114 protein-coding genes (2 of these 114 cut by a window edge) are annotated in these 112,346 nt (G+C 70.9%); 51 read left to right on the top strand and 63 right to left on the bottom strand.

Features of this window, described 5'->3' with window-relative positions:
* Nucleotides 1-1,376, top strand: the 3' portion of a protein-coding gene (gene arfA, locus QSK15_RS20735; RefSeq protein ID WP_285795814.1) for an arabinosylfuranosidase ArfA. It extends 148 nt beyond the left edge of the window; 1,376 of the gene's 1,524 nt are visible here — the last part of the coding sequence; its start codon lies off the left edge, out of view; it ends in the stop codon at nt 1,374-1,376.
* A 98-nt stretch (nt 1,377-1,474) separates the two neighbouring features.
* Here the strand turns inward: arfA and QSK15_RS20740 are convergent, their stop codons facing one another.
* The 7 genes from QSK15_RS20740 to QSK15_RS20770 form a co-directional block, all read right to left on the bottom strand.
* Nucleotides 1,475-3,058 carry an alpha/beta hydrolase-fold protein gene (locus QSK15_RS20740; protein ID WP_285795815.1) on the bottom strand — a complete coding sequence of 528 codons (1,584 nt, stop codon included), beginning with the start codon at nt 3,056-3,058 and terminating at the stop codon, nt 1,475-1,477.
* A gap of 331 nt (nt 3,059-3,389) precedes the next feature.
* A complete protein-coding gene (locus QSK15_RS20745) occupies nt 3,390-4,907 on the bottom strand; it encodes an aldehyde dehydrogenase (NADP(+)) (protein WP_285795816.1) in 1,518 nt (505 codons plus the stop codon).
* A complete protein-coding gene (locus QSK15_RS20750; RefSeq protein ID WP_285795817.1) occupies nt 4,904-6,112 on the bottom strand; it encodes a fumarylacetoacetate hydrolase family protein in 1,209 nt (402 codons plus the stop codon). Before QSK15_RS20750 ends, QSK15_RS20745 begins: the two co-directional genes overlap by 4 nt.
* Nucleotides 6,109-7,290, bottom strand: coding sequence for a mandelate racemase/muconate lactonizing enzyme family protein (locus QSK15_RS20755; RefSeq protein ID WP_285795818.1), 1,182 nt, complete (start codon nt 7,288-7,290; stop codon nt 6,109-6,111). Before QSK15_RS20755 ends, QSK15_RS20750 begins: the two co-directional genes overlap by 4 nt.
* 8 nt (nt 7,291-7,298) lie before the next feature.
* Nucleotides 7,299-8,129 carry a carbohydrate ABC transporter permease gene (locus QSK15_RS20760; protein WP_285795819.1) on the bottom strand — a complete coding sequence of 277 codons (831 nt, stop codon included), beginning with the start codon at nt 8,127-8,129 and terminating at the stop codon, nt 7,299-7,301.
* Nucleotides 8,126-9,079: a carbohydrate ABC transporter permease gene (locus QSK15_RS20765; protein ID WP_285795820.1), complete on the bottom strand. Its 954-nt coding sequence runs from the start codon at nt 9,077-9,079 to the stop codon at nt 8,126-8,128. The genes QSK15_RS20760 and QSK15_RS20765 overlap by 4 nt, the downstream gene beginning before the upstream one ends.
* A 75-nt stretch (nt 9,080-9,154) precedes the next feature.
* Complete coding sequence (locus QSK15_RS20770; RefSeq protein ID WP_285795821.1) at nt 9,155-10,348, bottom strand: ABC transporter substrate-binding protein; 1,194 nt, start codon at nt 10,346-10,348, stop codon at nt 9,155-9,157.
* 123 nt (nt 10,349-10,471) lie between these two features.
* On the opposite strand from QSK15_RS20770, the gene QSK15_RS20775 reads away from it, so the two are divergent.
* Nucleotides 10,472-11,356, top strand: a complete 885-nt coding sequence (locus QSK15_RS20775) for an IclR family transcriptional regulator (RefSeq protein WP_285795822.1) — start codon at nt 10,472-10,474, stop codon at nt 11,354-11,356.
* Nucleotides 11,357-11,375: 19 nt separating this feature from the next.
* Here the strand turns inward: QSK15_RS20775 and QSK15_RS20780 are convergent, their stop codons facing one another.
* Nucleotides 11,376-11,690 (bottom strand): chorismate mutase, encoded by a 315-nt coding sequence (locus QSK15_RS20780; RefSeq protein WP_285795823.1) that lies wholly within the window; start codon nt 11,688-11,690, stop codon nt 11,376-11,378.
* Nucleotides 11,691-11,820: 130 nt separating this feature from the next.
* Here QSK15_RS20780 and QSK15_RS20785 point away from each other — a divergent pair, with 130 nt between their 5' ends.
* A complete protein-coding gene (locus QSK15_RS20785; protein WP_285795824.1) occupies nt 11,821-12,714 on the top strand; it encodes a CDP-diacylglycerol diphosphatase in 894 nt (297 codons plus the stop codon).
* A gap of 15 nt (nt 12,715-12,729) precedes the next feature.
* Here QSK15_RS20785 and QSK15_RS20790 read toward each other — a convergent pair whose 3' ends face one another.
* From QSK15_RS20790 to QSK15_RS20800, 3 genes are all read right to left on the bottom strand, one after another.
* Complete coding sequence (locus QSK15_RS20790; protein ID WP_285795825.1) at nt 12,730-13,320, bottom strand: TetR/AcrR family transcriptional regulator; 591 nt, start codon at nt 13,318-13,320, stop codon at nt 12,730-12,732.
* Entirely contained in the window at nt 13,313-14,149 is an 837-nt protein-coding gene (locus tag QSK15_RS20795; RefSeq protein WP_285795826.1) for an alpha/beta fold hydrolase, read from the bottom strand. Before QSK15_RS20795 ends, QSK15_RS20790 begins: the two co-directional genes overlap by 8 nt.
* Nucleotides 14,150-14,225: 76 nt before the next feature.
* Nucleotides 14,226-15,008: a hypothetical protein gene (locus tag QSK15_RS20800; protein WP_285795827.1), complete on the bottom strand. Its 783-nt coding sequence runs from the start codon at nt 15,006-15,008 to the stop codon at nt 14,226-14,228.
* A gap of 53 nt (nt 15,009-15,061) precedes the next feature.
* On the opposite strand from QSK15_RS20800, the gene QSK15_RS20805 reads away from it, so the two are divergent.
* Nucleotides 15,062-15,664, top strand: coding sequence for a class I SAM-dependent methyltransferase (locus QSK15_RS20805; RefSeq protein WP_285795828.1), 603 nt, complete (start codon nt 15,062-15,064; stop codon nt 15,662-15,664).
* 94 nt (nt 15,665-15,758) lie between these two features.
* On the opposite strand, the gene wrbA is transcribed toward QSK15_RS20805, so the two are convergent.
* Nucleotides 15,759-16,367 (bottom strand): NAD(P)H:quinone oxidoreductase, encoded by a 609-nt coding sequence (gene wrbA / locus QSK15_RS20810; RefSeq protein ID WP_377618450.1) that lies wholly within the window; start codon nt 16,365-16,367, stop codon nt 15,759-15,761.
* Nucleotides 16,368-16,505: 138 nt separating this feature from the next.
* Complete coding sequence (locus QSK15_RS20815; RefSeq protein ID WP_285795830.1) at nt 16,506-16,898, bottom strand: nuclear transport factor 2 family protein; 393 nt, start codon at nt 16,896-16,898, stop codon at nt 16,506-16,508.
* 235 nt (nt 16,899-17,133) lie between these two features.
* On the opposite strand from QSK15_RS20815, the gene QSK15_RS20820 reads away from it, so the two are divergent.
* A complete protein-coding gene (locus QSK15_RS20820; RefSeq protein WP_285795831.1) occupies nt 17,134-19,017 on the top strand; it encodes an alpha/beta hydrolase-fold protein in 1,884 nt (627 codons plus the stop codon).
* 70 nt (nt 19,018-19,087) lie between these two features.
* On the opposite strand, the gene QSK15_RS20825 is transcribed toward QSK15_RS20820, so the two are convergent.
* Nucleotides 19,088-19,801, bottom strand: a complete 714-nt coding sequence (locus QSK15_RS20825; RefSeq protein ID WP_285795832.1) for an alpha/beta fold hydrolase — start codon at nt 19,799-19,801, stop codon at nt 19,088-19,090.
* Between the two features lie 182 nt (nt 19,802-19,983).
* Between QSK15_RS20825 and QSK15_RS20830 the strand changes: the two genes are divergently transcribed.
* The 4 genes from QSK15_RS20830 to QSK15_RS20845 all read left to right on the top strand — a co-directional run bounded on the left by QSK15_RS20830 (nt 19,984) and on the right by QSK15_RS20845 (nt 23,248).
* Nucleotides 19,984-20,661, top strand: coding sequence for a DNA alkylation repair protein (locus QSK15_RS20830; protein WP_285795833.1), 678 nt, complete (start codon nt 19,984-19,986; stop codon nt 20,659-20,661).
* Nucleotides 20,662-20,736: 75 nt separating this feature from the next.
* On the top strand, nt 20,737-21,975 hold the full coding sequence (locus QSK15_RS20835) for an MFS transporter (protein WP_285795834.1): 1,239 nt from the start codon (nt 20,737-20,739) through the stop codon (nt 21,973-21,975).
* A 219-nt stretch (nt 21,976-22,194) separates the two neighbouring features.
* The gene (locus tag QSK15_RS20840) at nt 22,195-22,956 is read left to right on the top strand and encodes a flagellar biosynthesis protein FlhF (protein ID WP_285795835.1); all 762 of its coding nucleotides are present in this window, start codon (nt 22,195-22,197) and stop codon (nt 22,954-22,956) included.
* A gap of 13 nt (nt 22,957-22,969) precedes the next feature.
* The gene (locus QSK15_RS20845; protein WP_285795836.1) at nt 22,970-23,248 is read left to right on the top strand and encodes a hypothetical protein; all 279 of its coding nucleotides are present in this window, start codon (nt 22,970-22,972) and stop codon (nt 23,246-23,248) included.
* A gap of 104 nt (nt 23,249-23,352) precedes the next feature.
* Here QSK15_RS20845 and murQ read toward each other — a convergent pair whose 3' ends face one another.
* A complete protein-coding gene (gene murQ / locus QSK15_RS20850) occupies nt 23,353-24,246 on the bottom strand; it encodes an N-acetylmuramic acid 6-phosphate etherase (RefSeq protein ID WP_279515889.1) in 894 nt (297 codons plus the stop codon).
* 261 nt (nt 24,247-24,507) lie between these two features.
* On the opposite strand from murQ, the gene QSK15_RS20855 reads away from it, so the two are divergent.
* From QSK15_RS20855 to QSK15_RS20865, 3 genes are read left to right on the top strand one after another with little or no spacing between them, the layout of a single operon-like run.
* Nucleotides 24,508-26,067 (top strand): sodium:solute symporter, encoded by a 1,560-nt coding sequence (locus QSK15_RS20855; protein ID WP_285795837.1) that lies wholly within the window; start codon nt 24,508-24,510, stop codon nt 26,065-26,067.
* Between the two features lie 11 nt (nt 26,068-26,078).
* Entirely contained in the window at nt 26,079-27,251 is a 1,173-nt protein-coding gene (locus QSK15_RS20860; RefSeq protein ID WP_285795838.1) for an anhydro-N-acetylmuramic acid kinase, read from the top strand.
* A 25-nt stretch (nt 27,252-27,276) separates the two neighbouring features.
* Entirely contained in the window at nt 27,277-30,144 is a 2,868-nt protein-coding gene (locus QSK15_RS20865) for an FAD-binding and (Fe-S)-binding domain-containing protein (protein ID WP_285795839.1), read from the top strand.
* Nucleotides 30,145-30,203: 59 nt separating this feature from the next.
* Here the strand turns inward: QSK15_RS20865 and QSK15_RS20870 are convergent, their stop codons facing one another.
* The 4 genes from QSK15_RS20870 to QSK15_RS20885 form a co-directional block, all read right to left on the bottom strand.
* Nucleotides 30,204-31,127, bottom strand: a complete 924-nt coding sequence (locus tag QSK15_RS20870) for a peptidase inhibitor family I36 protein (RefSeq protein ID WP_285795840.1) — start codon at nt 31,125-31,127, stop codon at nt 30,204-30,206.
* Nucleotides 31,128-31,133: 6 nt separating this feature from the next.
* The gene (locus QSK15_RS20875) at nt 31,134-32,018 is read right to left on the bottom strand and encodes a peptidase inhibitor family I36 protein (RefSeq protein ID WP_285795841.1); all 885 of its coding nucleotides are present in this window, start codon (nt 32,016-32,018) and stop codon (nt 31,134-31,136) included.
* A 32-nt stretch (nt 32,019-32,050) separates the two neighbouring features.
* Entirely contained in the window at nt 32,051-32,779 is a 729-nt protein-coding gene (locus QSK15_RS20880; protein ID WP_285795842.1) for a peptidoglycan-binding domain-containing protein, read from the bottom strand.
* Nucleotides 32,780-33,119: 340 nt separating this feature from the next.
* Entirely contained in the window at nt 33,120-34,142 is a 1,023-nt protein-coding gene (locus tag QSK15_RS20885) for an NBR1-Ig-like domain-containing protein (RefSeq protein ID WP_285795843.1), read from the bottom strand.
* Nucleotides 34,143-34,280: 138 nt separating this feature from the next.
* Between QSK15_RS20885 and QSK15_RS20890 the strand changes: the two genes are divergently transcribed.
* Nucleotides 34,281-34,697: a hypothetical protein gene (locus tag QSK15_RS20890; protein WP_285795844.1), complete on the top strand. Its 417-nt coding sequence runs from the start codon at nt 34,281-34,283 to the stop codon at nt 34,695-34,697.
* Between the two features lie 70 nt (nt 34,698-34,767).
* On the opposite strand, the gene QSK15_RS20895 is transcribed toward QSK15_RS20890, so the two are convergent.
* The 4 genes from QSK15_RS20895 to QSK15_RS20910 form a co-directional block, all read right to left on the bottom strand.
* On the bottom strand, nt 34,768-36,801 hold the full coding sequence (locus tag QSK15_RS20895) for a hypothetical protein (RefSeq protein ID WP_285795845.1): 2,034 nt from the start codon (nt 36,799-36,801) through the stop codon (nt 34,768-34,770).
* Nucleotides 36,802-37,002: 201 nt separating this feature from the next.
* The gene (locus QSK15_RS20900; protein WP_167337290.1) at nt 37,003-37,149 is read right to left on the bottom strand and encodes a hypothetical protein; all 147 of its coding nucleotides are present in this window, start codon (nt 37,147-37,149) and stop codon (nt 37,003-37,005) included.
* A 128-nt stretch (nt 37,150-37,277) separates the two neighbouring features.
* Complete coding sequence (locus tag QSK15_RS20905; RefSeq protein WP_285795846.1) at nt 37,278-37,919, bottom strand: GNAT family protein; 642 nt, start codon at nt 37,917-37,919, stop codon at nt 37,278-37,280.
* Nucleotides 37,920-38,057: 138 nt separating this feature from the next.
* Complete coding sequence (locus QSK15_RS20910; RefSeq protein ID WP_285795847.1) at nt 38,058-39,272, bottom strand: cellulose-binding domain-containing protein; 1,215 nt, start codon at nt 39,270-39,272, stop codon at nt 38,058-38,060.
* 385 nt (nt 39,273-39,657) lie between these two features.
* On the opposite strand from QSK15_RS20910, the gene QSK15_RS20915 reads away from it, so the two are divergent.
* Together QSK15_RS20915 and QSK15_RS20920 are read left to right on the top strand one after the other, a co-directional pair.
* A complete protein-coding gene (locus QSK15_RS20915) occupies nt 39,658-40,044 on the top strand; it encodes a YciI family protein (protein WP_285795848.1) in 387 nt (128 codons plus the stop codon).
* Nucleotides 40,044-41,264, top strand: coding sequence for an RNA polymerase sigma factor (locus QSK15_RS20920; RefSeq protein ID WP_285795849.1), 1,221 nt, complete (start codon nt 40,044-40,046; stop codon nt 41,262-41,264). Before QSK15_RS20915 ends, QSK15_RS20920 begins: the two co-directional genes overlap by 1 nt.
* Before the next feature lie 29 nt (nt 41,265-41,293).
* On the opposite strand, the gene QSK15_RS20925 is transcribed toward QSK15_RS20920, so the two are convergent.
* Nucleotides 41,294-41,863 (bottom strand): TetR/AcrR family transcriptional regulator, encoded by a 570-nt coding sequence (locus QSK15_RS20925; RefSeq protein ID WP_285795850.1) that lies wholly within the window; start codon nt 41,861-41,863, stop codon nt 41,294-41,296.
* Nucleotides 41,864-41,949: 86 nt separating this feature from the next.
* On the opposite strand from QSK15_RS20925, the gene QSK15_RS20930 reads away from it, so the two are divergent.
* The gene (locus QSK15_RS20930; RefSeq protein ID WP_285795851.1) at nt 41,950-42,897 is read left to right on the top strand and encodes a ketopantoate reductase family protein; all 948 of its coding nucleotides are present in this window, start codon (nt 41,950-41,952) and stop codon (nt 42,895-42,897) included.
* Between the two features lie 97 nt (nt 42,898-42,994).
* The gene (locus tag QSK15_RS20935) at nt 42,995-43,540 is read left to right on the top strand and encodes a hypothetical protein (RefSeq protein ID WP_285795852.1); all 546 of its coding nucleotides are present in this window, start codon (nt 42,995-42,997) and stop codon (nt 43,538-43,540) included.
* A gap of 85 nt (nt 43,541-43,625) precedes the next feature.
* Here QSK15_RS20935 and QSK15_RS20940 read toward each other — a convergent pair whose 3' ends face one another.
* Nucleotides 43,626-44,279: a hypothetical protein gene (locus tag QSK15_RS20940; RefSeq protein ID WP_285795853.1), complete on the bottom strand. Its 654-nt coding sequence runs from the start codon at nt 44,277-44,279 to the stop codon at nt 43,626-43,628.
* 131 nt (nt 44,280-44,410) lie between these two features.
* Between QSK15_RS20940 and QSK15_RS20945 the strand changes: the two genes are divergently transcribed.
* Nucleotides 44,411-45,598, top strand: coding sequence for an amidohydrolase family protein (locus QSK15_RS20945; RefSeq protein WP_285796192.1), 1,188 nt, complete (start codon nt 44,411-44,413; stop codon nt 45,596-45,598).
* Between the two features lie 13 nt (nt 45,599-45,611).
* On the opposite strand, the gene QSK15_RS20950 is transcribed toward QSK15_RS20945, so the two are convergent.
* Entirely contained in the window at nt 45,612-46,046 is a 435-nt protein-coding gene (locus QSK15_RS20950) for a glutaredoxin domain-containing protein (protein WP_285795854.1), read from the bottom strand.
* A gap of 257 nt (nt 46,047-46,303) precedes the next feature.
* On the opposite strand from QSK15_RS20950, the gene QSK15_RS20955 reads away from it, so the two are divergent.
* The 3 genes from QSK15_RS20955 to QSK15_RS20965 all read left to right on the top strand — a co-directional run bounded on the left by QSK15_RS20955 (nt 46,304) and on the right by QSK15_RS20965 (nt 50,188).
* Nucleotides 46,304-47,818 carry a family 43 glycosylhydrolase gene (locus tag QSK15_RS20955; RefSeq protein ID WP_285795855.1) on the top strand — a complete coding sequence of 505 codons (1,515 nt, stop codon included), beginning with the start codon at nt 46,304-46,306 and terminating at the stop codon, nt 47,816-47,818.
* Nucleotides 47,819-47,878: 60 nt separating this feature from the next.
* Nucleotides 47,879-49,537, top strand: a complete 1,659-nt coding sequence (locus QSK15_RS20960) for an RICIN domain-containing protein (RefSeq protein WP_377630817.1) — start codon at nt 47,879-47,881, stop codon at nt 49,535-49,537.
* Between the two features lie 126 nt (nt 49,538-49,663).
* Entirely contained in the window at nt 49,664-50,188 is a 525-nt protein-coding gene (locus tag QSK15_RS20965; RefSeq protein WP_285795856.1) for a hypothetical protein, read from the top strand.
* A 33-nt stretch (nt 50,189-50,221) separates the two neighbouring features.
* Here the strand turns inward: QSK15_RS20965 and QSK15_RS20970 are convergent, their stop codons facing one another.
* Nucleotides 50,222-51,490 carry a prolyl oligopeptidase family serine peptidase gene (locus QSK15_RS20970; RefSeq protein ID WP_285795857.1) on the bottom strand — a complete coding sequence of 423 codons (1,269 nt, stop codon included), beginning with the start codon at nt 51,488-51,490 and terminating at the stop codon, nt 50,222-50,224.
* Nucleotides 51,491-51,654: 164 nt separating this feature from the next.
* A complete protein-coding gene (locus QSK15_RS20975; protein WP_285795858.1) occupies nt 51,655-52,254 on the bottom strand; it encodes a hypothetical protein in 600 nt (199 codons plus the stop codon).
* On the opposite strand from QSK15_RS20975, the gene QSK15_RS20980 reads away from it, so the two are divergent.
* The 4 genes from QSK15_RS20980 to QSK15_RS20995 all read left to right on the top strand — a co-directional run bounded on the left by QSK15_RS20980 (nt 52,255) and on the right by QSK15_RS20995 (nt 57,307).
* A complete protein-coding gene (locus tag QSK15_RS20980; protein ID WP_352232193.1) occupies nt 52,255-54,687 on the top strand; it encodes an ATP-binding protein in 2,433 nt (810 codons plus the stop codon). It abuts the gene before it with no gap.
* Nucleotides 54,688-54,762: 75 nt separating this feature from the next.
* Nucleotides 54,763-55,911, top strand: coding sequence for a sensor histidine kinase (locus tag QSK15_RS20985; RefSeq protein WP_285795860.1), 1,149 nt, complete (start codon nt 54,763-54,765; stop codon nt 55,909-55,911).
* Complete coding sequence (locus QSK15_RS20990) at nt 55,908-56,570, top strand: response regulator (protein WP_285795861.1); 663 nt, start codon at nt 55,908-55,910, stop codon at nt 56,568-56,570. Before QSK15_RS20985 ends, QSK15_RS20990 begins: the two co-directional genes overlap by 4 nt.
* A 98-nt stretch (nt 56,571-56,668) precedes the next feature.
* Nucleotides 56,669-57,307 (top strand): DUF2306 domain-containing protein, encoded by a 639-nt coding sequence (locus QSK15_RS20995; protein WP_285795862.1) that lies wholly within the window; start codon nt 56,669-56,671, stop codon nt 57,305-57,307.
* On the opposite strand, the gene QSK15_RS21000 is transcribed toward QSK15_RS20995, so the two are convergent.
* The 8 genes from QSK15_RS21000 to QSK15_RS21035 are packed head-to-tail and all read right to left on the bottom strand — an operon-like array spanning nt 57,285 to nt 63,528.
* Nucleotides 57,285-58,139 carry an IclR family transcriptional regulator gene (locus tag QSK15_RS21000; protein WP_285795863.1) on the bottom strand — a complete coding sequence of 285 codons (855 nt, stop codon included), beginning with the start codon at nt 58,137-58,139 and terminating at the stop codon, nt 57,285-57,287. The genes QSK15_RS20995 and QSK15_RS21000 overlap by 23 nt on opposite strands.
* Complete coding sequence (gene pcaC, locus QSK15_RS21005; protein ID WP_285795864.1) at nt 58,136-58,486, bottom strand: 4-carboxymuconolactone decarboxylase; 351 nt, start codon at nt 58,484-58,486, stop codon at nt 58,136-58,138. The genes QSK15_RS21000 and pcaC overlap by 4 nt, the downstream gene beginning before the upstream one ends.
* Before the next feature lie 26 nt (nt 58,487-58,512).
* A complete protein-coding gene (pcaD, locus tag QSK15_RS21010; RefSeq protein ID WP_285795865.1) occupies nt 58,513-59,289 on the bottom strand; it encodes a 3-oxoadipate enol-lactonase in 777 nt (258 codons plus the stop codon).
* Complete coding sequence (gene pcaB, locus QSK15_RS21015; RefSeq protein WP_285795866.1) at nt 59,286-60,626, bottom strand: 3-carboxy-cis,cis-muconate cycloisomerase; 1,341 nt, start codon at nt 60,624-60,626, stop codon at nt 59,286-59,288. The genes pcaD and pcaB overlap by 4 nt, the downstream gene beginning before the upstream one ends.
* Nucleotides 60,601-61,173 carry a protocatechuate 3,4-dioxygenase subunit alpha gene (gene pcaG, locus QSK15_RS21020; RefSeq protein WP_285795867.1) on the bottom strand — a complete coding sequence of 191 codons (573 nt, stop codon included), beginning with the start codon at nt 61,171-61,173 and terminating at the stop codon, nt 60,601-60,603. The genes pcaB and pcaG overlap by 26 nt, the downstream gene beginning before the upstream one ends.
* Nucleotides 61,166-61,915: a protocatechuate 3,4-dioxygenase subunit beta gene (gene pcaH / locus QSK15_RS21025; RefSeq protein WP_285795868.1), complete on the bottom strand. Its 750-nt coding sequence runs from the start codon at nt 61,913-61,915 to the stop codon at nt 61,166-61,168. The genes pcaG and pcaH overlap by 8 nt, the downstream gene beginning before the upstream one ends.
* Complete coding sequence (locus tag QSK15_RS21030) at nt 61,912-62,682, bottom strand: CoA-transferase subunit beta (RefSeq protein WP_279515923.1); 771 nt, start codon at nt 62,680-62,682, stop codon at nt 61,912-61,914. Before QSK15_RS21030 ends, pcaH begins: the two co-directional genes overlap by 4 nt.
* A 27-nt stretch (nt 62,683-62,709) precedes the next feature.
* Nucleotides 62,710-63,528 carry a CoA transferase subunit A gene (locus QSK15_RS21035; protein ID WP_285795869.1) on the bottom strand — a complete coding sequence of 273 codons (819 nt, stop codon included), beginning with the start codon at nt 63,526-63,528 and terminating at the stop codon, nt 62,710-62,712.
* Nucleotides 63,529-63,821: 293 nt separating this feature from the next.
* Between QSK15_RS21035 and QSK15_RS21040 the strand changes: the two genes are divergently transcribed.
* The 7 genes from QSK15_RS21040 to QSK15_RS21070 all read left to right on the top strand — a co-directional run bounded on the left by QSK15_RS21040 (nt 63,822) and on the right by QSK15_RS21070 (nt 71,079).
* Nucleotides 63,822-65,282: a benzaldehyde dehydrogenase gene (locus tag QSK15_RS21040; protein WP_285795870.1), complete on the top strand. Its 1,461-nt coding sequence runs from the start codon at nt 63,822-63,824 to the stop codon at nt 65,280-65,282.
* Between the two features lie 17 nt (nt 65,283-65,299).
* A complete protein-coding gene (gene pobA / locus QSK15_RS21045) occupies nt 65,300-66,481 on the top strand; it encodes a 4-hydroxybenzoate 3-monooxygenase (RefSeq protein ID WP_285795871.1) in 1,182 nt (393 codons plus the stop codon).
* A gap of 197 nt (nt 66,482-66,678) precedes the next feature.
* Nucleotides 66,679-67,653, top strand: coding sequence for an ABC transporter substrate-binding protein (locus QSK15_RS21050; protein ID WP_285795872.1), 975 nt, complete (start codon nt 66,679-66,681; stop codon nt 67,651-67,653).
* Nucleotides 67,654-67,725: 72 nt separating this feature from the next.
* Nucleotides 67,726-68,526, top strand: coding sequence for an ABC transporter permease (locus QSK15_RS21055; RefSeq protein WP_285795873.1), 801 nt, complete (start codon nt 67,726-67,728; stop codon nt 68,524-68,526).
* On the top strand, nt 68,523-69,347 hold the full coding sequence (locus QSK15_RS21060; RefSeq protein WP_285795874.1) for an ABC transporter permease: 825 nt from the start codon (nt 68,523-68,525) through the stop codon (nt 69,345-69,347). The genes QSK15_RS21055 and QSK15_RS21060 overlap by 4 nt, the downstream gene beginning before the upstream one ends.
* Nucleotides 69,340-70,152: an ABC transporter ATP-binding protein gene (locus QSK15_RS21065; RefSeq protein ID WP_285795875.1), complete on the top strand. Its 813-nt coding sequence runs from the start codon at nt 69,340-69,342 to the stop codon at nt 70,150-70,152. The genes QSK15_RS21060 and QSK15_RS21065 overlap by 8 nt, the downstream gene beginning before the upstream one ends.
* 39 nt (nt 70,153-70,191) lie before the next feature.
* Entirely contained in the window at nt 70,192-71,079 is an 888-nt protein-coding gene (locus QSK15_RS21070) for a PaaX family transcriptional regulator (RefSeq protein ID WP_285795876.1), read from the top strand.
* Here the strand turns inward: QSK15_RS21070 and QSK15_RS21075 are convergent.
* The 11 genes from QSK15_RS21075 to QSK15_RS21125 form a co-directional block, all read right to left on the bottom strand.
* Entirely contained in the window at nt 71,003-72,523 is a 1,521-nt protein-coding gene (locus tag QSK15_RS21075) for an acyl-CoA synthetase (protein ID WP_285795877.1), read from the bottom strand. The genes QSK15_RS21070 and QSK15_RS21075 overlap by 77 nt on opposite strands.
* Nucleotides 72,524-72,581: 58 nt before the next feature.
* Nucleotides 72,582-73,034, bottom strand: coding sequence for a MaoC family dehydratase (locus QSK15_RS21080; RefSeq protein ID WP_210864516.1), 453 nt, complete (start codon nt 73,032-73,034; stop codon nt 72,582-72,584).
* A gap of 17 nt (nt 73,035-73,051) precedes the next feature.
* Nucleotides 73,052-73,936 (bottom strand): amidohydrolase family protein, encoded by an 885-nt coding sequence (locus tag QSK15_RS21085; protein ID WP_285795878.1) that lies wholly within the window; start codon nt 73,934-73,936, stop codon nt 73,052-73,054.
* A 36-nt stretch (nt 73,937-73,972) separates the two neighbouring features.
* On the bottom strand, nt 73,973-74,899 hold the full coding sequence (locus QSK15_RS21090) for an SDR family oxidoreductase (RefSeq protein WP_285795879.1): 927 nt from the start codon (nt 74,897-74,899) through the stop codon (nt 73,973-73,975).
* Between the two features lie 113 nt (nt 74,900-75,012).
* A complete protein-coding gene (locus tag QSK15_RS21095) occupies nt 75,013-75,774 on the bottom strand; it encodes an IclR family transcriptional regulator (RefSeq protein ID WP_285795880.1) in 762 nt (253 codons plus the stop codon).
* A gap of 30 nt (nt 75,775-75,804) precedes the next feature.
* A complete protein-coding gene (locus QSK15_RS21100) occupies nt 75,805-76,758 on the bottom strand; it encodes a PDR/VanB family oxidoreductase (RefSeq protein WP_377618526.1) in 954 nt (317 codons plus the stop codon).
* Complete coding sequence (locus QSK15_RS21105) at nt 76,755-76,973, bottom strand: hypothetical protein (RefSeq protein ID WP_285795881.1); 219 nt, start codon at nt 76,971-76,973, stop codon at nt 76,755-76,757. Before QSK15_RS21105 ends, QSK15_RS21100 begins: the two co-directional genes overlap by 4 nt.
* A complete protein-coding gene (locus QSK15_RS21110; protein ID WP_279515938.1) occupies nt 76,970-78,013 on the bottom strand; it encodes an aromatic ring-hydroxylating dioxygenase subunit alpha in 1,044 nt (347 codons plus the stop codon). Before QSK15_RS21110 ends, QSK15_RS21105 begins: the two co-directional genes overlap by 4 nt.
* Nucleotides 78,014-78,176: 163 nt before the next feature.
* Nucleotides 78,177-78,833, bottom strand: coding sequence for an RraA family protein (locus QSK15_RS21115; RefSeq protein WP_285795882.1), 657 nt, complete (start codon nt 78,831-78,833; stop codon nt 78,177-78,179).
* Entirely contained in the window at nt 78,830-79,546 is a 717-nt protein-coding gene (locus QSK15_RS21120) for a PIG-L deacetylase family protein (protein ID WP_030330732.1), read from the bottom strand. The genes QSK15_RS21115 and QSK15_RS21120 overlap by 4 nt, the downstream gene beginning before the upstream one ends.
* Complete coding sequence (locus tag QSK15_RS21125) at nt 79,543-80,478, bottom strand: DUF6282 family protein (RefSeq protein WP_285795883.1); 936 nt, start codon at nt 80,476-80,478, stop codon at nt 79,543-79,545. The genes QSK15_RS21120 and QSK15_RS21125 overlap by 4 nt, the downstream gene beginning before the upstream one ends.
* A gap of 277 nt (nt 80,479-80,755) precedes the next feature.
* On the opposite strand from QSK15_RS21125, the gene QSK15_RS21130 reads away from it, so the two are divergent.
* Together QSK15_RS21130 and QSK15_RS21135 are read left to right on the top strand one after the other, a co-directional pair.
* Entirely contained in the window at nt 80,756-81,745 is a 990-nt protein-coding gene (locus QSK15_RS21130) for an ABC transporter substrate-binding protein (RefSeq protein WP_285795884.1), read from the top strand.
* 12 nt (nt 81,746-81,757) lie between these two features.
* Nucleotides 81,758-82,537, top strand: a complete 780-nt coding sequence (locus QSK15_RS21135) for an ABC transporter permease (protein WP_285795885.1) — start codon at nt 81,758-81,760, stop codon at nt 82,535-82,537.
* 147 nt (nt 82,538-82,684) lie between these two features.
* On the opposite strand, the gene QSK15_RS21140 is transcribed toward QSK15_RS21135, so the two are convergent.
* The 3 genes from QSK15_RS21140 to QSK15_RS21150 form a co-directional block, all read right to left on the bottom strand.
* Nucleotides 82,685-83,017: a TraR/DksA family transcriptional regulator gene (locus QSK15_RS21140; RefSeq protein ID WP_285795886.1), complete on the bottom strand. Its 333-nt coding sequence runs from the start codon at nt 83,015-83,017 to the stop codon at nt 82,685-82,687.
* An 11-nt stretch (nt 83,018-83,028) separates the two neighbouring features.
* The gene (locus QSK15_RS21145) at nt 83,029-83,292 is read right to left on the bottom strand and encodes a hypothetical protein (RefSeq protein WP_285795887.1); all 264 of its coding nucleotides are present in this window, start codon (nt 83,290-83,292) and stop codon (nt 83,029-83,031) included.
* Nucleotides 83,293-83,458: 166 nt separating this feature from the next.
* Nucleotides 83,459-83,833, bottom strand: a complete 375-nt coding sequence (locus QSK15_RS21150) for an effector-associated constant component EACC1 (protein WP_285795888.1) — start codon at nt 83,831-83,833, stop codon at nt 83,459-83,461.
* A 73-nt stretch (nt 83,834-83,906) separates the two neighbouring features.
* On the opposite strand from QSK15_RS21150, the gene QSK15_RS21155 reads away from it, so the two are divergent.
* Nucleotides 83,907-86,123 (top strand): TIR-like protein FxsC, encoded by a 2,217-nt coding sequence (locus tag QSK15_RS21155; protein ID WP_285795889.1) that lies wholly within the window; start codon nt 83,907-83,909, stop codon nt 86,121-86,123.
* Between the two features lie 16 nt (nt 86,124-86,139).
* Here QSK15_RS21155 and QSK15_RS21160 read toward each other — a convergent pair whose 3' ends face one another.
* Nucleotides 86,140-86,496 (bottom strand): DNA polymerase ligase N-terminal domain-containing protein, encoded by a 357-nt coding sequence (locus QSK15_RS21160; RefSeq protein WP_285795890.1) that lies wholly within the window; start codon nt 86,494-86,496, stop codon nt 86,140-86,142.
* A 143-nt stretch (nt 86,497-86,639) separates the two neighbouring features.
* Between QSK15_RS21160 and QSK15_RS21165 the strand changes: the two genes are divergently transcribed.
* Nucleotides 86,640-87,260 carry a TetR/AcrR family transcriptional regulator gene (locus QSK15_RS21165; RefSeq protein ID WP_285795891.1) on the top strand — a complete coding sequence of 207 codons (621 nt, stop codon included), beginning with the start codon at nt 86,640-86,642 and terminating at the stop codon, nt 87,258-87,260.
* Nucleotides 87,261-87,381: 121 nt separating this feature from the next.
* Nucleotides 87,382-88,881 (top strand): FAD-dependent monooxygenase, encoded by a 1,500-nt coding sequence (locus tag QSK15_RS21170; RefSeq protein WP_285795892.1) that lies wholly within the window; start codon nt 87,382-87,384, stop codon nt 88,879-88,881.
* A 122-nt stretch (nt 88,882-89,003) separates the two neighbouring features.
* Here QSK15_RS21170 and QSK15_RS21175 read toward each other — a convergent pair whose 3' ends face one another.
* The 6 genes from QSK15_RS21175 to QSK15_RS21200 all read right to left on the bottom strand — a co-directional run bounded on the left by QSK15_RS21175 (nt 89,004) and on the right by QSK15_RS21200 (nt 95,385).
* Nucleotides 89,004-90,122: a Gfo/Idh/MocA family protein gene (locus QSK15_RS21175; RefSeq protein WP_285795893.1), complete on the bottom strand. Its 1,119-nt coding sequence runs from the start codon at nt 90,120-90,122 to the stop codon at nt 89,004-89,006.
* Nucleotides 90,092-90,802, bottom strand: a complete 711-nt coding sequence (locus tag QSK15_RS21180; protein WP_285795894.1) for a ThuA domain-containing protein — start codon at nt 90,800-90,802, stop codon at nt 90,092-90,094. Before QSK15_RS21180 ends, QSK15_RS21175 begins: the two co-directional genes overlap by 31 nt.
* A gap of 275 nt (nt 90,803-91,077) precedes the next feature.
* The gene (locus QSK15_RS21185; RefSeq protein WP_285795895.1) at nt 91,078-91,449 is read right to left on the bottom strand and encodes a hypothetical protein; all 372 of its coding nucleotides are present in this window, start codon (nt 91,447-91,449) and stop codon (nt 91,078-91,080) included.
* Nucleotides 91,450-91,628: 179 nt separating this feature from the next.
* Entirely contained in the window at nt 91,629-92,300 is a 672-nt protein-coding gene (locus QSK15_RS21190) for an acetoacetate decarboxylase family protein (RefSeq protein WP_285795896.1), read from the bottom strand.
* 143 nt (nt 92,301-92,443) lie between these two features.
* Entirely contained in the window at nt 92,444-93,916 is a 1,473-nt protein-coding gene (locus QSK15_RS21195) for an RICIN domain-containing protein (RefSeq protein WP_285795897.1), read from the bottom strand.
* Nucleotides 93,917-93,945: 29 nt separating this feature from the next.
* Nucleotides 93,946-95,385, bottom strand: a complete 1,440-nt coding sequence (locus tag QSK15_RS21200) for a glycoside hydrolase family 43 protein (protein WP_285795898.1) — start codon at nt 95,383-95,385, stop codon at nt 93,946-93,948.
* A 475-nt stretch (nt 95,386-95,860) separates the two neighbouring features.
* On the opposite strand from QSK15_RS21200, the gene coaD reads away from it, so the two are divergent.
* Both coaD and QSK15_RS21210 read left to right on the top strand, forming a co-directional pair.
* Nucleotides 95,861-96,409, top strand: a complete 549-nt coding sequence (gene coaD, locus QSK15_RS21205) for a pantetheine-phosphate adenylyltransferase (protein ID WP_285795899.1) — start codon at nt 95,861-95,863, stop codon at nt 96,407-96,409.
* Entirely contained in the window at nt 96,399-96,989 is a 591-nt protein-coding gene (locus tag QSK15_RS21210) for a GNAT family N-acetyltransferase (RefSeq protein WP_285795900.1), read from the top strand. Before coaD ends, QSK15_RS21210 begins: the two co-directional genes overlap by 11 nt.
* A 17-nt stretch (nt 96,990-97,006) precedes the next feature.
* On the opposite strand, the gene QSK15_RS21215 is transcribed toward QSK15_RS21210, so the two are convergent.
* Nucleotides 97,007-97,621, bottom strand: coding sequence for a mycothiol-dependent nitroreductase Rv2466c family protein (locus QSK15_RS21215; RefSeq protein ID WP_285795901.1), 615 nt, complete (start codon nt 97,619-97,621; stop codon nt 97,007-97,009).
* A gap of 51 nt (nt 97,622-97,672) precedes the next feature.
* On the opposite strand from QSK15_RS21215, the gene QSK15_RS21220 reads away from it, so the two are divergent.
* Both QSK15_RS21220 and QSK15_RS21225 read left to right on the top strand, forming a co-directional pair.
* Complete coding sequence (locus QSK15_RS21220; protein ID WP_285795902.1) at nt 97,673-98,200, top strand: MarR family winged helix-turn-helix transcriptional regulator; 528 nt, start codon at nt 97,673-97,675, stop codon at nt 98,198-98,200.
* A 43-nt stretch (nt 98,201-98,243) separates the two neighbouring features.
* On the top strand, nt 98,244-98,774 hold the full coding sequence (locus tag QSK15_RS21225; RefSeq protein ID WP_285795903.1) for a GNAT family N-acetyltransferase: 531 nt from the start codon (nt 98,244-98,246) through the stop codon (nt 98,772-98,774).
* Nucleotides 98,775-98,846: 72 nt separating this feature from the next.
* On the opposite strand, the gene QSK15_RS21230 is transcribed toward QSK15_RS21225, so the two are convergent.
* Together QSK15_RS21230 and QSK15_RS21235 are read right to left on the bottom strand one after the other, a co-directional pair.
* Nucleotides 98,847-99,863, bottom strand: a complete 1,017-nt coding sequence (locus QSK15_RS21230; RefSeq protein WP_285795904.1) for a sensor histidine kinase — start codon at nt 99,861-99,863, stop codon at nt 98,847-98,849.
* Nucleotides 99,856-100,551 carry a response regulator transcription factor gene (locus tag QSK15_RS21235; protein ID WP_285795905.1) on the bottom strand — a complete coding sequence of 232 codons (696 nt, stop codon included), beginning with the start codon at nt 100,549-100,551 and terminating at the stop codon, nt 99,856-99,858. The genes QSK15_RS21230 and QSK15_RS21235 overlap by 8 nt, the downstream gene beginning before the upstream one ends.
* A gap of 160 nt (nt 100,552-100,711) precedes the next feature.
* Between QSK15_RS21235 and QSK15_RS21240 the strand changes: the two genes are divergently transcribed.
* Nucleotides 100,712-101,791 carry an NAD-dependent epimerase/dehydratase family protein gene (locus QSK15_RS21240; protein ID WP_285795906.1) on the top strand — a complete coding sequence of 360 codons (1,080 nt, stop codon included), beginning with the start codon at nt 100,712-100,714 and terminating at the stop codon, nt 101,789-101,791.
* On the opposite strand, the gene QSK15_RS21245 is transcribed toward QSK15_RS21240, so the two are convergent.
* On the bottom strand, nt 101,763-103,118 hold the full coding sequence (locus QSK15_RS21245) for a hypothetical protein (RefSeq protein WP_285795907.1): 1,356 nt from the start codon (nt 103,116-103,118) through the stop codon (nt 101,763-101,765). The genes QSK15_RS21240 and QSK15_RS21245 overlap by 29 nt on opposite strands.
* Before the next feature lie 147 nt (nt 103,119-103,265).
* Here QSK15_RS21245 and QSK15_RS21250 point away from each other — a divergent pair, with 147 nt between their 5' ends.
* From QSK15_RS21250 to QSK15_RS21290, 9 genes are all read left to right on the top strand, one after another.
* The gene (locus QSK15_RS21250) at nt 103,266-103,943 is read left to right on the top strand and encodes a glycosyltransferase family 2 protein (RefSeq protein WP_285795908.1); all 678 of its coding nucleotides are present in this window, start codon (nt 103,266-103,268) and stop codon (nt 103,941-103,943) included.
* The gene (locus tag QSK15_RS21255) at nt 103,940-104,620 is read left to right on the top strand and encodes a TIGR04282 family arsenosugar biosynthesis glycosyltransferase (protein WP_285795909.1); all 681 of its coding nucleotides are present in this window, start codon (nt 103,940-103,942) and stop codon (nt 104,618-104,620) included. Before QSK15_RS21250 ends, QSK15_RS21255 begins: the two co-directional genes overlap by 4 nt.
* Entirely contained in the window at nt 104,617-105,330 is a 714-nt protein-coding gene (locus QSK15_RS21260) for a class I SAM-dependent methyltransferase (RefSeq protein ID WP_377618557.1), read from the top strand. The genes QSK15_RS21255 and QSK15_RS21260 overlap by 4 nt, the downstream gene beginning before the upstream one ends.
* Nucleotides 105,327-106,487, top strand: coding sequence for a molybdopterin-dependent oxidoreductase (locus QSK15_RS21265; protein WP_285795910.1), 1,161 nt, complete (start codon nt 105,327-105,329; stop codon nt 106,485-106,487). Before QSK15_RS21260 ends, QSK15_RS21265 begins: the two co-directional genes overlap by 4 nt.
* On the top strand, nt 106,484-106,909 hold the full coding sequence (locus QSK15_RS21270; RefSeq protein ID WP_285795911.1) for a hypothetical protein: 426 nt from the start codon (nt 106,484-106,486) through the stop codon (nt 106,907-106,909). The genes QSK15_RS21265 and QSK15_RS21270 overlap by 4 nt, the downstream gene beginning before the upstream one ends.
* 62 nt (nt 106,910-106,971) lie before the next feature.
* On the top strand, nt 106,972-107,796 hold the full coding sequence (locus QSK15_RS21275; RefSeq protein ID WP_377630870.1) for an S-methyl-5'-thioadenosine phosphorylase: 825 nt from the start codon (nt 106,972-106,974) through the stop codon (nt 107,794-107,796).
* A gap of 57 nt (nt 107,797-107,853) precedes the next feature.
* Nucleotides 107,854-108,432, top strand: a complete 579-nt coding sequence (locus QSK15_RS21280) for a DM13 domain-containing protein (protein ID WP_285795913.1) — start codon at nt 107,854-107,856, stop codon at nt 108,430-108,432.
* Between the two features lie 293 nt (nt 108,433-108,725).
* Nucleotides 108,726-110,075, top strand: coding sequence for a ricin-type beta-trefoil lectin domain protein (locus QSK15_RS21285; RefSeq protein ID WP_285795914.1), 1,350 nt, complete (start codon nt 108,726-108,728; stop codon nt 110,073-110,075).
* 47 nt (nt 110,076-110,122) lie between these two features.
* Complete coding sequence (locus QSK15_RS21290; protein ID WP_285795915.1) at nt 110,123-111,460, top strand: ricin-type beta-trefoil lectin domain protein; 1,338 nt, start codon at nt 110,123-110,125, stop codon at nt 111,458-111,460.
* 179 nt (nt 111,461-111,639) lie between these two features.
* Here QSK15_RS21290 and QSK15_RS21295 read toward each other — a convergent pair whose 3' ends face one another.
* Both QSK15_RS21295 and QSK15_RS21300 read right to left on the bottom strand, forming a co-directional pair.
* A complete protein-coding gene (locus tag QSK15_RS21295; RefSeq protein WP_285795916.1) occupies nt 111,640-112,017 on the bottom strand; it encodes an AtzH-like domain-containing protein in 378 nt (125 codons plus the stop codon).
* Between the two features lie 83 nt (nt 112,018-112,100).
* Nucleotides 112,101-112,346: the 3' end of a permease family protein gene (locus QSK15_RS21300; protein WP_285795917.1), read on the bottom strand. The gene runs 1,383 nt beyond the window's last position; the window shows 246 of its 1,629 coding nt (coding positions 1,384-1,629); the start codon falls outside the window, past its right edge — the gene reads right to left on this strand; the stop codon is at nt 112,101-112,103.

Genomic DNA, 112,346 nt, shown 5'->3' on the forward strand with positions numbered 1-112,346 from the left:
TCCGGGGCGACGTCCTCGAACTGGTGCGCGAGTTGGGGGTCACCACGGTGCGCTACCCGGGCGGCAACTTCGTCTCCTCCTATCGCTGGGAGGACGGCGTGGGCCCGGTCGACAAACGACCGACGAGGCTCGACCTCGCCTGGCACAGCCTGGAGACCAACGCGTTCGGGCTCGACGAGTTCATGCGCTGGGTCGGTAAGGCCGGCCTGGACCCGATCATGGCGGTCAACCTCGGCACCCGCGGCACCGCCGAGGCCGTCGACCTGCTCGAGTACGCCAATCACCGCGGCGGAAGCCACCTCGCCGACCAGCGCCGCGACAACGGCGCCACCGACCCGTACGGGATCAAGCTGTGGTGCCTGGGCAACGAGATGGACGGCCCGTGGCAGGTGGGCCAGCGAAGCGCGACCGAGTACGGGCGTCTCGCCGCGCAGACCGCGAAGGCCATGCGCCGCTTCGACCCCGATCTCGAACTCGTCGCCTGCGGCTCCTCACACCTCGGTATGCCGACCTTCGGCAGCTGGGAGCGTGACGTGCTGACCGAGGCGTACGACGACGTCGACCTGATCTCGCTGCACGCCTACTACCAGCCGGTCGACGACGACCTGGCCAGCTTCCTCGCCTCGGCCGAGGAGATGGACAGGTACATCGACGCCGTCACCGCCATCGCCGACTCGGTGGGGGCGATCCGCCGGTCGACCAAGAAGATCATGATCGCGTTCGACGAGTGGAACGTGTGGTACCAGTCCGCCGCCCCGTCCACGCCCCCGAGCGGCGAGGACTGGCCGGTCGCGCCGCCGCTGCTGGAGGATCACTACAGCGTGGCCGACGCGGTCGTCGTCGGCGGCCTGCTGATCAGCCTGCTCCGGCACAGTGACCGGGTGACAGCGGCCTGCCAGGCCCAACTCGTCAACGTCATCGCACCGATCATGACCGAGCCGGGCGGCTCGGCCTGGCGGCAGACCATCTTCCACCCCTTCGCCCGCACCGCCCGGCACGCCCAGGGCGCCGTGCTGGACGTGCTGCGCGACGGCAGCACGACGACCACCGACCGCTACGGCGAGGTCGACGCGGTCGACGCGGTCTCCACCTGGGACGACAGCACCGGGGAGATGACCGTCTTCCTCGTCAACCGGGCCCTCGACACCCCGGCCGAGGTGACCATCGACGTCGCCGGCGCCCAGGTCACCGACATCATCGAGTGCGTCACCGTCGGCGGCACCGACCTGCACGCCAAGAACACCGCCGACGGTCCGGACCACGCCGCGCCGCGCCCCAACGGCACGGCACGCGGCGCCGACGCCAGCGTCGGGCTGACTCTGCCGCAGGCGTCCTGGACCATGCTGCGGCTGCGCGCCACCGACACCACCGCGTGATCGGCTGACGAACCACCCCGGCCGCGCACATCCTGGCTTCACCAGGGGTGCGCGGCCGGGGCTTCCCCACCACAGGGAGTACGGGGTCGAGCCGGGGACTACCGGGCGTCGACCGGCTCGCTGTGCGAATCGTTGAAGAGCTTGTCGCCCTGGTAGCGGGCGACCACCGGCGCGTTCAACTCACCGTGGACGGTCGTCGTCAACCGGGCGACGCCGTGGCGCACCGGGGCCGACCCGAGGCGCGTGTCACCGGCGAAGAAGTCAACCCGGCCGGCCGGTGCCGACACGCTGGTGCTGACCGCGTCGACGGTCGCGGTGGCGGTGATCCTCGTCTGCCGCGACCCGCCCGCCGGCGACGTGGTGACGTCGAGATCGGTGGTGGTGGCCCGGAAGGCCAGGGTACGCAGGTAGTGGTCCAGCAGTGGACGCCAGACGTGCCAGGTGTGCACGCCCGGCACGTTGTACTCGTCCAGCTCGACGCCGGCCGCCCGCAGCGCGGCGGCGTTGCGCTGGGAGTTCTCGGCGATGTTGCCCAGCCGGTCCTGGAGCCCCGTGCCGATCATGATGCCACCGGTCACCGCCTTCATGCTGTCGACCTGCGCCGGAGTGGCTGCCGGACCGCCCGCACTCCACGCCGCGTGGTAGCCGAACAGGTCGGTGTGGTTGTACATGATGGTGTACGCCCGGCTGCCACCGGCGGAGAAGCCGGCGAAGCCACGGTCCTGCGCCCTGGTCGAGACGTGGTAGTTCTGCTCGACGAACGGGAAGATGTTGTTGCGCAGTTCGTTGACGTAGCCCTCGTTGCCACCGGGGAGGCCGTTGAAGTCGGTGGAGACGATCACCATCGGCTGCGCCGCCCGGTCCTTGACCGCGTTCTCCAGGATCAGGTGGGCCACTCCCTGCATCGTCCAGGCGGTCGAGTGGTCACCGCTGCCGTGGCTCAGGTAGAGCGTCGGGTACGGCGTGGCCCGGTTCGGGTCGTAGCCGTGCGGCAGGTAGACGACGATGTCGTGCACTCCCGCCGGGTTGGTCGACAGTGGCGAGGGGTATCGGCGGGACTCCAGCCGGCCGACCTTGGCCACCGGCGCCTGGTAACCGGTGTCGCACGTGGGGAACTTCCGGCTGGCCGGGACGTAGATCGTGCTGCGTACCGCGCCGGGCGCTCCCGGGTACTGCGGCTGGATCTGCCAGCGGTTGGCGGGGTCGTCGTGCAAGGCACAGCCGGTGGCGAGCTCGTTGGCGCAGTCGTGGGTGAACGCGTAGCGGAAGGTGCCCGCCGGCAGCGGCGTGGTGAAGGTCCACACCCCGTCGGGACCCTTCCGCATGGCCTGGGTGTGCCACGGGGTGGCCGCGACGTCGCCCGGCTGCCACTCGGCGGGCGGGCGCGCGTCGCCGCAGTCCTGGCACGCGATGTTCTCCGGTCGGGAGTAGAACCAGTCGCCGTAGATGTGGACCTGCTGGACATCTGCGGGCGCCTGGTACCGGAAGGTGACGGTGTATCCGGTGGGGGCCTTGTCGGTGCGGGTGACGGTCGGGCCCAGCGGCGCGGGTGGCGACGGCGGCGCGGCCGAGGCCGCCGGGGCGGTGAGGGTGCCGGCCGTGACGGTGATGGCGGCGAGCAGCGCGAGCATCAGCCGGCGCGTCGGCGCCGGCATCAGGGGACGGGGATGTGCAACGGGCATGTCCTGCTCCCTCTTCGGCGTGTGGTCAGACCGCACCGAGCGGCCGACCGACCATTCGATGGTGAGGCGAAGGGATACCAGTAACGAGCGATGCAGCGATGCGAGCGCTAACATCGTTCCCTGTCGAAAACACAACCATGAATTGCATTGATGGTCAAGAAGGGTTCATGAATCCGGACCAAGGAAATTGCGCCACAAACAATTTGGGCACGCTTCTACGGCGCCAGAACGACCGGCGCGCGAATTCCCTGTCTGGTCAATTTTCGGCAAGGAATTCGCGCGCCAGCCGCAGGTGGCGCGGAAACGCACCCGCAACGACCGGCGGAGGCGGTTACCCGACCGCTGGCACCAACCTCCCATCGATTCGCCGGGAAATGGCGGTGTACTCGTCCCGCAACTCCTCGGGCAGGACCCAGGCCGGGGCGTCCTGCCACGCCAGCGGGCGCAGGAACCGTCGGATCGACGTGGCGCCGACCGACGTGTGCACGGCGTTCGTCGACGGCCAGGGCCCCCCGTGGTGCTGGGCCCACGACACCCGGACACCGGTGGGGTAGCCGTCGAAGACGACGCGACCGGTGCGGGCGGCGAACACGTCGACCAGGCGGCGTACCACGTCGGGGTCGTCGCCCGGTCCACTGTGCAGCGAGCCGGTCAGCGACGGCGGGACGGCGCTCAGCGCGGCGTCGAGGTCGGCGTCGTCCTCGTAGCGGACCACGACCAGGAGCGGGCCGAAGCACTCGTCGGCGATCTCGGCGGTCAGGCCGGCGAGGCCGACCTCCAGGAGGGTCGGCGCCACGGTGAAGCCCGCGCCGCGGTCGACCTGCGGCCGCGCCGCCACCCGCGCGCCGGCCCGCTCGAACTCCGTGGCCCGGCTCTCGTACGCGTCCCGGATGCGCTCGTTGAGCAGGACCGCGCCGCCCGACGAGTCGACCCTCGACCGCAGCGCGTCGACCAGACGGTCACCACCCGGATCCGACGGGACGAACGCCAGACCGGGCTTGGTGCACAGCTGACCGCCCGAGTTCGTGAAGGACCCGAACAGCCCCTCGGCGATCTGGTCTGCCCGGGCGCCGGCCGCGTCGGGCAGCACCACGATCGGGTTCACGCTGCTCAGTTCGGCGTACAGCGGAATGGGGTCGGGCCGTTCGTCGATGGCCGCCTGGATGGCGCGGGCGGCGCCGACCGAGCCGGTCAGGGCGGCCGCCCGGATCGCCGGGTGGCGCACCAGCGAGCGGCCCGCCTGCTCGCCGTACACGATCGAGATGACGCCCTCGGGCCCGCCGAGGTCACGGACGGCCGACTCGATCGCGGCGGCAGAGGCCTGCGAGGTCAGCGGGTGCGACGGGTGGGCCTTCAGAATCGTCGGGCACCCGGCGGCGAGTGCGGCGGCCGTGTCACCGCCGGCGACCGAGAAGGCGAACGGGAAGTTGCTGGCCCCGAAGACGGCGACCGGCCCGAGCGGCACGAGCATCCGCCGCAGGTCCGGGCCGCGCCCGAGCGGTGTGTCGGCGGCGTGGTCGATGGCCGCCTCGACGTACGCTCCGTCGCGCAGCACCTCGCCGAACATCCGGAACTGGACCGCCGCCCGGGTGAGTTCCCCGTCGAGTCGCGCGTGGCTCAACCCGGTTTCCGCCTCGGCGGCGGCGACCAGGTCTGCCCGCCGGGACTCCAGCGACGCGGCGATCGCGTCCAGCAACTCCGCACGGCCGAGCCGCCCGCGGGCGGCCAACCACTGCGCCGCCCCGGACGCCTGAGCGGCGATCACCTCCAGCCGGGACCCGTCGGTCTCGGTGAGATCCGTCGCGCGACGCTGACCGTCGCGCGGATCGACAGTGCTGACCACGTTCACAGCAGTCCTCTCCTCACCAGATTGCCCATCAGATCGCGGACTCCGAAGTGCCAGGGCTCGCACTCCTCCGCGTGCCGCACCCGGTTGACCAGGGTGCCGAGCGCCGGGCAGCTGATCCGGACCACGTCGTCGACCTTGTGGGTGAAGCCCTCGCCGGGGCGGTCCCGGTCCTGGATGGGCGCGAACATGGTGCCGAGCATCAGGGCGGCGCCGTCGGGATAGTGGTGGTGCGGCCCGATCAGTTGCCGGACCAGGTCCTGCGGATCACGCGACATCCGGGTCATCTCCGAGACCGCCTCCAGGTGGAAGCCGTCCACACCGCGCACCTCCAGGCGCACCTCGAGGTCGCGGACCCGATCCATACCGAACCGATCGTCGAAGAGCCGGATCAGCGGGCCGAGGGCGCAGGAGGCGTTGTTGTCCTTCGCCAACGGGAGCAGGAGCGCCGAGCGGCCCTCGATGTCGCGCAGGTTCACGTCGTTGCCGAGGGTGGCGCCGACGACCCGGCCGCTGGACTGGACGATGAGCGTGACCTCGGGCTCCGGATTGTTCCAGGTCGACGCGGCGAGCACGCCGACCGGAACGGCGGTGCCGACGGCGGAGAGGATCTGTCCCTTGGTGAAGATCTCGGCGTCCGGGCCGATCCCCACCTCCAGGTACTGGCTCCACATGCCCTCGGCCACCAGCAGGCTCTTGAGCCGGTCCGCCTCCGGTGAGCCCGCCGCCAGGTTGTGCAGGTCGACGCCGACGTCGTCGAGCATGCGCTGACGGATGTCCGCCGCCAGTGCAAGGTCTCCCCGCGCCCGTTCCTCGATCACCCGTTCGATCATGGAGATGGGGAAGGTCACGCCGGCGGCCTTGAGCGCCTGAAGGTCGACCGGGGCGAGCAACCAGGGGCGGTCGTGGTCCCGGGTCGCGGCCGCCGTGTTGGCCAGTATCTCCCCAAAGTCACCCACCCTCGGCCCGTCGATCGCGGCGACCGTCGCGGCCGGGTCGGGGAGCTCGCAGATGTCGCGCACGGTCGGGAACCGGTGGCTGAGGTCGATGACCTCGCCGTCGCGGACGGTCACCGGCGAGGGGCCGTCGCCGGTCGGATCCCAGATCCGGCCGATGAGGACGCTGTCGGGATCGTCCGGCAACGCCTCGGCGGCGGTGCCGACCCAGTCCGCACCCGCGGCCTGCCCTCGCGGCCGTGGCACCGTCATGAGTCGCTCTCCAGGTTGAAGAAGGACCGCTCGTCGCGGGGACGGATGTCGTAGACGGCGTCCTGGAACATCCGCAACGGATGTGGTGTGAACGGGTGCTGCTCGATCGCGGCGAGATCCACATCGATGCCCAGGCCGACCCCGGTCGGGATGAGGATGTCGCCGTCCTCGGTCAGCACCAGCCGCTCGTTGGTGATCTCCGGACGCCACGGCACGTCGGTCGCCATGATCTCCAGGTACCGGAAGTTGGGCAGCGTCGCCCCGAGTTGCAGCGTCGCGGCGGTGCTGAGGGGGCCGCTCGGGTTGTGCGGCGCGAACCCCACGTAGCTGGTCGCGGCGAGCGTGGAGATGAAGGCCAGCTCGGCGATCCCACCGGCGTGCGTCACGTCGGGCTGGACGAAGTCGACGGCCTGGCGGGCCAGCGCCGGGGCGAAGCCCTGCCGGCCGTACCACCGCTCCCCCGCCGCGATCGGCACCGGCGACGCGCGCCGGATGTCGACGAGCGCGTCGAGATTGTCCGGTGGGCACGGCTCCTCGAACCACACCGGGTCGAACTGGGCGATCTCGTTGGCGACCTTGATGGCGTGGCGGACGTCGAAGCGGCCGTGCCCCTCGACGAACAGTTCGACATCGCGGCCCACCGCCTGACGGACGGCGTCGATCTGGGCCAGCACCCGGTCCAACTGTGCGGTGGTGATGGTGAGGTCGTAGTTCTCGAACGGGTCCCACTTGAGGCCCCGGAAGCCGGACTCCACCGTCCGGCGCGCGGCGGCCGCGTAGTCCTCCGGTGTGACGGCGCCGGAGAACCAACCGTTCGCGTACGCGCGGACCCGGTCCCGGGTCGCACCGCCGAGCAGCCGGGAGACCGGGACGCCCAGCTCACGCGCCGAGATGTCCCACAGGGCCATCTCCAGCGAGCTCAACGCGGTCATGATGACCGGACCGCCGCGCCAGTACCAGTCCCGCGCGGTCTCGTAGAGGATCTTCGAGATGCTGGTGGGATCCAGGCCCACCACCGCCTCGGCCAGCTCGGCGATCGCACCCTGGACGGCGCGTTCCTTGCCCTCCAGGGTGGCCTCACCGAGCCCGGTGATCCCCTCGTCGGTGTGCACGCGCACGATGACGAGGTTCGTGCGGTAGAAGTCGACCACGAGCGTGTCGACAGAGATGATCTTCATCGTTCGGCTCAACCCTTCACCGCACCGGCGGTCATGCCGGACACCACGTACTTCTGGACCAACAGGTAGAAGGCGACGGCGGGCAGTGTGAACAGGAAGGCGACGGCCATCACCGTCTGGATCGGTGTTCCCAGCTCGCCGATGAAGTTCGCGATGCCGACGGAGGCAGGTTGCAGGTCGGGGTTGAAGATGAAGGTCACCGCGAACACGTACTCGTTCCAGGCGTGGAAGAAGGCGATGACCGCGGTGGCCGCGATCGACGGCGCGATGAGCGGCACGTTGATGCGGGTGAGGGTGGTGAACGGCCGGGCGCCGTCGGCGCGGGCGGCTTCCTCCAACTCCTTCGGGATGCCGTCGATGGCGCCCTTGAGGATCAAGGCGACGATCGGCAGCACGAAGGCGGAATTCACGAGGACGAGGCCGGTCAGCGAGTCGAGCAGTTCGAAGCGGCGGAACAGCGCGAACAGCGGAACGACCATGAGCGCCTCGGGAAGCATCTGCGTGAACAGCAGCACGACGGTCAGCACGGCCTTGCCCCAGAACGAGAACCGCGACAGCGCGTAGCCCAGCGGGATGCCCAGGCCGACGGAGACGACCATGGTGCCGACGGCGATGATCAGGCTGTTGAGCAGCCAACCGGCGGCTTTGCCCTCGGCCAGCGCGTCCACGAAGACCCCGAACTGGCCCAGGTCCGGCGTGAGCCGGGGCGTGTCGGCGAAGAGGTCACTGTTGCTGGACAGCGCCGTGACGAACATCCAGTACAGCGGGAACACCGCGACACCCAGCACGACGAGCACGGCGACGATCCGTGCGGTGACACCGAAACGGAAGCGCCTCATCGGACGTCCCCCTTCTCCACGGCACGGGCGACCAGGCGGCTGCCGATGATGACGATGAGCGAGATGACGACGCCGACCATGCCGATGGCCGCCGCCGATCCGAGTTCCTTGGAGTCGAACGCCTGCGAGTAGAGGTCGATGACGAGCGTCTCGGTGGCGCCGACCGGCCCGCCCTTGGTCATCAGCCAGATCAGCTCGAACCGCCGCAGCGACCAGATCGTCATCAGCAGGGCCAGCAGACCGACTGTCGGCTTGATGACCTGCCAGGTGACGGCGCGGAAGGTGGCCCACCGTCCCGCGCCGTCGACGGTCGCGGCCTCGTTGAGGTCCTGCGGAACGGACTGCAGCGCGGAGAGCAGCACCACGGAGGTGAACGGGAACAGCTGCCAGATGGTCGTGGCGAGCACCGCCGGGAGGGCGTAGCGCGGGCTGTCCAGGATGGCGCCGCCGGGCACCCCGAGCCCCACCGCGTCGAGGAAGCGGTTCACGATGCCGTACTGCGCGTTGAGCATCCAGGTGGCGATGAGCGCGACGGCGATACCGGGGGCGGCCCAGGGCACCGTCACCAGCGCCCGCGCCAGGCCACGGCCCCGGAACTTCTTGTTGAGCAGCAGCGCGACGACCAGCCCGGCGCCGATCGCGACGACGACGCAGGTGATCACGTAGACGACGGTGATCAGCAGGGTGCGGTGGAACTCGGGGTCGCCGAAGATCCGGTTGTAGTTGTCGAGCCCGACCCACTCGCTGCGGGTGGGATTGAGCAACCTCGTCCTGGTGAAGCTGAGGTACACCTCCTGGAGCAGGGGTACCGCCTGGAAGACGAGGATGAACAGCGCGGCGGGGGCCAGGAACAGATAAGGCGTCCACTTGCTACCCAGAGGGCTGGACCGACGCCGGGCCTTGCCTGGGGATGTTGTCTTCGGTGCTCCGGTCTGCTCGACCACAGTCATCGGGTTCGGTCCTTCTGGGGAAGGACGCTGCCGGCGCACGGATCGTCGCGCCGGCAGCGTCGCCGTGTCGAGCGGTCAGCGGACCAGTTCGTTCGCCTGCTGCTGGGCGCGGTCCAGTGCCGACTTCAGGTCGGTCTTGCCCTGCAGGGCAGCGACGACGTTCTGCACGACCACCTTGCGAATGTCCGGTGTCTTGGCCTCGAACCCCAACACGATCTGCGGCAGGCTGGTCTCGGTGAGCCCGTCGAAGACGGTGAGGAACGGGGTCTCCTTGAGCGTCTCCGCACTGCGCTGCGTGGTGGTGGCGACGCTGCTCGCGCCGAGGATCTCCTGCAGCTTGACCTGGTTCTGCGGCTCCAGCGCCCACTTGATGAAGGTGCCCGCCTCCTCCTGGTGCTCGCTCGCCTCGTTGATCACGATCGGGGCGAGGATCGCGCCCTGCTTGCGGACCGGGAACGGGATGGGGGCGACGCTGAAGTTCAGCTTGGCGTTCTGGCCGCGGGTGGCGGTCACGTAGCCGCCGTTGTTGAGCTCCATCCCGACCTTGCCCTCGGCGAACATCCGCCGGAACGTCGCCGCGTCGGCTCCACGCGGGATCACGTTCGCGTCGTAGAGGTCCTTGAACGCCTGCAGGCCCTTGAGGTTCTCGGGCGAGTTGATGGTCAGGTTCTTCCCGTCGGACCAGGCACCGCCGAAGCCGTAGACGTAGTTGAAGATGTCCTGCCAGACACCGGCCTCCTCGGCCTCGGTCTGGCGGAACGCCAGGCCGAAGACGTCGCCCTTGGTCAGCGACTTCGCCGTCGAGGTGAACTGCTCGAAGGTGGTCGGCGGCGTCGGGATGAGGTCCGCGTTGTAGAACATCGCGTAGTTCGACGCTTCGAAGATGACGCCGTGCCGGACACCGTCGTGGACCATGAACTGGTCCGGTTGCTTGAGCAGGTCGTACTTGCTGGCGTCGATCACCTTGTCCAGTGGCGCGACGAGGCCGGCGTCCGAGGCCGCCTCGAACTCGGGCATGTCGAAGCGGACCAGGTCGGGGCCCTTGCCGCTGCCCATCTGGGTGAGCACGGTCTGGCCGAAGGTCGGGTACGGCACCGCGGCGGCGGAGACCTGGACCTTGGTCTGGCTCTGGTTGAACTCGTCGAGCCATTTCGTCAACAGGGGCCCGCGGCCGGGGTCTCCGAAGGTCGAGGCGGCGAAGGTCAGTTTGGTGACGCCGTCACCGGAGTCGCCGTCCGAGCCGCAACCGGTCAAGAGAGCGGCAACCAAGCCCAGGGCACATGTCGCCCTGACGATGCCGAAGCGAGAGCGCTGATTACCCATCGTTACTCCACTGTTACAAGTTGGCGTCCAGGGGGTGAAATTGCAACGATCGTAGCGCCATGTGCAACGGTGTCAAGTGGCGATTGCGCATCGCGTCATCTATATTGCATAATATGCAATGACAGCGACGGCGCTATCCGTCGCGCGAGGGGAGAAACAGCCTTGGCGCAATCGATTCGTCGCGCGATCGACCTCATCCGTCGATCCGCGGAGCACCCGCTGTCCCTTACCGAGGCTGCGGACGTGCTCGGCGTCCACAAGTCCACAGCCCTGCGCATCCTGCAAACACTGGAGTCCGCGCGCTTCGTCCGTCGGACCGGCGCGGGCACCTACGTGCTCGGCAGCGGCCTGATCGAGTTGTCCGAGCTCGCGCTCGGCTCGATGGACCTCCGCCAGCCCGCGGCCGCGCACCTTCGTGCGCTGCAACGCGAGACCGGCCACACCGTACACCTGGCGCAGCTGACCGGCGACGAGATCATCTATATCGACAAGGTGGACAGCCCGGCGTTCGACGCCGTCAAGCTGCCGTCACGGGTGGGACGCGCGGTGTCGATCTACGCCAGCGCCGTCGGCAAGACGATCCTGGCGTACCTGCCCCGGCAGGAACGCGACCGCCTGCTCTCCCACGTCGTCTTCGAGAAATTCACCGACACCACCTTCACCGACCACGACGCCCTGGAAGCCGAACTCGCCCGCATCCAGCAGTGCGGCTGGGCCATGGACAACGGCGAGCACGACGCCTACGTGATGTGCGTGGCCGCGCCGATCCGGGATTCACGGGGGCAGGTCATCGCCGCCGCCTCGATCACGGCGATCGAGGTCATCGCGAGCCTCGACCAGCTGAAGGGCAACCTTCCGCTGCTGCTGGAGACCGCCAACAAGATTTCGTACGAGCTCGGCTACGCGCCGGCAGCGGCAGCGAGCCCGGACGGTGACGGCCACGGCGCGACCTGAGCGCGCCCGGCTCGGACGCTCACCGCGTCGTCGGCGCCGACCCGCCGGTGATCCGTTGGTGTTCGTCGGTCTCCATGTCGATGAAGGCCTGGATCATGCCCCGGTAGATCCGTTCGATCAGATCCGGGTCGGCGCCGGCCTCGCCCGCCAGCGCGCGGACCCGGGTCACCACCTGCGCGACGCGCTCCGGTGCGCGGACCGCCCGACCGTCGCTCTTGAGCGGGGCAGCCTGCCGGACCAGCGCCTCACGTCGGGCGAGCAGGCCGACCAGGTCACCGTCGAGTTCGTCGATCCGAGCGCGGATCTCGGTCAGCGTCACCGCGGTCTCTGCCACGCAGGAAATCCTCGCACGACGACCACACGATCAGGCGACCCTTTCGCCGGCCGACGCGCCAGTTGCCCGCTTTCGCCCTAATCTCGACACGTTCACGTTCGCCCCGGCACGGCAACCACGGAGGATGGCGATGGGCGCAATGCCACGACGTCAGTTCGTCAGACTCTCCGGGACCGCCGGCGCCACGGGGCTGCTGGGTCTGGTCGGCGCGGATCGGGTGTTGGCCGATGGGGGCCCGGCCCCCGAGCCGTCCCCGTCACCACCCGCAGGCCCCGGCGCCACCGCCTGCCCCACACCCTCGGCCCTGTGTGGTTACCCGACCGACACCGGGGGCAGGTACGACCTGTGGGACCGGGTCCAGGTGTGCGAGGGCACGAAGACCGGCCCACCGTTTCCCCAGTGCCTGCGCACGACCCCCACCTACGTCATCCTCAATGGAGGGTCGGGGTCGAACCACGACTTTCTGCTCGTCCCCAGTTGCCGGATCAGCGGCATCGAATGCCCGTTCATCACCACCGCCAGTGCCCCGAACTACTGGCTGGAGGCGTGGAACAACGCACAGCCGGGGCAGCCCGGGCACGTCGTCTACCCGCACGTCGGGCTGGGCGTCAACTCCGCCGACCCGACGATCCGGATGCAGGACCAGCTGCACATCCACCTGGCCGGCATCCACTCGGGAATCCAGACGCAACTGAACAACCACGACAGTGCGATCAGCAACGATCCGTCGCGGTGGCGCAACCAGATCGTGCCGATCTGGGGCCTGACCAGCACCGGCCTGCCCGCCCCCCGCTCGTACCGGGTGCTGCACGTCGCGAACCTGAACGGGAACCTCTTCCGGCTCCTCCTGGACAGCGTGGTACGGCCGACCGGGTCGACCATGGCGGCGCAGATGCTGGCCGTGACACCCCGACTGACCGGTAGCGGCGGGTTCTACGTCCTGAACAGTGAGCCCGGCCTGCCGGTTCCGGCCGGGCAACCCGGTGGCACGGGCACCGTCGACTTCCTGCTCGCGTACGCCTGAGGGGTCGACCCGGGGTCAGCGGGCGGCGGCGCTGCCGGTGCTGGCGCCGGCACGAAGGCCCTGATCGATGAAGTTGATCAGCCAGCTGAAGCTCTCGTCGACGGACGTGTCGATCTGGAACCCGCCGGCCGCCTCCAGGGTCGCGAACCCGTGCAGGACACTGCGCAGCGTCCGCATGGCGTGGATCTCCTGGCCCGGGTCCAGTCCGTACCCGCTGAGCATGGCCGCCCAGGAGGCGAGCACCCGCTCGCTGGCCGGGATGAACGGGTCGTCGGGGCCGGTCGGGCGGACCGCGTTGGCCGCCGCGTACCGGCCGGGGTGTTCCCGCACGTACGTGCGCATCGCCTGCGCCCCCGCGGCGAGCGCGTCGCTGCCGGACCGACCCTGGATGGCGTCGCGGATGACGTCGCCGGCCTCGGTCATGGCCAGAATCGCGATCCGGTGTGCCAGGTCGGCCTGGCTGCTGACGTGCTTGTAGAGGGAGGGGGTCTTGATCCCGAGCCGTTCGGCGAGCAGGCCCATGCTGAGGTTGTCGAAGCCGACCTCGTCGACAAGCGCGGCGGCGGCTTCGGTGACCGACGCCGGGGTGAGCCGGGCCTTAGGCACTGGTCAGCGTCCGGGCGAGGAAGGGCAGGGCCAGGGCGACGACCTCGTCGGGCGTTTGGGTGTGCGGGTAGTGTCCCGCTCCCTCGATGACGGCCAGCTCGCCGAGCCCCTGCGGCAGGTCGGCAATGATGCGTTCGCCCTCGGCCCGCGGGTCGGCCCAGTCGGGGTCGACGCTCCCCTGGATCACCAGGACCGGGCAGGTGACGTTGGGTAGCTGCCGACCGGCGTCGGCGGCGCTGGTCTTGGCCATGGCCTGGAGAACCTTCATCCGGCCGGGCTCACTCATCTTGGCCTCGATACGCGCCAGCTCGCTGTCCCAGTCGGCGGGCTTGGTCGGAATCGCCAGGTTGAGGTAGTTGCGCCAGCTCGCCACACTGCCCCGCAGGAGCACCTGCGCCAGGTGCAGGTAGCCGGCCCGGAAGCGCTTGACCCGCACCAACCCGCCGAGGTCGGCGGACTGCGCGCGGGTGAACGGCGCCAGCTCGATGACGCCGGAGATCACGTCGGGCGCGGTGGCCGCCGCGATGGTCGCGGCACCACCGCTGATCGACTGTCCGATGATCACCGCCGGGCCGCCGAGGTGGCGTACCACGGCGACGAGATCGCCAGCGATGTCGGTGCGGCTGTAGCCGTCCCAGCCGAGGCTGGAGTCACCGCAGCCGCGGATGTCGACGGTGGCGACCCGGTATCCGGCCGCGGCCAGGACCGGAGCGACGAACCGGTACGAGTGCCGGCTGTCGCCCATGCCGTGCGCCAGGACGACCAGTGGCCCGTGCCCGGTGAGGTCGTAGGCGATGGTGTTGCCGGAAATGTCCAGATGTTCGATCATGATGGCTCCAGGGCAGGCTAATGCGATTAGCTTAAGGCTAACCTCATTAGCCGCAGACGGCAAACGACCGACGCGACTACCCGCCGCCACCCAGGCCGAGCTGGGGATAGAGGGCATCGGGGGCGACGACCGCTCCGGCCGGCCGGACGACGGTGACCGTCGACCCGAAGTCGCTGTAGCGCAGCGACGCGTTCGGCAAACCACTGGCCTCTGGCATCAGGAAGCTGACCAGCCGGCCCTCGGCGTCCAGCATCGCCCGGAACGGGTGCCGCCGTGCGCTGTCCGGAAAGACACCACCGGGATCGAGCCGGAAACTGATCCCGTTACCGACGCCGATCCGGGTCGCGTCGACCGTCCCGGTGATCTGACGGCCGTCGGCACGTGCGGTGACGATCGCGTCGATGAGACGACCTGAGCCGCCGGAGTCGTTCCTGCCCGGTGCGAAACTCAGGGCGAAACCCGCCGGCACCCGGGCCGGGTCGAGGACCATCCACTGGTCGCCCACGCCCCGCAGGAGCTGACCGGCCTTCAGGTAGACGTCGTCGTCGATCATCCGGATCTCGATCGTCCCGCCCGGAGCCGTGGTCGTGGCGGTCAAACGCTTGTTGACGTTGTCGGTGTGCGACAGCGAGGTGATCTGGCTGGCGATGTCGACATCGCTGCGATAGCTCGTCTGATTGACGAACGCCGTGCCCGCCCGCAGCAGACCGACCGCCTCGGCGGTGCCGGCGGGGTCGACGCTGGCGGTCGGCTCCGAGGCGGTTCGAGGTTCCGGGTCGCGCTCCGCCCGCGTGCCGACCGAGCAACCCAACAGAAGCAGGCCCACAGAGATGCCGGCCAGCGTGGCTCGACGCGTCATGGCCATCACGGTAGGCGCGGCCCGCAAGGTGTGGTGACCCGTATAGTGCCGCGATGGAAACGGACCCGGTACGGCAGGCTTACACGTCCGTCGCAGAGCTGTACATCGAGCTGTTCGGCACCAAGGAGCACGTACACCCCGACGACCTCGCTCTCATCGAGCGACACCTGGGGGGTCGACAGGGCCCGGTGCTCGATCTGGGCTGCGGGCCCGGCCACCTCACCGGTCACCTTCGGGCACTCGGTGTCGACGCGGCGGGGATCGACCTGGTCCCCGAGTTCATCGCGCACGCGCGGGCCACCCACCCGGACATCGAGTTCCGGCTCGGGTCGCTGGCCCACCTCGACGTCGCCGACGCGTCCGTCGACGGCATCCTGGCCTGGTACTCGTTGATCCATCTTCCGCCGCGGGAGCTCGACGGCGCACTCGCCGAGTTTCGTCGGGTGCTGGCCCCGGCCGGGCGGTTGGTGCTGGGCACCTTCTCCGCCGACGAGGTCGGCGCCTTCGACCACAAGGTCGCGACCGCCTATCGGTGGCCGCTCGACGCGCTCTCCGAGCGACTCACCCACGCCGGCTTCCGGGAGGTCGAACGCCTACCGCGAGCCGACGACGACCAGCACCGGCCGCATGCCGCCATGGCCGCGGTGGTGGTGTGAGGCCGCCGAGGGCCGGCCTCCCCTCCCGGGAGGCCGGCCCTCGCCCAGCTGCGCACCCGCGTGCAACCGGGCGTCCGGTTGGGCGGCAGCACCCTCAGGCGTTGAGCTTCCCAGCGATCTTGACGACCCGCGAGGCCATGTGGTCCAGGGCGGCGAACTGGGCGTCGCCCAGCGGGGCGTCGTTGTTGCCGCCGGTGACGTGCGAGACGCCGTACGGGTTGCCGTCGGCGAACTTCAGCGGGTCGGTGTAGCCCGGGGCGACGACCAGACCGCCGAAGTGGTGGACGGTGTTGTAGAGCGCCAGCAGGGTCGACTCCTGGCCGCCGTGCGCGGTCATGGACGCGGTGAAACCGGCGTACACCTTGTCGGCGAGCAGCCCCTGCGCCCACTGCGGGCCGAGGGTGTCGATGAACTGCTTGAGCTGGCTGGCGACGTTGCCGTACCGGGTGGGGGTGCCGAACAGCACCGCGTCGGCCCAGACGACGTCGTCGGCGGTCGCCTTCGGCTCGTTCTTCGTGGCGTCGAAGTGCTGGCTCCAGGCGGCGTTGGAGGCGATGGCCTCTTCCGGGGCGAGTTCCGGAACCTGACGCAGTCGCACCTCGGCACCGGCCTTCTCACCAGCCTCGGCGAGGCGCTTGGCCATGGCGTGCAGGGTCCCGGTGGACGAGTAGTAGATGACGGAGAGCTTGGTCATCGGAGGCATCCTTCCCAAAAGTATTTGCTGTCGATAAATTTGCGGCCGCAACAATCTCGACTCTAGCAGTCACCTCGCGGCACCCCAACGTCCTGCCCATGCCCGCCGCCGTGACGGAGCACACCACCCGACGGGCGCATTCCCACGTCACGATCCGTCCGGAGAGGTGGCCGGCTGCTGCCCCGGCCAGAACGGCCACTCCTCGAACGACCGGCACCGGCCGTCGTCAGCGAACCGGATGACCCACAGGTCGCGGTACTCCTGCTCGACCGGGTCGCCGTAGCGGACCTCCTGGCGCGACACGGCGGTGTCACCCTCGACCGCGACGATCTCCGTGGTCATCTGGAACACCTCGTCGGGACCCTTGCGCTGCTTCTCCCACATCCGGGCGATGGCCGGCAGTCCGACGACCGGCGTCCAGTACGGGCCCTGCTGGTAGCTCGCGTCCTCGGTGAAGAGCCCGACCAGGCCATCCGTGCCCGGCGTACGCCAGAGTCGCTCGTAGGCGGCGAGCCAGTTGTCGACGTTGGTGCGGTCCATGGAATTCACCTTGCCACCCCGGCGGCGGCCAGCCGGGCGAACCCGCAGGCTGCGGGTGGTGCGGGCAGGGTCCCGTGAGTGCGGTGCAGGCCGGCCTCGACGCCGCAAACCTTGACACCGAACGGCATATCCCGCCAGACTTCCCGATGCTAATTCGATTTAGCGTCCATCGAAGCCCTCGACTGCCAGTGCCCGGACCAGACCGCGACGTGCGACCACAGAGGAGTCTTCGCGCATGAGGGAAACGACCGGAAGACGCAGGCTCCGGCTTGCGATCTCGATTCTCGCGTTCACGGCACTCGCAGCGGGGGCCGTCGTCCCCACGCCAGCTGCCGCCGCCGGCAGGCCCACCCCCGCCCCGGGCGCGACCGTCAAGGCGGACCGCACCTCACCCACCGGCTACACCGTCACGTTCGTCTACCGCAATCCGCACGCCACCCAGGTCCGCCTCGCCGGTGACCTGACCCTGCTCGACGTCAACACCGGCACCACCCGCTACCAGCCGGAAGAGTGGCAACCGGGGCGCTACCACTCCGGAGGCACCGAGTTCCTCCGCGACATGACCAGAGACCCGAAGGGGAACTGGTCGGTCTCGGTCCCGCTGCACGCCGGAGGCCTCAGCTACTGGTACCGGGTCTGGGACCCGAGCCAGGGCTGGGAGAACAAGCGCATCTGGGATCCCGCCTCGACGAACCCGCGACCGCCAGGCGAGTCCTCGTTCCGGGTCAGGAACAACGACGTTCTCGACGCCGTGTCCGTGCCGTACGCCGCGAAGCAGAACGACCCGGTGCTCAAGGAACGCGCGGCCTACGAGTTGCCGGTGGCCGACCGCGCGAAGCGGGGCACCGTCACCTACATCCCGTACACCACGATCCTGGGCGACAGCGGCCACTACCTCGGCGTGTATCTGCCGGCCGGCTACGACGCCAACCGCGCGCAGCCGTACAAGGTCGCGTACCTCGCGCACGGCATCTTCGGCGACGAGACCGACTTCATGGTCCCCGCGAACGTCCCGAACATCCTGGACAACATGATCGCCAAGGGCGAGATCGAGCCCACAGTGGTCGTCACCATGGGCAACCACTTCACGGGCGCCAGCCTCGGCTTCGCGTCCTACAACCAGACCAACGCGGCCAACAACCTGGTCCAGACGATCCTGCCCCTCATCGAGGGCAGCTACAACGTCTCGACCGAACGCTCCGGGCGCGCCTACGCGGGGTTCTCGTACGGCGGGATGACCGGCGGCGTCGTGATCAGGAACTACCCGACCACCTTCGCGTTCTACGGACACTTCTCCGGCAACCCGTCCCTCACCACCGGGGACTACGATACCATCGCCAACGCGGTCGGAGACGATGACCTCTCCGTCTTCCTCGGCAACGGCGTCTTCGAGGGCAACCTCAATGCCCAGAACGCCATCGCGGACAACTTCCGGGCCCGGGGGTACGCCGCCGCGACGGCCCAGGTGCCCGGCGCGCACGACGGGATGACGGCGGGCCAACTGTTCACGATCTTCGCCCGGGACCACCTGTGGTCCGGGGTGGACTCGGTGTCGGTGACGCCCGCGTCGGCGAACCTGACGACAGGTTGGAACTGGACCAGGCAGTTCCGCGCCCAGGTGACGACCAACGAGGGCGTGAGCCCGGCGGTGACGTGGTCGGTGCGGAGGGCGACCTCCCCGGACACCACCATCTCCGCGGCGGGTCTGCTCTCGGTCGCCGCCACTGAGACCGCGTCGTCGCTCACCGTGGTGGCGACGTCGGTGATCGATCCGACCAAGTCCGCTTCGGCCCAGGTCACAGTGGTGCCGCCGGGTACGGCACGGGTCGTGGTGAAGGCGAAGGCCGCGCCTGCCTCGGTCGTTCGCGGTGGCACGTTCACCCTGCACGTCGGCGTACGGGCACAGTCGCCGCGCCCGAAGGCTCCGGCGGTGACCGGCGAGGTCGCCGTCACCTTCGGTGGCGCTACCCACGTGGTGGCCCTGCGCGATGGTGCGGGAGTCGTCGACCTGCCGACCGACGGACTGTCCGCGGGGGTGTACCCGGTGCACGTCGCCTACTCCGGTGACCCGGTGCACGCCCCCACCGCAGCCGTCCACCAGCGGCTGCGGGTTCGCTAGACGAGCAGGCGGGGTGGGCCGGCGGCCTTCCGGCGTCGGCCCACCCACCGTCAGCCGACCGTCCGGACCGTCAGCTCACCCCCCGAACCGCCTCGATGATCGACTCGGCGACCTCGCTCGGTTGGGCCACCGCCATCGCGTGCGACCCGCCGACGACCTCGCGCTGCCCCCGAGGGTTGGCCCGCTCGGCCATGAAGCGGTGCGCCTCGACCGGGATGTTCTTGTCCAGGTCCCCGAACACGAACCAGCTGGGCAGCGACCGCCAGGCAGGGTCTCCGGTGAGCTGGTCCCCCAGGGCCTGCTCGGTGATCGGCCGCTGGGTCCGGGCCATCAGCGCGGCCGTGTCGCCCGACGCGTCCGCGCAGAACTGCGCGTGGTACCGGTCCTGGGCGATCGCCACCTCGTTGCCACCTGTCGACACCGGGTACTGCACCAGCGTGTCGGCCAGGGTGCTGCCGGGGAACTTGCCCGACAGCGCCAATGCCGACTCTCCGGTGTCCGGGGCGAAGGCGTTGACGTACACGAGCGCCCGCACCGAGGTGTCGCCGGCCGCGGCCTGCGTGATCACCATGCCGCCGTACGAGTGGCCGACGAGGACGACCGGTCCACCGATCCCGCGGACGACGTCCCGCACGTACGCGGCGTCGCCCGCGACGCTGCGCAGCGGGTTCGCGACGGCCACCGAGTCGTACGCGGCGCCCATTCGCTCGAGCACTCCGTTCCAACTCGCCGACTCGGCGAACGCGCCGTGCACGAGCACGATGGTGGGCTGTGGATCAGGCATGACTGGTGCCCCCTCACTCCGTGAAGCTGTTCACCGCCGGTCGCACTGGTACGCCTGGATACCCGTCACGCGAATGTGAAACGTCCGGTCCCGGCGGCTTGCACCGGTCCTGCCGACGCGTCGGTTTTGGCCGGCGAGCCAGCGCCGTAAGCTGCATCGACCCCGATGGGCAGGAGGCTGCGGTGGCAGCGACGACGAGCACAGCGACGGTGGCCGAGGTGATGGCCGAGTTGACCGAGCTGGCGGACCCGAGGGCACGCGAGGTGAACGCCAGACACGGTGACGATCATGGTGTGCACCTCGGCGCGCTTCGGGCACTCGCGAAGCGGCTGAAGACGCAGCACGATCTCGCGCGCCAGCTCTGGGCGACGGGTGACTCCGCGGCGAGACTGCTGGCGACCCTGATCTGTCGTCCCAAGGCGTTCACGCGGGACGAGTTGGACGTCATGGTGCGCGAGGCGCGCACCCCGAAGGTGCACGACTGGCTGGTGAACTACGTGGTGAAGAAGAACCGGCACGCCGACGAGCTGCGGCTGGCCTGGTTCGCCGACGCGGATCCCGTGGTGGCGAGCGCCGGCTGGGCGCTGACCACCGAATGCGTGACGAAGAGGCCCGAGAGTCTCGACCTCCCGGGACTGCTCGATGTGATCGAGACCGAGATGGCGGACGCGCCGGATCGCCTCCAGTGGGCGATGAACCACTGCCTGGCGCAGATCGGGATCGAGCACGTCGAGCACCGGACCCGGGCGATCGACATCGGCGAACGCCTGGGGGTGCTCAGGGACTACCCGACCTCCCCCGGCTGCACGTCTCCGTTCGCGCCGACCTGGATCACCGAGATGGTCCGCCGCGCGCGATAGACAGGCCCTTCCCGGCCGAGCCCTCAGGAACGGGGTCGACGCCGTCCGTCACCCGTCCCTATAGTGAGTTCCATTATGGGACTTACTACTTTCTGGCGGTGGTGGGTCGCCGGCACGACCAGCCATCTCGGCTCGGCGGTCGGCGCGCTGGCACTGCCCCTGACCGCGCTGACCGTGCTGCACGCGTCGGCATTCGAGATGGGTCTGATCACCGCGGCGGGCTATCTGGCGTACCTGCTGATCAGCCTGCCGGCCGGGGTGATCGTGCAGCGCGTGCCGCTGCGCGGCATGCAGGTCGGCCTGGACCTGGTCCGGGCCCTCGCCATCGCGTCGGTCCCGCTGGCCTGGTGGCTCGACATGCTGACCGTGGCCCAGCTGATCGCTGTCGCCCTGGTGGTGAGCTTCGCCAACGTGCTGTTCGACGTGGCGAATCAGACGTTCCTGCCGGAGATCGTGCCGGCCGCACAGTTGCAGGCCCGCAACAGCCTCACCTCCGGCACCCATGCCGCCACCACGCTGGGCGGGCCGTCCCTGGGCGGCTTCGCGGTGCAGCTGCTGGGCGCGGTGCCGACGCTCCTCGTGGACGCCGTCAGCTATCTGCTCTCCGCGGTGTTGCTGCGCACCCTGCCGGCTCGCCGGGTGCAGCGATCAGCCGAGCGGCCACCGATGGTCACGATGATCCGGGAGGGCTGGCACTTCGTGCTCCGCCACCCGATCATCGGCCCGGCCATGTGGGACGCCACCGCGACGAACTTCGTCAACGGCGCGATGCTGGCCCTCTTCCCGTTCTACCTGGTGCGCGAGCTGCACGCATCGCCGGTCCTGGTCGGGCTGCTGATCGCCACCGACGGTCTCGGCACACTCATCGGCGCCGCGCTGACGACCCGCTTCACCAACCGGTTCGGCACCGCCCGTGGCCTGATCATCGCGGCCTTCGTCGGCGTGGCCGGCGCGCTCATCATCCCGCTGGGCACCGGCACCGCCGCATTCCTGGCCTTCGCCGCCGGCAACCTCATCTTCGCCAGCTCCACAGTGGTGCTGAGCGTGACCACCCGCACGTACCGGATGCTCGCCAGCCCACCGGAGCTGCTGTCCCGGGTGATCGCCACTGTCAAGTTCGTCTCCTGGGGCGCCATCCCGGTCGGTGGCCTGCTCGCCGGCCTCCTGGCCGGGCCGCTCGGCGCCCGCACCACCCTACTGATCTTCGGGGCGCTCACCGTGCTGTCCCCGATCATCTACCTGTCGACGCCGATCCGCCGCCTGCGTGACCTGCCACTCGACAGCGCGCCGGCCCCCACCGGAGCCCGGGTGTGAAGACCACCCCCGCTCCGTCCACAGTGCTCGCCGCAGACATCGACAGAAGGTGTAGCCAACTGTTCACCGGGGCAAGAACCCGCCCATGGATCAAGCGCCCCTGTGGCACGGGCACCTGCCCGGCCAGCGGCACCGCAGCGGTGAGCCGGGCCGGGTCGGGCCGGCGACGTCACTGTCGACGGCCACCGGCTGATGCGGTTGAGGCACAGCCTTCCCCCGGTGGCGCTCGGGGCGGCGGCGCTCGGGGCGGCCCTGGGCGCCGGCCCCGCCCACGCCGACAGCCCGTCGCCGTCGCGTCTCACGCCGCTGGAGATCGCCACCTCGCCGCAGGCCGTCACGGTTTCGGTGGACGATGTCGTCGAGGTGCAGCTGAATGTCCCACTGCCCGTGCCGACCGCTGTCGTCCCGCTGCCCCTGCCGTCGATAGAACCGCTGCCCCTGCCGTCGGCCGTGCCGGTGCCGACACTGTCGACCACGCCGGTGCCGACCCCCAGGCCGTCGTCGACCAGGCCGGCCACCACCGCACCACGTCGTCCGGCCCGTACCCCCTCGTCGCCGCGCACCACACCGCCGGCAGCCGCCCCGGCCCCGCCTGCCGTTCACGTTGACGCGTCAGCGCCGTCGACGCCGGTGCCGTCGAGGGTGTCCCCGGGCGGAGCCCACGGCAGGTCCGACGGCCGGGCGTCGGATCGGGCGCGGGCGACGGCGGCCACCGTCACCGGTGAGCGGCCCGTCCCGCCGGCCCGTCCCGCACCGGGGCCACCGGCGTTCGTCGTGGCGTTCGCCACGGGACCGGCCACCACCAGCACCGGCGGCGCCGATCCACCCACGTCGACAGCCGAAGCTCCGCCACCCACCCCGCTGCTGCGGGTCGGGCGCACCGTCAGCGCCGTCGACCTGCGCGCTACCAGCCGACCGGTGGAGCGCGGCCCTCCCCCACCCCGGCAGCTCCTGATCACCCATTCACGTCCACGACGTTGATCAGGAGAGACTCATGGAAATCGCCGTCATCTGGATCCCCGCCGACATCGAGCCGTCGGAGCCCGCCATCGCGAAGTGTCTGCACCACCTCCGCCGACACTCGTACCGGTTCGCGGGAACCGTGCGGGCACCGTGGGAGACCGTCGAACAGAGCATGATCGACGGGGAAGTGGATGTCGTCGTCATCGCCGATTTCGCCCACCTCCCGCCGGACCGGTCCCCCCGGATCGAGCTGGCCAGCGGAGACGATGCGGACGGGGGCCAGCCGGCTCCCGACACCCAGCTGCACTGACACCACGAAGCGCCCCGTCCGCAACGAACGGGGCGCTTCGTCGATCTGGTCGCAGGTCGGTCACGGGGCAACTCGCCCCGCCGATGGCCGGCCTCGTGGCGGGGTCAGGCCGCGACGGCCGCCCGGACGTCGTCGTCGGCGTCGCGCAGCCGGGCCGCGGCCTCCTCGGCGGTGCAGTTCGCCAGCAGCAGCACGATGGCCGTCTTGGCGTGCCCGTGCGCCGCCGCGAGCGCCCGCGCGGCGGTGTCCAGGTCGGTGTCGGCGGCCTCGGCGACGATCCGACGGGCCCGGTCGACGAGCTTCTCGTTCGTGGCGTTCATGTCCACCATCAGATTGCCGTAGACCTTGCCCAGCCGGGCCATCGCGGCGGTCGAGAGCATGTTGCAGACCAGCTTCTCGGCGGTGCCGGCCTTGAGTCGGGTGGAGCCGGTGAGCACCTCGGGCCCGGTGGGCACCTCGATGGCGACGTCGGCGTGCCGGCTGGTCACCGCGCCGGTGTTGCAGGCCACCGAGACGGTCGCCGCGCCGCGCGCGCGGGCGTGGTCCAACCCGCCGACCACGTACGGGGTACGGCCGCTGGCGGCGAGCCCGACCACCGTGTCGCGGGCGGTCAGGCCGACCGCGTCGAGGTCGGCGACGGCGCGGGTCGGGTCGTCCTCGGCGCCCTCGACGGCGACACCGAAGGCGCGTGCCCCGCCGGCGAGCAGTCCGACGACCCGATCGGGCGTGGTGCCGAAGGTGGGTGGGATCTCGACGGCGTCGAGCATGCCGATCCGGCCGCTGGTGCCCGCGCCGAGGTAGATCAGCCGTCCGCCCTGGCGGAGCGACGCCACGATGACGTCGACGGCGGCGGCGATGTCCGGTACGGCCCGGCGGACGGCCTCGGCGACCGTCTGGTCCTCGTCGTTCATCGCGAGAAGCAACTCGGTGGGAGACATCCGGTCGAGGTCGCTGGTCTTGTCGTTGCGGGTCTCGGTGCCGAGGGTGCTGAGGTCCACGGGGTGCTCGTTCCTCTCGCTGGTGTGCAGTCGCCGGCCGGCGGGGCGCGGATCTCCGGTCGCCCGGCGGCCCGGGACGGCTCGTCGTCGAGCGCGTCCTCGCGGCCCGCCGCCACGGCCAGGCCGCGGCGCAGCTGCGAACAGTCCCCGTATCAGCAGGCTGAAACCTCAGCGTAACCAGCCCGGACGGGCGGTGGCAAAAAGTTTCGCGTTACCCTGGTCGAACGTCACTTCTTGACAATTGCTGGTTGGGAGCGAGCCGTGCGTCAACTCGACCTCGTCGTGATCGTGCTGTACCTCGTGGTGATCGCCTTCGTCGGACTGCGCCTGTCCGGCAAACAGAAGTCCGCCAAGGACTACTTCGTCGGCGAGGGCCGACTGCCCTGGTGGACCGTCTCGTTCTCCGTGGTCGCCACCGAGACCAGCGTCCTGACCGTGATCAGTGTTCCCGGCGGCGCCTACAGCGGTCAGGGCTTCGGCAACGTCGAGCTGGCGCTGGGCTACGTCATCGGTCGGGTCGTCGTGGCCGCGGTGCTCATCCCGCTGTACAAGCGGGGTGGGTTCGTCAGCGCGTATCAGTACCTCGGTGAGCGGTTTGGCCTGAAACTCCAGGGTCTGGCGTCGGTGACGTTCGTCTTCACCCGCCTGCTCGCCGAGGGTGTACGGCTGTTCGCCTCGGCCATCCCCATCAAGCTGCTCCTCGACGAGTTCGGGCTGAACGTCAGCTACCAGGCCATCATCATCGTGCTCACGCTCATCACAGTGGTCTACACCTACCTCGGTGGCATCAAAGCGGTCATCTGGACCGACGCCATCCAGATGGGGCTGTACCTGGGCGGGGCGATCCTGGCCATCGCGGTACTCAGCCACGCCGTCGGCTTCGACGGCTACTCGCAGGCATTCGACGCCGGCAAGTTCCAGCTCTTCGACACCAACTTCGACCTCGCGCACGTGCTCACCAGCCCGTTCGCCCTGCCGACCGCGATCATCGGTGGCGCGATCTTCGCGATGGCCAGCCACGGGTCGGACCAGCTGATCGTCCAGCGCATCCTGTCCACCCGGACGCTGCGCGAGGGACAGCAGGCGATGATCTCCTCGGGCATCTTCGTGGTGATCCAGTTCGCGGCCTTCTCCCTGGTCGGGGCGCTGCTGTGGTCGTACAACAAGGGTCAGAGCTTCAAGGAGCTCGGCCTGGCCAGTAGCGACAACCTCTACCCGAGCTTCATCCTGCACGCCCTGCCGGTCGGCATCTCGGGTCTGCTGGTGGCCGGCATCCTCGGCGCCGCGATGGGTTCGCTGTCGTCGGCGCTGAACTCGATGTCGAACTCCACCGTCGCCGACTTCATCCACAGCTTCTTCCGCACGGTCCCGTCGGACGACGTGATGCTCCGACTCGCCCGGGTGATGACCCTGGTCTGGGCGGTGCTGATGGCGATCTTCGCCTGCGCGTTCAGCTCCAGCACCGGAAACGTCTACCTGACCGGTCTGACCATCGCCGGCTACACCTACGGGGCACTGCTCGGGGCCTTCCTGCTCGGCCGCCTGGTCAAGCGGGCCAACCAGGTCGACGCGGTGATCGCCTTCCTGGTCACCGTGGCGGTGATGACCTACATCGTCCGCTACGTCAAGATCGATGTGACGACGGCCGGGACCACCACCGCCACCGCCATCGCCGCGCAGTGGCTGGTCCCGATCGGCGTCCTGATCACCCTGGTCGTCGGCGCGGTGTCGAGCCGGTTCCACCCTGCCCCGGAGACGCCGTACGACCATGGACGCACCGACGAGGTCGACGACGCCGCGGCGCCCGCCGGCCGGGCATGAAGGAGGACGTGATGCGCGTGATCGGCCTGATGTCCGGAACCTCCTACGACGGCATCGAAGCCGCCGCCGCCGACCTCGACCTCAGCGGTGACACGCTGCGGATGCGAACGCTGGGCCGGCTCAGCCACCCGTACCCCGAGCAGTTGCGCACCCGGATCGCCGCCGCCCTGCCGCCCGCCCCGACCACCACCGAGGCGATCTGCGTGCTGGACACCGGCATCGGCCAGGCGTTCGCCGAGGCCGGCGTGCGGGCCCTCGCGGAACTCTGCGACGGCCACGCCGACCTGCTCGTCTCGCACGGACAGACCATGCACCACTGGGTCGAGGACGGCACGGTGCGCGGCACCCTCCAGCTGGGTCAGCCGGCCTGGATCGCGGAGGCCACCGGTCTTCCGGTGGTGGCCGACCTGCGCAGCCGCGACGTCGCCGCCGGCGGCCAGGGCGCCCCCCTGGTCGCCCTGTTCGACGCGCTGCTGCTGGGTGGTCTGCCCGGCGTCCCGGCCGCCCTGAACCTGGGCGGCATCGCCAACATCACCGTCGTCGCCCCGGACGCCGACCCGCTCGCCTTCGACACCGGCCCGGCCAACGCGCTCCTCGACGCCGCCGTCCGCCACTTCAGCGGGGGCACCGAGCACTACGACCGGGACGGACGCGGGGCGGCCGCCGGGCTGGTTAACCCCGCCCTGCTGCGGCGCCTGCTCGACGAGCCGTACTACCGGCTGCCCGGCCCGAAGAGCACCGGCAAGGAGCTGTTCCACGCGCCGTACCTGCTGGCCGCCCTCGCCGACGCGCCCACGCCGGACCCGCAGGACGTGTTGGCCACGCTCACCCGACTGACGGCGGTCACGGTGGCCGACGCCTGCCGCGATCACGGCGTCACGCGGCTCGTCGTCTCCGGCGGTGGGGCGCGCAACCCGACGCTGATGCGCATGATCGCCGACGAGCTACCGGGCGTCGACCTGTCGTCGAGCGACGACCTGGGTGTCGCGTCGGACGCCAAGGAGGCGTTGGCCTTCGCGCTGCTGGGCTACCTGACCGTGCACGGGCTGCCGGGCACCCTTCGCTCGGGCACCGGCGCGCGGCACCCGTCCGTCCTCGGCAGCATCACCCCCGGCCGGCAGCCGCTACGGCTGCCCGCGCCGGTCAGCACCGCTCCCCACCGGCTGCAGATCGTCGCCGACTGACCGTCCCTCCCCGGGAGGATCGCCCATGAGCACCGCCGTACCCGCGCCAACCTCGGCCGGCGTCCGCGCCCGTGCGGTCGCCGAGATGCTGCGCGCGCGCCTCGCTGACCCCAACCGGGCCAGCGCCGAGCTGCCCCGGAGGCTGGCGGCGGCACACGACGCCTCGCCGTACCTGTTCGAACCGCAGGCCGTGGTCCGCGCCGCCTCGGCGGCCGAGGTCGGGGCGCTCATGGCCGGCGCCCGGGAGGCGGGCGTGCCGTTGACCCTGCGCGGCGGCGGCACCAGCCTCGCCGGGCAGGCCGGCGGCGCGGGCGTGCTGGTCGACGTCCGCACCGACTGGCGGCACGCCGAGGTCCTCGACGACGGCCGGCGCATCCGGCTGCAACCCGGCCTGACGATCCGGCAGGCCAACGCCCGGCTGGCCCGCTACCGACGTCGGCTCGGCCCGGACCCGGCCAGCGAGGCCGCCTGCACCGTCGGTGGCATGGTGGCCAACAACTCCAGCGGGATGACCTGCGGCACCACCGACAACGCGTACCGGACGATGGAATCGCTGCGCTTCGTGCTTCCGTCCGGCACCGTCGTCGACTCCGGCGTCCGCAACGCCGACGACCGGCTGCGGGCCGACGAGCCCGAGCTGCACGCCGGGCTGCTGCGGCTGCGCGACCGGGTGCGCTCGACGCCGCAGTCACGCGCCACCATCGAGCGGCTGTTCGCCATGAAGAACACCATGGGGTACGGGCTGAACTCGCTGCTCGACCACGACAGCCCGGTCGAGATGCTCGCCCACCTGATGATCGGCAGTGAGGGCACGCTCGGCTTCGTGGCCGAAGCCGTCTTCCGTACCGTCGAGATCCACGACCACGCCGCCACCGGCCTGCTGATCCTGCCCGGTCTCACCGCCGCCACCGACGCGCTGCCCGCCCTGCTCGCCGCCGGCGCCCGTACCGCCGAACTGCTCGACGCGGCAGCGCTGCGGGTCAGCCAGCGCGACCCGGGTGCGAGCCCGGCCCTGCGCGGGCTGACGGTCACCGGCCACGCCGCGCTGCTGGTCGAGTTCACCGAGGAGAGCGCGGAGCGGCTGGCCGCGACGCTGGCCGACGCCCGAGGAGTGCTCGACCGGCTGCCGGCCGTCGCGGGCACCGAGCTGACCCGCGACCCGCGCGAACGGGCCAAGCTCTGGCACCTGCGCAAGGGCCTCTACACCGCCGTCGCCGGCGCCCGCCCACCCGGCACCACCGCCCTGCTGGAGGACATCGCGGTGCCGATGCCACGGCTGACCGGCACCTGCGACGGGCTGATCCGGCTGTTCGACAGGCACGGCTACCCGGACGCGGTGATCTTCGGGCACGCCCGCGACGGCAACCTGCACTTCATGCTCACCCAGTCCTTCGACACCGCGGCCGAGATCGACCGCTACGCCCGGTTCACCGACGACATGGTCGACCTCGTGCTGGCCGAAGGGGGCACCCTCAAGGCCGAGCACGGCACCGGCCGGGCCATGGCACCCTTCGTCCGCCGGCAGTACGGCGACGAGCTGTACGACGTGATGCGCGAGCTGAAACGGTTGTGCGACCCGAGCGGCCTGCTCAACCCCGGTGTGCTGCTCAACGACGACCCGACCGTGCACCTGCGGCAGCTCAAGGCCGTGCCGACCGTCGACCCCGAGCTGGACGCCTGCGTCGAGTGTGGCTACTGCGAGCCGGTCTGCCCCACCGCCGACGTCACCACCACCCCCCGGCAGCGCATCGTCCTGCAACGACAGATCGCCCTCGCCACCGCCGCCGGCGACGAGGAACGCCGCCGGGAACTCACCGCCGACTACGCGTACGCCGCGGTGGACAGCTGCGCCGCCGACAGCCTCTGCGTCACCGCCTGCCCGGTCGGCATCGACACCGGGGCGGCGATGAAGCGGCTGCGCGCCGATCGGCACAGCCCACGCGCCCAGCGCACCGCCCGCACCGCCGCACGGCACTGGCAGGCCGCCGTGACGGGCGTCCGGGTGGGACTGACCGCCGCGCACGCCGTACCGGCGCCACTGACCCGCGCCGCCACCGGGGTGATCCGTGGGCTCGGCGGGAGCGAACTCATGCCGCTGTGGAGCGACGACATGCCGCGCGCCGGTGCGCCCCGACCCGCGCCCCGCAGCGCGCCGGACGCCCGGGCAGTGTTCTTCGCGGCCTGCGTCGGCAGCCTCTTCGCACCCGAGGACGGCCGGTCCGGCGGTTCGGCTGCGGCGTTCCTGCGCCTCTGCGAGCTGGCCGGAGTGCCGCTGGTCGTACCGAACGGAACGGCGGGCCTGTGCTGCGGAACCCCGTGGCAGTCCAAGGGCTATCCCGCCGGGCACCGGGAGATGGCCGAGCGGACCCTGGCCGCGCTCTGGGCGGCCAGCGACGAGGCTCGGCTGCCCGTCGTCTGCGACGCGTCGTCCTGCACACACGGGCTGACGCAGCTGACCGCCGCGCTGCCCGAGGAGGACCGGGCCCGCTACGCCGCGCTGCGCGTCGTCGACAGCGTGACCTTCACCGCCGAGCACCTCCTGCCGGCGCTGCCGCAGCCCCGGCGACTGCGCTCGCTGGCCCTGCACCCCACCTGCTCCACCGTGCACCTCGACGGCATGGACGACCTGCGCACCGTCGCCCGGGCGGTCGCCGACACCGTCACCGTGCCGGACAGTTGGGGGTGCTGCGCCTTCGCCGGTGACCGAGGGCTGCTGCACCCCGAGGTCACGGCCGGTGCCACGGCGGCGCAGGCCACCGAGATCAACCAGCGCGACCACGACGCGTACGCCTCCTGCAACCGCACCTGCGAGCTGGGCATGAGCCGGGCCACCGGCCAGCCGTACCGGCACGTGCTGGAGGTTCTCGTCGAGGCCGTCGAGCCGCCGGCGTAACCGACACACACGCGCCGCCCGCCGCGATCTGCGGCGGGCGGCGCGTGTGATACGTGATCTCAGGACAGGGCGATGTCGCTGTAGTAGTAGCGCAGGATCGCCTGGTAGGTCTTGCCCTGGTTGGCGAGGTCACGCGAGCCGTACTGCGACAGCCAGTCCCCGTCCACCCAGCCACCGCACGCGGTCGTCGTCGCGCAGTAGTGCGCCCGCAGGATGTTGCCGTTGCGGGTCATCCGCGCCGACCAGGTCCGGTCCACAGCGGCGGACGTCGACGACTGTGCCGACGACGGCCGGTAGACCTGGTCGCCGGTGTCGTCCCGGACGTCGTAGCACTGTCCACCGGACGTCTTCCGGGTCGAGTGCAACGCCCAGTACCAGCCGTAGCTCTTCACGGCCATGGCACCTGCGTCCAGCGAGGCGGCCGGCCAGCTCGTGATCCACTCGTTCGGGAGGACGTTCTTGACGTACGTCTTGAAGTCGACCCGATCGACGCGCCCAAGACTGACCCGGTACACGAGGATCGTGCTCGGCAGCTTGGTGTTGGTGCCGTCGGTGCTACAGCCCGTCGCCCCGCTCACCAACTCGTGCGAGGCGTTGTTGTTCTTCAGCGTGGCGTTGAGGTTTGCCTTCGCCCCGGACGCGAAGTCCTGGTAGGAACCGGCGAAGTTGCTGTTGAAGTAGACCCGCACGGTCTTGCCGGTCCGGTTCCACACCGACGCGGCGTTGTTCTTCACGCACAGGCCCTTGCCGCTGCCCGCGCCCTTGAAGTCGTAGCAGGTCGGCTGGGTCGTACCGTAATCATCCAGCGAGTCGGTGAAGTCGGAGACCGAGCCGGCCTGGTTGCTGTTGTAGTAGTAGCAGAACTCGCCGCTGTCGCAGGTTCCGTCCCGTCCCGCCGCCGCTGCCGGCGAGGCGACACTCAGGATGGAGGTGGACATGGCGAGGACGGCGCCGACGATCGCGAGGCCCTTGCGGATATTCACGACGTCCTACCTCTCGTTGTAGCCCTGGGAGTTCCAGAACGCGGTCGGGTCGGCGTTGTCCAGGACCGGGTCGTTGACACTGACGGCCGCGTGGGTCTGCCGGCCGGCCCGGACCTCGACGTGGGTGTGCGCGCTCGAGCTGGAGGACACCCCGTGCCACGACTCGTCGGCGATGACCTGGCCCTTGCTGATGGCGTCGCCCACGCTCAGCCCGGACCTCGGCGCGGTGTGCAGGTAGATCACCGACTTGTTGAGCGAGGAGTTGTAGACGGAGATGGTGGACAGGCCGCCGCTGCCGGTGGCACCCCGCGCGATGTAGATGACCGTTCCGGAGACCAGGGCGCGCACGTCCGAGCCGTTGCTGCGGGCGATGTCGATGCCCTCGTGCCGGCCTGGCGTGGTGGTGTAGCCGTCGAAGGCGCACGTGACCGAGCCGCCGCTGGCCTGGTACAGGGCGTACGACAGGTTCGTGCGGGTCGACGGTGCGAACTCGTGCGAGGCGTTGTTGTTCTTCAGCGTGGCGTTGAGGTTGCCCTTCGCGCCGGCCGCGAAGTCCTGGTAGGAGCCGGCGTAGCCGCTGTTGTAGTAGACGCGGACGGTCTTGCTGCTGCGGTTCCAGACCGAGGCGGCCTCGTTCTTGATGCACAGGCCCTTGCCAGCGCCGGCGCCCTTGAAGTCGTAGCACGAGGGCTGCTCGGTGCCGTAGTCGGCGAGCGAGCCGGTGAAGTCCGAGACCGACCCCGCGTTGTCGCTGTTGTAGTAGTAGCAGAACTCGCCGCTGTCGCAGACCCCGTCGCGGGCCGCCGCCGACGCGGGCGATCCGACGCTGAGGATCGAGGTGGTCGCGGCCAGCGCGACGCCGACGGCCGCAAGGCTCTTCCGGATGTTCATGGTGTCCTTTCCGAATTGGTGAGGGGTGCGGGTCACTGCCCGCGCTGGTACTGCTCCCAGGTCCTGATCGCGACCTGGGGGCCGTCGTCCGGTCCCTGGTTGGCCAGACCGTTCAGGCCCAGGTAGTAGTCACCGACCTGGTGCTGCGCCTGACTGGACAGGTCCGTGTCGTTGATCGCGGCGGCGTGGATGTGCCACGGCCATTCGCCCTGATCCGGGTTGCGGACCCAGGCGGCGAAGCCGACCTGGCGCAGGGCCCGGGCCACGGCGGTGCGCCTGGCCGCGGTCATGCCGGTGACCGCGATGTCCACCACACCCCCGCCGTCGTGCGTACCGGCCGAGGTGGGGTCGCCGCCGGGGTTGTACGAGCCCTGGTCGAGCACCAGGGGGTAGCCGAGCAGCCGCTGCGCCTCGGCCAGCATCGCCTGGGTACGGGCGTTGACGACGTACCCGTCACGCGGGACCTTCGCCCCCGGGCCGATCGTGTTGGCGACGGTGTAGCGGTTCTGCCCGAGCTTCGTCAGCGACGTCGTGCCGGGCAGCCCGTTCGCGGCCAGGCCGGTGTAGCCGAGCGAGCGTTGGTACGCGGCGTACGCCGAGATGGTCACGGTGCCGAAGTAGCCGTCGACCCACTGCGCGTTCAGCAGGCCCTGCGCCTGCAACGCCTGCTCGACAGCGAGCACGGAGCTCTTCGCGCCCGGGGTCAGGGTGTCGTCGGGGCGGCGGGGGTCGATCTGGGCGGCCAGGACGGTGGCTTCCATGTCCACGACTGGCCGCACGGCCGTGGCGACGGTTCGCTGCGCGGTGGTGCCGGATGTGGCGGCCCACGCGTGGGCCGGGACCCCGACGGCCACACAGAGCGCGGCGAGCCCGACGGATAACCACTGACGACGCACTGTCGATTCTCCTCGCGGTTGGTGAGTCGTTCGGAACGGACATCACCTTGCGAGAATCGACCTGCTGTTCGGTACCCCCTCCGTCCTGTCAGATCCGTCAGATGGTCATCGACCTCGACGGATGTGGTGTTGTCAGCTTCGGCGGCACCGGGGCTGACACCGGCTGATCGTGCGCTGACACCGGTACGGGCGACCGGGGACCCGCTCAGGCGATGACGGTGACCATGAAGTACACCGGCCGGCGGGTGGGGAAGAACTCCTGCCCGTTCTCGTCGACCATCTTCCAACTCACCCAGCACTTCCCGGGGCGGCTCGGCGCGGTGACCTGAACGCTGATCATCACCTGCTCGTCGGGGGGCGTGTCACCGATCGCCACCCGGTCCGGCACCTGGCAACCGTCGGCGTCGGCGGTGGGGTTGGTCCGGGCGAGGAAACGGTTGTGCCAGGCGACCTTCCCCACGTTCTTGAGGGCCCACACCTTCACGAACTGGGAGTTCACCCGCACCCGGGTGCCGTCGGGGATGGTCACGTCGGCGATGAACTTGCTGGAGTCGCCGGGGATCAGCGAGTCCGAGAACGCTGACTCGGAGGGCAACGCCGACGGTGAGGGCGACGCCGCGGCACCGGAGTCGTCCCGGGACCTGTCGCGGACGATGACACCCACGACGGCAACCATCGCCACCACCAGCACGACCGAGGCGGCGGCGAGCCACGGCAGTCGGTGCCGCCGTGCACCCACCACCTCCTCGTCGGTCTGCGGGTAGCCCGTGACGACCAACACGCCCCGATCCCCGGGCGGCGTCGCGGGGACGCCGGAGACGACGGGCCGGTGGGTCCGCGGGGCGTCGATCCTGGTGTCGGGCTGCTTGTCGGCAGTGGCGGGTGGGGTGTCGACGCCGGCCGGGGAAGCGCTGCCGACCGGTGCCACCTCGGCGTCCGCGACGCCGGGGACCGTTCCGGAAAGCTGTGCGTCCTCCCATCGACGCCGCCACTGGACCTCGTCCGCCTCGCAGGCTCGCACGAACTCCCGGACGGTCTCCCAGGAGGGGAACCTGGTTCCGGAGGCTGCCTCGTGCAGCGTGGTGTGCGAGATCCGGCCCGAGCGCCCGGCCATCTTCCGGAACGACGGGTCGCCCGCGTCGGCCCGCAGTGCCCGTAGCTGTTCGGCGAACCGCTCGGCGGCCCGTCTGTCCTGAGTCGACTCCGTGGCGGCACGTTGGTCCTTCATCACTCCCCCATGTCAGACGACGTTGTCAGGCGTTGTCAGAGCGTGTCAGAGGGTACCGAACGGGCGGTGGCCGCCATCAATGTGGTGCATCGACGACACCGGGGGGCGACGCCCCGGTGCATTGAAGGAGGTCACCCGATGAAAAGCCGTTTCCGACGTGGCGTACGTATCCTCGCGGCCGCCGGTCTGGCTCTGCCCGCGACGCTGGCGTTCGCCGGACCCGCGCACGCCGAAACCAACCCGCGCTGTGCGGGCTCGGTGCAGATCGGTGCGACGGCGTACGTCACCGTCGGCGGTCAGACCGCGGCGTCGGTCAAGCAGTACAAGGGCTGCGGTAAGAACTACGCCTACACGTACGTGTGGCAGCAGTACCGGGCCAGCCACGGCTCGTACCAGGTGTGCACCTCCATCGTGACCGGAAGCACGCTGCGCGACCTGCAGTGCTCCAGCGGCCCGGAGGTCTGGTCGCTGGGCGCGAACACGCTGTCGGTGTGCACCCGTGCCCTCGGCGGCATCTCGGACGTGGCGCAGAAGGAGACCGAGGTGCGCTGCTGACCTGACGGGTTCGACGTACCCCGGTGGGGTGCTGGCCGGGCCAGCACCCCACCGGGTCACGATGTCCGGGTCAGGGGCAGGGGGCGCCCGCACAGACGTCGATGACCTTGCCGGTGAGCAGGAAGACGGCCTTCTGTTTCTGGGCCCCGACCTGGGCGCGGGGGAACTCGTGCGGGTCGTCGCCGAACTCCGGCCCGGCCGGGGCGAGGTTGGTCGGCGGTGGCGCCTGGGCCGCGCCGCTGTTCCAGATCACCATCGCCGAGCCGCTGTACGGGTAGCGGCGGATCGGCGCGATGCCCCAGTACGGGCGCACGTCCAGTGACCAGCCGTCGGCGAGCGCGGGGGTGTGCAGGCGGGCGCCGATGGTGCGCGCCTGCACCTCCGCGGCGGCGGGTGACACCTGCTGGTCGCCGAAGGCCACGTGCATCAGCACCTGGTGGGCGGGGGTGCGCGGTAGGGGCCGGTCGGTCAGGTGCTGGGCGTACCCGTTGGCCTCGGACCGGTCCCACAGCATCTGCAGCAGCGCGAGAATGAGCTGCTGGTCGACAATGTCCGGGTAGTAGCCGTCCAGCACGCTCTGGAACGGTGCGAAGTCCACACTGCGTTGCAGCAGCGTGGAGTAGTTCATCGCCGGCACGCCGAGCACCGACCGGGTCCAGTCCTGGGCGATGGCGGTGAGCGCGCCGCCGTTGATGCCGCCCTGGCTGTTGCCGTCGTAGTGCAGCCCGCCACCGCGATCGATCAGCGGTCGGGCGGTGGCGTCCCGGAACGCCGGGTGGGCGGCGAAGCCGCCGGGGTGGATCATCGCGCGGCCCAGGAAGAGGAAGTTCAGGAAGCTCTGCTGCAACCTGTCGGCCACCGCGGGGAAGGCGCTGAGGTCGGTGAAGGCACCGGCCACATACGGGACGTCGGCGGCGGCCATGCCGATCCAACTGGTCGCGCAGAAGGTGAAGTTGTGGGTGTTCGACATCGTCCTGACGTTGCCGGCGTTGATCTCGGTCGGTCGGCCGAGCAGCCCGTGACCGTACAGCGAGAGGTGCGCCGGTTTCGCTGCCGAGGCGCTGCGCGGGATGTTGCAGACGAAGTCCGCCGCCAGTGTCGTGCCCGACGGCGTGGGCAGGGCGTTGGGCGTGGGCGGCGTCCCGGCCCCGCCGGCCGGGCCGTAGTGCAGCCGTGAGCCGGGCCCGCCGTCGCCGGTCAGATAGGACGGAACGCCGATGGTGCCGGTGACCTGCCGGGCGATCAGCGGGTCCTGCTCGGGCCGGTAGTCGGTCACCTGGGTGACGGTGACCGACGGCGCGGCCCGGCCGAGGTCGGCGAAGGCGTCGTCGCGGACCGCCAGCATCCGGCCGGTCAGCCCGTGCCGGCTGGCCACGGTGAAGTCCCAGGCCAGGTAGAGGCTGTGCCGGTTGACACCGGTGCGGGTCAGGTCGGTGAGGATCCTGCGCATCTGCGGCGCCCGGGGGTCGCGGTGGGTGAGGCCGGCACCCGTCACGTACGCCGTGAACGCCTTCGGCGCTCGGATCGGGGCCCCGTTTCCGTCGCGCAGGCCCCGCAGCCCGACCACGTAGCGGGTGCCCTCGGCCAGCGCCACCGCCGGCCGGATGATCAGCAGCTGCCGGTCGGGCTGGCCGGCGGCGTGCGCGTCCAGCTCGGCCCAGTACGGCGTGCGTTCGCCGGTCCGGGCGTTGAGCAGCACGATCGGGGCGTCCGGTGCCAGCGAACGGCCGATGTCGGTGACCGGGGCGATCCCGCTCGCGGTGGCATCGAGACCGGGTACGCGCACCAGGATCGGCGAGCCCGGGCTGAATCCGTCCTGCCGGTTCCACTCCGTCGGGTCGATGGGGGTTCCCCGCACGTTGGCGGGCATCGCGGCGGCGGCGAACCGTACCCGTTTACCGGTGGGGCTGCTCCGGTCCGGCACGGTGAAATAGTCGTTCGGGAACGGCAGCAGGCAGGCGGTCGGGTCGATCGGGTCGCAGGACGGGTGCCTGGCCGGTGCGGGTGTCGTCGGCGGTGCCGCGGGGGCCGCCGTGCCGAGCAGGACCGCGCCCGCGCTCACCAGCACGGACACGGCGAGACGGAGCCCTCTGGGGGTGGTCACAGGCATCTCCTTCGACGCTGGACGGCGGATCGATGCAGGGGCTGACGGTGGTGGTGTTCTTCCTACGCTTGTGAAAGAAGCTCAGCAAGGGTCGATGAGTCCGTCCGCACACGATCGCGGGCGACGCCGCAGCAGCGGGCCGCCCGCGATCGATCGCCCTCCCGCCACCGGCCGACGCCGCGCCGAGGAGTTACGGAAGGGTCAGTCGGTGATCACCGGCCAGGCGTAGGCGAGCAGGGCGCAGGCGGCACCCAGAAGCGCGAGCGAGACACCCCTCGTGGGCAACGGCAGGGCCGCGAGCACGATCAGGATGACCGCGACGACGTAGAGAAATGCCTGGACCGACATGGTGTTCTCCTCGATCAGGGGGTAGAGGCGGCTGCCTTCATCCGCCGGGATGCCCCCGGACGTGATCGTGGAAACGTCCCGCCGGTCACGGTCCGCGCACAGTGGACGCGCGTGCGCCCGTGTGCCGCCTAGATCTCCAGTAGTAGTGCCTCGGCGCCCACCGGTCGAAATCCCGCCGCCTGGAAGGCGCGCACACTGCGGGCGTTCCCGGTGGCCTGCTGGGCCCATACCGGCTGGCCATCGGGCACCAGGTGCCGGGCCGCCGTCGCCAGCGCCCGCCCCAGGCCCCGGTGGCGACGCTCGTCGTCGACCTCTATCGCCGCCTCCCAACGGCCGGCCACCCCTCGGCCGAGCACGACCACCCCACCCTCGGCGGCCCAGACCCGGACGTCGTCACGGCGCCGACGGGCCCTGACCTCGCGGGGATGATCGCCGTCGGCAAGCTCGGTCAGCCGCAGTGGCGGCGGCCCGGCAAGGCTGCTCGCGACGGTCAGCAGATCGATGGTATCCATGGACCGCCGGGTGCGGTCGAGCAGCGCACCCAGGAAACGCGGATTCATCGTGGCCGCCAACGGGTCGCAGTCGGTGCTGCTCAGCACACGGCGTACCCACTGGGGGTCTTCGTCGGTGAACACCACCGAGTGCCCGGTGAAGGCGATGACTCCGGCGTCACGGCGGCTGGGTTGCGGCACCACTGTGGTCCCGCCGTCCGGTGGTGGGAAGTGCCCGTGCGCCGCCGCGTCCAGGACGTCGGCCAGGTTGCGGTCCATTGTCGCTCTCTCCTGCGGGCCCGGCCAGGTCGAGGCCGACGCGGTCCAGGGTGTGACCCACCCTCGGGGTCACACCCTAGACACCACCGTCGGAGTGACGGCGCACCGCTGCCGGTCGCCGTCGACGACCCCGACGGGTCAGCAGCCGATCCGGCTCGACCCCACCGCGACGTCGTCGTACCAGAGGGTGTCGGCTCCGCCGCCGTAGCTCTCCCAGCCCAGCTTCAGGTCGGTCAGCTGCGGTCGCCAGGTGCGGTTGTACCACTGGCCGTCGATGTCGTGCGTCGGCGCGCCGTCGGCGGTCAAGCCGGCGATGGCGGTGCCGTCCAACCAGGTACGCAGCTGACCAGCCGCGCCGTCCACCATGAATTCCAGGCAGGTCCACCGGTTGGTGGGCAGCGGCACGCTCTGTGCCACCCCGGCCGGGCTCTGCTCGGGCAGGGTCGCGTCGTCGGAGGCGCGGTTCCACTGCAGGGCGCCGTTCTGGCCACCCAAGCGCAGGTCCTTGTTGCCGTCGGCGGCGTCGACCATCGCCATCATCGTGGTGTGTTCGGTGGGCTGGGCGCTGGTGTGCCGGACCCAGATCCGCCCGTAGCGGACGGTGCCCACACTGCCCAGGTTCTTGGTGGACCTGATGAAGACGTGGTTGCAGTACCCGGCTGCCCCGTTGATCCGGACCGACCGGCTGCCGCTGTGCGCGGTGGTGGTGTCGATGGTGGCGGTGCCGGCGCCGGAACAGTCCGGGCTGACCACGGCCCAGTCACCGGACGGCGTCGAACCGGTCTGGCTCTCGAAGCCGTCGCAGAGCACCGCGCCGGCACACCCGGTCGGCGGCTCGGTCGTCGGCGGCGGGGTGGTCGGCGGGGGCGTCGTCGGTGGGGGCGTCGTCGGCGGTGGGGTGGTCGGCGGGGGCGTCGTCGGCGGTGGGGTGGCACCGTTGCACGGGACGCCGTTCAGAGCGAATCCGGTCGGTGCGCCGGGACTGGAGCCGTACGTCCCCTGCAGCCCGAACTCGGTGGAGCCGCCGGCCGGGATACCGCCGTTGTACGACGCGTTACGGGCGGTCACCGTCGAGCCCGACTGGCTGACAGTGGCGTTCCAGCCGCTGGTGACCCGCTCGTCCCCCGGGTACGTCCAGGTGACGGTCCAACTGGAGACGGCCGTGTCCCCCGGGGAGACCTTGATGGCGGCGGTGAACCCGCCGGGCCACTGGTTGGGTGTGTAGTCGACCCGGCAACCCTGGGCGGCCGACGCCGGGCCGGTGAGCGCTGCCGCGCCGGTTGCGGTCGCGGCGGCGGCCAGCGCGGCGACGATGACCACTGTCGCGGCGGGGCGGGCACGGAAGATCGTCATGAAAGGTCCTTCTGATTCGAGCTGAGCGGAGGCGGCGGCGCGTCCTGGACGGACGCGACGCGAGAACGTGCCCTGGATGCGGCGCGGCGGTGCGCCACAGCTACCGGTCGTGCGGACGACCGAGATGCCCGGCTCGGGGTGGACCTGTCAGCCGCCGACGGCCCGGTCTCCCGGTCCTCGGCGGCGCCCATCCTCAATCTATTGATGCGCGCCGATTGAATCAAGACCGCCGGCGGGCGTCCGGTTCGGTGGGCCGCCACCCGTGGTCCGGGGAGTCGGCGGTGTCGCGGCGAAGGAATCCCCGGGCGATGTCGATTCGCGGGCCGCTCATTCGACGAGTGCGTGCGAGGGTCGGGAGGCGGCCCCGTCGGATGAGGAGAAGACGATGTCGAGGTACATGTTGATCATGCGGGGCACCGACGAGACGAACGCGGCCATGATGGCCTCGATCGATGAGGCGATGGCGGCGACCGGTCGGTTCATCGAGGAGATGATGAAGGCGGACGTGCTCGTCGCGGCCGAAGGTCTCGACGATCCGCGTCAGGGCGTCGTGGTCGACTTCGGTGGCGAGACGCCGGTGGTCACCGACGGCCCGTACGGCGAGACCCGGGAGTTGTTCGGGGGCTACTTCCTGCTCGACGTCGCCACGAAGCAGGAGGCGGTCGAGTGGGCCAAACGGGTCCCGGCGGTCCGCGGATCCAAGATCGAGGTCCGTCGGGTGGCCGAGGCCGACGAGGTCCCGCTGGGCGGCGAGAGCAACGGCCAGGTCTGATGGGTACGGTCGACGTCGAGGCCGTCTGGCGGATCGAGTCGGCGCGGATCGTCGCCGCGCTGACCCGGTTCACCGGTGACTTCGGGCTGGCCGAGGACGCCGCCCAGGAGGCGGTTGCCGAGGCACTGGTGTCCTGGCCGCGTGGATCTCCGGCCAATCCGGCCGGGTGGCTGATGGCCACGGCCCGGCGACGGGCGATCGACGCGATCCGCCGCCGGGCCGCCCTCCAGGACCGGTATGCCCTGTTGGCGGTCGACCCCGTGATCGACCAGGAGATCGATCCGGACCGGATCGGCGACGACGTGTTGGCGCTGATGTTCGTCAGCTGCCACCCGGTGCTCCCCCGCGAGGCGCGGGTGGCGCTGACCCTGCGGGTGGTGGGCGGCCTGTCCAGCGAGGAGATCGCCCGCGCGTTCCTGGTGCCCGTGCCGACCGTGCAGGCCCGCATCACCCGGGCCAAGAAGGCGATCGCGGCGGCCGGGGTGCCGTTCGAGCTGCCGCCGGCCGGCGCGCGCCGGGAGCGGCTGGGCGGCGTGCTCAGCGTCCTCTACGTGATCTTCACCGAGGGGTCGACGGCCACCTCGGGTGAGCGGCTGCTGCGCCCCGACGTCGCCGAGGAGGCGATCCGGCTGGTCCGCACACTGGCCGCCCTGCAACCGGACGAGCCGGAGGTGCACGGCCTGCTCGCGTTGTGCGAGCTGACAGCGGCCCGCTTCCCGGCCCGGACCGACCCGCAGGGCGCGCCGGTCCTCCTCGCCGACCAGGACCGCCGACTGTGGGACCTGTCGGCGATTCGTCGTGGGCTCGCCGCACTGGCCAGGGCATCGGGGCGCGGCCTCGGCCCGTACGGCCTGCAGGCCGCGATCGCGGCCACCCACGCGTCGGCGCCCTCGGTCGAGGAGACCAACTGGGCGCGGATCGTCCGGCTCTACGACGCGCTCGGCCGGGTCGCGCCCTCGCCGCTGGTCGAGCTCAACCGGGCCGTCGCGGTGGCCATGGCCTCGGGTCCGGCACCAGCCCTGGCCGTCGTGGACGAGCTGATCGCCTCGAACCGGCTCCCCGGCTCGCACCTCGTCCCGACCGTACGCGGTGAACTGCTGACCCGCCTCGGCCGGCTTCCGGAGGCCCGCGCCGAGTTGGCGCTGGCCGCCCGGCTCTGCGCCAATCAGCGCGAACGCTCGGTGCTTCTCGGCAAGGCGGCCGCGCTGGGCGGTGACTGAGGTGGCCGGTCGGCGCGGGGATCCATTGTTCAGGGTTCCCTGCGGCGCAGGCCGTTGAGGACGAGGGTGACGACGCCGTCGGCGTCGGTGCGGAAGCTCGGGTGGTCGTAGGCCGCACAGATGCCGTGCAGGGTCATCATGACGGCGCCAGCGCCCACGTCGTCGCGGATGGCTCCGGTCTTGACGGCGGCGGCCAGGAGATCGGCGACGACCTGGCCCAGGGCTTGGGCGCCCTCCGCCAGCGCGCCGGACTGGGTGGCCATCAGCGTCGCGAGGGTGCGGGCGAGGCCCTCGTGGTGGTGCAGGTGGTCCACGAAACCGCGCAGGAAGGATTCCAGCGCCTGGTCGGCCGGGAGGGTGGCCTGCATCTCGTGGGCGCGCTCACACATGGCGGTGAGTTCTTCACGGTAGACCGCTTCGGCCAGCGCTTCCCGGGTCGGGAAGTGCCGGTAGAGCGTGCCGGTGCCCACGCCGGCAAGTTTGGCGAAGTCGTCGAAGCGCAGGTCGAAGCGGCCGTCGGCGAAAAGCTCGCGAGCCTTGGCAATCAGGGCGTCGCGGTTGCGGCGGGCGTCGGCGCGCAGTGGCTTGGCATCGGTCACGTGGAGCCCCAGGGTTGACAAGTGGAGACTGTCTCCATATTTTTGGAAACGGAGATTGCCTCCAATTATAGGGTACGAGGTGCCAGGTGAAGATTCTGATGTTCGGTCGCGGCGTGATCGGCGCGGTGTACGGGTGGGCCCTGGAACAGGCCGGGCACCACGTCGAGTTCTACGTCCGGCCGGGACGGGCCGCGGCGTACGGCGATGCGATCGATCTTGATCTGCTGGACGCGCGCCGACGGCCGTGGGGCAAGCGGGTCGCCGAGAGGTGGCCGGTGCGCTATCGCGAGTCCCTGGAGCCGGACCACGACTTCGATCTGATCGTGCTGAGCGTGCAGCACTACAGCTTCGCGGAGGCCGCCGCCTTCCTGGGACCACGCGTGGGCCGAGCCACAGTGCTCGTCTTCAACAACCTGTGGGTCGAACCGCTGGCCGCGACAGCGCACCTTCCCGCCGATCAGGTGGCCTGGGGTTTCCCCGGGGCCGGCGGCGGTTTCGGCGACGACGGCGTGCTTCGGGGGAGTCTCCTGCCCGTGGTCACCTTCGGCACCCTCGGTGGGGCACCGACCGAACGGGAGCGGGCCGTGCGCCAGGTGTTTCGCAAGGCGGGGTTCAGGCTCCGGGAAAACCCGGACTTCCGTGGCTGGCTGTCGATCCACTTCGCGCAGAACGCCGGCCTGCACACCCAGAGCCTGAAGCTGGGCTCGTTGTCCAAGCTGACGACCAGCACCATGCGCGAGGCGATCCTCGCCATCCGCGAACTCCTCCCGCTCGTCGAGGCCCGTGGCGTCGACCTGCGGCGACACCGCAGCGACCTGTTGCCCTTCACGGCACCGGTCTGGCTGGCAGCGCCGGCACTCGCCTGGCTGTTCGGGCACTTCCCGCCGATGCGCGTGGTGATGGCGGCGCACGCCAACCCCGAGGAACTGCGCGCGGTCTGCCGCGACACCCTGGCGGAGGCGCGCAGGCTGAACGTGCAGGTGCCCCGGCTGGAGGCGGCCGAGTCCTTCTTCGCCAAGGAGCGAACGATCTAGCCGGGGCCGCACCCGGGCTGCCTGTCCCCCGACAGAGGGAGCCCTTCCCCTGCTGTCGGGGAGGAGAGCGGACCCCGGAGCCGGCGATCGTTCGTCCATGACTGTTGTCGAGAAACAGACCCGCACCAGATCGTCGGCGATGGCGTACCCGGCCGCCGCCCCACCTGCCTGGGCGGTCTGGGCCGCCTACGCCGTACCGCTCTGCGTCCTGCCGTCCGCGCTGTGGCGACTATCGCTGGTGGTCACCGACGACGCCGTCTCGCACTGGTACATGCTGTGCCTGTCCGCCCTGTCGATGCTGCTGGCGCTGTTGACACTCGGGCTGGTGCACGGGTGGGGACAGCGGATTCCGCACTGGATACCCCGTATCGGAGGCCGTCGCATCCCGGCGCGTCCGGTCGTACGCGTGGCGCTGACCGGCGGCTGGCTGCTCGTCGCCGTCTGCGGGTACTTCCTGCTGAACCAGAGGTTCCATTTTGTCCAGAGCGGCTGGGTGGGAATCGGGGGCGACGAACCGGCACATCCGGTCCCCGGCTGGGAGGTGTTCCGTTTCTACGCCCCACTTCTGGCGTGGGGCCCACTCGTCATAGCCGTGGCCGCCGACTACCGCCGACGCGTCGCCCGGGTGCGACCAGCGGAATAGTCCGTTCCCGGCTGTTCAGCGGCGGTGTTCCGGGCGGCCCGGCATCAGCCGACCCGCACGGGAGCACGCCGGACTCGTCGCCCGGTCAGTTGGTCGCCGGGTGATAGTCCATGCCGTCGGTCCCGGGTATCAGGCGAGCGGTGTACCTCGCACCGGCGGTGGTGTCGACGTCGTCGTCAGCCTCGAAGCCGATGATGGCGCGGGTGAACGGCACGTCGGCGTGGACGGTGACGGCGATGTCGGCCAGCCAACGGTCGAGTGGGGCGCGCCAGGTCAACGACTCGACGCCGCTGCGCTGGTCGAACGGGTACCCGCCGATCCTTCCGTCCACCCGGGCCAGCGCGCCGAGCGGCAGGTAGAGCACCAGGTTGTCGACGCTGTCGTACCTGGTCGTGTAGCTGCCGCACACCACTCGCGCGCCGGACGGCAGCGTGAGCGTCCCGCGCAGGTGCCCACCTGTCGTGAACGCTTGCGCGCCGGGAGTCATCTCGACCAGGTCAACCCCGACGCGGCACTCACGGACGTCGGCGGCCCGCCACAGAGCACCCGCGGCCCGGTCGAGTCGGGCATCATCGGCTGGCCCGAGGACCAGGATCAGCTCGTAGAACCCGCCGGCCCAGTTCTCGGAATCGATCATGTCATCGGCCGCCACCACGTCAGGATGCACCCGGCGGTCGCGCTGCTCTTCCTCGGCCTCGCCCTGCGGATCCGCGCCGTCGGCGGCGGCGTGCTGCGGCACTCGTCGGGGGATGAGATATCGCTCTGGCGAGGGAGGCGGCGCGCACGTGGCGGTGCGATGGTCAGGCCACGCCCGGTGACGAGGACGTCGCGAACGTCAGCCGGGCCCGAGCGGGGTGGGCTGAGGTGACGATGACGAAACATGCTCTCCGGGTCGCCCGGATGTTCGACGGTGAACGGCTCGTGGACGGCGGGGTGCTGGTCCTGCTCGCCGACGGGCGGATCGCCGATGTACACCGAGGCAGGGCCGAGGCGCCGGCGGGCTGGCCGGTACGCGAGGAGCCCGACGGCACGCTGCTGCCCGGCCTGGTCGACGCGCACGTGCACCTGTGCGCCGACGCCGGCCCCGACGCGCTCGGCCGGCTCGCCGAGCGTCCCGAGGCCGACCTCGACGGGGTCGTCGAGACGTCGCTGCGTAGGCACCTGGCGGCCGGCGTCACGACGGTCCGGGACCTGGGCGACCGGCGCGGCGCGGTGCTCCGGTGGCGGGGCCGGGGGATGCGGGACGACCTACCGACTGTGGTGGCGTCGGGCGCACCGCTCACCAGCGTCGGCGGGCACTGCTGGTCGTTGGGGGGCGAGGCGAGCGGCGTCGACGGGGTCCGTGATGCGGTTCGCAGGGGCGCGGCGGCCGGCGCGGACCTGCTGAAGGTGATGGCCAGCGGCGGGGTGTTCACCCCGGGGACCGACACCACGAGACCGCAGTTCACCGACGGGGAGCTGAGCGCCGCGCTGACCCAGGCCCACGAGCTGGGCCTGCCGGTGACCGCGCACGCGCACGCGCTGAGCGCTGTCGAGCAGGCGCTGCGCGTCGGGGTGGACGGCATCGAGCACTGCACCTGCGTGACCCCGTCCGGAGCCCGCGTTCCTGGCGACCTCGCGGACCGGCTGGCCAGGTCCGGGGTGGCGGTCTGCGCCACGCTCGGCACCGACCCGGCCGTGGTCACGCCACCGGAGGTGGTGGCGATGGCGGCGCGGGCCGGGCTCAGCGAGGCCGCGCTGCGCGACGGCGTTGCCACCCTGCACCGGTCCGGGGTCCGACTGGTCGCCGGTTCGGACGCGGGCCTCGGCCCGGCGAAGCCGCACGGGATCCTGCCCGAGACGCTCGTCGAGTTCGTGGACTGCGGCATTCCCGCCACCGCCGCCCTCGCCTCGGCCACCTCGGTCGGTGCGGAGGTGTGTGGCCTGGCGCGACGCAAGGGCCGCGTCGCCCCGGGGTTCGACGCCGACGTGCTGATCGTGGCGGGCGACCCGACGAGCGACATCAGGGTGCTGCGCCGCCCGCTGGCCGTGTACCGCGCCGGCCACCCGGTGGGCTGAGGGTGTCGCCGGGTCAGGACGAGCGGAGCTGCTGGCGGACCCAGGCCCGGTCGGGGTTGACCAGAGCCTGCTCGCCGAGCACGACGGTGGGCACTGTCTCGTTGCCGCCGGCCACCGTCCGGACGGCGGCGGCAGCGGCCGGGTCGTGCCAGATGTCCACCCAGTGGGCCCGGCGGGCGAGCCGGCCGAGTGAGAACCGCAGCTGAAGGCAGTAGCGACAGCCGGGACGCCAGTACACGATCGGCCGGCCGTCCACCGCGCTGGCCCGTCGCGCTTCGGCGTCGCTCACCGAGCGGGGGAAGGCCCACGGCGACAGCAACAGTGCCAACCCCAGGAAGACCACCAACTCCACCCCGCCGACGGCGGGCAGCCCGGCGCTCAGTTGGCTCACCGCCACCAGCACGCCGCAGGCCGCCATCAGGATCGTCAGAACCCACCGTCGCAGCACGCCGAGGACACTACCCGCAGGTACGGGGGCGGCCGCCGTCGCCAGGTCAGGGACTTCCACGTCTTGACATGTATCGATGTTAACGCCAACATAAGTCCGCCACCCGCCCGCAACGCCACCGTCACATTCCCGCCCTATCGGGCCTGTCCCCCGGCCCTACCCGACATCGCCGCGTGACGTCGACCGAATCGGTCACGGCGCACGGCGGGTGTTGTCCCGCGCTGGTCAATGGCCGTTTCCAAGCTCGCGGAGGACAGATGCCGCTGCCACTCGCTCCTACCGACCCCACCAACCGCCGATCCGTCCGCCACGGTCCCGCCGGCCGTCGTGACCATCGGCGACTGCGGTCGGCGCTGGCCGCGGTGTTGGTGGTGCTCGCCGTGTCGGCCGGCCTGCCCGTGGCCGGGCCGGCGCACGCCGCACCAGCCGTCGCCTACACGAACCCGTTGGTGAACCAGCGGGCCGACCCGCACATCTTCCGGCACACCGACGGCTACTACTACCTGACCGCGACGGTGCCGCAGTACGACCGGATCGTGCTGCGCCGGGCGACCACCCTTCAGGGGCTGGCGACGGCGGCGGAGACCACGATCTGGAGCCGCCACACCAGCGGAGAGATGGGCGCCCACATCTGGGCACCGGAAATCCACTTCATCAACGGCCGGTGGTACGTCTACTTCGCCGCGGGGCGGACCGATGACGTGTGGCGGATCCGGATGTACGTGCTGGAGAACGCCACCGCCAATCCGTTGACCGGCTCCTGGACCGAACGCGGCCGGATCACGACCCCCTGGGACACCTTCAGTCTGGACGCCTCGACCTTCGTCGCCAACGGGGTGCGCTATCTGACCTGGGCACAGCAGGAGCCGGGGATCTCCAACAACTCCAACGTCTACCTCGCCCGGATGGGTGCCAACCCGTGGCAGATCACCGGCACCGTGACCCGGCTCGTCGTGCCGACGTACGACTGGGAGACCCGGGGCTACCGGGTCGCCGAGGGACCGGCGGTGATCCAACGCAACGGCCGGATCTTCCTGACCTACTCGGCCAGCGCCACGGACGCCAACTACTGCCTCGGGATGCTGAGCGCCTCCGCCACCGCGAACCTGCTCGACGCCGCCTCGTGGAGCAAGAGCCCCAGCCCGGTGTTCGCCAGCAACGCGGCCACCAGCCAGTACGGCCCCGGCCACAACTCGTTCACCGTCTCCGAGGACGGGCAGAGCGACATTCTCGTCTACCACGACCGGAGCTACCGCGACATCTCCGGTGATCCGCTCAACGACCCGAACCGGCGCACCCGGCTGCAAAAGGTGTACTGGAACGCCGACGGCACCCCGAACTTCGGCATCCCGGTGCCCGACGGGGCCACCCCGGTCCGGTTGCGGTCACACGACCAGGCCAGCAGCTACATCCGGCACTACGACTACCGGGCCCGGATCGAGCCGAACGTGACCAACCTGGCCGACTCCCAGTTCCGCATCGTCACCGGCCTCGCCGGCGGCGGATCGGTGTCGCTGGAGTCGACCAACTTCCCCGGGTACTACCTGCGTCACCGGGGCTTCGCCCTGTACGTCGAGAAGAGCGACGGTTCAGCCCTGTTCGGGGCCGACGCGAGCTTCCGCCGCCAGACCGGCCTCGCCGACAGCGCTGGGATATCCCTGGAGTCGCAGAACTTCCCGGGCCGTCATGTGCGCCACCGCGGCGGACTGCTCTACGTGGAGGCGGTCAGTTCGAGCGCCGACCGCTCCTCGGCAACCTTCCACCTGGAGTAGCGCCCGCCGGCCTCGGCACCCGCCCCGTCCCACCCCGAGCCCATCCAGCCAGGAGGAGCGATGCCCTTCCCCCTCACGAGAAAACCGTCCGGCGGCGAATCGGTCCGTCGCCGACGGCGTACCGGCCTGGTGCTCACCATGATCACCACACTGGTCGGCGCGGCCGGCGCGGTTCTGGTCAGCGCACCGCCGGCAGCGGCGGCGAACGTCGACACCAACGCCTACTACGTCCTGGTCAACCGGCACAGCGGCAAGGTCCTCGACGTCCGGGACACCTCGACGGCGGACGGCGCGGTGATCCAGCAGTGGTCCCGCAACGACGGGGCGTGGCAACAGTTCCAGTTCGTCTCCTCCGGCAGCGGCTACTACCGCCTCAAGGCCCGGCACAGCGGGAAGGTCGTCGACCTGTGGGAGTGGAACACCGCCGACGGCGCTGAATACCGGCAGTGGTCAGACACCAACGGCACCAACCAGCAGTTCCAGGTCCTCGACTCCGACGGCGGTCACGTCCGGCTGGTCAACCGCCACTCCGCCAAGGTGCTGGAGGTCTGGGAGCGGTCCACGGCCGACGGCGGCCGGATCAGCCAGTACACCGACCTCAACGGCACGAACCAGCAGTGGCAGTTGGTCGCGGTAGGCGGTGTCAGCACACCACCCACCACCGGCTGCGGCAGCGGGTCGACAAACGCCGAGGCGGTGCTGAGCGGGAACACCTGGACGGCCCGCAACGGCTCGTCGACTGTCTACTCGGGTTCGGACATGCTGTCGGCGATGCAGGCGGCGGTCAACTCGCTCTCGGCGGGTCGTACGGCGAAGCAGCGGGTGGTGGTTCGCGGCTCCGGTTCGATGACCGCCGGCTCCCGGTTGTCGCTGCCGTCGTACACCACGCTGGCCGTGTGCGGAACGATCAACGTGACCGGGTCGGGCTCGGGCGACCAGGCGCCGGTCTACTCACGCGGCACCACTGACGTCGAGGTGCAGAACCTCACGCTGACCGGCTCGCCGTTGTACGGGATCTTCATGCGCAACGTGAACAACCTGACCCTCGGGCAGATCGACATGCGGCTCTCGGCCGGTCTGGGCGTACGCATCGACAACCACGGTGGCGATCGGGCGGTCAAGGTGCGCAACATCCGCATCGACAACGTGTACGTGTCGGGCACCGGGACGCACGGGGTGGAGACGTACGGCGTGGACGGTCTCACGATCGGCACGGTCACGGCGCGCAACACCCGGGACTCCGGGCTGCTCCTCAACGACACGATCAACGCCACGGTGGGCACTGTCGACGCGCAGGGCGCCGGGACCGGCACCGGGTACGCGGCGTTCCGGATGGCCAACCGCAACGGCCGGGTGGGCAGCTCGTACCCGACCAACATCCGGGTCGGCACCGTGATCGCGTCCGGCGGCGGTCGGGGCATCTTCTGCGTCTCCGAGTCCGGTGGCGCGGTCATCGACCGGGTGACGATCTCGAACACCGGGAACAACTCGATCCTGGTGGAGAACTGCTACAACGTCGTCATCGCCGGAGTGTCCGGGACGGTGACGGGCGGTGGCGAGGTGCGGATCGCCTCGCGATCGGAGTTCCCGATCTCCTCCGGCATCCGCTTCCAGAACCTGACCGTCACCAACACCAACATCACCCAGAACCCCTGCGGCGGGGCGAACAACACGATCAGCAACGTCACCCGGATCAACTCGACGTTGACCTGGTGCTGACCCGATGACGAGCGGCCGCCCGACCCCGGGCGGCCGCTCACCCCGTCACGGGGATCGTGGCTGGTGCGCCGCGCCGCACCGGGCGCGGGGTTTCGCCGGCCGGCGCTCGCGGGTAGCGGGTGGCCCATGAACCGCAATCTCGTCAAGGCACTGCAGGTGGCATGGGAGCTGCCGGAGTTCCGCACCGGCCTGCGACACGTCGTCGACCTCGACGAGGTCGCGGGACTGCTTGCCACCCTCACCGTCCCGGACCACGACCACGAGGTGGAACGCAGCCTGCTCCGGCTGCTGCGGTCGGCCCTGGACACCGTGCAGATCCGGGAAGCGGTGTTGTTGCTGCTGGAGCAGGACGAGGTGCGCCGGCCACTCGTCGCGGCGGCGGTGGAGCCGCTCGCGGACCGGCCGGGTCAGGCCGCGGCCATCGCGTCGGCGGCCGAGGATCCCGACGTACGGCGTGAGGTGCGGGCGGTGTTGGCGAGCGCCAAGGTGCGCGAGCTGATCTGGCAGGCGGTCGAGAACCAGGTGAGCGACAACCGGTTCGGCCTGATCCGCCGGGCGGCGGTGCTGGTGGTGTGGCACCCACGCGTGCGGCGTCTCGTCTGGGCGCTGCGTCGACACGGGGTGTTGCGCGAGCTGCGCCGCAAGCGGTGATCAACGCGGGCCGATGCAGCAACAGGGCACGGATCACCGACGACGACGGGCCATCCACTGCCAGATGTGGGTGCCGTTGCGGCTCGGGTCGTTACGGGCCACGTAGATCCAGGACCAGTGCCCGGGGAACTGGTAACCGTTCCACACCACGTGGTCGTACAGGGTGATCAGCGACCCCGGGATGAGGTCGTGCGCGTGGATCGTGTTGGTCTCGGGCGGCACGGTGTCGTCGTCGCGTGACGTGACCAGCCAGGTCGGCGTGCGGATCCCGGCCAGCTCCGCGTCGGTGAGCAACGGGGGGCCCTCCCCGTCGAGCGGTTCGACGACACCGCAGATCGGCACCGACGCGGCGAACAGGTCGGGGTAGGTCGAGGTCATCTCGAGCGACATGTAGCCGCCGTTGCTGCAACCGACCACGTAGATCCGGTCGGGGTCGACCCGCCTGCGGCGTACCAGGTCCTGGACGATCTCGCGGATCAGCGGGGCGAACCGGGGGCCGTCCTCCATCCAGTAGGAGGTGCTCTGCGGGGCGACGACGTACGCGCCGGAGAAGATCTGCTGTGCCTGCGGGGTCGCGAAGCCGAGCGCTCCACGGTTGGCCCGCAGTGTGGTCTCGTTGTCGTAGTAGTCGTCGGGCAGCGAAGCACCCTCACCGCCGCCGTGCAGCCAGACGATCAGTGGCCGTCGACCGCCGCGGGGCGAGTGGTCGGGAGAGTACAGCCGGTACTTCAGGCCGGAGCCCGAGACGTGGTAGCTGAAGGCGTCCACCTCGGGGTTCGACAGCCCAGCCTGCACGAAGCGGCCGATGGTGAGCGGCGAGCCGTGGCGCCGGACGATCGGCGTGTTCTGGGTGATGGTGTAGACGAGGTCCAGCTGGACGTTGCGGCCCCTGCTCAGGATGTACCCGAGGGTGCCGCCGCCGGGTTGACCCTCGCCGTGGCTCAACTCCAGCACGATGTTGCCGCGCCGGTCGAGCCGGGCCGCGGTCACCGTCCGGTCCAGGTCGTACTCGCTGAAGATCTGATCGCCGGGAGCGATCGGGATCGGGCTGGTGGCCTTGGCGTGCACGGTGAACGCGGCGGGGGTCAGCCCGGCCGGGTCGATCGGCCCGAGTCGGCTGGTGTCGAGGGTGACCGAGGTGACCTGCTCGCCGCCGTCGAGGGTTGTCGCGTCGAGGGTGAAGCTCACGCTGGTGCGATGGTGGCCGTCGGGGTGGGCGGCGGCGAGGCCGGGCAGGGCCAGGCCGATGGCGGCGCCGGCCCCACCGGCCAGCACGGTGCGACGAGTGACAGGCGTGGACATGCGGGCCCCCGTACCTAGCTATGTCGACAGGCGTCGATGGCATCTCAACGTAACGCTGCGGAGATCTACTGGCAACCGGTGCCGGCACGAGCGATCAGGGCGTCCCACGAGCTGCCTGGGAGACGCCCCGATCAATCATGGGAGCAACGACGCCCCCGACACCGTCAGCTCAGACGCTCGAATACGGAGAACGGGTAGACCCAGGCCGGATTGAAGATGAGGCCCAGTCGGTGCAGATACCGCTGGCAGGTGGACGGCTGCGCGGGGACGGTGCAGAAGGTCACCCACAGCTCGGAGTAGCCATCCTTCTCGGTCGGGCTGAGGTGGACGATCTCGTCGCGCACCACGAACTGCATCGAGGTCAACCGGGGGTCCTGCACGCCGTTGGGGAAGTCGAGGGAGGTGTCCAGGCCGTACAGCACGATCTCGTTGGGGAACAGGCAGACGCTCGCCTGGAAGTACAGCTCGTAGATGGTGGTGTAGGTGGCGGTCTCGTAGACCTCCTCGGAGACCTCCTCCCGGTAGCAGGGGGTGTCCGGCGGGAACGCGGGCGGCGTGGGCACCCGGATCGCGTTTGTCGTGATGTCACCTGTGGTGCGGGCCGCCTTGCCCGACGATGTCGCCCGCAGGCCGCCGTCGGCGCAGGCCGCCTTCGTCGTGCAGATGGTCGCGTCGGGCGCCGCCGACGCGGCCGCCGCCGGCACGGTGAGCGTCGCCGCGAGCACGGTCAGGGCCAGGACCAGAGGCTTGAGATGTACGGACACATGACCTCCATTGGTTCGATCAGTGCGCTCTGCACCCGAGCAGGATCGCCGATCCGGCCGAGCCTCTGGCCGCGATTCCGTACACCGCCGTACACTGACGGACGTCGATGGTCGACTGTGGGGGGTAGGGCGCTGGATGCCGCGGGGGCGCGAACGTCTGACGACCTCGCTGGGTTGTTGCGGGCGTTACGGCGCAGGCACGCACGTCAACAGGGCGACGGTGAGCTGACCTATCGGGAGCTGGCCGCCCGCACCGGCTGGTCACACACCGCGATCGCGGAATATCTCACCGGAAAGACGCTGCCGCCCACCGACCGGCTCGACGCTCTGGTCCGGCTCCTCGGTGCCACGCCGGCCGAGCAGGGCGCGCTGGCCACCGCCCGGGACCGGATCGAGGAGAGCCGCCGCCGCGCGCCGCGGGCACCCGACCGGATGGTGCCCCGACAGTTGCCCGCCGACGTGGCCAGCCTCGCCGGCCGTGACGACGAGTTGGCCCTTCTCGACAAGCTCGTCGCCGCGCCCACCGCCGTGGTGGTCGCCGCGATCTCGGGCACCGCCGGGGTGGGCAAGACCGCGCTGGCCGTGCACTGGGCGCATCGCGTCGCCGACCGGTTCGACGACGGTCAGCTCTACGTCAACCTGCGCGGCTTCGACCCGCGCGTGCAGGCGCTGAGCCCGGCGAAGGCGCTGCACGGCTTCCTGGACGCGCTCGGGGTACCGGCTGCCCGGGTGCCCGCCGACCTCGACGCCCAGGCCGCGCTGTACCGCAGCGCGCTGGCCGGCAAACGGGTCCTCATCGTGCTGGACAACGCCCGGGACGCCGAACAGGTCCGTCCGCTGCTGCCCGGTACACCCACCACCATGGTCCTGGTGACGAGCCGCAACCAACTCACCTCTCTGGTCGGCCTCGACAGCGCGCACCCGATCCCGCTCGGCCTGCTCAGCCGCGACGCGGCCAGTCACCTGCTCACCAATCGGCTCGGTGCCGAGCGGGTGGCCGCCGAGCCGGAGGCCGCCGGGGCGATCATCGCCGCGTGCGCCCGCCTACCGCTGGCGTTGTGCATCGCGGCCGCCAGAGTCCAGCAGTCCGGCTTCCCGCTGGCCACCCTCGCGACGGAGCTGGGGACGGCCGGTCAGCGGTTCGGCGTACTGGACGCAGGCGACGCGGTCGGTGAGGTGCGGACGGTGTTCTCCTGGTCGTACACCGCGCTCACGCCGCCAGCGGCCGGCCTGTTCCGGCTGCTGGGCCTGCACCCCGGCCCGGACATCACGGTGGCTGCGGCGGCGAGCCTGGCCGGTCTTGCGGCGGATGGAACCCGCCGGCTGCTGACCGAGCTGACCCGTGCGAACCTGCTGGCCGAGTACCGGCCCGGCCGGTTCACGGCGCACGACCTGTTGCGGGCGTACGCCGCCGAACTCAGCGACGGCACCGATCCCGAGCCGGGCCGCCGGGCCGCCACGACCCGGCTTCTCGATCACTACGCCCACACCGCCCACGCCGCGGACGCTCTGCTGCGCCCGCACAGCGACCCTGTCGATCACCTCATGACCCCGCCCGCGGCCGGTGTGCATCCTGAGCGGCCCACCACCCACGCGGAGGCGATGGCGTGGTTGACCGCCGAGCATCCGGTCCTGCTCGCCGCGCTCCGCCACGCCGCCGGTGCCGGGTTCGACGCGCACACCTGGCGGTTGGGGCGGGCCCTGGACACGTTCCTGGACCGGCAGGGGCACTGGCAGGACCGCGTCGAGACCTGCCGGGCGGCGCTGCTCGCCGCCGAGCGTCTCGGTGACCCGGTCGCCCAGGCGGTCGCGCACCGCTTCCTCGCCGGCGCCCACACCGTGGTGAACCAGTTCGCCGACGCGCAGGGCCACCTCGAGAATGCCCTCGACCTGTACGTCCGGGGTGGAGACGCCGAGGGCGAGGCGCGTACGCACCAGAACCTCGCCTCGCTGTGGGACCGGCAGGGCGAACCCCGCAAGGCCCTTGAGCACTCGCAGCGGACCCTCGTCCTGGCCCAGGCCGCGGGTCACCGCAGGGCCCAGGCCGACGCGCTCAATGCGGTCGGCTGGTGTCATGCCCAGCTCGGCGACCACCTCGGGGCGTTGGCGTACTGCGAGCAGGCGCTCGAACTCCTCCAGCAGCTCGACGACCGCGCCGGCGAGGCCGCCACCTGGGACAGTCTCGGCTTCGCCCACCATCACCTCGGCCAGTACGGCCGTGCCGTGGAGTGCTACGAGCGCACGCTTGAGCTGACCCGCGATCTCGGCGACCTCTGGGGTGAGGCGGACACCCTCAGCCGGCTCGGCGACACCCGCCACGCCCTCGGCGACCCCGCCTCCGGCCGGGCCGACTGGCAGCGGGCACTTGACATCTTCACGACCCTCAATCACCCGGACGCCGCCGCCGTCCGCGCCAAACTCCGACCCGCGTGATCGGTACCACCGACCGCGACCGAACCACCCGGGTCGTACTTTGGGACGATCTGGAGTCGCACCACCATTCGTACGATGGATCCCATGCACCCTCGCCTGCACGCGGTGTTGGCCGAGCCGCGTGTCTCACCCGCCCCGTCCCGGCTGTGGCGCGACTGGGCGGTGATCGCGGTCCTGACACCGGCGATGCTGGTGGAAGGCATTCTCCGGCCCGACCTGCCGTGGCGGGTGGGCTGCGTCGTCGTCGCGCTCGCGCTGCTGCCCACCATCCTCTGGCGACGGACCAGGCCGCTCGCGATGGTGGTGATCGCGTTCGGCGGCACGACGGTCGCCCCGTTCGTGCTGCCCGGCGATCCCTGTCAGCTGTTCACGGCGAGTTTCCTGGTCCTGCTGGTCTACGCGCTGTTGCGCTGGGGCTCCGGTCGCGACGCCGTGATCGGGTCGTTCTTCGTGGTGGCGAAGGTGACCGCCGCCGGAGTGCTCGGCTCGATCGACGGCGGGGAACTGGTCGCCGGCTTCGCGGTGATGTTCGCCGCCGCCACGCTGGGTGTCGCGATCCGCTTCCGGGCCGCCGCCCGGCTGCGCGAGCTCGATCGGGTGAAGCTGTTGGAGCGGGAACGACTCGCCCGCGACCTGCACGACACGGTGGCCCACCACGTGTCGGCGATGGCGATCCGCGCCCAGGCCGGCATCGCCGTGTCGGCGAGCGAGCCACACGCCGCCGTCGAGGCGCTGCGCACCATCGAGGCCGAGGCGTCGCGTGCGCTCGCCGAGATGCGCGCGATGGTCCGCGTCCTGCGCCACGACCAGCCCGCCGACCGGGAGCCAAACCCGCAGGTCGCCGACATCGGGCGGCTCGCCGGCCAGTTCCGCACCGGGCCGAGCGTCGAGGTGGACCTGCGCGGCGACCTCAACGACCTTGCGCCCGGTGTCGGCTCCGCGCTCTACCGCCTGGCCCAGGAGTCGGTCACCAACGCCCGTCGCCACGCCCGGCACGCCACCCGCATCGAGGTCAGCGTCGCGGCCGACGACACGTCGGTGCGGCTGCGGGTCAGCGATGACGGCGAGGCCGGGGCCGCCGGGCCGACCGGCTCGCCCGGTTTCGGCCTGACGGGCATGAAGGAACGCGCCGACCTGCTCGGCGGCACCTGCCAGGCCGGGCCCAATCCCGACCGTGGCTGGACGGTCACGGCGGTGCTCCCGCGCCAGGGGGTCGGGGCGTGACGGTTCGCGTGCTCGTGGCGGACGACCAGGAGATCGTCCGCACCGGCCTCACCATCATCCTGAACACTCAGCCCGGCATCGAGGTCGTCGGCGGCGCGGGCGACGGCCGACAGGCGGTCGAGCTCGCCCGGCGGCTGCGCCCCGACGTGTGTCTCTTCGACATCCGCATGCCCGGCATGGACGGCATCGAGGCCACCCGGGCGCTCGCCGGCCCGTCGGTCCCCCAGCCGCTCGCGGTGGTCGTCATCACCACCTTCGACCTCGACGAGTACGTGTACGCGGCGCTGCGGGCCGGCGCCCGCGGCTTCCTGCTCAAGGAGGCCGGTCCCGACCTGCTCAGCCAGGCCGTGCACGCGGCGGCCAACGGGGACGCGCTGATCGCGCCGAGCGTCACCACCCGGCTGTTGAAGGCGTTCGCCGACGCGGACCCGGCCGCGCCGCGCCAGCAGCCCGTCGACGCGCTCACCGACCGGGAGGAGCAGGTCCTGGTCGCCGTCGCGCGGGGACGCACCAACCAGGAGATCGCCGCGGAGCTGCACATCACGTTGAGCACCGTCAAGTCGCACGTGACCAGCCTGATGACCAAGCTGGGGGTGCGTAACCGGGTCGAGGTGGCGATGTGGGCGTACGAGACCAACCGCGGCCGGCGGCACTGGTGAGCGACGGAGGTACGACGGCGACGTCCGACCATGGGCCGACCGGATCGCGGCCCATGTGCCGATGAGCGAGGGCGGGTGCGGCGCCCACCATCGGTGGCATGACGATACGAGAGTGGCGGTTACCGGCCGCGTTGATCCTGCTGGGCCTGATCCCGATGGTCGCCGGAGCGGGACGGCTCACCGAGTTGGGCACCGGGCCGGAGGTCACCCCGGAGAACGCCCGCTTCGTCGCCGATCCACTGCCGGTGGTGCTGCACATCGTCGGCGCGGTGGTCTACACGATCCTGGGCGCGTTCCAGTTCGTACCCCGGCTGCGCCGCCACCGTTGGCACCGCCGCGCCGGTCGGGTGCTCGTGCCGTGCGGGCTGACTGTCGCGTTCACCGGCATGTGGATGGCCGTCGGGTACGACCTGCCCGCCCACGACAACGACGTGCTCGCCGGTATGCGACTCGTCTTCGGCTCGGTCATGGCCGGTGCGATCCTGCTCGGTCTCGCCGCCGTGCTCCGCCGGGACATCGACCGGCACCGCAGGTGGATGGTGCGCGGCTACGCGATCGGGCTGGGCGCCGGCACCCAGGCGTTCACCCACGCGCCGTACCTCATCGCGGTCGGCGACCAGCCCGACGGGAACGTCCGGGCCGGCCTGGTGGTCGCCGGCTGGCTGATCAACCTTGCGGTGGCCGAGTGGTACCTGCGGCGTCCGGCCGCCGTCGTCAGCGCGGTGGCAGTGCGCTGAGCTGAACCCGAGCGGCGGGCGGATCGGCGTCGGCAGTCGGTGTGCGGCTCAGACCGCCACGGATGTCCTCCTCGATCCGCTTCGCGGCGGCCAGCAACGGCGGGAGCAGCTCCCGGCGGATCATCTCGAAGGACCCCCGGGTGGCGTGCGCGGAGACGTTCACCGCCGCGATCACCGACCCGTTCTCGCCGTGGATCGGCGCGGCCACCGAGCGCAGCCCCTCCTCCAACTCCTGGTCGACGATCGCGTACCCCTGGGCGGCGATCTTCGTGAGGACGGCGCGCAGCTTGGCCGGGTCGGTGACGGTGCGCCGGGTCAGCGGACGCAGCTGGGCCGTGGCGAGGTAGTCGTCGAGCCAGTCCGCCGGTTGCGCGGCGAGCAGCACCCGGCCCATGGAGGTGGCGTACGCGGGGAACCGGGTGCCGACGCTGATCCCCACCGTCATGATCCGTTTGGTGGGCACGCGGGCGATGTAGACCACCTCGTCGCCGTCGAGCACCGACACCGAGCAGGACTCGTGCACCCGCGCGACCAGCGCCTCCATGTGCCGCTGCGCGACCTCGGGCAGGGTGAGGCTGGACAGGTACGCGTAGCCGAGTTCGAGGATCCGGGCCCGCAGCGAGAAGAGCCGGCCGTCGGTGTGCACGTAGCCCAGCTCGACCAGGGTGAGCAGGAACCGGCGCGCGGCGGCCCGGGTCAACCCGGTCCTCCTGGCCACCTCGCTGAGGGTGAGCTGCGGATGGTCGCCGTCGAACGCGCGGATCACCGCGAGGCCGCGCTCCAGCGACTGAACGAACTCCGGCGACCTGGTCGCCTCCTCGCTCACGCTCACCCGGCCTCCTGCCGCAGGGTCTCCCGGGCCACCCTGAACGCCCGGTTCGCCGCCGGTACACCAGCGTAGACGCCGACCTGGAGCAGGACCTCCGCCACCTCCTGCGGGCTCAACCCGTTGCGCAGTGCGGCCCGGACATGCATCGCCAACTCGTCGTCGTGGTGCAGGGTGGCGAGCACGGCGAGGGTGATGCAACTACGGGTACGCCGGTCGAGGCCGGGCCGGCTCCACACCTCGCCCCACGCGTAGCGGGTGATGAAGTCCTGGAAGTCGGCGGTGAATTCGTCAGTGCCGGCGACCGCGCGGTCCACGTGCGCGTCGCCCAGCACCTGTCGACGCACCGTCATGCCCGCATCGTGCCGCTCGCGGTCGTTCATCCGTCACCACGCTCCTCGTCGAAGTGTCGCAGCAGGAGTCGGCACACCTGCTCGGGTTGCTCGACGTTGGCCAGGTGCGCCGCGTCGATCACGACCAGCCGAGCCCGAGGGATGCGGCCGACGATCTCGCGGGCGTGCGGCACCGGAGTGGCCGGGTCGTCCGCCCCGGCGATGACCAGCGTCGGCGCGGCGACCCGGCCGAGGTCGGGTCGGAGGTCCATCGCGGCTATCGCCTCGCAGCAGGCGGCGTACCCGTCCGGGGGCGTCGCGGTCAGCATGGCGCGGTGGGCGGCGACCACCTCCGGCCGGGCGGCGGCGAAGGCCGGGGTGAACCAGCGGGCCACCACCGCGTCGGCGATCGTCGGCAGCCCCTCGGCCCGTACCGTCGCCGCCCGGTCCCGCCACTGCTCCGGTGGGCCGAGCGACGCCGACGTGCAGAGCAGCGCCAGCCGGCGCACCCGCTCGGGCGCGTACGTGGCGAGCCACATGCCCACCATGCCGCCGAGGGACAGCCCCGCGTAGTGGACCCACGGCACGTCGAGGTCGTCCAGCGTCCGCAGCAGTTCCCGGCCCAACAGGTCCAGCGTGTACGGCCCGGGCGGCACCGCCGAGCGCCCGTGGCCCAGGTGGTCGTACCGGATGACCCGGAACCGTCGGGCGAGCGCCGGCACCTGGGGGTCCCACATCGCGGCGGCGGTGCCGAGGGAGCTGCCGAGCAGCAGCACCGGGGCGACGGTCGGACCGTCGACGGTGAGATGCAGCCGGGCGGTCATCCATCCGCTCCCCGAACGGCGAGCAGGGCCCGGTCGACGAACCGACCGGCCGAGCCGAGCCAGCGGCGCGGGTCGAGCGCCTCGGCTACCTCGGTGTCGGACAGGTGAGCGCGGACCCGGGGGTCGGCGAGCAGCGCGGCGCGGAACGAGGGTGCGGCGGCGGCACGGGTCACCAGGTCGTGCGCGGCGCGGCGACCGACGGCGGGCGTCAGGCGCGCGGCGACCGCCTCGGCGAGCAGGACGCCACCTGTCGCGTCGAGGTTCGCCCGCATCCGCTGCGGATCGACCCGCAGCCCGACGAGCATCCGGGCGCACCGCGCGGCGGCGCCACCGGCCAGGTGCAGCAGGTCGAGCAGTGGTTCCCACTCGGCGTGCCAGGCACCGGCGGCCCGCTCGTGCTCCTGCACCGCCGCGGCGAACACTGTGGCGACGAGACCGGGACCGCGTCGCGTCGCGGCGGTGACGAGGATCGAGTCCACCGGGTTGCGCTTGTGCGGCATGGCCGAGGAGCCGCCCCGGCCGACGCCCCCCTCGGCGACCTCGGCTATCTCGTTCTGGGCGAGCAGGCCGACGTCGAGGGCGACCTTGCCGGCGGCCACGAGGAGCCCACCGAGGGCGGTGGCCAGGTCGAGCCAGGGCTGCCGGCGGGTGTGCCAGGGCAGCGGGCTCGGCGGGAGGCCCACGTGCGCCGCGAACCGCTCGGCGACCTCGGCGCCGGCCGGGCCGTACGCGGCCAGGGTGCCGACCGCGCCACCGAGCTGCGCGGGCTGCGCGTCGCCGGCCTGCCGCAGCCGGTCCCGGGCCTCGGCCAGACCGGTCAACCAGCCGGCGGCCTTGAGCCCGAACGTGGTGGGTGCCGCCTGCTGACCGAGGGTCCGGGCGACCATCACGGTGTCCCGGTGGGCGTCGGCCAGCTGGGCGGCGGCGTCCACAGCGCTGTCGAGGTGGCGCAGCAGCGGCCCGAGCGCCCGCACCGCCACCAGGGCCAGCGCGGTGTCCAGCACATCCTGGCTGGTCGCTCCGACGTGCACCCAGGCCCGGAAGTGGTCCGGCACGGCGGCGGTCAGCTCACCCACCAGTGCGACGACCGGGTTGCCGGTGGCGTCGGCCGCCCTGCCGAGGGCCCCCGGGTCGTACCGCTCGGCGCGGCACCGCGCGGCGATCGCCTCGGCGGCGGGTGCGGGCATGATGCCGGCGTCCGCCACGGCCCGGGCCAGCGCGGCCTCCGCGTCGAGCATCGCCTGGAGCACCGCGAGGTCGCTGAGTTCCGCGTCGACGTCCGGCGTGCCGGAGAGGCCGCCGAGCAGCCCGTCAGACGGCGAAGAAGACGGTCTCATGCGCGCCCTGCAGGTGGATGTCGAACCGGAACCCGTCCGCCGCGGGTGTCGCCAGCAGGGTGGCACGGCGGTCGGCGTCGACGCCGCGCAGCACGGGGTCGACGGCGTTCGCCGCCGGCTCGTCGGGGAAGTATAGCCGGGTGACGAGGCGGTGCAGCAGCCCACGCCCGAAGACGGACAGGGTCAGGTGAGGGGCTTCCGTGCCGCCCTCCGGATCGGGCAACGCCCCCGGCTTGACGGTCAACAACCGGTACCACCCCTGCCCGTCGGTCTCGCTGCGCCCGAAGCCGCGGAAGCCGGCGAGCACGGGCGGCCGGGCTCCCCGAGGGTCGTCCGGGTGGTCGAACCGGCCGTCCGGGTCGGCCTGCCAGCTCTCCACCATCGCGTCCACCACCGGCGTCCCGGTGCCGTCGACGATCCGACCCCTGATCCAGAATGCGCCGGGCGTGCCCTCGGGTACGACGTACGGGCCGTCGGGCCAGCGCAGGCCGATGTGCAGGTACGGCCCGACGGTCTGCGCGGGCATGACACCCAACTGCTCACTCATCGTCGTCCTCGTCCTCGAAGGGGGTGCTCTCCCGGCCCCGCAGCACGATGTCGAACTCGTACGCCAGCGCCCACTCCGGTGTCGTGGTGGCGTGGTCGTACCGGGCGATCATCCGTTCCCGGGCCTTCGGGTCGCGGACCGAGTTGAAGATCGGGTCCTGGAAGAAGAGCGGGTCGCCCGGGAAGTACATCTGCGTCACCAGCCGTTGGGTGAACGCGCGGCCGAAGAGGGAGAAGTGGATGTGCGCCGGCCGCCAGGCGTTGTCGTGGTTACGCCAGGGGTACGCGCCGGGCTGCACGGTGATGAACCGGTACCGCCCCTGGTCGTCGGTGAGCGCCCGACCCACCCCGGCGAAGTGGGGGTCGAGCGGGGCCGGCCAGGTGTCGCGGGCGTCGCGGTACCGTCCGGCGGCGTTGGCCTGCCAGATCTCGACGAGCGTGCGGGGTACCGGTCGACCGTCACCGTCGCGGACCCGGCCGTGCACGATGATCCGCTGTCCCTGCGGTTCACCGTCGTGCTGGCGGGTCAGGTCGTGGTCGAGCGCGCCGAGCCGCCCCTCCCCCAGCAGCGGCCCGGTGATCTCGGTGAGCCGCTGCGGCAGGTGGACCAGTGGGTGTTTCGGCGCCCGCGCCACCGTCGACTTGTAGCCGGGACTGAGCAGCGGCGGGTGGGCGTCGACGTCGTCGCGTCGGTACCGCGGCAGCACCAGGCCGCCGCCGGCCCGGATGTCCTGAGTGGTCATTGTCGTCTCCCGTCGGACTTCGTCGCTTCCAGCGCCCGCAGCACCGCGAGTTCCCGGGCCGTCGGTGGCGCACTGGTGGCCGGTTCCTCAGCGACGGCGAGGTCCCAGCCGGTGGCCGCCCGCGCCTGCTCCCGCGTCACGCCGGGGTGCAGGTGGGTCAGTGTGAGTTCGCGGGTGACCGGGTCGGGTTCGAGCACGCCGAGGTCGGTGATCACCACGCGGGGACCGCCGCCGCGCAGGCCGAGCCGTTCCCGGTCGCCCGGGCCCGTCCCGTACCCGACCGACGTGACGAAGTCGACCCGTTCGGTGAACGTCCGCAGGTCCTGCCGGACGATCACCACGACCTCACCGCAGGAGGCGGCGATCTCCGGGGCGCCACCGGCTCCGGGCAACCGAACCTTCGGGGTGTCGTAGTCGCCGCCGACGACAGTGGTGTTGATGTTGCCGTACCGGTCGAGCTGCGCGGCGCCCAGGAAACCCACGTCGATCCGGCCGGGCTGGAGCCAGTAGTTGAACACCTCGGGCACCGACACCACCGCGTCAGCGGTGTCGGCGAGGACCCCGTCTCCGATGGAGAGCGGAAGCCGGTCCGGCTTCGCGCCGAGGCACCCGGATTCGTAGATGAGCACCAGGTTCGGGGCGTGCGTCGCGCGGGCGAGATTCGCCGCCGTGCTGGGCAACCCGATCCCGACGAAGCAGGCGGTGCCGTCGCGCAGTTGCCGCGCCGCGGCGACGGTCATCATCTCGTCCGCGGTCCAGTCCGCCATCGCGTTCCCCTCGTTCGCTGCGCTGACTCATGCCGCCGCACCTGCCCTGTGCACGTGCTCGTCCAGCCAGGCGCGGAAGGTGTCGCGGTGTCGGCTGACGGCGTCCCAGTCCCGGTAGAAGTCGTTGTCGCGCACCGAGTAACCGTGGGCGTACGAGGGGTGTGCGCCGCCGGGCACCTCGGCCACCGCGGTGACCGCCCAGCCGGGCAGGACGACCTGCCCGGGTACGGGTTCCCACTCGTCCACGATCTCCTCGACGGTGACCAGTGACCGGTGGGCGGCGAGCACCGCCTCCTTCTGCACCCCGGTGATGCCCCACATCTGCACGTTGCCGTTGCGGTCCGCGCGCTGGGCGTGCACCACTGTCACGTCGGGACGCAGGGCGGGCACGGCGGTGAGCGTCTCGCCGGTGAAGGGGCAGGTGATGGGCCGGATGTTGGTGGTGTGCCGGGGCAGGTCGGTGCCCGTGTAGCCGCGCAGGACGGCGAACGGCAGCCCGGACGCCCCGGCGACGTACCGGTTCGCCATGCCCGCGTGGCTGTGCTCCTCCAGGTCGAGTGGGCGCGGCCAGGCGTGCTGCACGGCGTCGCGGAAGCGGTGCAGCGACCCGACGCCCGGGTTGCCGCCCCAGGAGAAGACCAGGCGACGGGCGCAGCCGGCGCCGATGAGCTGGTCGTAGATGACGTCGGGGGTCATCCGCACGAGGGTCAGGTCCCGCCGCCCCTGACGGATGATCTCGTGACCGGCGGCGAACGGAATCAGGTGGGTGAACCCTTCCAGGGCCACCACGTCACCGTCGTGGACCAGTTGCGCCACGCCCTCGGCCAGCGAGACGAGCTTCGCCATGGGCCTCCCGCCTCCCGCGACAACAGTGCTGCCGCCCTCTGTTCGCTATGCGGACTGCCGTGCTCATCTCGAACGTACGACGGGGAATGGCGTCCGTCAACGACAGGTTCACCGGGCCCGACCCACGCCGTCCTCAGTGCTCGGCGCTCACCGTCGACGATGCGTTGACGCGGGACCGACCACGTGCCAACGTTCTTACAGAGAACGCCCGTTCGGTCAGCGAACACCTCTGGGCCCCTGCGTGAACTCACCCCTCACCACCCCACCGGCCCCATGCTCCGAGGAGGACCGCCATGACACTGCTGGACGCCATGACCTGGCAGGGCACGCTGCACAGCGACGGCTGGGTGGAACCGGCCGGCGGCACGGCGCCCGTGCGGTCCCCCGCCACCGGCGAGGAGATCGCCCAGGTCGGCGTGGCGAACGCCGAGGACGTGACGCGCGCCTGCGCCCGCGCCGCCGCCGCCCAGCGCGCCTGGGCCGCCACCGGATACGCCGAACGGGCCGCGGTGCTGCGCCGGGCCGGGCACCTGTTCGAGCGGCACGCCGCCGAGATCGGCGACTGGATCGTGCGGGAGGCCGGGTCCATCCCACCCAAGGCCGGTGTGGAGACCGACACCGCTGCGCAGGAGTGCTACGAGGCGGCGGCGCTGGCCTCGCACCCGCTCGGCGAGATCATTCCGAGCGCGCAACCGCGACTCAGCCTGGCTCGCCGGTTGCCCGTCGGCGTCGTCGGAGTCATCGCGCCGTTCAACTTCCCGCTCATCCTGGCCACCCGTTCCGTCGCTCCGGCCCTGGCGCTGGGCAACGCCGTGGTGCTCAAGCCCGATCCGCGCACGGCGGTCTGCGGTGGCATCTCGATCGCCCGGGTCTTCGAGGAGGCCGGCCTGCCCGACGGGCTGCTGCACGTCCTGCCCGGCGGGGTCGACGTCGGCGAGGCGCTGGTGGCCGACCCGAACGTGCGGGTGATCAGCTTCACCGGCTCCACAGCGGCCGGTCGCCTGGTCGGCGAGGCGGCGGCACGCCACCTCAAACGCGCCCACCTCGAACTCGGCGGCAACTCGGCGCTGATCGTGCTCGACGACGCCGACCTGGACCTCGCGGTCTCCGCCGGGGCCTGGGGGTCGTTCCTGCACCAGGGCCAGATCTGCATGACCACCGGCCGGCACCTGGTGCACGAGAGCCTGTCCGAGCGGTACGTCGAGCGGCTGGCGGAGAAGGCGAACCACCTGCCGGTCGGCGACCCGGCGAAGGAGCAGGTGGCGCTCGGTCCGATCATCGACGAACGCCAGCGCGACAAGATCCACGCACTGGTCACGGCAAGCGTCGACGCGGGCGCCCGGCTGGCCGCCGGGGGCACGTACGAGGGGCTGTTCTACCGGCCGACGGTGCTCAGCGACGTCACCCCCGCGACCCCGGCGTACGCCCAGGAGGTCTTCGGCCCGGTCGCGCCGGTGATCACGTTCACCGACCAGGACGAGGCGGTGGAGTTGGCCCGGCAGACCGAGTACGGCCTGTCACTGGGCATCCTCAGCCGCGACGTGATGAAGGCGATGGCGCTCGCCGACCGGATCCCCAGCGGAATCGTGCACATCAACGACCAGACGGTGAGCGACGAGGCGGTGGCGCCGTTCGGTGGGGTGGGAGCATCCGGCACCGGCTCGCGGTTCGGCGGGCCGGCGGCGAACGTCGAGGCGTTCACCGAGACCCAGTGGCTCACCGTGCGGGGCACCATCACGCGGTACCCGTTCTGACACCGGAGGAGAGGAGCATGCCGGAGATGCGTACCCAGGTCGGCATCGTCGGCGCGGGACCGGCGGGGTTGATGCTGTCGCACCTGCTGCACCTGCGCGGAATCGAGTCCGTGGTGTTGGAGAGCCGCAGCCGCGACTACGTCGAGCACCGACTGCGGGCGGGCGTCCTCGAACAGGGCTCGGTCGACCTGCTCTGTCGCAACGGTGTGGGTGAACGGCTGCGCCGGGAGGGACTGCGCCACGAGGGCATCGAGCTGCGCTTCGCCGGGGAGTCGCACCGGGTGCCGATGGCGGACCTGACCGGGCGGGCGATCACCGTCTACGGGCAGCAGGAGGTGGTCAAGGACCTGATCGCCGCCCGGCTCGCGGCCGGTGGCTCGGTTCTCTTCGAGGCCGACGCGGTCCGTCTGGACGGTCTCGGCTCGGACTCGCCGGTGGTCCACTTTCGACGCGACGGCCGCGACGAGGAGCTGCGCTGCGACTTCGTGGCCGGCTGCGACGGGTTCCACGGGGTGAGCCGGGGCGCGGTGCCCGAGGGGGTGCTGACCACCTACGAGCGGGCGTACCCCTTCGCCTGGTTGGGTGTCCTCGCCGCCGCGCCGCCAGCCGTGGACGAGCTCATCTACGCCCACCACGAACGGGGTTTCGCCCTCTACAGCATGCGCTCCCCCGAGATCTCTCGGCTGTATCTGCAGGTCGCACCAAATGAGGACATCGCCGCGTGGCCGGACGAGCGGATCTGGGCGGAGCTGCGGACCCGGTTGGAGACGGTGCCGGGGTGGTCACTCAACGAGGGGCCGATCCTGGAGAAGTCCATCACGCCGATGCGCAGCTTCGTGGTCGAGCCGATGCGGTGGGAACGACTGTTCCTGGCCGGGGACGCCGTCCACATCGTCCCGCCCACCGGCGCCAAGGGAATGAACCTGGCTCTCGCCGACGTCGCGCTGCTCGGCGACGCGTTCGCCGCGTGGTACGACGAGGGCCGCACCGATCTGCTGGAGGGCTATTCGGCCACGGCGTTGCGCCGGGTCTGGCGGGCCCAGCACTTCTCCTGGTGGATGACCTCCATGCTGCACCGGCTGGAGCACGACGACCCGTACGAGTCGATGCTGCAGATCGCCACGCTGAGGTATGTCACCACCTCCGAGGCCTATGCCAGGAGCCTGTCGGAGAACTACGTGGGCCTGCCCGAGGTGTGAGCGGGAGCCGGCGGGACGTCGCGTTGTTCAACTTATCCATGACGGGCGTCAGAAATTATTGACTTTCAATGCCGGCGTGACTGACCATGGCCACCACAGCGGCGTGCGCCCCCACGCAGCGGTAGTTCACCTGCAAATCCGAGGCATCCGCCGACTTCCGACGCACCCACCACCCCCGCCCAGGAAGGGCCTCGTCAATGAAGAAGGTCATGGCTCTCGGGCTGATCGCCGCTACCGCGATCGCCCTCACCGGATGTACCGACTCCGACGCGTCCACACCGTCCGATCAGGACTCCGGCGATCTGCGCCCGGTCCGGGTCGCGGCGCTGCCCATCACCGAGACCGCCGCGCTCTGGGGCGGCATCAAGGCGGGCCTCTTCGCCGAACGCGGCCTCCAGGTCGAGGTGCTGCCCGCCCAGGGTGGCGCGCAGGCGATTCCCGCGCTCATGAACGGCGACATCGACTTCGCGATCGGCCAGCCGTTCGGCCCGTTCCGGGCCGACCTGCGCGACCTCGGCGTCGTCATCATCGGCAACTACGCCTCCTCGTACGCCGACGGCGACGACATCAACGCCGTGGTGGCCTCGGCGAAGTCCGGCATCAAGCGGCCGGCAGACCTCGCGGGCAAGCGGGTCGCGGTCAACAGCCTGGGCGCCGCCGGCGACGTGACGATCATGGCGGCGGTCGAGAAGGACGGCGGCGATCCGTCGAAGATCAAGTTCGTCGAGGTCGCGTTCCCGGACGCCCCGGCCCAACTCGAATCCGGAAACATCGACGCCGCCTGGGTGCCGGAGCCGTTCGTCACGCAGCTGAAGGCCCGCGGCGACACCTTCGTCGTCGCGCCCTACCAGGCGGTGGTGCCCGGCCTGACCACGCTCACCACCATCACCACCAAGGAACGCACCGAGAAGGACGCCAAGCTGGTCGAGGACTTCACGGCGGCGATGAAGAAGACGCTGGAGTGGGCCAAGGACCCCGCCAACGAGACGGCGCTGCGGCAGGCCATCAAGGACAACCTGGAGCTGCCGCCACCGGTGGCCGACTCGGTGCGGCTGCCGGCGTTCGGGTGGGACGTCGACCGGCAGAGCCTGCAGACGCTCGCCGAACTCGCGCTGAAGTACAAGGTGCTCGACAAGCAACCCAACCTCGACCGTCTCATCCAGCAGCAGTAGCCGGCGCGGTTCCGCCCTCCCCGGCCCTCGGTGCGGGGAGGGCCTCGCCGCCCGCGTGACGACGGGAGTGACATGCGCGTTCCTTCCACCCGACGCCTGCGCGCGTTGCGCAGGGCGGTGCTGGGCGTTGTCGGCCTGACCGGCTTCCTCGTCATCTGGCAGCTGATCCCGACGTTGGGCCTGATCAACCCGTTGTATCTGCCGTACGTGACGGACGTGCTGGCGCGGCTGTTCGAGCAGCTCGTCGACCTCGCATTCTGGCGGCGGCTGGGCAGCACCATGACGTCCTGGGCGATCGGCCTGATGGTGGCGACCATCGCCGCCGTCGTCCTCGGCACGGTCGTCGGGCTGGTGCCCTTCCTGCGGCGCGCGACCCACACGATGGTCGAGTTCCTGCGGCCGATTCCGTCGGTCGCCCTCATCCCGCTCGCCGTGCTGATGTTCGGCATCCAGCGGCAGGCGGCCCTCGTCATCATCATCTACGCGTCGTTCTGGCAGGTGTTCGTGCAGGTGATCTACGGCGTCGCCGACGTCGACGCGGTGGCCCGCGACACCGCCCGCAGTTTCGGCCTGACCCGGCGGGAGCAGCTGTCGCACCTGGTCCTGCCGACCACCCTGCCGTACCTCATGACCGGGCTGCGGCTCGCGGCGGCGGTCGCCCTCATCCTCGCCATCACCGCGGAGATGGTGATCGGCAACCCCGGCCTCGGCCGCATGATCGAGCTGTCCCGGTCCGCCGGCGACGCCCCCGGCCTGTACGCGCTGGTCGTGGTCACCGGCCTGCTCGGGCTCACGGTGAACATCGTCTTCCGGTTCGTCGAGCGTCGGGTGCTGTCGTGGCACCAGTCCGTACGAGGAGAGGAGCCGCTGTGACCGCGTACACCGGGCGGATCGCCGCCACGCGGCGTGGTCGGACGGTCGGGTCCCGGATCGCGGCGGGCCTCGTCTACCCGCTGGGGCTGCCGATTCTGCTCCTGGTGCTCTGGGGTGTGGTGGCGACGAGGGCGACGAGCACGTTCTTCCCCGACCCGCTGACGATCGCCGAGGCCTTCCGGCAGACCTGGGTCGGGCCGGCGTTCGTCGAGGATGTGCTGCCGAGCCTCGCCCGCCTCGGCCTCGGCATCGCCGCGTCGATCGTGCTCGGCATCGCCGCCGGCACCGTCATCGGCCTGACCCACTGGTTGCGGGACCTCCTCGAACCGTTGCTGGAGTTCCTCCGGGCCATCCCGCCACCGGTGCTGATCCCGGTGGCCATGCTCCTGCTCGGGATCACGGACACCATGAAGGTGGTCGTGATCGTCTCCGGCGCGGTCTGGCCGATCCTGCTGAACACCATCGAGGGTGTCCGGGGCACGGACAGCGTCATGAAGGAGACCGCGAGGTCGTTCCAGGTCTCCTGGTGGGAGCGGCTCTGGTTCCTGGTGCTCCCGGCCGCCAGCCCACGGATCATGGCCGGGGTCCGCCAGGCCCTCTCGGTAGCGCTGATCCTGATGGTCATCTCCGAGATGTTCGCCTCGTCGTCCGGCCTCGGCTACCGGATCGCCTACTTCCAGCGCAACTACCTGATCGCCGAGATGTGGAGCGGCATCCTCCTGCTCGGTCTCGTCGGCGTCTTCCTCGCTGTCGCTTTCGGTCTCGTCGAACGGCGCGTGCTGCGCTGGTACCACGGAATCAGGGAGGTCAACCGTGCCTGACCGGCGCACCCTGCTGCGGGTGGAGCATCTGCGGAAGGTCTACGAGTCCGCGACCGGCGACGTCGAGGCGATCGCGGATATCAGCTTCACGATGGACGCCGGAGAGCTCATCTGCGTCGTCGGGCCGTCCGGGTGCGGCAAGACCACCCTCCTGAAGTGCCTCGCCGGCCTGCTGCGACCCACCAGCGGTGTGGTCGAGATGGACGGCTCACCGGTGACCGGGCCCAGCCCGGCGATGGCCGTCGTGTTCCAGGAGTACGGACGCAGCCTCTACCCCTGGCTCACCGTGCGCGGCAACGTCGAGCTTCCGTTGCGGCACAAGAAGCTGACCCGCGCGGCCCGGAGCAAGCTGGTCGTCGACGCCCTTGAGGCGGTGGGCCTCGCGCACGCCGCACGTAGCCACCCGTGGCAGCTCTCCGGGGGGATGCAACAGCGGGTGGCGATCGCGCGGGCGATCGCCTACCAGCCCGACGTCCTGATCATGGATGAACCGTTCGCCGCGGTGGACGCGCAGACCCGGGCCGACCTGGAGGACCTGGTGCGGGAGCTGCACGCGAGCCGCAGCATCTCCGTTGTCTTCGTCACCCACGACATCGACGAGTCGGTGTATCTCGGTCAGCGGGTTCTAGTATTGTCCACGTCGCCGACCTGGGTCCAGGAGGACCTCGCGATCGACCTGCCGCCGGAGCGCGATCAGATCACGACCCGCGCCCTGCCCCGTTTCACGGAACTGCGGACGCACGTCTACGACCAGATCCAGCGGGCCAAGCGCGGGCAGGCGGTGGCCCCGCGATCCGCGCCGTGACCGACGACCAGGTCAACGAGTTCGCCGAAGGGAAGGGCTGTGGGTAGTCGTCAGCCGAAGCAGTTGTTGCTCGCCTTCTTCGGCGAGCATGTCGTCGACGGTGACACCGGGCCGATCCGGGCGAGCGTCCTGATCACCGTGCTGGAGGGTGCGGACGTGGCCGCGCCGGCCACCCGCGCGACCCTCGACCGGCTCGTGCACAGCGGCATCCTCGCCCGCAGCCGCAGCGGCCGGGAGACGCTGTTCTCGCTGACCGAACACGGCGCGGCGGTGTTGCGCGAGGCGAAGGACCGTGTTCGCGGCCCCCGGCCGTTCGACCCGCAGGGCAGCGGCTGGACCCTGGTCACCTTCTCGATCCCGGAGGGCCAGCGGATGCTGCGGCACCGGCTGCGCTCCACCCTCACCTGGGAGGGCTTCGCGCCGATCCGCGACGGGCTCTGGCTCGCGCCCGGCGAGGTCGACCTCGCCGGGTCGTTGGAGCCGCTGCGCCAGGACCTCGCGCCCAACACCGTGATCGCCTTCCATGCCCGCGAACTGGCCGGGTTCCCGATCGGCGAGAGCGTACGCGCGGCGTGGGACATCGAGGCGATCCGGCGCGCCCACCTCGCCTTCATCGACGTGTGGGACGACCCGTCCGCGGCGACGCTGGCGCCGAGCGCCCTCACCGTACGGACGATGCTGGTGGCGGACTGGCTTGCTCTGCTGCGCGCCGACCCGAGGCTGCCGGCCGAGTTCATGGACGCGGAGTGGCCCGCCACCAGATCGGTGGAGACCTACCGCCGGATGCACGAGAAGCTGGCCGGGGCGTCCGCGGCGGAGTTCGCCGACCTCGTCGCGGCACGGCCCGCGGCTAGGCGCCGAATCGGGCCCGCAGATCGGCCTTCCGCACCTTCCCCGACGCCGTCCGCGGCAGCTCGTCCACGATGACGACGTTCTTCGGCAGCTTGTAGCGCGCGATCCTGCCGTCGAGGCGAGCCCGGATGGTGGCGGTGTCCACCGAGGCGCCCTCCCGTACGGTCACGATCGCCCATGGCACCTCCCCCCAACGCTCGTCCGGTACGCCGATGACCGCCGCCGAGGTCACCCCGTCGACCTCGGTGAGCAGTTGTTCGAGTTCCAGCGGGTAGATGTTCTCGCCCCCCGAAATGATCATGTCCTTGAGGCGGCCGGTGACGTAGAGGTAACCGTCGGCGTCCAGGTGGCCGAGGTCGCCGGAGCGGAACCACCCGTCGGCGGTGAACGCCTCGGCGGTCGCCTCCGCGAGCCCGTGGTAGCCAGGGAAGACGTTGGGTCCGGCGACCTCGATCTCACCGACGACGCCGGTGGGCACCACCGCACCGGCCGCGTCGGTGATCCGTACGTCGGTGAAGAAGTGCGGCAGGCCGACACTGCCCTGCTTGACGCGGGTCATCGCCGGTGGCAGCGCGGTGGCCCCCGGCGCGGCCTCGGTCATGCCGTAACCCTGCGAGAACGACAGACCCCGCTCCTCGTACGCGTTGAGGATCCGGGCCGGCACCGCCGAACCTCCGCAGGTGAGCTTCGTCAACGTCGACAGGTCGGTCGACGCCCAGGCGGGGTGGTCGGCCATCAGCTGGTAGGTGGTCGGTACGCCGCTGAGCATGGTGACCCCGTACCGCTCGATCTGCGCGAGCGCGCGCCCCGGCTCGAAGCCCTTCTCGATGACCATCGTGGCGCCCTTGAGGATCACCGGCAGGGCGCCCATTCCGAGCGAGGCGACGTGGAACAGCGGCGAGATCATGAGCGCGACGTCGGTGGAGACGACGTCGTAGTCGACCACGCAGTTGAGCGCCACCCAGGTGAGGTTGCCGTGGGTCAGTACCGCGCCCTTGGCCCGGCCGGTCGTGCCCGAGGTGTAGATGATCGCCGCCGGATCGTCGTGGGTGGTGTCGGCATGGTCGGTGAAGCCGGCGACCGCCGGGGTCAGGTGGGCCAGCCCGGGTCGGTCTGCGGTGCCGGCGCCGTTGACGATGACGTACGGGGTCCGGGCGGCCGACACGGCGGCGGCCACCGGCACCGCGAAGTCCGGGTCGTGGATCAGCACCCGCGCGCCGCAGTCGGCGAGGACGTAGGCGATCTCGGGGGCGGCGAGCCGGGTGTTGATCGGCACGAAGACGGCACCGACCTGCGCCGCCGCGAACATCACCTGGAGCAGTTCGGGGCTGTTCTCGCCCAGGTAGGCGACGCTGTCGCCCTTGCCGACGCCCCGCTCCCGCAGCACCGCCGAGATTCGGTCCGTGGCGTCGGCGAACTGTCCGTAGGTCAGCGGTGACCGGTCATGGATGATCGCGATCTGGTCCGGGGACTTGAGCCGGCGCTTGGCCACCCAGGCGCCGATTCCGTGCTGCTGCATCATCTTCTCCCGGGGGTGGAGGTGGTGTGCTCGCCCGGCTCGACGGTCGCCCCCGGGCTCAGGCGTAGAAGCGGTACAGCCCTCGCGCGACGACCGCCGGCTTGCTCCCGCCCGCGATCTCGATCGTCTGGTCGACGGTGAGCTGGTAGCCGCCGGGAACCTCGACCACCTCGGCGACGGTGGCCCGCATGCGCACCCGCGCCCCGACCACCACCGGCGCGGGGAAACGCACCTTGTCGAGGCCGTAGTTCACCTTGGTGGTCACGCCCTTGACTTCGAGCAACTCGGTCCAGAAGGGCACCGCCAGGGAGAGGGTGAGGAAGCCGTGCGCGATCGGCGCGCCGAACGGGCCGGTCTTCGCCCGTTCGGGGTCGACGTGGATCCACTGGTGGTCATCGGTGGCGTCGGCGAAGAGGTCCACCTGGTCCTGGGTGACGGTGCGGTAGCCGGTGTGACCGAGGTCGGTGCCGGCGAGGTCGCCGAGCCGGTCGTAGGTGATGGTCGTCGTCATGGCGTTTCCTCTCGTCGTCACCGGGCGGCAAGGCCCAGCAGTCGGGCCGCGTTGTCCTTCAGGATGCCCGGGAGCACGTCCGGCTTGAGATCGGTCGTCTGCACGTCGCGCAGCCACCGGTCTGGGGTGAGCATCGGGTAGTCGGTGCCGAAGAGCACCCGTCGCTTCAGCACCGAGTTGGCGTAGCGCACCAACTCGGCCGGGAAGTACTTCGGGCTCCAGCCGGACAGGTCGATCCAGGTGTTGTGCTTGTGCGTGGCCACCGACAACGCCTCGTCCTGCCAGGGCACCGACGGGTGCGCCATGATGATCTGCAGGTGGGGGAAGTCGGCGGCGATCGGGTCGAGCAGCATCGGGTTCGACAGGCCGAGCCGCAGACCGTGACCGCCCGGCGTACCCGCGCCGATGCCGGTCTGCCCGGTGTGGAAGATCGCCGGGACGCCGGCCCGCTCCAGCAGACCCCACAGTGGCGCGTACTCGTCGTGGCTGGGATCGAAGCCCTGCACGGTGGGGTGGAACTTGAAGCCGCGGACGCCCTCCTCCCGGATCAGCCGGTCGGCGAGGTCGACCGCTGCTCCCCCGGTGCGCGGGTCGACCGACCCGAACGGGATGAGCACGTCGGCGTGCTCGGCCGCCGCGCGGGCGATGGCGGTGCTCGACAGCGGCTGGTGCTTCAGTTGGGTACGCGCGTCCACTGTGAAGACGACGGCCACCATCCGCCGCTCGCGGTAGTACTGCGCCACCGCGTCGACAGCGGGCCGTGGGCCGTCCGTCTTGAAGTACGCCGACGCCGCCGCCACGAGCGGCTCGGGCAGTGAGGTGTGCCCGTGGTCGTCGACCTCGATGTGCACGTGCATGTCGATCGCCGTGACGTCGTCGAGGTCGATCGCGGACTGGTACATCGGGCCACCCTCCGTCGGCGGGTCCGTTCGGGCCGGTCAGGACGTCGAGGGCTCGAACTCCTCGGGGAGTTTCGGGAAGCGTTCCCCGACGCTCTGCGCCGCACCGGCGAACGTCGTCGGCCAGGCCTCCACCAGCGCGTCGTACGTCCAGCCGCCCTCGCGGTGCGCGGTCAGCGCGGCCTCGGGGTGGGTCCAGATCTGCAGACGGTCCCCGCCGACCCCGATCACCTGCCCGGTCACCGAGGCCGCCGCGTCGGAGCCCAGGAAGGCGACGAGCCCGGCCGCGTCGTCCGCCGTGCCGAACCCCAGCTCGTGCCGGAAGAACGCGGGCATCGGCTCGCCGTTCGCCTCGGCCCGCACCGCCGCGGCGAAGTAGGGGACGGTGGCGGTCATCGGTGTCGCCGCGACCGGTACGACGGTGTTGGCGGTGATGCCGGCCCGCTGGAGTTCGAGCGCCCAGGTACGGACCATGCCGACGATGCCCGCCTTGGCGGCGGCGTAGTTGGTCTGGCCGAAGGTGCCCCGCTGCCCGGTGGGTGACCCGACGCAGATGATCCGCCCGCCCTCGCCCGCCTGCCGCATGTGCCGCACCGCCTCGCGCACGGTGGTGAACGTGCCGCGCAGGTGCACGTTGATGACGGTGTCGAAGTCGTCGTCGCTCATCTTCCACAGCACCGTGTCGCGCAGCACGCCGGCGTTGGTGACGAGGATGTCCAGCCGCCCGAAGTGCTCGACGGCCGTGCTGACGAGTTCCGTGGCGGTCTCGGTCGGGCCGACCGGTGCGACCACCGCGACGGCCCGGCCACCGGACGCCTCGATCGCCGCCACGGCGTCGGCGGTGGCCTCGGCGTCGACGTCGTTGACCACGACCGAGGCGCCGCGGCGCGCCAACTCCTGCGCGTAGGCGAGGCCGAGACCCCGCCCGGCGCCGGTGACGATGGCGACTTTGCCGTCCAGTGCCATGAGGTGCTCCCTTTCGTCGGTGCCGATCCGCGCACGAAGGTGGGGAGTAACACGCGCACCGGCAACGTAATGCAAAATTTGACCGGGCGTCAACGATTCGCAGTCTGTCTACATCAGACGGCAGGGCCGGTGGAGCTGCTCAGCGCCCGGGAGACCACCCGGCCGGCGGCCTGCACCAGCGGGGCCAGCGCCACCGGGTCGGCCCGGTCGTGGGCGACCACCAGTGAGATCGCCGCCACCACACCCTCCGGTACGCGGATCGGCGCGGCCACCGACAGGGCGTCCATGGTGACCTGACGGTCGCTGACCGCGTACCCGACCCGGCGCACCTCGGCGAGGCAGCGGCGCAGCCGCCGAGGGTCGGTGATGGTCAGGTCGGTGTACCGCTCCAGCGGCGCGGCCAGCACCTGCTCCTGCACCTCGGCGGGCGCGTGGGCGAGCAGGACCAGCCCGACCCCGGTGGCGTGCAACGCGAAGCGACCCCCCACCCGGGTGAGCACGGGTACCGCGTGCCGCCCGGCGATCCGTTCGATGAAGACCAGTTCGAGGCCCTGCCGCACGGCCAGCTGGACATTCTCGTGGGTCACCTCGTACAAGTCCTCCATCACCGGCAGGGCCAGCTCCCGCAGCCCCAGGCCCCTCGGAGCGAGCGAACCCACCTCCCACAGCCGCAGACCGATCCGGTACCGGCCGTCGTCGCCGCGCTCCAGCGCCCCCCACGCGACCAGCTCCGCGGCCCGCCGGTACACGGTGGGCAGTGGCATCCCGGTGCGGCGCGCCAACTCGCTCAGGGTCAACGCCGGGGTCGCCGGGCTGAACGCGTCGAGCAGGGCCAGCACCTTGCTCGTCACCGACCGCCCCGGCTCTGCGCGCACCCCGTCATCATCCCCGCCCGCGCCGGCCGCTCACAGCTCCAGCACGAGTCGGGGCGTACGGGCCCGGGAGACGCAGATCATCATGGTGTCCCCGGCGGCCCGTTCCTGCGCGGTGAGCAGGCTGTCGCGATGCTCCGGGACGCCGGCGAGCACCGGGGTCTCGCAGGTGCCGCAGGTGCCCTCCCGGCAGGACGAGAGGACCTGCACGCCGGCCTCCTCCACCGCCCGCAGGATCGGCGTGCCCGGCGGCACCGTCACCGTCCGCCCGGAGAGCGCGAGTTCAACCTCGATCGTCGTGTCCGGCGCGCCGGTGTCGCTGCGTGCCGTGAACCGCTCGACGTGCAGGCAGCCGGGGGGCCAGTCATGGCAGTGCGCCTCCACGGCGGCGATCAGCGACTCCGGGCCGCAGCAGTAGACGAGCCCGGTGCCGGGCCGGCCCAGCAACCCGGCCAGGTCGAGCAACCCGGTCTCGTCCTGCGGGTGCAGGCTCACCCGCTCGCCGTACTTCTCCCGCAGGGTGGTGGCGAAGGCCATGGTGGCGCGGGTGCGTCCCCCGTACACCAGCCGCCAGTCCGCGCCCACGGCGTCGGCGGCAGCGACCATCGGTGCGAGAGGGGTGATGCCGATGCCACCGGCGACGAAGAGGTACCGCCGCGCCGGGACCAGCGGGAAGGTGTTGCGCGGGCCGCTCACCTCGACGGTCGCGCCGACGGTGAGCCGCTCGTGCACCAGCCGGGAACCACCGCGTCCGCCCGGTTCGCGCTGCACCGCGATCCGCAGCACGGACCGGTCCGCCGGGTCGCCACAGAGGGAGTACTGACGGACCGTTCCGCCGCCCAACTCCAGGTCGATGTGCGCGCCGGGCGTCCACTCGGGCAGCTCACCGCCGTCGGCGCGACACAGGCGCAGCGCCACCACGTCGGCGGCCACCTGATCGCGTCCGGCGACCACCAGCTCCACCCCGGTCAGCACGTCCACTGTCACCCGCGCATCGCCAGCCGCCTCGGCGGGCCGGGCACCGGCACGGCCACGCCCTGGTGGCCCTGCGGGTGGGCCAGCAGCCACTCCCACAACTCGACCGGTTCCTCGGCGAGGCGCTCCGCACCACAGTGGCAGATCCCGCGCAGGGTGTCGGTGCCGGGCACCCAGTGGATCCGGTAGACCCGCTCCCCGGTGAGCGTGCCGGCCCGGGACGTCACCGCGCCGCTCCCACCGTCCCCGACCCGACCATCCGGGCCAGCAGCCGCCGGGCGGCCAGGCCACCGGTGTCGATGTTGATGCTCAGCTCCTGGTACCGGTCCGGCTCGGTCACGAGCACCTGCTCCAGGATGTTGAGCGCTGTCACGTCCTGCATGACCACCGTGTGGTTGCTGTGGTGGAGATATTCGCTGACCGACTCGTCATCGATCGCGAAGTCGCGCGCGACGGCCCAGAAGTCATAGGTGGTGTGCTCCGTCGACGGGGTGATGGCGTACACGATCTCGGCGTGGAACGCCTCGCTGTCCTCGCCCTCGGCAGGCGGATAGACACCCTGCGGCGCGATGCGGCTGTGCAGGAGGTAGAGGCAGGGCGGGTGGTATTCGATGTCCTGCCACCGGGTGATCCGGCCCTGGATGCCGGTCGAGCGCGCGTAGAACGGCGGGCACTCGGCGTCGTCCATGTGCCGGCTGACGTAGACGATCCCCCGGTCCTCGTCCACCTCGGTGGTGATCGGGGTGTTCGCCACCTCCGGCGTACCGATGTAACCGCCGTGCAGGTAGGTCTCGTGGGACAGGTCCAGGAGGTTGTCCACCAGCAGGCTGTACCGCGCGTTCAGCGGCGCCATGCCCCGCACCACCGCGTAGCGCGGGTCGGCGAGCCAGGGTGCGCGGGGAATCGCGGCCGGGTCGGCCCGGTCCAGGTCGCCGATCCAGACCCAGATGAAGGAGTCCTGTTCCACCACCGGGAACGAGACCACCCGCGCGGTGCGGGGGATGCGCTGTTGACCGGGTACGAAGACACACGCTCCGCTCGGGTCGTAGGTGAAGCCGTGGTAGCCGCAGACGATCGTGTCGCCGTCGAGCCGGCTCTCCGAGAGCGGGAAGCGCCGGTGCACGCACCGGTCGGCGAGCGCCACCGCCTTCCCGGCACCGGTGCGGTACAGCACCAACGGCTCACCGAGCACCGTGCGGGCGAGCAGGCTCCGCCCCACCTCACTGCCGTAGGCCGCCACATACCACTGGTTACGCGCGAATGCCATGCGACCGGACCTCCATGCGCACGAACGTCGATGGAGTCGCATCATCGCGTGTGGTGCCCACGGTGGGGACTGACGCTTTCACTGGGTGAAAGCCGAAGCGCTCAGCCCTCGCCGGACTTCTGTAACTGCCGCTGTTCGGCGCCCGACGATCGGCGACTCCTGCTCACCCGGCGGGCTCGTCCTGCGCCCGCATTCCGTGTAGGTCGTAGCTGAACTCACCGGCATCCAGCCGGGCCCGCAGCCGCGTCTCCTTCTCGATCCGACTCCGCGTCGCGGCGGCCACCTCGGCCGCGCTCCCCCGCGCTACGACCACGGCACCGTCGGCGTCGAGCACCACCACGTCTCCCGGGTTGACGGTCGTCCCACCCACGTGGACCGCGACGTCGAGCGAGCCCCGCGCCCGCTTGGTCGCGCCTCGGACCCGTTGCCATCGGGCCCAGATCGGCAGCCCGAGTTCCCGGAGCTCATCCACGTCGCGTACCGCCGCGTCCACCAGCAGGCCCGCCGCGCCAGCGACCTTGGCCTGGCTGGCCAGCAGCTCACCGATCAGGGCTACCGGGGCGGGCTCGGGCATGGTGAGCACGAGCACGTCGCCGGGGCGCACCAGCGTCATCGCCTCGTGCACGGCCCGGTTGTCGTCCTGACCGCAGCGGACGGTCCGGGCCACACCGGCAACCCGAGTGCCCGGAACGATCTGGACAAGGTCGACGTCGAGCAGGCCACACCTGCCGGCAGCCTCGTAGACGGTCGCCACCCCGCCGGCAGCCAATGTCTCGATCACACCCGGTCCGACGACCGCCACGTCACGAAACTCGCTCACAGAGCCCCCACCACGTTCGGGATCAATCGCTGGAACGCCTCGGCCTGCCGAATGCCGGGGTCGCCGGTCACCCGGCGGGCGTGGTTACCACGCTGATCGGCCCGCTGCGTGTAGTAGTCGCGCAGGTAGCCCTGGGCGCCCATCGACGCCATCGCCTCCTGCTTGGCCGCCATCACATCGGTGATGTCGACGAAGACGGTGGGGACGAACCCACACAGCTCGGGCTGGTGCGGTTCGAAGACCAGGAACTCCGAGGGCGGGGCGGTCCGGAAGCCGCTGGACACCCCGGCCCCCGCGGTGAGCTGCCGGGCGGTCGCCACTGCGGTGTGCGCCACCGGGTGATCCGGGTTGAAGGGATCGCGGTCCGGGTGGGTGACCACCACGTGCGGCGCGTACTCCCGCATCAGCGCGGCCAGGCGGTCGATGTCCTCGTCCCTGATCCGCAACGGGTAGTCGCCGAGATCGAACGTCTCCAGGCGGGCGCCGACCATGGCGGCGGCGCGCTCCGCCTCCGCGTGCCGCAGCCGCTTGACGTTCTCCACCGTCTGGTTCGGGTCTTTCCAGAGCTCGCCGGACTCGCCCCGTTCTCCGTAGGAGAGTGCCAGCACGACAGCCTCACCACCCGCCATTGTGTGTTTGGCGATCGCCCCCGCGGCCCGCCAGACGAAGTCGGCCGAGTGGGCACCCACCACAAGCAGTCGCCGCGCGCTCATGCTGGCACCGTCGCCTTGGGCATCGCCAGACGACGGGAGTTGACCACAGCCATGACGTGAATCTCCTCATCGGTGAAGCCGGCGTCGAGCAGGCGGTCGGCGAAGAGTGCCAGACCGTCCTCGACCGGCGGGTTGAAGGGTTGCCCAAGGTCGCTGGAGAGGACGGAGTGCGCCGCGCCGACCGCCCGGATGGTGGCGAACAGCTCCAGCCAGGCGACCTTGCCCGAGTGCGGGGTGGTGAAGCAGCGTTCCAACAGGGCACCCGCCTCGGCCAACTCCCGCTGCTGCTCGGCCGGCAGCCGCTGGGACGTGAACTCGGGATGGGTGACCACGATCCGGCGTACGCCCTCTTCGCGGGCGGCCCGGACGACGGCGACGATCTCGTCGCCACTCAGGTGTCCGGTGGCGAGTGTGATGTCGTGCCGGGCTATCACCCGCAGCACCTGGCGTACCCGCTCGAGAACGCGCCCTTCGTCGTCGACGACCTCGACCGGCTCCGGCACGATGCCCTGGCTGTGCAGATCGGCTTGGAACGCCCCCCACATCGCCGGCGTGGCACCCGGCAGGTCGGCGGCGGTGTTACGCCGCTGGTTTCCGGAGTCCACCGTCGGCATCCAGACGATGCGCGCGCCCTGCCGTGCCGCGACCTCAACGGCGACCGGGTTGATGCCGCCCATGGCGCCGTTGAGAGTGATCGCGCCGAGCGTGTCGACGCCGGGGACCACTTTGCGGACGACGGCCGCCCGCTCGGCCGTGGCCACGTAATGGGACTTGAGGACGAAACCGGCGAGCCCGACCTCGGCACACCGGTACGCCAGATCGACATCGTCGATCCGCCGCGCCATGACGTCAGGGGCCACGTGGACGTGCGTGTCGTAGGCACCGCGGACCAGGGCGCGGGCCCGGGCGGACGGGGCAGGGTGGTCAGACATCGTGCTCCTTCGAAGGTCTTCGCGGCTCTTCCGGACCGACCATCCATTGTCGACATCCTTGTTACTGCGGAAATGACTCCTTCGCAGAGCCCAGGGACAGGAATCCGTGAACCGGTCCGGTGACAGTCATAGCGATCATCATCTACGATCATTCATCGGCAAGAGCAATGTGGACAGACCCGGCCCGTGCGGTCTTTGTCGGCATGGCGCGCCGGCGCCTTCTCCGAGACTCTCAAGCTGGAGGCAGCACATGGTCAAGCGCTCTCGCGCCCTGGTAGTGACGTTGCTCGCCGCGGCCCTTGGCATGACCGGTTGCAGCGGTTCCGACGACGCCAGTGGCGACCCGACCGGCGAGGAGACCGACAGGGTCGCCTACATCACCGCCTTCGGCGCTGTAGGTCGGGACGCGTTCGCCTGGGTGGCGAAGGAGAAGGGCTACTTCGCCGAGGCAGGCATTGACGTCGACATCAAAGAGGGCGCTGGCAATCAGCAGAACCTGACGGCCCTCAAGTCCGGTCAGGTCCAGTTCGGTGCACTCGACTTCACCGGTGCCGTGATTCAGGCGGGTAAGGGCGAGTTCACTGACTGGCGGGCCATCGCCGCCGTACACCAACAGACGCTGATCTCGGTGATGACCACCGCGGACACCAACATCACCACCCCGAAGGACCTGCAGGGCAAGACGATGGCGACCGGCGCCGGGTCGGTGACCGAGCTGCTCTTCCCGGCCTACGCCCGGCTGGCCGGGTTCGACCCGAAGACGGTGAAGATCGAGGGCGTCCAGGCCACGGCGCTCAATGGACTCATGGCCAGCCGGAAGGTCGACGCGCTGGGTACATTCCTGCTCAGCCGCAACGCGTTACAGGCCGCCTCCAAGAAGGAGGTGGTGGTGCTGCCCTACAGCGACTATCTGCGGGACCTATTCGGCAACGCGATCATCACCACTCCCTCGCTCATCGAAAAAGACCCCGACCTGGTGCAGCGATTCACCGACGCGGTGCTCAAGGGGCTCCAGTACAGCATCGAGCACCCGGACGAGGCCGCGGCGATCCTCAACAAGGTGAAGCCCACCTATGCCGTGGCGGCGGGCAAGGGCGAGATCGAGGCGATGTCCCCGCACGTTCGCCCCGCGTCAGGCGCCCCGATCGGCTTCATGGATGAGAAGCAGGTGGCCCAGACAATCACCGTCCTACAGGGCGCCGACCTGATTCCGCCCGGCTTGACCCCGGAAGAGATCGTCGACCTGAGGTTCGTGAAGAAGTCCTGACGGAAGATCATCGTGCCTGACCGCCTCCCGCTGTCACAACGCTGGTCCCACGTCGGGCTGCCCGCGCTCGGTGCGGTGCTGGCGATCGCGCTCTGGTGGCTGGCCACCTGGGCCTTCGACATCGAGCCGTTCTTCCTGCCGGCACCCCCGGACGTGGTCGACGCATTCGTCCGGCTCCCTGGCTACCTGGCAGAGCAGACGATGGTCACCTTCCTGGAGACCGTCATCGGGTTCGGGATCGCGGCCGTGGGTGGGCTCCTGCTCGCCGTCATGCTCGCCGCCTCCCGGACGGTCGAGCGGATGACCCTCCCCATGATCGCCGGAATCAACGCGGTGCCGAAGGTGGCGCTCGCACCGCTGCTCCTGGTCTGGATCGGGTTCGGCTACGAAACCAAAGTCGTGATGGTTGTGCTGCTCTGCTTCTTTCCGATCCTGGTCTCGACCATGGCTGGGCTGACTTCGACCCCGCACGAACTCGGCGAACTCGCCCGATCCCTCTCCGCCTCGTGGTGGCAGACCTTCGTGAAGGTACGACTCCCGTGGGCCCTCCCGCAGGTCTTCGTCGGACTGAAGGTCGCGACCTCGCTGGCCATCATCGGCGCGACCATCGGCGAGGTGATCAACCCCGAGGCCGGCCTCGGCTCGGTGATCGCCAGTTCCGGCCAGTCCGCCGACACTCCACTCGCGTTCGCGGCGCTGACCCTGCTCGCGCTGATGGGCGCGCTGCTCTTCTACCTGATGGCCGGCCTCGAACGCCTCCTCGCGCCGTGGGCACGGGCGATCTCGTCGTAGTAGCGCGTTGTCCGGCTCTGTGGCGTTCCTAGCGGCTGCTTTGGCACCGGGACCGAGATGCCACGCGGTGCGCGGGATGACGGTCGTGGCTCTCTCGCACGTGACGGTGTGGCTGCCGTGCCGGCGGCGCGGCAGCCACACCGGGCGTCACCTGTTCTGCTTCTCCTGGCACGGCACGCAGAAGCGGGCGTGCGGGAGAATCTCGAGCCGCTCGGTCGGGATGCTCCGGTGGCACCGCTGGCAGGCACCGTAGGTGCCGTCGCTGATGCGGCTCAGCGCACCGGTGATCTGCTCGATGGTCTGACGGGTGGCGGCCAGCAGTGCGGCCTGGTTGTGGGCCTCGCCCGGGTCGCCGGTGTCGGCGTTGAGCTCGGTCAGTTCCCGCAGCCGGGCCGTCTGGGTGGCGAAGTCGTCCGCCAGGGACGCTCGCATGTCGGCGAGCCAACTCTGGTCGATGGTGCGACGATGGTCGACGCTCATGGTCTGCCCTTTCAAGGGAAATGGACGGGGAAAACAAAAAGGGCCGAAGCTTGGATAGCTTCGCCCTGGCGGTCGTTCTGGGTATGCAACGACTGCGCGGGTGGGCCTCGGCCGGTTCGCACCGGGCTCGACATCCTGTCGGCGAGCGCGGTGTGCGGCGCGCGGACAACCGGCACCCGCATGTCGGCCTTGAGGCGTGTGACCGCCGGCACGCGGACAGCACCGCTCACCGCCACCTTGGTGGCGGCGGGCGAGCGGAAGGTCACCGACGGCATGCCCCCACCATAGATTGGTGTTTGGGGTAAAGCCAACGTCCGCAGTGATGCCCCACACGGGCCACACATGCTCCTTCGGCCGGACCAGGGCCATGGGTCGGACCCGGCGGACGCCGGTCGATCCTGCTGCGGGGTGGAGCCGCCCGCGGCCTGACGCGGGAGGTGGCTACTCGAACCGCTCCAGAGCCTGGCGGACGGTCTCGTCCGAGACGTTCTCGCCTTCGATCGTGGTGGTGCTCCGCTGCTCCCCGTCACCGCCGGCCACCACCGTCGTCACCGTGATCGAGCGCCGCTTGTCCCGGCTCAACCAGAGGTGGAACACCCGGACCGCGGCGGCGAGCACAGCGGGTCCGGTCAGTGTCACGACCAGGTCGCCCCACTGCCCCTTGGTGCCGGGCGTTCCACTCGGTACTTCCTGGGCAGCTGCCCGCAATACGGCGGCACTGCGCAGGTCGGCGTCGAACTCCGCCAATGCGGCGGAGACAGCGGAATGATGGCTGGGAAGCCCTGCGACGTCGAACGTCACCCGCACCGTTGCCACGCGCGCTCCTTCTGTCCGGCCACATCGGCACGATAACCTGTCCGCACAAGACCGAACATCCTGAGGACGATTTGTGTATCGTGCGCTGTTGGTCTGCAATTCGGTCTATGAGGCGGACACCTCGGCGCTGGCCACGTTACGCGGCCCGAGCACCGACGGTCCGCTGCTGCGGCACGCTCTCGTGGATCAGCACACCGGCATGTTCGACGAGCGCAACGTCGACGTCCGGATGGATCTACCGGCGCACGAACTGCTCGACGCGGCCAGCCAGTTCTTCGCCGACAGCGGCCAGGACGACACCCTGCTGTTCTATTTCAGCGGCCACGCCCGCAGCCGGCACAATTCGCTGTTCCTGTGCTGCCGCAACACGGTGACCGGCCGGCTCGCGGGCACGGCCGTGTCAAACGTTTCCCTTGGCCAGATGATCACTGATGCTGCCGCTCGGACAAAGATCGTGATCCTCGATTGTTGCGAAGCCGGCGCCTGGAAGGGCGCGTTTCCGGAATCAGCAGAATTCGGCGAGGGCAGCTTTCTCATCGCCGCCTGCCCGCCGAGCGGGGCGGCCGCCGACGCCGAGCGCACCGGCATGCCGAGTCCGTTCACCCAGGCGCTCATCGACGGGCTCCGGCACGACGCGACGACCGACGGGTCAACCGGCTACGTGGGCTTGGACAACCTGTACGCGTACGTGGCGAAACGCCTCAGGAACCGCATCACGCCGCACCGGAAGTTCGACGGCAAAGGTGACATCCCCATCGCTCGGCGCCCCGCCCGGCCGGCCGCCGCCGAACGGGTGATGCCGGCGGCCGCACCGGCGCCGCCGCGGCCGTTCATCGACGAGACAACCGCCGACACCGGGATCGACTCTGACCGGGTGGCGAGGTTCCGGGCGGACCTGCGCCCCGAAATCACCGGCTGGATGCCCGAACAGCTCACCACAGTGGAGTTCCTGCAACGGGCGAACCTGCTGCGCCACGGCCGGCTGACCCGGGCGGGTGCGCTGCTGTTCGGCGACGACCCGACCGCCGTGGTGCCCACCGCGGTCGTGCAGTGCACACAGGTGCACGGGCTCGACAAGACCGCGCTGATGGACGCGCAACCGCCGTTCGCCGGCTCGGTCCCGGAGCAGATCGTGTACGCCCGCGACTTCGTCGCCAAGCTGGTCCATCGGGGGGAGGAACCCACCGAGGACGACGCCCGCGCCCAGCCGTTCTACGACTACCCCATGATCGCGGTCCGCGAGATCATCGCCAACGCGCTGGTACACCGGGACTACGAACACGCGCAGAGCTGCGTGCACGTGCGGGTCTACGCCGACCGGATCGAGGTGGTCAACCCGGGCTCGTGGCAGGGCGCCGAGCTGTCTCCGGACGTCCGGCGCTCCCTCGGCGACCTCACCTCGGAGTCCCGCCGCCCCAACTTTCGGCTGGCGCACATCTTGACCTGGGTGAAGGTCGTGGAGGGCGAAGGCTCCGGCATCCCCCGTGCGCTGAGTGAATGCCGTCGCATCGGCGCGCCCGAGCCGACCGTGTCGTTCTCCGGCGGCATGGTGATCGTGACGCTGTACCCGCGCGAGCCGGACACGTCCCTGATCGTCAGCCCAGCCGCCCCCGCCCGCGTCGAGGCCCGGCGGATGGAGCCCGACCCGCCCGCCGCGCACCCGATGTTGACCCCGGTGTTCTACCTGAGCTACGCCCGGGTCCAGCGGCCGAGACGCCCCGCCGCGCCGAGGGCCGAGGCCAGCCGGTACGTGCCACAGTTCTTCGACGACCTGTCGTCGAACGTCAACGAAATCCTCGGGGTGCCGCCCGGCCACGTGGCCGGCTATGTCGACCTGACAGTGGACGGCGGCGAGCGCTGGCAGGATCAGGTGCTGCACGCGGTCGGGACGTGTCAGGTTTTCGTCAGCCTGCTCAGCCCCGCGTACTTCAACAGCCAATGGTGCGCGATGGAGTGGGACGGTTTCGCTCGACGGCGGACCACGAACCAACGCGGCGGCGCGCCGGTGCCGTCGACCGGGTTCCTGCCGCTGTCCTGGGTGCCGACGTCGGGGCCGATGCCGCGGGCGATCGCGCAGATCAACGCCTTCAACGTCGCGGGCCTCGACCCGCAGGCGCAGCAGCAATACCAGAGCGAAGGGCTCTACGGCATCATGGCGATGCGCTTCGACCACGTGTACGCCCAGGTCGTGTGGCGGGTCGCCACGCAGATCGCCCGGATGTCCCGCGAACAGACGGTCGAACCCGATGTGCCACGGGACGTCCTCGAACTGAGGCGGACGTTCTCCTGAGAATGATTCCGGCCAGCTATCCGCGCTCGTCCGGAGGCTGCTGCTTCGTCAGGTGGAGCAGCCACCCCTCGCCGGTGCGGATCAACGCATATCGCCGGCTGCCGGTGCGGCCGTGCAGGGTGAACAGCATCCGGCGGTCGGTGCGGTCGTGCTCCTCCCAGGTGCCGATGTCGGCGATCGACTTGTCGACGTCCTCGTAGGTGAGGTGATCGATGTCGTGGTCGGGCACCGCGATAGCGAGCCGGTTGTCGCCGGGGTTGTCCGGCAGACCGCGGGGCACCGCCCACGAGCGCAGCACGCCGTCCTCCTCGAGCCGCAGGTCGAAGTGCGGTCGCGGTTTGCGGTGGTCGTGCAGGACGAAGGCGGGTGCCATTGTCCCATTCTCGGCGCCGGCCGCCCGTCCCACCGGCGGACGCGACCACCTCGCGGACCAGGGTGAGCCGAAACCACGGGGGTCACCGATTTTTGCGTGACACGCATATTTGCGCGGCGCGCAACTAGTGCTAGCGTGGTGGCATGACGGGGCTGCGGGAGCGTAAGAAAGCCGAGACACGGGCGGCGCTTGGCTGGGCGGCGATCCACCTCACCGCAGAGCGCGGCTACGAGAACGTCCGCGTCGAGGACATCGCTGAGGCGGTCGGGGTCTCCCCCCGCACCTTCAACAACTACTTCTCCAGCAAGGCGGAGGCGATCGCCTCCCGCCACCTCGACCGCAGCCTGCGCACCGCCGCCGCCCTGCGGGAACGCCCCGCCGACGAGCCGCTCTGGGTTGCGCTCACCCAGGCCGCGTTGGAGCAGTTCACCCGCGGCCCGGAGGTCGAGGCGATGCCCTCCCCCGACCACGCGCAGTGGGTTGCCGGTGTCCGCACCATGCTCGCCGAGCCGGCGCTTCAGGGCGAACGGCTGCGCGCCACCGCGCTCGCCGAGGCCGAGCTTGCCGCCGCGGTCGCCGAGCGTACCGCCACCGACCTCGCCACCGACATGTATCCGCGGCTCGTCGCGGCCGCCGCCAGCGCAGCCGTCGCCGTTGCCATGCAGCACTATCTGGACAGCGCCGACCCACCCACCCCGATCGAACGCCTCATCACCGACGCCTTCACCCAGGTCGCCGCCGGCCTCCCCGCCCCGTCGCACTGAGCCGCCCGTCGTCAAGGGCACCCACCTCACCCACGCCGAGAGCCGCCTCACACTCCCGCGGCGGACCGGCCACGTGCCGCGCCTGCCGTGGCGATGACGCGCACCCGAAGGGACCACCATCATGATCGATGTCGCAATCGTCGGAGCCGGCCCCAACGGCCTCATGCTCGCCTGTGAACTGGCCCTCGCCGGCGTGCACCCCGTCGTCCTCGAACGCCACGCCGCGCCCACCGGCGAAGCTCGCGCCAACGGCCTCGTGGGCCAGGTCGTCCGCCTGCTCGACCGGCGCGGCCTCTACGCGCGGCTCAGCGGTGAGAGCACCCCACCGGTCCCCCAGCCCGCCTTCACCTTCGGCGCGTTCCCACTGGACCTCACGGTGCTCACGGAGAACCCGCACCACGTGCTCGGAGTGCCGCAGGCCCAGCTCGAGGCCGCCCTCGCCGCCCGGGCCGTCGAGCTCGGCGTCGATCTGCGCCGCGGCCACGAGGTCATCGACCTCCGTCAACGCTCCGACGGGGTCGAGGTCGACCTCGCCGACGGTACGCAGCTCAGCTGCCGTTTCCTCGTCGGCGCTGACGGTGGCCGCAGCGCGGTACGCCGTCTGGCCGGCATCGACTTTCCCGGTGTCACCAACGACCGGTCGATCTCCCGCACCGCCACGGTGACAGTGTCCGCGTCATCAGTCGACCCCCAGACAGGCGGCCTGCGCGTCCCCGGCTACGGCGTCGTCCCGCCGTTCCAGCACACCCGCACCGCCCGTGGCCTGATCGCCTGGGCCCCGTTCCCCGGCCGCCCGGCGATCCTGAGTACGACGGAGTGGCCCGACACACCGACGGACGACGAGACCCCGATGAACCTGGCGGAGCTGCGGGCCAGTGTCGCCCGGGTGCTCGGTGCCGACATTCCGCTCGACGCCCCTGACGGCCCCGGCCTGCTGCGACGGCTGACCGGCCGCAACACCCGCATCGCCGCCCGATACCGCGTTGGCCGGGTGCTGCTGGTCGGTGACGCCGCGCACGTGCACCCCGCGATCGGCGGCCCCGGCCTCAACCTGGGCCTGCAGGACGCGGTCAACCTGGGTTGGAAACTCGCCGCCACCGTGCGCGGCTGGGCGCCGCAGGGCCTGCTCGACACGTACGAGACCGAGCGTCGCCCCGTCGCCAAACGGGTCGTCATGTCCACTCAGGCGCAGTCGGCGCTCATCGGCCCCGGCGAGGAGATCACCGGCCTCCGGGAACTCTTCGCCGAACTGCTGCGCAAGCCGGAGGTGACCGGGCACATCGCCGCGCTGATGTCCGGCGCGGACATCCACTACCCCGCCGACCCCGCCGACCCGTTGGCCGGTCGTTGCGCCCCCGACGTGATCGTGCACGGCGACCACGGGCCGATGCGCCTCGCCGAGCTGACCCACACCGCCCGGCCGCTGCTGCTGGACTCCACCGGCACCTACGCCGAGGTCGCCGCGCCCTGGCGGGACCGCGTGGACGTGGTCACCGGGCACCTGGAGGGCACGACCGCCGCCGCGTTGCTCGTCCGCCCCGACTGCTTCATCGCCTGGTCCGCCGGGGACGTCGACACGCTGCGCGCCTCGCTGGCCCACCACTTCGGCAGTGCACGATGACCACCGGGCACGGCCGACCAGCGCACTCCGCCGGCCCGGCTGTGCCCGCGCCGACCCGGCTGATCCCGACCGACCGCCTCGGCTTCGGCCGGTCGCCGCTCGTGGCCCTGCCGGTCTTCCGTTCAGTGTCCGTACGCGTGGTGCGCCTTCCACTGCTCGACCGGAGTGAACGGAACCGCAGTGGGCCGCTCCGGCACCGTGGTCAGCTCGATCCGCTGGCCTTCCGCCGCCGACCGGAGCAGGCTGGTCATCGTTTCGAGGACGTGCAGCGCGACGTCGCCGCCAGCGCGCGGCGGACGCTGATCGTCGGCCCTGACCAGGTCGATCAGACCGATGCCCCGGGAGCCGTCGGCGTAACCGGCCCGCGGTTCCAGAGCGCGCCATTCGGTGTCGCCGAGGGCGAAGAGGCGGACCTCGCCGTCGAAGTAGTTCGGATCGGGCACGGCGAGCGTGCCCGCCTCCCCGTGCACCTCGATCGGTGCGGCCGTCGTCTGGACGCCGTCGAAGCTCGTCGTGATGGTGGAGAGCGCACCGTTGACGTGTTCGAGCACGCCGGTGAGGTGGGTGTCCACCCCGACCGGGATCCGTTGCCCGGCGCGCGGGCCCGAGCCGATGACGCGCTCGGCGCGCAGGCGGCTGGCGGCTCCGGTCACCGCGCGGACCGGCCCGAGCAGGTGGATGAGCGCCGAGACGTAGTACGGCCCCATGTCCAGCATCGGGCCGCCGCCCGGGGCGTAGTAGAAGTCGGGGTTGGGATGCCAGCGCTCGTGCCCCGGAGTGACCATGACGGCCGACGCGGACATCGGGCGCCCGATCAGCCCGGCGTCGATCGCCGCCCGCGCCGTCTGCGTGCCGGTGCCGAGGACGGTGTCCGGCGCGCACCCGACGCGGACGCCGGCCGACGCGGCCCGCTCGATGGTCGAGCGCCCGTCCGGGAACGTCACGGCGAGCGGCTTCTCGACGTACACGTTCTTGCCCGCCTCGATCGTGTCCAGCGAGATGTCGGCGTGCGCTGCGGGGATGGTCAGGTTGAGCACCGTCTGCACGTCCGGACGGGCCAGCAGACGCTCGACGGTCATCGCCTCGGCGCCGGGGATCGTGGCGGCGACCGCGGCCGACCGGCCGGCGTCGAGATCGGCCACCGCGACGATGCTCACCTCGGGGTGGTCCGCGAGTGTGTCCAGGTAAACGCCGGAGATGACCCCAAGACCTACGATGCCGACGCGGTGCGGGTCGCCCACAGCATCCCCCTCTCGATGACGGTGCGAACGCTCGCGTGCTCCAACACGTCCAGGCTGTGTCCCGGGGTCGTCACGACGATGCGCCCGGCACCCCAGAGCCGGGTCCAGATCGCGGGCGAGGTGACCGGCCGGTGCCATGGGTGCCACGCCTGGGTCGGGTGGGTGGTCTCGGCCAGTACGTCGATGAGGTCGTCGTGCAGCACCCAGTACTGCTCGGTGACGAGGTCGAAGTCCTCGATTCCCGCGGTGATCGGGTGTTCCCGGCCGAGGTCGCTGACGCGCACCGTGTGCGGCAGGAAGTTGTCCTCCGGGCCGCCGTGACGTTCACACGGCTCCAGGCCCGGATGGGTAGCGAACTGGCCGCCCACCAGGTGCAGGTACTCCGACGACGCGCGGAAGGAATCCACGATGCCGCCGTGCCAGCCGGTGAAGCCCGTGCCGGCGATGACCGCCGCGCTGAGACCCGCCACCTGCTCCGCGCTGATCTGCGACATCGTCATGCACTGCACGACGAGGTCGGTCTCGGCCATCGCGGCGGCATCGGCGTAGACCTCCGTCGACTCCTCGACCCGCACGGCATAGCCGCTGCGTTCGAGGAAGGGGAGGAACAACTCGGTCGCCTTGACCGGCTGGTGCCCCTCCCACCCGCCGCGAACCACCAGTGCCCTCTGCTGCGTCACTCTCGCTCCCTTCCACGGTCCGTCACCACCGGGCTGGCCGCTCCCGCCCCGGCGACGTACCGCCGATGCCCGTGCGCGTCGAGCACCGTCACCGTACCCGTGGTCGCCGACCAACCGCCGCCCGCCGGATCCGGAAATCCACTGTGGATTGTTGGTTCTCCGCAGGCCGCAGGCGACATGGGTGCGGGACCGGCGCAGAGGCGCCGGTCCCGCCGGATTGGACCGTCACGGCGTGGCCGGGGCACCGCGGTGCTCGCGACCCGGCATCGGGGCGGTCAGCTGAAGTAGGCCCAGCTGGAGCAGGCCGTGAAGTCATAGCCGTCGACGTAGTAGTTGGTGCAGGCGCGGAATGCCCTGATCTTGCTGCCCGGGTCCGTCGATGCGCTCTGGCCCCGGCCGACCTGCAGCGAGCCGCTGCCGCCGTTCGTCAACTGGTACTCGACCTTGCCACCGGTCGCCTCACGCTCCTTGCCGGAGTACACCCACACCCAGGCGGTCCCGCTTCCCGGGTTGTTGTCTGCCTGCGCCTGCGTCTGGTGGTGCGAGATCGAGGCTCCCGCGAAGGCCGGCTGCGCCATCGTGACAGTGAGGGCGGCGGCCACGGCCGTGGCCACACCCACCCTCTTGACCAGCGCACTCCTGCTCATGTTCTTGACCTTCCCTGTTGGCGCCAGAGCGCCCCGTCGTCATCGGATCGCCACACGGCCCACAGCCGATCTCGGGGTGGGCCGTGTGGATCATGGCACCGCGACCCACTCCGGATCGTGAATGGCAACAGGCCAGGCAGTGAACGGTCGGGCCGTGCGGGACGAGCGAGGCGACGGGGTCAGTCGAGCACCGACTCCCCGCCCGGGTAGGCGAACGACGCGCGCGGTGAGTAGAAACCCCAGACGATCTCCAGCGGGTCGGCCGGGCGCAGCGCGTACACCGGGTGGTCGGGTGCGAGGAACTCCAGCGACTCGACGGCGAACGGGTCGACCGGCTCCGCCACGAACGGGTAGTTGCCGCTGAGCAGCCGGCCGTCCAGCCGGGTGAGGTAGCGCAGCTGCCCCCGGTTGACGGCGTCGCCGGTACGCCCGACGCGGGCCGTCGTCCGGATCACGGGTACGCCGTCCGCCTCGGTGGTGGCGATCAGCCGATGCCCGCGTACCTCGATGGTGGTCTTCCCCGGGGTCGCCGGCACGCCCCGGGCGGCGGCGTACGCCCGCACGTCCGGGCTGGAGTTGACGTAGTGCGTCCACCAGCGACCGGGCGTGACCCCGTCCGGAGCGTCGACCCCGGCGAGGTCCGGCCCGATGTACGTCAGGGAGTACGCGCCGAAGCCGGAGGTCTGCCCGGCCTCGTCGACGACGTACTGGTTCATGAAGACCTGGTGGTTCGGTGCCGGCGTGAGCCCGTCGGGCACCAGGGCGGCCACCGCGTCGGGGTCGGCCGGCAGCCAACCGAAGTAGATCATTCTGCTGTTCACGACGAGCTGCGGAGCGACGAGTTCGGTCATCGGGGGTCCTTCCGCTGGGCAGCGTTCCGTAGCCGCGACGCTACGGAGCCGCCCGACGCCCGGACAACGACGGATTGCCGACATGGAACCGGTCCGCGGCGCGGGCACGCTCCCGCGGACCGGTCGCCGCCGTCGAGACGCCGTCAGACGGTGGTACGCGACCATTGCTGGTTCGCGCCGGTGTTGCACGAGTACTGCTTGAGGACCACCCCGTCCGCTGTCGACGCGGCCGGTACGTCCACGCACTTGTTGCTGTGTCGTGCCCGCAGTTGGACGTAACCGCCGTTGGCGACCATCTGGAACTGCTGATTGGTGCCGCTGCCGCAGGTGTACTGGATGAGTTCGGCACCGTCGGCGGTCGACGCGCCCACCACATCGAGGCACTTTCCGCTGCGCCGGCTGATGATGCGCCAGTAGCCGCTGCCGGCGTCCTGGAACTGCCACTGCTGCCACGCGTTGCCGCCGTAGGTGTACTGGCCGACGCGCGCGCCGTTGTCGGTGTTCGGTTGCTGGACGTCCATGGCCTTGCCGCTGTGCCGCGCGGTGATCCGGTAGAACGTTCCCGTCGCCGGCGGTGGCGTGGTGGGGCCGCCGCCGGTGGTGTCGCCCCACGCGTACCGGATCTGGTCCGCGCCGGAGGTGTTGCGGATGCTCAGGTTGAGGTCGGTGCCGCTGCCGCTGAGGGCGAACATCGAGTACCAGTCGTAGCCGATGGTGCCAGGCTTTCCGCCGAGCGCGGGCCAGTAGGTGCCACCCATCTGGTTGTCCCGCATGACCTGCGCCATGGCGCGGATGTGGCGCACGAAGTTGTCGGTGCTTCCCGCGTCGGCGTAGTTGCGGCCGTCGTTCATGGGTGCGCCGAACTCGGTCGCGACCGCGCGGGAGGCGCAGTTGCCCAGGCGGGTCTGGATGTGGCTGCGGAACGCGTCGTAGGTCATCGCGCCATAGAAGAAGGCGTAGTGGTGGAAGGACAGCAGGGTCGAGTTGAAGCGGCTGTCGTTGCAGATGTCGCGCAGGTCCTGGCTGAAGCCGGTGCCACCGATCAGCACCCGGCTGGGCACCGCCGAATAGTGGTAGCTGAGCCAGTTCGCCGCCACGGTGCGCCATTCGGCAGAGCTGTATCCGTGCGGTTCGTTCATCGGCTCGAAGTAGACGTTGGTGTTCGAACCGTACGTGTTCGTGACAGTGGACCACATCGCGTTCCACGCGGCGAGGTTCGTGATCCTGCCGCCGGAGGCCGCGCCGTCCTCCCAGTACGCGAGGATGACCTTGAATCCACGGGCGGTGGCGGCGTCGATGGCACCCCGGTACGCCTCCCACCACGCCGTCCCCACCGTGTGGGTGTTGATGGGCAGCCGGACGGTGTTGACGCCCATGGCGGACGCCATGTCGTCGTAGAGGGCGTTGGCCTTGGCCCGCACCGTCGCGTTGCTGTCGGACGCGCTCAGGCCCTGCACGACCAACGGCCCGGTGCTGAAGTTGTCACCCAGAACCGCCCAGTTCATGCCTCGGAACTGGTTGGTGGCCGCGGTGGCCGGCGACGACGCCACCACGACGCCGACCAGCACGGTCAGCGCGGCCACCAGGGCGGACAACACCCGTCGATGTGATGCCACAGTCGGAACTCCTTGAACAGGGACCAGGGTCAGTTGGTCACGCGGAAGGTGGCGTCGGCGCGGCTCTGCGCGTCGGTGACCGGGTCGAGTCGCAGCAGGTAGGCGTAGTGCCGGAGGTAGCGGTCCGGGTGGCTGTAGGACTGGAACGACGTCCAGGAGGAGTTGGCCAGGCCGGCGACCTGCCGGAAGGTGGCGTCGGCGGCGAAGGTGGCGCTGCCGTCGTTGGCTTCCAACCGGAAGTCGAACCCGTAGTGGCGCAGGTAGTAGCCCGGGTAGTTGACCGACTGGATGGCCACCGTGCCGGAGCCGACCAGGCCGGGCACCAGCCGCCACTGGCCGTCCTGGGCCGGGTTGACGTTCGGGTCGATGCGGACGTCATAGTCGTAGTGCCGCACGTACCGGTCCTGGAAGTTGTACGACTGGATCCGGTTGACAGCGGTGGCGGGCCAGCGGGCGAGCACCCGGTTCTGTTCCGCGGCGGTCAGGTTCAGGATGGAACCGTGCCGCTTCTTGGTGCCGCCCATGGCGTACGAACCGGACGCCGGCAGTCGGTAGCTGCCCGGGCTCGACGGGTCGGTGGTCAGCACCGGCAGGTAGCCGCGTCCGCTGGCGTACTGGTCGAGGTAGAGCACCCACTCGTTGCGGCTGTTCACCTTCATCCACATCGGGCCTTCGACCTGTGCGCCGGTCAGCCCGATGCCGGAGAGGTTCCCGAGGGCGGTCCAGGTGCCGAGGATGGAGTTGCTGCCTTCGATGGCGATCTGGCCGTCGCGGGAGGCCCGGACGTAGCGGTAGCCGCCGACGCCCGCCGGCACCTCGACGATCTGGGTGTCGATGATCTCCTGGTTTCCGGGCCGGTTGATGTAGACCTGCGGTGTGGTGACGCTGCGGAAGTTCGCCGTACGCGCGTAGTAGATGCGGTGCTTGGTCGCGCCGTTGAGCGGGACGTTCGTCGCCCAGTAGAGGACGTAGTCGCCGGTGGCCGGGTTCCAGATCGCCTCCGGAGCCCAGGCGTTGCGTCCGTCCGGAATCGCACCGGCGACGTTCAGCAGCCACGGCGCCGACCAGTTGACCAGGTCGGTGGACTCCCACACGACGAGGTTGCGGCTGCCGTTGTTGATCGCTGTCGACCAGTCCTGACCGCAGCCGATGCACAGATCCGTGGCGATGATCCAGTAGCGGTCGCCGGCCGGTGAGCGGACCAGGGCGGGGTCCCGCACGCCCCGGGTGCCGATGGTGGACCGCAGCACGAGCCCGCCGTTGTTGAGGTCGGTCCAGCGCAGGCCATCGATGCTGTGGGCGAGGTAGATCTGCTGGTCGGTCGAGGACTCACCGGTGAAGTGCGCCATCAGGTAGCCGACGGTCGGGTCGAGCGCTGCCGCCTCCTTCGGTGTCGCCGCCGACCATGTGGTGAACAGCAGGCTCGCGGCCACCGCGACCGCGCAGAGCCGGGCGAGGACTCTCGACATGCGTCTTTCTCCTTCGCGCAGGGGGCGTACGGGTCAGCTGGAGGGTCGGCGTCGTAGCCCGACGGCGTGATGACCCGCGCCTGTCGTGGAACCACGGGCACGACCTCCTCTGCAAGATCATCTATGTTAGCGTTAACAACACTAGGCCGTGTCCGGGTTGGAGTTGTGAAGGGTTCAACGATGGGGTGACGTGCCCGGCCGGCCACCCCTGACCCGCACGCCACCGCGTCACAATGTGTTCGGCTCGTTAAGGTCGCGTTGCGGACAAGTGTTAGCGATCGCAACAACCAGTGTCAAGGCATCGACTGACGTCGCTCCTCGACCCGACCGGCACTGGCTCAGGCAGCCGGCGTACCCCATGATTGTGGCCGCGACGACGCGCGGCAGCCGTGTCGCCGGACGTGCCCACGGCGCTGTGACCTATCGCCCACGCCACGGGCCACCGAATCCTCCGGCCGATACCTACAGTCGGACCATGCGCACCGACGACGGCACATCCGAACCGTCGCATCCGGCAGCACCGACCTCCGACCGGGTACGGGTGCGAGCCGTCTACCCGGGCAGCTTCGATCCCTTCACCCCTGGGCACGTGAACGTGGTGGACCGGGCACGCGCCCTCTTCGACGAAGTGGTGGTGCTCGTCGCGGTCAACAGCATCAAACAGCCGGGCAGCGACGAAGAGGAGCGAGCGGCCGCTGTCCGGGCCGTTCTGCCGGTCGAGTGGACCTCGGTCACCGTTGCTGCCTGGAGCGGGTTAACCGCCGCCTACTGCCGCCTCCACGAAGGAGGAGTGATCGTGCGCGGCGTTCGTCACACCACCGACCTTCGGGCTGAGTACCAGCTTGCCGCGATGAACCAGTCGTTGGGCGTACCCACTGTGTTCCTGCCGGCACGGCCCGAACTGGCCGCGGTGTCGTCGACCGCGGTGCGCTCGGCGCGCCGAGCGGTCGACGCCGCCGGCCGGCGACTGGAAACCGATTGCCACTCGCCGGTGTCACGCCGAGGATCGGTCGATGCTCAGTGACCAGGCGACCCCCGACTTCTCGATCAAACCCACGCTCACCGGCGAGCGGGTGATCCTGCGTCCCTTCGTCGACGACGACCTGGACACCTTCCGGGCGGCGGTGGCCGACCCCGAGGTGGCCCGACTGACCGGCAGCGCGGCCGACGACGTCCCCGACGAGGAGCGGATGCGTTCCTGGTACGGCAGCCGCAACGCGCAGACCGACCGACTCGACCTGGCGGTCGTCGACCGTGCCACCGGGGCCTGCGTCGGCGAGGTGGTCCTCAACGACTGGGACCCGGTCAACCGGAACTGCAACTTCCGTACCCTGCTGACCGCCGCCGGCCGCGACCGCGGCCTGGGCACCGAGGCGGTACGCCTGGTCGTCGGCCACGGTTTCGAGCGGCTCGGCCTGCACCGCATCTCGCTGGAGGTGTTCGCCTTCAATCCCCGGGCCCGCCGGGTGTACGAGAAGGTCGGCTTCGTTGCCGAGGGTGTGTTGCGGCAGGTCCTGCGCGACGGCGACGACTGGGTCGACGCCACGGTGATGTCGATCCTCGCGCCGGAGTGGGCGGTGCACCGGGGGCATCCCGAGCGCTGAGGAGCGCAGTGGCGCGGCTACGCGAAGGTGAGGTCGTCGGATCGGGCGCGTTTGAGCTCGGAGAAGGCCCGGCAGCCGGCGAGCAGGCGGGCGCCGTCGAAGACGCGGACGGCTTCTTCCCCGCGAGGGATCGAAGTCAGGACGGGGCCGAAGAAGGCCACGTCGTCGATGACGACCGTCGGGGTGCCGAGGTCCTCGCCCACCAGCTGCTGAGCGCGAGCGGTGCTGGCCCGCAGGTGCGGGTCGAGGTCGCTGCGCAGGGCGGCGTCGGCGAGGTCGGCGGGGAGGCCCGCCTCGGCCAGGGCCTGCGGGACGACGGTCTCGAAGTCCTTGTCGCCGGCGTCGTGGATCCGTCGGCCGAGCGCAGGGTACAGCCGCGCGAGGGCGGCGGCGCCGTGCTGCTCGGCCGCCGCCACGCAGACCCTGGCCGGCCCCCACGCCCGGTCGTTGAATTCGCGGTACCAGGGCTCCAGGTCACGATGTTCGTTGATCACCGAGAGGCTCATCACCTCGAACCGCAGGGTGAGTGGCCGCATCGTCGCGACCTCCATGAGCCAGCGTGAGGTGATCCAGGCGAACGGGCAGGACGGATCCACGTAGGTCGTGGCTACCGGAGCGGACGTTGACGTCATGTTATCTTCCACGGAAGACAAGTTATCTTCCCCGGAAGGTAAGATGCAACAGTGAATGACGACCGGATCGCCGACATCGTCGGCCAGTGGGGTCGCGAACGACCAGACCTCGACCCCACTCCGCTGCTGATCATCGGTCGCATCCAACAGTTGGCCGCCGCGCTCGATGCGGCCCTGCGACCACCGTTCGCCGCCGCGGACCTCGGCAACGGCGACTTCGACGTGCTCGCGGCGCTGCGCCGCGAGGGCGAGCCGTACACGCTCACCCCGGGGCAGTTGAGCCAACGGATGCTCGTCACCACCGGGGCGGTGACCAAGCGGGTGGACCGACTGATCGCCCGCGGCCTCGTGTCCCGCTCGGTCTCGACGGCCGACGCGCGCGGCAGAGTGGTCGGGCTGACTCCGGCGGGTGTGGCATTGACCGACCGGCTCATCGAGGAGCATCTGGCCAACGAGGCGGCCATCCTTCGCGGCCTCACCGACGGCGACCGGAAGGCCCTCGAGCGCCTGTTGGCGACGCTCGATCGGAACCTGGCCTCCCAGGATCGCGGCCCCGCAGGCGGCAGCCCGACCGGCTGACGACCTCGGTCGTGATCCACCAGCCACCGACTACCATTCCGCCATGAACGACACCAGCCACGGCGTACTCATCAGGGGTGGCGGCCCCGCCGACGCGCCTGCCGTCCTGGCCATGCTGGACTCCGCGGTGGCCTGGATGAACGACCGCGGCAACACCGAGCAGTGGGGCACGACACCCTTCTCCGCCCAGCCGGCACGGGTGGAACAGATCGATCGGTACCTGACCGAGAACCTTCCGTTCATCGCGGAGGTGGATGGGACGCCGGCCGCAGCGATGGTGCTGGGCTCCGGGCCCGACCCGCGCCTGTCGATCACGCGCGCGGACGAACCCGAGCGGTACGTCCGCCTCCTGGTCTCCGACCGGCGGTTCGCGGGCCGGAGCCTCGGGTCGACCCTGCTGGCACACGCCGTTCAGGAGACCCGGCGAGCCGGCGTGCGGTTGCTCCGGGTCGACTGCTGGGCGGGCGGTGGCGGCAAGCTGGTGACGTTCTACGAGCGCCAGGGGTTCACCCGCACCGAATCCTTCCTGTTCGGCTCCTGGCCCGGGCAGGTGCTGGCCCAACGGGTCGGTTGAGCCGTTCTCCTTCCGGAATACCGCGCCGTCGGGCGCTCGAGCCGGCAGACGGTATGGTCCCGCCGTTTCTGCTCAGGCGGTCGCCAGTCGGACCATGAACTGGCAGCCGTCGGGGGTGTTGCGTACCTCGACCCGACCTCCATGTGCCTCCACCAGGCCACGAACGATGGCCAGGCCGAGCCCTCCGGACGCCCCACCGTCGCCGGGGCCGGGGGTGCGGGCCGGTTCACCACGGAACGCGATGTCGAACAGCCGGGGCAGGTCGTCCGGGGGAATTCCGCCACAGGTGTCGGCGACCGACAGCCAGGCGTGGTCCTCCTCCCGACCTGCTTCGATGCGTACGGTGCCGTCGGCCGGGGTGTAGCGGACCGCGTTGAGCAGCAGGTTGGCCACGACCCGGGCCAGTTCCGGTTCGCTCGCGGCGACCGTCGGCCATCCGGACTCGCTGGCGATCAGCTTGATTCGGCGAGCCTCGGCCAACGGGACGGTGCTGGCCAGCGCGTCCGAGACCACCTCGCCGAGCGGCACCGCCGTCAACGACAACCGCAGCGCTCCCGCGTTGATCCGGGACAGCTCGAACAGGTCGTCGACGAGCCGGGTCATCCGGTCGGTCTCCACGCGGATGCGTCGGTGGTACTCGTCGACAGTGTCCGGATCGCGAACCACCCGGTCCTCCAACGCCTCCGCCATGGCCCTCAGCCCGGCCAGCGGGGTCCGCAGGTCGTGCGACACCCAGGCGACCAGGTCGCGCCGGCCCTTCTCCAGTTGCCGTTCCCGCTCCCGGGCCTGGTCGCGCCAGACCGCGGCGCGGGCCAGCCGGCGGCCGAAGTGCCCGCCGACGGCGAGACTGACCACCGCCGCCGCCGCGACGGTGATCAGGACAACCTCGGTGTCGTGTGTGGAGAGGAACATCGCCTCCGCGACCGCCATCACCCCGACGGCGACGGCGACCACGGTGGTGGTGAGCAGCACGCTGAGATGCACGGTGATCGAGCTGCGTCGGAGGGCGCGGAGCAGCACCGCGCCGGCGAGCCCGATGCCGAGCGCCGCGGCGAGGGCGATCGCGAAGATCAGGAGTACGTCACGCATCGGCCGGCTCGTAGCGGTAGCCGACGCCCCAGACGGTCACGATCCGCTGCGGATCGGCCGGGTTGGTCTCGATCTTCTCCCGCAGCCGGCGTACGTGCACTGTCACTGTCGAGTGGTCCCCGAAGTTCCAGCCCCAGACCTGCTCGAGAAGCTCGGCCCGGCCGAACACCCGGGACGGATGCCGCATGAGGTGCACGAGCAGGTCAAACTCCCGCAGCGTCAGAGCCAGGTCGGTGCCGCCGAGGCGGGCGGTTCGGGACGTGGTGTGCACCACCAGGCCGCCGTCGGTGAGCGCCTCCGGCCGCTCGGGTGACGGGTGACCGCCGGCGCGGCGAAGCACCGACCGGACCCGCAACACCAGTTCCCGGGGAGAGAAGGGCTTGGTGAGGTAGTCGTCCGCGCCGAGTTGCAGCCCGAGGATGCGGTCGGACTCGTCACCGCGGGCGGTCAGCATGACGATCGGTACGCCGTCGGGCCGTACCCGCAACGCCCGGCACACCTCCAGGCCGTTGATCCGGGGCAGCATCAGGTCGAGCACCACCAGGTCGGGTGCCTGACGCTCCACCGCCGCCAGCGCTGCCGCGCCGTCCGCCGCGAGGCTCACCTGGAAGCCGTCGTTCTCGAGGTAACGACGAATGACGTCACTGACGGTCTGGTCGTCGTCGACCACCAGCACGCGCTGTGTCACGAACCATCCCCGTTCCGACCGGTCGCCGTCGCCCCTCGGATGCCCATCGGCCCAGCGTAGCCACGCACCCGGGCCCGCCCGCACCGGCAATCCTTGCGAGGTTCTTACGGCGGGGCGCGCGAACCCGGGCGGGCCGGCCCGCTGTCATACGGTGACCGGAATGCGGATACTTGTCACCGGTGCGGCCGGGTTCATCGGTTCCCACGTCGCCGACCTGCTCACCGAGAACGGGCACGAGGTGGTGGCCGTGGACGCGTTGCTGCCCGAGGCGCACGGCGCGAGCGCACCGTCCTGGACCGAGCGGCACGACCTGGCGGTCGGTGACGTGCGGGACGTCGAACTGCTGACCCGGCTGCTGGCCGGCGTCGACGCGGTCTGCCATCAGGCGGCCATGGTCGGCCACGGCCTCGACCCGGCCGACGCCCCCCGGTACGCCGCGCACAACGACCTCGGGACGGCCACCCTCCTCGCCGCGATGCACGCCACCGGGGTACGCCGACTGGTGCTCGCCAGTTCGATGGTCGTCTACGGCGAGGGTCGCTACCACTGCCCCGCCCACGGGGTCGTCCGGCCTGCCGGCCGTCGCGTCACCGACCTGGCCGAGGGCCGCTACGAGCCGACCTGCCCGCGCTGCGACCGGTCTCTCTCCCCCGGTCTCGTCCCGGAGGACGCGCCGTTGGAGCCGCGCAGCACGTACGCCGCCACCAAGCTGGCCCAGGAACACCTCGCCGGCGCGTGGGCCCGGCAGACCGGCGGATCGGTCTGGGCCCTGCGTTACCACAACGTCTACGGTCCGCGAATGCCCCGTGACACCCCGTACTCGGGCGTGGCGTCGATTTTCCGATCGGCCCTGGCCGGCGGGCGACCGCCTCGGGTCCTGGAGGACGGCCGGCAGCGACGCGACTTCGTGCACGTGACCGATGTGGCCGCCGCCAACCTGCTGGCCCTGACCACACCGGCACCGGATCCGCTGACGCCGGTCAACGTCTGCTCGGGCGAACCGCACACCGTCGGCGAGCTGGCCCACGAGCTGGCCGTGGCGATGGGCGGCCCATCGCCGGTCACTGTGGGCGGCGGGCGGGCGGCGGACGTGCGGCACGTCGTGGCCGACCCGGCCCGCGCCACCCGGCTGCTCGGCTTCACCGCCCGGGTCGGCTTCGCCGCCGGCATCGCCGACTTCACCACCGCGGTGATGCGGGAGCCGGCGTCGCTCACGACACCGTCCACAGTAGGTGGTTGACCGCGAGGGCGGTGGCGGCCTGGGCCGCCAACCACCAGCGGCGGTGGAGGGTGGGCAGGTGGGCGGTGGCGACCAGCAACCAGACGGCGAACGGTAACCAGATCCGCTCCACCTCGGCCTTGCTGAGCCCGGACAGGTCCGCGGCGAGCACCGCCGCCGCCGCCGCGACGGGCAGCCACACAGTGGGTCCGGCGCCGGTGATCCGCCGTCGGAGGGCCGCCGCGCGCGATGGTCGGATCGTCACGGCGGCCACCGCCCGCCGCATCGCCGGGCCGACCACCGGGCCGGCCGAGAGCAGCAGTGCGGCGAGATTCGCCCAGACCCAGTAGCCGTACGGACGTTCCGCCGCCCAACCCTGGTAGTAACGACGTGTCACCAGGTGGTAGCCGTCCAGCCACCAGAAGCCGGCGACGGTGAACACGGCGACGACGACCGCGACCGCCGTCGCCGCGACCAGCAGCACACCGGGGCGGTCCCGCGCCCGGAGCAGCACCACCGCCACCGCGAGCAACCCCACCAGGACGAACCCGTACGACAGGTAGAGCGCGAAGCCGAGGAGCAACCCGCCGAACGCGGCCGCTGGTCGGCCACCCACCGCCAGCAGCGCCAGCCCGGCCGCGACCACCGCGGTGAAGATCCCGTCCGCTGACGCGCCCACCCAGACCGCCCCCGGGAAGAGCACCAGGAACGGCCACACCGCCCGGGCCGCGTCCTCGACGCCGAGCGCCCGCAACGCCACCGGAACCGTCACCGCGACCGTGGCGCCGAGCACCACGCAGGCCAGCCCGGCCGCCGTCCCGCCACCCAGGCCGATCCGCTCCAGCCAGACGAAGACCAGCAACGCCCCCGGTGGATGACCGGCGGTGTGGGTGGACCACGAGTCGGGCTGGAAGTCGAGGATCCGGTCGGCGAAGCCGGACAGCAGGACGCCGACATCCGTCACCCCGGGCACCTCGTGCAGGTACTCAGCCTGCACGGTGAGCCGCTCGGTCAACCCCGCGGACCAGCCGTCCACCAGGGCCAGCGACAGCGTCCAGAGCACCGCGGCGAGGTAGCCGACGACCAGCAGCCGATGCCACGGCAGGTCGGTCGCCCAGCGCGTGCCCCGCCAGACGAGCAGCGCGGCCACGAGCAGCGCGGCGGGGGTGCCGGGCCCCAGGTGCGGCTGCCAGGAGGCGTAGAGCGGCGCCGTGTCGGCGTGCAGCCGTACGCCCTGATGGTTGAGCAGCGCGCCGACGCAGACGGCAACGGCGAGCAGCGCCGCCTCGGCACCGAGGACGATCAGGTCGGCGGACCGGGATCGTCCCGGCGGGGTCATCATGGTCATGGTGACGGCCGACGGTACGACCTGCGACCAGGCAACCGACAGCCAGACGGTCAGACGTCAGAGAGTCGTAAGATCCGTTGCCGGGTAAGCGATTCGTAAGGATCCACAGCGCTCCGGACGGCCCGTGGCGGGCCTAGCGTCGCCGGTATGCACACAACGATCGACGTGGTGCTGCCATGTCTGGACGAAGCGGCCGCGCTCCCTGCCGTACTGGGCGGGCTACCGTCCGGCTACCGCGCCATCGTGGTCGACAACGGCTCCACCGACGGTTCGCCGGCCGTCGCCGCCGAGCACGGGGCCCAGGTTGTCCACGAACCGCGACGCGGGTACGGGGCGGCCGTGCACACCGGTTTGCTGGCGGCGCGGGCGGAGTTGGTCTGCGTGCTCGACGCGGACGGCTCGTTCGATCCGGCTGAGCTGCCCCGGCTGGTCGCGGCGGTGCACGACGGTCGGGCCGATCTCGCCGTCGGGCGGCGTCGTCCGGTCTCGGCGGACGCCTGGCCGTGGCATGCCCGCACCGGGAACGCGCTGGTCGCCGCGCTGCTGCGGCGTCGTGGTGTGCCGGTCTACGACATCAGCCCGATCCGGGTGGCCCACCGGGCGGCGCTGCTGGGACTCGGTGTCAACGACCGCGCGTTCGGTTACCCCCTGGAGTTGCTGCTCCGCGCGGCCGGGGCGGGCTGGCGGATCGTCGAACTGGACGTGGGGTACGCACCCCGGGCCGTCGGCACCAGATCGAAGGTCTCCGGGTCGGTCCGGGGCACGTTGCGGGCCACCCGGGACTTCGCCGGGGTGCTGCGCGCGGACGCCGGCGGTGCCCGGTGAACGTCCTGCTCGTGGTCGCGAAGGCACCGGTTGCCGGGCTGGCCAAGACGCGCCTCTGCCCGCCCGCTGATCCCATCCAGGCGGCCCGGGTCGCGGCGGCGTCGCTGTTGGACACCCTCGCGGTGGTGCGCGCCACCGCGTCGACCATTCCCGTGCTGGCCCACACCGGTCGGTTCGCCGACGCCGAGTACGGCGCGGAACTGACCGCCGCGTTGCGCGGTTGGCACCTGCTCGCCCAGCGCGGCGGCACGTTCGCCGACCGCCTCCGGAACGCCCACGCCGACACCGCCGAGGCGTTTCCCGGCCGACCGGTGCTGCAGATCGGCATGGACACGCCGCAGGTCCGCCCGGCCCTGCTCAGCAGCGCGCTGGAGCGGCTCGCCGCGCACGAGGCGGTGTTCGGGCCGGCGCTCGACGGCGGCTGGTGGGCACTCGGACTGCGCGACCCGTCGTACGCGAGCGCGTTGCGCGAGGTTCCCATGTCGACGGCGGACACCGGTCGTCGCACCCTCGCCGCTCTGCGCGAGCGCGGTCTGCACCCGGCGATCCTGCCCGTTCAGCGGGATGTCGACGACTGGTCGGCGGCGCTGGCGGTCGCGGCCGGGCTGCCCGGCACCCGGTTCGCGGCTGCCGTCGCCTCGGTGGGCGGCCACCTGACGACAGGACGCCCCCGGTGAACGCGACGATCAGTCTCGACGGTTTCGACGTGGCGCTGAGCCGGCCCGACGGGTGGCCCGCCGACCGTGACGCGGGCGCTACCCGGGTCGGCCCGCTGCCCGCGGCCCCACCCGAGCACTGGCTGGTGCACACCGACGGGCGGCGTGACCTGTTGCCGGTGCGGCGCTGGCACGGCCCGCCCGAACCGGCGGTCGAGTCCGTCGCCGCCCGCTGCACCGGACCCACTATCGATCTCGGCTGCGGCCCTGGCCGGCTGACCAGGGCGCTCGCCCAGCGAGGTCTCGTCGCCCTCGGGGTGGACATCTCCGCCGAGGCGGTACGGCTCACCCAGGGCCGGGGTGTGATCGCCCTGCGCCGCGACGTCTTCGCGCCACTGCCCGGCGAGGGGAGATGGGCACACGCCCTGCTCATCGACGGCAACATCGGCATCGGTGGTGACCCGGTCCGACTGCTGCGCCGCTGCGGCGCCCTGATCGCTGCCGACGGAACGCTGATGGTGGAGCTGGAACCCCCGGGCGTCGGGCTGTGGCGGGGACAGGCGTACGTCCTGTCCGGGCGCTCTGGTGAACGGGAGCTGCGGGGGTCGGCGTTTCGGTGGGCGCGGGTCGGGGCGGAGGCGGTGGCGCGGACCGCCGACGCCGCCGGCCTGCGGGTCGCGGACCGTTTCCGGTACGGCCCCCGCTGGTTCGCCGAGCTGGCCCGCGCATGATCCGCCGACCACGCATCCCCGCGCCCGAGGACTTCACCGCGTCGTCGCACTCCCCGCTGGTCGCCGCCCGGCTCGGTCTCTGGCTCGGGGTGGCGTTCGGGCTGTGTTTCGGCACCGGGCTGCTCAGTCACTACATCCAGCACCCACCGGGCTGGTTCAGCTGGCCGACCCGACCGGTCAACCTCTACCGGATCACCCAGGGCGTGCACGTGCTCTCCGGTGTCGCGGCGATCCCGTTGCTGCTGGCCAAACTGTGGAGCGTCTACCCGCGACTGTTCGTCCGTCCGCCGGTGCACCAGCCGATCCGGCTGTCCGCCCACACCCTCGAACGGATCTCCGTCCTGGTGCTGGTGTGCGCCGCGTTCTTCGAACTGGTCACCGGCCTGTTCAACGTCGCCCAGTCGTACCCGTGGGGGTTCTTCTTCCCGACGGCGCACTACGCGGTCGCCTGGCTGGTGGCGGGCGCGGTGCTGTTGCACGTCGCGGTGAAGCTTCCGGTCGCCCGCGCGGCGCTGAAGACGCCGTTGCGGCGCGGCGCCCCGGTGACCGCCACGGCACCCGGGCGTGACGACTCGTTCGAGCGACGCGCGTTCCTGCGGACGTCGGCGGGGGTCGCCGGCATCGCCGTGCTGGCCACCGCCGGGGTCACCGTGCCGTGGCTGCGTCGGGTGTCGCCGTTGGCGTGGCGCTCCGCCGCCGGGCCGCAGGGCGTTCCGATCAACCGGACGGCGGCTGCCGCGCGCATCGTCGTTCCACCCGACTGGCGACTGGAGATCGTCTGGCCGGGCGGCCGACGCACAGTGTCCCTGCCCGAGCTGGCGGCCCTGCCACAACGCACGGCGCACCTGCCGATCGCCTGCGTCGAGGGTTGGAGCGCCTCGGCCCACTGGACCGGCGTGCCCGTCGTGCAGTTGCTCCGGTGGGCCGGCGCGCCCACCGGCCGACCGGTTCGGTTCACGTCACTGGAAACCGCGGGCCTGTACGCGGCGAGCACCCTCCCCGCCGCCCACGCCAGCGACCCGCTGACCCTGCTCGCGCTGAGAATCAACGGCGAGCAACTCTCCCCCGACCACGGTTACCCCTGCCGGCTCATCGCCGCGAGCCGCCCGGGCGTCCTGCAGACCAAGTGGGTGGCCCGGCTGGAGGTGTGGCGGTGAGGGTCGTCCGGCTGCTCCTGTTCGTGCTCGGTGCCGCGGCCACGGCGTACGGCGGTTGGCTGCTCCTCCCCCAACTCGGCGCCGCCCTGCCGTGGTTGGTCGGCGGCCCGGCGCTGCACGACGTCCTGGTGGCACCGCTGGTCGGCCTCGTCGGGTTGGTGCTGGGCCGGCTGGTGACCGACCGGCTACGCCGGGCCTTGATCGCCGCCGGTCTGCTGGCCAGCGCCACGTTGCTGCTGATCGCGGTGCCGCTGCTGTGGCGACCACCCTCGGCCCCGCCGAACCCGGGCCTGCCGGACCGCGACTACCCGCTGGGGCTCGCCGTCGGGCTGGCCGTCGTCTGGGCCGCGATCGCGATCGTGCTGGTCGTCGCCACCGCCGTCGACCGGCGCGTCAGGCATCGACGAGCCGGCAGTCGCTGAACCCGCCCCACGTGTTTCTGCCGCCCGTCGCCCAGGAGGGTCACCCCATGTCAGCAGCAGAGATCAGCCCGACCGACGGCGCGCCGGTCGGCGTGATCGGCGGTTCCGGCTTCTACGAGTTCCTCGACGACGTCGCCGAGGTCACCGTCGACACACCGTACGGAGCGCCCAGCGACCTACTGTCCGTCGGGAGTCTCGCCGGGCGGCGGGTGGTGTTCCTGCCCCGCCACGGACGCCGGCACACGTTTCCTCCTCAGCGCATCAACTACCGGGCCAACCTGTGGGCGCTGCGCGCACTCGGCGTCCGCCAGGTGCTCGCACCGGGCGCCGTGGGCGGTCTGCGCCCGGAGCTGGGCCCCGGCACCCTCGTCGTACCGGACCAACTGGTCGACCGGACCAGCGGCCGCGAGCAGACCTACTACGACGGACGGCCAGGCGCGGACGGGCAACTCCCCCAGGTCGTCCACGCGCCCTTCGCCGACCCCTACTGTCCGGTCGGGCGGGCCACGGTGGTGGACGCCGCCCGCAGCACCGGTTGGCGCCCGGTCGACGGCGGCACCATGGTCGTCATCGAGGGGCCCCGGTTCTCCACCCGCGCCGAATCGCAGTGGTACGGCCGGGAGGGCTGGTCGGTCGTCGGCATGACCGGCCATCCCGAGGCGGTGCTGGCACGCGAGCTGGCACTGTGCTACACCGCGCTGTCACTGGTGACCGACCTCGACTCGGGCGTCGAGGTCGGCCAGGGGGTGACGCAGCAGGAGGTGTTCACCGTCTTCGCCCGGAACGTCGATCGGCTGCGCGTCCTGCTCGGCGAGGTGGTGAGACTGTTGCCGGCGGGCCAGGGGGCGTGCCCGTGCGGCCAGGCTCTGGCGGACACCCCGTCGTAAGAGTTCCGAAAGGGTTCGCGACGCGTTCGACGACATGCGCGGCCGTACGATGCGGGGGTGGGAAAACGGATGTTCCGGTCGCCGGTGGTCCGGGCTGGTCTGGCCGCAGGTGTCGTCGTGGCGGTGCTGGCCCTCTACTGGTTCCAGCCGTGGAAGCTGGTCACCGACACCTACGTCGACGAGGCGCTGCCCGGGGTGACGCCGACATCGGCCACCCCGACCCCGACGTCCCCGGCCACGTCGTCCCCGACCCCCGCGGCCTCGGTAGCCGCCCCGGCGGCGAACGAGATCCTGACCGTCGGCGAGTTCGTCACCCATGAGCACCGGACGACCGGCACGGCCGAGATCCACCGGCGCGCCGACGGGCGCCACCAGCTCGTCATTCGGGAGCTGAACACGTCGAACGGTCCGGACCTGCGGGTGTGGCTGACCGACCAACCCGTCCTCCGGGGCACTGCCGGCTGGCGGGTGTTCGACGACGGCGAATGGGTCGAGCTGGCCAGGCTCAAGGGCAACAAGGGCAACCAGGTGTACGAGCTACCAGCGTCGGTTGATCCACGTGACTTCCGGAGCGTCTCCATCTGGTGCAAGCGATTCGCGGTCTCGTTCGGCGCGGCCGAGCTCACGCGTGCCTGACCGCTGTCACCGGGATGGCAACCCGCCGGACATGTCATTGACATCTTTCACTGTCCGCTCTAGCGTCTGAGCGAATCGATTCGACGGCCGACTGGTCCCGCGTGGGCGGCGAGACCCGTGGCGGAAACCTGTGTCGATGAGCCGGCCGGGGCGCCGTGGACACATCACGTCCGCCGGGCTTCTTCCCGGGGCGAACGCGGTCGGCGCGGGTGACCCGGTCCGTCGTGGCGGTGTGCGGGTGGCCCCGCGCACCCCCTTTCCATCAGTTCGTGCCGAGTGGCGGGAGCCCCTTCATGACGAGACGTAGACCCATCCTTGGTCTCCTTGCGACGGCGGCGGCCGTCGTCGTGACCGTGAGCGCGGCGGCGCTGGCCGGTGGCGTGCGCACCACCGCGTCGGCCGCGGAGATCGGCGCGGCAGCGGCGACCGCCGGCTGCGGCAAGGCCCCCACGTTGACCAGCGGCCAGCGGTCCATCCAGAGCAGCGGCCAGAACCGCAGTTTCATCCTGAGAATTCCGGACAACTACGACCGCAACCACGCCTACCGACTGATCTTCGGATTCCACTGGAACGGCGGCACCGCCAACGACGTCGACGGGGGCGGGTCCGACGGGGCGGCCTGGTCCTACTACGGGCTGCGGCAGCAGGCCAACAACAGCACCATCTTCGTCGCCCCGCAGGGCAACGGCAACGGCTGGGCCAACCCCGGCGGCCAGGACGTCACCTTCGTCGACGACATGATCAGGGTGATCGAGGCGGACCTCTGTGTCGACACCACGCAACGCTTCGCGCTCGGCTTCAGCTACGGCGGCGGCATGAGCTACTCCCTCGCCTGTTCCCGACCCACCGTCTTCCGCGCTGTCGCGGTCTACTCCGGCGGGCAGCTCAGCGGATGCAGCGGCGGCACCCAGCCGGTCGCGTACATGGGAATCCATGGCATCGGGGACCCGGTGCTCAACGTGTCCGCCGGACGGTCCCTGCGCGACACGTTCGTGCGCAACAACGGGTGCACCGCACAGAGCCCACCCGAGCCGAGGGCGGGCAGCCTGACCCACATCACCACCACCTACTCCGGCTGCCGGGCCGGCTATCCGGTGGTCTGGGCCGCCTTCGACGGCGGGCACACCCCCGGCCCGGTGGACGGCGGCGGGGACAGCGGCGCCAGGACCTGGACCAAGGGCGAGGTGTGGAGGTTCTTCACCCAGTTCGGTAGCACCGACCCGACCACGCCACCGCCGACCACCCCGCCACCGAGCGGCACGTCGGCAGTGCGCAACACGTCCTCCGGGCGGTGCCTGGACGTCAACGGCGCCTCGCAGACCAACGGCGCGGCGGCGATCATCTGGGACTGCCACGGCCAGAGCAACCAGAGCTGGACCTCGACCGACGCCCAGGAACTGCGCGTCTTCGGCGGCAAGTGCCTCGACGTCAACGGCGCCGGCACCGCGAACGGCAGCTCGGTGATCATCTGGGACTGCAACGGCCAGTCCAACCAGAAGTGGCGGCTCAACGCCGACGGTTCGATCACCGGAGTTGGTTCGGGCCGGTGCCTGAGCACTGTCGGCAACGGCACGGCCAACGGCACGCGCATCCAGATCTGGGACTGCACCGGCGCGGCCAACCAACGATGGAGCCGGAGCTGAGCCCGGCGAGGTTCCCGATGCTCATTCACACACAAGGAGGCTCAGTCGTGCCACTTCGCAGACACACCACGCCCTGGCCGGGGGCAGTCCTGGCCGTCCTGGTTCTGATCGCCGTCGGCATGTACGTCGTCACGACCGTCGCGCCGGCGGCCGCGGCCACCACTGCCGGCTGCGGCAAGGCACCCGGGCTGACCAGCGGCACCCACACCATCCAGAGCGGCGGAAAGAGCCGCAGCTTCATCCTCCGGTTGCCGGACACCTACGACAACACCCATGCCCACCGGCTGGCCTTCGGGTTCCACTGGTTGGGCGGCACCGCCAGCCAGGTCGCCTCGGGCGGAACCGACGGGGCCGCCTGGGCCTACTACGGCATGCTCTCGCAGGCCAACAACAGCACGATCTTCGTCGCCCCGCAGGGCCTCAACAACGGCTGGGGCAACGCCAACGGTGAAGACGTGACCTTCACCGACGACATGATCCGGGTGATCGACAACGCACTCTGCGTCGACACAGCCCAACGTTTCTCGGTCGGCTTCAGCTACGGCGGCGCGATGAGCTACTCGTTGGCGTGCTCCCGCCCGACGGTGTTCCGGGCGGTCGCGGCAATCGCCGCACCGGGAGCGATCAGCGGATGCAGCGGCGGCACCGGGCCGGTGGCGTACCTGGGGATTCACGGCATCAACGACAACATCGCCAGCGGACGGTCGCTGCGTGACAGGTTCGTCCGGAACAACGGCTGCGCCGCGCAGACCCCGCCGGAGCCGAGGGCGGGCAGCCTGACCCACATCACCACCGCCTACACCTGTCAGCCCGGATACCCGGTGCTCTGGGCGGCGTTCGACGGTGGCCACCAGCAAGGCCCGGTGGACGGGTGCGCCGGCTGCGAGAGCGGCGCGCGGAGCTGGGTCAAGCAGGAGGTGTGGCGGTTCTTCACCCAGTTCGGCTCCGACGTGCCGCCCACCACTCCCCCGCCGACGACCCCACCGCCCGGCCAGCAGAACGTGCTGATCGTCAGCAGCCCGGCCAACCGGTGCATCGACGTTCCCAACTCCAGCACGACGAACGGCGCTCGTCCGCAACTGTGGGACTGTCACGGTGGCACCAACCAGCGCTGGACCTACACCGCCAACCGCACCCTGACCGTCTACGGCAACAAGTGCCTGGACGCCAGCGGAGCGGGCAGCAGCAACGGCACCGCGGTCATCATCTGGGACTGCAACGGCCAAGCCAACCAACAGTGGAACCTGAACTCCAACGGCACCATCACCGGCGTCCAGTCGGGGCTGTGCCTCGACGCCGTCGGCTCCGGCACGACCAATGGGACGCAACTTCACCTCTGGGCCTGCCACGGCGGCGCCAACCAGCAGTGGAGCAGGCGCAACTAGCGCCGCGTCAGGCAACGCCAGCCAGGTCGACGACGCGCCGCTCGGGTCCTCTCGGGCGGCGCGTGGGCGCCATATCCGCCGGTGGGCGTACGGCTACCGCGCGCCCCTGCCATCGGCGGGTGATTGCGCGTTACTGCAACCGCTACGGGCGGCCCCGCCGGTGCGGCCCACCGGCGGGGCTAGCCGGCCGACACCGAGACGTGCGCGGTGACGATCCGCCAGCCGACGGGCAGGCGTACCCAGGTCTGGGTCTGCCGCCCGGTCGCGGCCGTGCCGTCGTACCCGAATCGGGTCGTCACGACCGCCAGGTCCGGGCCGAACGTGGTGACGATCGGATCGACCAACCGACGACCGGCCGGCAGCGGCGGCTGCGCGGCACGCCACTTGCGCTGCTCGTCCAGCCCGTACTGATGGTCGGCGAGGCCGAACCGCACGGTCCGCTCGGAATCCCAGAAGTACCCGCAGATCAGGTCGGCGTCACCGTCTGCCAGTGCCCGCTCGTAGGCGGTGAAGGCCGCCGTGACCTCGGCGACCGCGTCCGTCCGGTCGATCTCCATGCGGTACGTCCCTTCGATCCGTTGGGCCGGGAAACCTGCCGCCCGGTCGGGAGCCAGTGCCTCCCCCGACCGGGCCGGCCGGCTCAGCCGCTCAGCGCCGACGTCCGCTGCTCGTCGACTGACCGATCGGTGGCACTGTCGACCCGAGCGGGCTCTCCGTCCGGTTCGACCTCCTCCGGGTCGGGATCGCGGGGCGTGGGGCGGCCCAGCGCGAAGACCACACAGATCACCGCGACGAAGAGGTAGCCGAGTGCCACCTGGCCGTTGGCGTTCCACTCGATCCGCTCGCCGTGGATCAACCCGATGAACGACAGCAGCGCACCGGAGCC

This window comes from Micromonospora sp. NBRC 107095, from assembly GCF_030269705.1.
GTDB lineage: Bacteria > Actinomycetota > Actinomycetes > Mycobacteriales > Micromonosporaceae > Micromonospora > Micromonospora parva.

Excerpts from the sequence above, each read along its gene's own strand:
- QSK15_RS21125 (WP_285795883.1), bottom strand. The coding sequence starts at position 80,478 with ATGTCTGACCACCCTGCCCCGTCCGCCCGGGCCCGCGCCCTGGTCCGC.
- pcaH (WP_285795868.1), bottom strand. The coding sequence starts at position 61,915 with ATGACCACTCAGGACATCCGGGCCGGCGGCGGCCTGGTGCTGCCGCGG.
- QSK15_RS20965 (WP_285795856.1), top strand. The coding sequence starts at position 49,664 with ATGAACCGCAATCTCGTCAAGGCACTGCAGGTGGCATGGGAGCTGCCG.
- coaD (WP_285795899.1), top strand. The coding sequence starts at position 95,861 with ATGCGCACCGACGACGGCACATCCGAACCGTCGCATCCGGCAGCACCG.
- QSK15_RS20795 (WP_285795826.1), bottom strand. The coding sequence starts at position 14,149 with ATGATCGAACATCTGGACATTTCCGGCAACACCATCGCCTACGACCTC.
- QSK15_RS21080 (WP_210864516.1), bottom strand. The coding sequence starts at position 73,034 with ATGACGACGACCATCACCTACGACCGGCTCGGCGACCTCGCCGGCACC.
- QSK15_RS20865 (WP_285795839.1), top strand. The coding sequence starts at position 27,277 with ATGAGCACCGCCGTACCCGCGCCAACCTCGGCCGGCGTCCGCGCCCGT.
- pcaC (WP_285795864.1), bottom strand. The coding sequence starts at position 58,486 with ATGACGGTGCGTCGACAGGTGCTGGGCGACGCGCACGTGGACCGCGCG.
- QSK15_RS21030 (WP_279515923.1), bottom strand. The coding sequence starts at position 62,682 with ATGGCGGACTGGACCGCGGACGAGATGATGACCGTCGCCGCGGCGCGG.
- QSK15_RS21090 (WP_285795879.1), bottom strand. The coding sequence starts at position 74,899 with ATGGCACTGGACGGCAAAGTCGCCATCGTCACCGGCGCCGGGCGGGGT.
- QSK15_RS21240 (WP_285795906.1), top strand. The coding sequence starts at position 100,712 with ATGCGGATACTTGTCACCGGTGCGGCCGGGTTCATCGGTTCCCACGTC.
- wrbA (WP_377618450.1), bottom strand. The coding sequence starts at position 16,367 with ATGCCTCCGATGACCAAGCTCTCCGTCATCTACTACTCGTCCACCGGG.
- QSK15_RS21185 (WP_285795895.1), bottom strand. The coding sequence starts at position 91,449 with ATGAGCAGGAGTGCGCTGGTCAAGAGGGTGGGTGTGGCCACGGCCGTG.
- QSK15_RS21160 (WP_285795890.1), bottom strand. The coding sequence starts at position 86,496 with ATGGCACCCGCCTTCGTCCTGCACGACCACCGCAAACCGCGACCGCAC.
- pcaD (WP_285795865.1), bottom strand. The coding sequence starts at position 59,289 with ATGACCGCCCGGCTGCATCTCACCGTCGACGGTCCGACCGTCGCCCCG.
- QSK15_RS20985 (WP_285795860.1), top strand. The coding sequence starts at position 54,763 with ATGGATCCCATGCACCCTCGCCTGCACGCGGTGTTGGCCGAGCCGCGT.
- QSK15_RS21035 (WP_285795869.1), bottom strand. The coding sequence starts at position 63,528 with ATGGCGAAGCTCGTCTCGCTGGCCGAGGGCGTGGCGCAACTGGTCCAC.
- QSK15_RS20980 (WP_352232193.1), top strand. The coding sequence starts at position 52,255 with ATGACCTCCATTGGTTCGATCAGTGCGCTCTGCACCCGAGCAGGATCG.
- QSK15_RS21200 (WP_285795898.1), bottom strand. The coding sequence starts at position 95,385 with ATGTCGAGAGTCCTCGCCCGGCTCTGCGCGGTCGCGGTGGCCGCGAGC.
- QSK15_RS20845 (WP_285795836.1), top strand. The coding sequence starts at position 22,970 with ATGGAAATCGCCGTCATCTGGATCCCCGCCGACATCGAGCCGTCGGAG.
- QSK15_RS21190 (WP_285795896.1), bottom strand. The coding sequence starts at position 92,300 with ATGACCGAACTCGTCGCTCCGCAGCTCGTCGTGAACAGCAGAATGATC.
- QSK15_RS20995 (WP_285795862.1), top strand. The coding sequence starts at position 56,669 with ATGACGATACGAGAGTGGCGGTTACCGGCCGCGTTGATCCTGCTGGGC.
- QSK15_RS20920 (WP_285795849.1), top strand. The coding sequence starts at position 40,044 with ATGGGTACGGTCGACGTCGAGGCCGTCTGGCGGATCGAGTCGGCGCGG.
- QSK15_RS21265 (WP_285795910.1), top strand. The coding sequence starts at position 105,327 with ATGATCCGCCGACCACGCATCCCCGCGCCCGAGGACTTCACCGCGTCG.
- QSK15_RS20820 (WP_285795831.1), top strand. The coding sequence starts at position 17,134 with ATGAGGGAAACGACCGGAAGACGCAGGCTCCGGCTTGCGATCTCGATT.
- QSK15_RS21170 (WP_285795892.1), top strand. The coding sequence starts at position 87,382 with ATGATCGATGTCGCAATCGTCGGAGCCGGCCCCAACGGCCTCATGCTC.
- QSK15_RS21215 (WP_285795901.1), bottom strand. The coding sequence starts at position 97,621 with ATGACGTCAACGTCCGCTCCGGTAGCCACGACCTACGTGGATCCGTCC.
- QSK15_RS20915 (WP_285795848.1), top strand. The coding sequence starts at position 39,658 with ATGTCGAGGTACATGTTGATCATGCGGGGCACCGACGAGACGAACGCG.
- QSK15_RS20875 (WP_285795841.1), bottom strand. The coding sequence starts at position 32,018 with ATGAACATCCGGAAGAGCCTTGCGGCCGTCGGCGTCGCGCTGGCCGCG.
- QSK15_RS21225 (WP_285795903.1), top strand. The coding sequence starts at position 98,244 with ATGAACGACACCAGCCACGGCGTACTCATCAGGGGTGGCGGCCCCGCC.
- QSK15_RS20835 (WP_285795834.1), top strand. The coding sequence starts at position 20,737 with ATGGGACTTACTACTTTCTGGCGGTGGTGGGTCGCCGGCACGACCAGC.
- QSK15_RS20910 (WP_285795847.1), bottom strand. The coding sequence starts at position 39,272 with ATGACGATCTTCCGTGCCCGCCCCGCCGCGACAGTGGTCATCGTCGCC.
- QSK15_RS21075 (WP_285795877.1), bottom strand. The coding sequence starts at position 72,523 with ATGCAGCAGCACGGAATCGGCGCCTGGGTGGCCAAGCGCCGGCTCAAG.
- QSK15_RS20960 (WP_377630817.1), top strand. The coding sequence starts at position 47,879 with ATGCCCTTCCCCCTCACGAGAAAACCGTCCGGCGGCGAATCGGTCCGT.
- QSK15_RS21120 (WP_030330732.1), bottom strand. The coding sequence starts at position 79,546 with ATGAGCGCGCGGCGACTGCTTGTGGTGGGTGCCCACTCGGCCGACTTC.
- QSK15_RS21055 (WP_285795873.1), top strand. The coding sequence starts at position 67,726 with ATGCGCGTTCCTTCCACCCGACGCCTGCGCGCGTTGCGCAGGGCGGTG.
- QSK15_RS20905 (WP_285795846.1), bottom strand. The coding sequence starts at position 37,919 with ATGGACCGCAACCTGGCCGACGTCCTGGACGCGGCGGCGCACGGGCAC.
- QSK15_RS21285 (WP_285795914.1), top strand. The coding sequence starts at position 108,726 with ATGACGAGACGTAGACCCATCCTTGGTCTCCTTGCGACGGCGGCGGCC.
- QSK15_RS20885 (WP_285795843.1), bottom strand. The coding sequence starts at position 34,142 with ATGAAGGACCAACGTGCCGCCACGGAGTCGACTCAGGACAGACGGGCC.
- QSK15_RS20805 (WP_285795828.1), top strand. The coding sequence starts at position 15,062 with ATGGAAACGGACCCGGTACGGCAGGCTTACACGTCCGTCGCAGAGCTG.
- QSK15_RS21295 (WP_285795916.1), bottom strand. The coding sequence starts at position 112,017 with ATGGAGATCGACCGGACGGACGCGGTCGCCGAGGTCACGGCGGCCTTC.
- QSK15_RS21050 (WP_285795872.1), top strand. The coding sequence starts at position 66,679 with ATGAAGAAGGTCATGGCTCTCGGGCTGATCGCCGCTACCGCGATCGCC.
- QSK15_RS20740 (WP_285795815.1), bottom strand. The coding sequence starts at position 3,058 with ATGCCCGTTGCACATCCCCGTCCCCTGATGCCGGCGCCGACGCGCCGG.
- QSK15_RS20760 (WP_285795819.1), bottom strand. The coding sequence starts at position 8,129 with ATGAGGCGCTTCCGTTTCGGTGTCACCGCACGGATCGTCGCCGTGCTC.
- QSK15_RS21140 (WP_285795886.1), bottom strand. The coding sequence starts at position 83,017 with ATGAGCGTCGACCATCGTCGCACCATCGACCAGAGTTGGCTCGCCGAC.
- QSK15_RS21110 (WP_279515938.1), bottom strand. The coding sequence starts at position 78,013 with ATGGCATTCGCGCGTAACCAGTGGTATGTGGCGGCCTACGGCAGTGAG.
- QSK15_RS21165 (WP_285795891.1), top strand. The coding sequence starts at position 86,640 with ATGACGGGGCTGCGGGAGCGTAAGAAAGCCGAGACACGGGCGGCGCTT.
- QSK15_RS20900 (WP_167337290.1), bottom strand. The coding sequence starts at position 37,149 with ATGTCGGTCCAGGCATTTCTCTACGTCGTCGCGGTCATCCTGATCGTG.
- QSK15_RS20825 (WP_285795832.1), bottom strand. The coding sequence starts at position 19,801 with ATGCCTGATCCACAGCCCACCATCGTGCTCGTGCACGGCGCGTTCGCC.
- QSK15_RS21230 (WP_285795904.1), bottom strand. The coding sequence starts at position 99,863 with ATGCGTGACGTACTCCTGATCTTCGCGATCGCCCTCGCCGCGGCGCTC.
- QSK15_RS20750 (WP_285795817.1), bottom strand. The coding sequence starts at position 6,112 with ATGACGGTGCCACGGCCGCGAGGGCAGGCCGCGGGTGCGGACTGGGTC.
- QSK15_RS20765 (WP_285795820.1), bottom strand. The coding sequence starts at position 9,079 with ATGACTGTGGTCGAGCAGACCGGAGCACCGAAGACAACATCCCCAGGC.
- pcaG (WP_285795867.1), bottom strand. The coding sequence starts at position 61,173 with ATGAGTGAGCAGTTGGGTGTCATGCCCGCGCAGACCGTCGGGCCGTAC.
- QSK15_RS21040 (WP_285795870.1), top strand. The coding sequence starts at position 63,822 with ATGACACTGCTGGACGCCATGACCTGGCAGGGCACGCTGCACAGCGAC.
- QSK15_RS20880 (WP_285795842.1), bottom strand. The coding sequence starts at position 32,779 with ATGGAAGCCACCGTCCTGGCCGCCCAGATCGACCCCCGCCGCCCCGAC.
- QSK15_RS20860 (WP_285795838.1), top strand. The coding sequence starts at position 26,079 with ATGCGCGTGATCGGCCTGATGTCCGGAACCTCCTACGACGGCATCGAA.
- QSK15_RS20935 (WP_285795852.1), top strand. The coding sequence starts at position 42,995 with ATGACTGTTGTCGAGAAACAGACCCGCACCAGATCGTCGGCGATGGCG.
- QSK15_RS20800 (WP_285795827.1), bottom strand. The coding sequence starts at position 15,008 with ATGACGCGTCGAGCCACGCTGGCCGGCATCTCTGTGGGCCTGCTTCTG.
- pcaB (WP_285795866.1), bottom strand. The coding sequence starts at position 60,626 with ATGAGACCGTCTTCTTCGCCGTCTGACGGGCTGCTCGGCGGCCTCTCC.
- QSK15_RS21085 (WP_285795878.1), bottom strand. The coding sequence starts at position 73,936 with ATGTACCAGTCCGCGATCGACCTCGACGACGTCACGGCGATCGACATG.
- QSK15_RS20955 (WP_285795855.1), top strand. The coding sequence starts at position 46,304 with ATGCCGCTGCCACTCGCTCCTACCGACCCCACCAACCGCCGATCCGTC.
- pobA (WP_285795871.1), top strand. The coding sequence starts at position 65,300 with ATGCCGGAGATGCGTACCCAGGTCGGCATCGTCGGCGCGGGACCGGCG.
- QSK15_RS20785 (WP_285795824.1), top strand. The coding sequence starts at position 11,821 with ATGGGCGCAATGCCACGACGTCAGTTCGTCAGACTCTCCGGGACCGCC.
- QSK15_RS20755 (WP_285795818.1), bottom strand. The coding sequence starts at position 7,290 with ATGAAGATCATCTCTGTCGACACGCTCGTGGTCGACTTCTACCGCACG.
- QSK15_RS20815 (WP_285795830.1), bottom strand. The coding sequence starts at position 16,898 with ATGGACCGCACCAACGTCGACAACTGGCTCGCCGCCTACGAGCGACTC.
- QSK15_RS21210 (WP_285795900.1), top strand. The coding sequence starts at position 96,399 with ATGCTCAGTGACCAGGCGACCCCCGACTTCTCGATCAAACCCACGCTC.
- QSK15_RS21245 (WP_285795907.1), bottom strand. The coding sequence starts at position 103,118 with ATGACCATGATGACCCCGCCGGGACGATCCCGGTCCGCCGACCTGATC.
- QSK15_RS20890 (WP_285795844.1), top strand. The coding sequence starts at position 34,281 with ATGAAAAGCCGTTTCCGACGTGGCGTACGTATCCTCGCGGCCGCCGGT.
- QSK15_RS21250 (WP_285795908.1), top strand. The coding sequence starts at position 103,266 with ATGCACACAACGATCGACGTGGTGCTGCCATGTCTGGACGAAGCGGCC.
- QSK15_RS20970 (WP_285795857.1), bottom strand. The coding sequence starts at position 51,490 with ATGTCCACGCCTGTCACTCGTCGCACCGTGCTGGCCGGTGGGGCCGGC.
- QSK15_RS20945 (WP_285796192.1), top strand. The coding sequence starts at position 44,411 with ATGACGAAACATGCTCTCCGGGTCGCCCGGATGTTCGACGGTGAACGG.
- QSK15_RS21145 (WP_285795887.1), bottom strand. The coding sequence starts at position 83,292 with ATGCCGTCGGTGACCTTCCGCTCGCCCGCCGCCACCAAGGTGGCGGTG.